Below are 115,343 nucleotides of genomic sequence, written 5' to 3' on the forward strand. Positions count from 1 at the left end.
TTGGTAGTGATGTATAATAATTTTTAAAAGGTTGTTTTAATATTTAAGGATTACTGCAGTACTATGATAAAATAGATTTAACGACATTTAGTAATTATAGTGATTTATATCTGCAAATTTTTGTGAATAAATTATAGATTTAAGTATAAATAATTTAGAATAGTTAAACATTAAAATAAAATTTAATTTGAAGGGTAGGATATGAATGAAAATAAGGAATATTCCTTTTTCACCTCCAGACATAACTGATACAGAAAAAAAGCTTGTAATGGAGGTGCTAGATTCAGGGTGGATTACAAGTGGGCCTAAGGCTATGGAATTTGAAGATCAAATTGCTAAGTATTGTCATGCAAATAATGCAGTAGCACTTTCAAGTGCAAGTGCAGGCTTAGAACTTATATTAAAGGTTTATAACATTTGCGAGGGTGACGAAGTTATTACAACACCTTATACATATACAGCTACAGCAAGTGTAATAATCCATAGGGGAGTTAAGCCAACTTTTGTAGATGTTAAAGAAGGCAGTTTTTTAATTGATGAGCAAAAATTAGGTATGACAATTACACCTAAAACGAAAGCTATAATAACTGTGGATTTTGCAGGGGTTCCTGTAGATTATGATGCTATAAAAGAAGTGCTTAAGGAAAAAAACAGAGAAGATATTATATTTATATCAGATTCAGCTCACTCATTTGGAGCAATATACAAAGGAAACAAAGTTGGAACACAGGCAGATTTTAATGTTTTTTCGTTCCATGCGGTGAAGAATTTAACAACATCAGAGGGGGGAGCAATTGTTTTTAATGATAATAAATTTAAGGGGAAGGAAGATTTATTGCGAGAGTTTAAAATAACGTCTTATCAAGGTCAGTCAAAGGATACATTTGCTAAGATGAAAGCAGGAGCTTGGAAATATGATATCATAACAGATGGGATGAAATGTAATATGACAGATATTAGTGCAGCTATAGGGATTTCACAACTTCAAAGATATGAAGGAATGATTGAGCAAAGAAGAGATATTTTTAATGTGTATACCAAAGCTCTTGAAACTAAACAGTGGGCGATTATTCCTTTTATAAAGGATGAAAATAGAGAGACATCATATCATCTATATCCTTTAAGAGTAAAAGGAATTAGTGAGATTCAAAGAGATGAGGTAATCCAAAAACTTGCAGATATAAGCATAGCTACAAATGTTCACTTTACACCTTTACCAATGTTTACACTTTATAAGAATCTTGGGTATTCTATAAAGGATTATCCAAATGCATATAATCAATATGCAAATGAAATAACACTTCCAGTATACTCAACGCTTAAGTTAGAGGATGCAGAGTATGTGGTGCAAAAAGTAATAAGATGCGTAGAAGAGATAATGGGATAAAGCTCAAATTTAACTGACATTGCCAACTATATAAAAGGAGGTCCTATTATGAAGGTTAAATTTTATACATCTACAAGAGAATATACTAATAAAAAGTCGGAATTTAACAATGCTGTTCTAGGAGTTATGGAAAGAGGAATATCGATGCTAGGCACAGAGGTAACTGACTTCGAAGAAGCAGTTAAAAAATTTACTGGAGCTAAATATGCAATTGGTGTTGCATCGGGTACAGATGCCTTAGTAATGGCTTCTGATATACTAGGTTTTAAAGATGGGAAAGAAGTAATAACTTCACCTTTTACTTTCTTAGCTTCTACATCTTGCATTGCAAAACATAGGGCAAAACCTGTATTTGTAGATATTGATGAAGGAACTTTTAGTATAGATGTAGGCAAAATAGAAGAAGAAATAACAAAGGATACCGTAGGGATTATCCCAATTCATTTATTTTCACAAATGGGTGATATGGATAAAATTATGGACATAGCCAGTAGAAATAATTTGAAGGTTTTAGAAGACGCTGCGGAATCGTTTGGTATGAGATGGAAAGGGAATGGATCAGACTTTAGACATGCAGGTACAATAGGAGACTTTGGTGTTTTCTCATTCTTTCCTACCAAGACTTTAGGAGCTTATGGCGACGCTGGTATGATAGTAACTAACGATGAAAACTTAGCACGTATTACTAAAATGTACAGGGTTCATGGGGCTTCTAAGAAGTATCATTATGATTACATTGGATATAATTCAAGATTGGATTCAATTCAAGCGGCTATATTACAAGTGAAAATGAAATATATAAACGAAGCAATTCAAAAGAGAAATCATATTGCAAAATTATATATAGATAGATTACAAGATTGTGAGTTTATTAAAATACCTAAAATTAAAGGAAATCAAAAGCCGGTGTATTATGTATTTAATATATTAGCCGAAAGAAGAGATGAACTTTGCGAATATCTAAAAGTTAATGAAATAGGAAATAGTATTTATTATCCAATACCGCTTCATCTTCAAAAATGTTTTGAATACTTAGGATATAAAAAAGGCGATTTCCCAGTAGCTGAAAGAATAGCAAATGACATCATTGCACTTCCTATATACCCAGAGATAACTGAGGAAGAAGTAGAATTTGTTTGTGAAACTATTAAGAAATTCTATAAAAAGTAAAGGGATTCCATATTACATTAATATGCATAGAATAGATATAACAATCATTGCATAAACCCAAAATATAAATATACGTTGGTTGAAATATAGTAAAAAAGAACATTCCATAATTAGTTGGACTAATTATGGAATGTTCTTTTGTTTTAAATAATTATGGTGATATGGATGGTTCATGTAAGTGTGATTTTAAATTTTTAATGTAAGCTCTTACCTTATAAATTTCTACTGCTGTAAGTAATGTTGGTGGTCCTAGTTTAGATAAAAAATTAATGACTTCTGTACTTTCTTGTACAGTGTCTTTAGCATATACGTAATCTGGTTTTAGCAATATACAGCCTATTATACAACCTATTATGGCTGGGTATGTGTTAAATTTAATATCTTTTAGTTTTGCTTTGAAGATAGCATTATTAATTCCATCTACTAAGGCTTTTCTGGGGTGACATGAATTTATTGTTTTAAATATAATAATAACCCCCTTAAAAACTATATATACTAATTATAGTATATGAAACTTAGGGGTAAGTGATATAGGTAGGAGATAATTTAATATGTACTAAGTATAAAACGGTAACAAACTTTAATCGGTATCTTGCAATGTACAATAGCATGTGCTAGTATATAATAAAGGTAAATAATCTAAGAGAAGGTGAATTAATGAATGTACAATTTAAAAAAGGCGTTCTTGAATTATGTGTATTATCTGTACTTGATGGCAGAGATTGCTACGGATATGAACTTGTAAATGAAATTTCACAAGATATAGATATATCTGAAGGAACAATATATCCTTTGCTTAGGAGATTAAAAAGTGATGGATTTGTAACTACTTATCTTCAAGAATCACAAGAAGGGCCACCAAGGAAGTATTACAGCATTACGACACTGGGTAAGAATACAAAAGAAGAGCTAAAAGATGAGTGGTTGGATTTTGTAATCACAGTGAGCAAAGTTTTAAAGATAGAACAGAAAAAGGAGATGAGGATATGAATAAAAATGAATTTATGAAAGAACTTTCAAGAAATTTATCTAATCTTCGCGAAGAAGAAAAACAAGATATTTTAATTGATTATGATGAATATTTTACCATAGGAGCAGAAAAAGGAAGAAGTGAAGAAGACATAGCCATATCTCTTGGAGAGCCTAGAACTATTGCAAAACAGTTAAGAGCAAATTATATGATTGAGAAAGCACAAAATACAAAATCTTCAGGAAATATTGGTAGAGCTATAATTGCAGCAGTCGGTTTAGGTTTTTTTAATATAATATTGTTAGGACCGTTTATAGGTATTGTTGGGGTGCTCATAGGATTGTATGCAACGGCGTTTGGATTCACTATAAGTGGAATAGGGGTAGTTTTAGGCACGTTTCTTAAATTAATATTTCCAAGTTATATATCCATGGATGTAAATTGGATAATAAGTATTGCAATTGGCATAGGTCTTAGTGCTGTAGGAGTTTTAATGTTTATAGGATGTAAGCATCTAACCAAATGGCTATATAAAGTGACTATTAAATATTTAAAAACAAATATCAAAATAATTAATGGTAAAGAGGAGCAAGACTATGAGAAAATTTAATGAAAAAAAGGTTATAAAATGGTTGATAATTGTAGTTATGTGTTCAATAATACTAGGAGGAGTAGGGTACGTACTTGAGTATAAAGTAGGTATTATAAAATCTAACAATGATATAACACAAGGAAGCAGTGCATCTAATGATAAGTTTAATATAGATGCTACAAAGGAATTTAGTAAAGGGAATATTAAAACCATAAATGTAGAAACAGTAAGCACAGACGTAAACATTATCACTACCAAGGAAGATAAAATAAGAGTTCATTTTTATGGTAATTCAAATTCGAAAAAGTCAGCACCACATTTAGAGGCATTTGCAAATGTGGATGATCTAGATGTTTTAATTAAATATCCAGGTAAAATTTTTGGTATAAATATAAACACAAAAATAAATTTAGATATATATGTTCCGGAAAACTATAAAAAGGATTTAAAAATAAATACAACATCAGGGGATGTTATTATAGGAGACCTACGATTAGATAAATTTAAATTTGATACAACATCAGGAGATGCTAAGATAAACTTATTAACAGCTAATGAAACAATATTTGAGGGTACTTCCGGCAAAGTAAATGTAAAATCCTTATTAAGTAAGAAGAATGAATTTAAGACAACTTCAGGGGACACAAAAATAGAAAATATTACAGGATATATATTAGGTCAATCAGTTTCAGGTTGGTTCAAGTTTAAGTATAAAGACTTTAACAATGATATTAATATAGACACTACTTCAGGAGATGTGGAATTAAAACTTCCTAAAAAATCAGAATTTAAATTAGACTTTGACAGTACATCAGGTGATCTTAGAAATGATTTTCCTATAACAGTGACAGGAGAAGCTGGCAAGCATGAAATAAAAGGGGATGTAGGTAATGGAAATAAAATAATAAAAATAAATAGTACCTCAGGTAATGCTACTATTAATGCTTCGGATGAGTAAAATTTATAAAAAAGGTTTCTGATAAATAAAACTAGAAAGCCACAAACCAGTAGGATAAATTAGCCTACTGGTTTTTTATATTCTCACTATATCTAAAAATGTTAATATTGAAGCTCCGCAGGAGATGATTTAATTAGTACTTGACAATATAAGTATATAGTATTATATTTATAGTGTACTAGAACAAATAGTACATGCAGTACACGTAGCGCAAATAGTGAAGAGTTAATTATTTGAGAGAAGGTGAAACCTTGATAAATATTGATAGCAGAAGCGGTAAACCTATTTATGAACAGATTATTGAGAAAGTAAAGGAAAATATAATAAAAGGAATATTAAAACCGGGAGATAAATTGCCTTCTGTAAGGGAACTTGCATCGCTTATAACAATCAATCCTAATACTATAAGCAAAGCATATAATGAGCTAGAAAGAATGAAGGCAATTGAAGTTATAAGAGGAAAAGGAACATTTGTAGTAGAAAATTTCAAACCTATCATGGATGAAGAAAAGATGAGAGAAATAAAAGAACATATGAAGAAAATAATTATAGAGGCACATTATATAGGTGTTGACAAAGATACGTTAATAGATATACTAAATGAAATTTATAGCCAGTTTTAAAGACATTTTAGAAAAAAATATATTAATAGATGGTGAAGATATTTTAATTTTAATTTAAGGGGTGGTTTAAGTTGAAAAGAATACCATATATAATCTTACTGGGATGCATAATTGTTACCAACTTAATATCTGCTTGTGGTAAAAAAAATATGAAGAATAATCTGATTATAGGAAATAAAAGCTCCGAAATTATTAGTGATATAGTAATTCAAAGGGTTGATGAAGTTAATATTATAGCTAGTCATCTTAAGGCTAACCAGCATGGCTATTTTGATATGGGGGTACAAGAAAATTGTACTTATAAAGTGGAATTTGAAGATAAAAACAACAAGAGTACTCGTAGCAAAGAATTTACGTCAAATTTTAGTAGAGATCAAATAGCAAATATAAATATTTTAAAAGATAATAATGGAGAGTGGTCTGTTATTATAGAAAATTAGAAAGATTAAATCATCTCCTGCGGAGCTGAAACATTAATGACTTCAGAAGGAGATTTATACTCCCACTGAAGTTTTCTATTTGTTAGGGTATGTAACTCCCACTTATAGAAGTGGGAGACTTTCCTTCTGAAATGTCGTTAAACATCGAGAACAGAAATGTTCTCTTCTATTTTCTTTTTTTGCTTTTGTTTAATTCATAATAAATATGGTAAAATATAAAATAATGGATTATATGGAGGTGATACTATTAAATATTCAGAAGTCTACAACAAAATAAATGGAAATAATTTTATACACCGATGCATATTAGTTAAAGGGAAATCTGCTAGTGGTAAAACAACTATGGCAGTTTCTAAATATAAGAATATGATAGAAAATGAAAATATAAAAAGTTCAAATATATTATGCTTATTTATGAATAAATATCAAAATATAACATGGACAAGAGAGATGGATTTTAACATGACTAGTGAGATTCGAAAAAACTCTTACTATGGATTTATCAGAAAAGAACTATCACTTTATTGGCCATATGTAGTAGAAAATTGTAAGGAATTAAAAATTAGTTTGTTGAAACCTGAATTCGCATCTTTTGATGCTACAAATTATGCTATGAAAGCACTAGTGGAGCATTTTAGAAGGTCTAAAGGGTACTTTATAGATATTACATCAACTTCTTCTAAAATAGCTTCAGATTTGATTTCTAACATTAATAATGCAGCTCTTTCATTAGTGCCTTTTAATGAAATAGGAACTAGGCTATATAATTCATTAGAGGTAAAGGATTTTTGTGCAAAAGAAACATATAATCAATTGGATGAAGTAATTCAATATTATATCTCAAAATTATTGGGAAATGGTGTTGTAGATTATGGATTGTGTTTTTACTTGTATAATAAGTATTTACTTAAAGATGCAAGATACTTTAATATGAATAAAATAAAATATCTTATAGTAGACGATATAGATCAGGCTTCACCATCAGAGCTAGATCTCATATTTAAGCTTATTGATAATGTAGACAAGGCATACTTGTTTTACAACCCAAACGGTGGATTTTGTAGTTATTATGGGGCTAATATTAATTATTTGAGAGAAAAATTAAATATTGATTATGATGAAATTATTCTAGATGAGCATTTTTGCTGTAATGATGAATTTATTGATTTTTCGCGTGCAATAGAAAACCGAGCACATAATAATTACGAAGAGGAGAAAATAAGCGACAACCTACCAGCTTATATAGATTTGACTTCACAGCTTCGATGCGAAATGGTTGAAAAAATATCATTTAAAATTGAAGAACTAATAAATCATGGAGTTAAGCCTAAGGATATAGCTGTAATATGTCCATTTAATGATTTTGTTATTTCTCATGAACTACAGAAAAAAACAAAAGAATTAGGTATATCAGTCATGGAGACTTCTAAAAAATATAGATTTATTGACAATGAATATTTACAGCCATTAATTATATTAGCAGTATTGTGTAATTCTTTTACAAGCATAAAGTTAACAAGTGAAGATTATAAAAACTTTTTTTCTTTTATGTTACAGCTAGATATAATCAGGAGCTCGCTACTTTCTGATTTAGTAAATTCGAGTGGAGAGATGCGAGATATTAATAAAGCTATCCAAGATAGAGTAGGCATTGAGGTCGCAAGTAATTATAATGAATTAAAAAAATGGATAAGTGATTATAAAGAAAGTAACCTTACACGCAATATACCACTAGGAGAATTTTTTAGAAAAGCATTCTTAGAAGTTCTTATAACAATACCTAAAGTTAAACAACATGTAGGTGACTATATAAGTATATATGAAAATTGTGAAAGCTTCGTAAATACTTTAGATAAATTACAATTTAAAGGGAAGTCATCTGAGGAGAGATTTATAGAATTTATAAGGCGTGATGGAAAAGATTTTTATTCGTTGAATGATATTCAAGAAATGCTATTACAAGAGAATAGTATAGTTTTCACATCGCCATATACATATTTAACTTCAAATTCAAGTAGCGTGGTTCAGATATGGGCAGATATTAACAGTAATATGTGGTGTTCAAGAAATATAAAGGAATTATCAAATTATTACGTGTTAAGAAGTAATTGGAATATTAATGATATCTATACGCAGGAAACAGAAAACAATAATATATATAGAATTTTAATGTCCGTTGTTGATGGCCTTTTAAGAAAATGTAGGGGCAAATTATACATATATGGCAGTGAGTATTCTCTAAATGGATATGAACAACAAAGTATATTTGCGGATATCCTTGTAGAAATCTTAAGCGGAAGAGGTGAAAATTATGATAGGGGATATGAGTAATGAAGAGGTAAAAATAAGTTATAGGGATGATCAATTGCCTATAATGGAATATAGAGGAGGAACCATGGCGGTTCCAGCAGTTCCAGGAGCAGGGAAAACCTTCATAATATGTAATCTAGTATGTGAACTTATAAAAGATAAAATTCATAAACCTGGGAAAATACTTATAGTTACTTTTATGAATAGTGCAGTGAATAACTTTAAACATAGAATTTCAATAGTTTTACAAAATAAGGGAATAACAACGAGTAATGATTATGAAGTTATGACTATTCATAGTTTAGCACTAAAGATTTTAAAAGATAGACCGGATGTAGTGGGAGTTAATGAAGAATTTAAAATATTAGATGATGTAAATAAAAGCTTATATTTAAATAAGTGCATTATGCATTGGAGAAGAAACGGTGGAGAAAATATATTTAAGGCTATGATATTAGATAAATCCCTAAATAAATACCCAGGAAAACAAAATGATTGGTGGAATGATTTTTTCATGACGGTGGATACAATTATTGGGGAGTTAAAGATAAATGATATTTCTCCAGAAAAGTTAAAAGATGAAGTGAAAAATTTAAACCAAGGCAGTATTTTAAAGCATATATCTGAAATTTATGATTCATACACTAAAACTCTAAAAAGAGAGGGCTATATAGATTATAACGATTTGTTAATTCTTGCATATAAGCTTCTGAAAACTGATGATGTGCTTCGCGAAAAATTAAATGTAAAATATACTTTTGTATTTGAAGATGAGTGCCAAGACTCTAATTTAATTCAGGGAAGAATATTGGGTTTAATTTCTGAAAAAAACGGAAACTTAGTTAGGGTAGGGGATGTTAATCAAAGTATAACAGGTACATTTACATCTTCAGATCCAAAATTTTTCAGAGAATTTTGTGAAAATGCAAATAAAAAGTTTGAAATGTATATGGCAGGACGTAGCACAAAACATATTATTGATTTAGCAAACGAATTAGTTCGACATATCAATAATCATCATGGTGAAGAAAAATGTAGGTGTGCATTAGTAAATCAAGAAATTAAAACGGTACCAGAGTTTTTTAAAATAAAAAAGCAGGATGTGGACATTTACGGAATAAGCACTATGGTTTGTAGTTCAAATCAGGATGAAATTAATAAAGCTACTAAGCTAACAATGAAATTCAAAGAAAAATATCCTAATAAAACCTGTGCCATATTAGTTCCGTATAATAATCAAGTTAAAGAAATAGCGGATAAACTTAGAGAGTTAAATATTGAGTGTGATGAATTGTCAAATAAATCAGATAAAAGATGTAAGGCTGCATTTACATTAGGATATATATTGCAGTTTATTTCAGAGCCACATGATAGTTTTAAATTCAAAGATTTAGTAAAGAATGTGTTTATAGAAGAAAACAACGAAGAAAGTGAAAGGTTGTTTGATTTCATACAAGATTATAAAGTAGAAAAGCTAATGTATCCCAATGGAGGAGTCATAGATCAGAAAGATGTTCCTCGCGAAATATTAGGTTCAGAGGTCTATCAAAAATTTATAAAGTGCATGCAGCAGATTAAAATAATATTTCAATATCCTCAAACACATTTAGATAGACTGATTTTGCATATTAGTGATGTTTTAAATTTCAGTCTTGAGGATAGAGCGATGGCAGATGCAGTTGCATCGTATATTAGATTTCTATCAAAAGATGAAAGTGACTTTTGTTTAAAGCATATAGTGGATCAGTTGCTAGATGAAAAAAATGGTATATTAAATCATATTTCAGGTATAATTTATGACCTAGAAGGATATGAACCTTCCTCAGATAGAATAACAGTTTCTACTTGTCATAAAGCAAAAGGACTGGAATGGGATTGTGTATTTATATTAAGCATCACATCTTACCAATACCCATATATGACAACGGATAAATTTAGGGAGTACTATTACTTGAAACAACAATTTAAAAACCCTACAGTTCTTTGCACGGCTGAAATTGCAAAAATTCTTGGTAATAATATTTGCGAAGATCCAATTGGGGAAGCGAAAATACAGATAATAAATGAAAAAATAAGGCTCTTATACGTAGGAATAACAAGAGCTAAAGAATATTTAATTTTAATGGCATCTAAGTGTAATGAAGGTAAATGGAATGAAAGTAAACCTTCAAAGTACTTTTATGTGCTTCAAGACTACATAAACAGCCAAAGGGGCGATGGTAAATGTTAGATATTAGAAAATTAAAGCACGTTTACTATAGTCAAAATTTATTAAACACTTTTGATAAATGCCCTTTAAGATTCAAAATCAAGTATTTAGATAATGTTAAGTGGAAAAAGGATTCAATAGATAATGAGGATTATTATGAAAATATGAATATGGGACTCGATTTCCATCTCATTTGTGAAAGATATTTTTCAAATATTCCTGCTGGTATTGATAATAGCAATATCGATTTAATGAATTCGTTCAATTCATTAAAGGGAAAATTTACTCTTTTAGATGAAAATATATATTTTACTGAATATGAAATAAAAATGAGAAAAGATAACATCAGGATTCAGGCAAAGTATGATTTGATAATTACTAAGCCAAATAACAAAATAGAAATATGGGACTGGAAGACCGAAAATAGAAAACTTGACTATAAAGAAGTGTGTAAAAGAATGCAAACTATTGTTTATATGTATATATTAGGTGAGAGTTCTTTGAAAATATTCGACAAAGATATACCACTAGAAAATATAAGTATGAATTTTTGGCAGCCTCAGTTTAAAGATGATATTATTACTATTAATTATTCAAAGAGTAATCATAAAATTCACGAAGATAAAATTAAGGAGATTACGCATTCATTAGACAATTATGATTTTAGTTTGGATTTTAATAGTGAACTATATAGCACGCAGTGCAAATATTGTGAATTCGGTGGATGTAACCAGGTTTGTGATGCTTTTATATAAAGGTTTTAGGTAAATAGAAAGTATGTATAAACCCTTGATTTTCAAGGGTTTATTTTTATCCCTATTTATATGCTAACTAGGATCTACTAACTAATATATAACTAAGAAAAAAAATATTTTTATGAAATATTGACAATTTTACTTAAATATAATATTATATCATTAAAAAATATATCATTTAATGATATATGTAATGACAAATGAAGGGAGGAAGAAAATGGCTAGGGGAAAAGCTTTAGACGAGGATATATTAACGGATTCTACCTACTGTATTTTACTCACCTTAGTAAGACCTATGCATGGATATGGGATAATGCAGGAGATTGAAAGATTTTCAAAAGGCGAAATGTTAATAGGTCCAGCAAGTCTTTATACAATTATAAAAAAATTGCAAAATGCAGATTTAATCCAATTAGTAGATGATGATGAAGAGAGACGTAAAACCTATACACTGACTTTTAAGGGGAAAGAAATATTAAAAAAAGACATTAAGAGAAGAATAACGATGGTAAGACATGGAGAGGAAGCTTTAAAACATTTAGAGGGGGATGATACTGATGGAAAAGAAGAATAGGTATATTTTGAATATGGGATTTGCCTTTGACGAAGATAGAGCTATGAAAAAATTGTGTCAAAGGGCAAAAGAAGGTTGGATTCTTAAGGAAATGTCCGGGTTTAGGTATAAATTAGTAAAAGGTGAACCAAGAGAAATAGTTTATTCCATGGATTACAAAGAATTAAGTGAAAACGATAATGAGTATTTTGAATTATTTCAGAGTAGTGGCTGGGAGCATATGTGTTCTTGTGGGACTTTTCATTTTTTTTCAGCACCACCTGAAACTGTTCCAATATACACTGAAAAAGAGAACCATATAAGTAAGTATGAAAGGGTGAAATACTTGTGTAAAAAAGCAGCGATTATATCAACAGTAATACTGGCTTTTGTAATCCTAATTGAATTTTTGCTAGCAAGCAGAATAGAGGGAACAATGATGAAAAATCAAATGCTATTAGTAGGTGTTATTTTAAGTACTATTTCAGTAGCTATTGCAGTGCCTTCACTTATGATGTGTGTTGCATATTATTTGAAAGAAAGGAGGATTTTAAAGTAAGGGTGCCTATTGCAATTTTTTTAAACTGATATGATCGCTTTTAGGAATTCAGGTTTAGTCGATCGACCATTTCGTTGCACGGTCGCGCAAGAAATCCTCCTTGGATAATAAATATTATATAGCAGTATAAAGTTTCTCCGAAAGTGACTTACAATAAGAAGAGCAGAAACATTGAAAGTTGATTTAAAATTCTTCTTCTGCAAATATAAAATTTCTTAATGGAATTTCACGCTTCAACCTCTTATTGTAAGTCACAGCGGAGAAACTTCATAGGTCACACTCAGTATTATTAGCTTGGTAAATTCGTTCTACATACTTTACTATAAAGCAGCGCCGTAATACCTATCACTACAAAGGTAATCATTCCCGTAAGTAAATTCATATTTATACCTGGCAGAATGAGTAAAATCCCAATAAGTATAATACCAACCCCCATTGGAAGCATAATAACAAGGGAAAAAAATCACATTCATTACATACATCAATAAAAATCTGCTTGTGATGACCGAGGATGTTTGGACTGGTAGTGACATGAGCATATCGTAATCCTTGAAAGCAAATAATGTACCACTTGCCTTAAACAAGGTGAAAAACATTACAAGCATACTTGTAATTGTAAATGCATATCCTGGAATAATTGAATCAAGGTTTCTGTAGCCCCAGCCTCAATGAGTAATTTTAAAATGTTTTTACTTGTTTTCATAAAAAAACCATTAAATTACTTCAACTTTGCTCATGTTAAAGATAGTGGCTATTATAAATATTACACTACAAAAAATTGAAAATCCTATAGTATATAAATAGTTATCTAATGTAAATAAATTTGCTCCTTCCACTAATTTGTATGGCATGAGCTTTCCAATTGTATTCAAATTTACAAGTGCAGCATTCAAAAAAGTTATCATAAGCGTTATAAAACCTACTGTTACACCTTTTTTCACAAAGCTGCTAAAAAGTGTCACCAAGGCAATATTAAAAAAATAGTATACAGACATTAGAATAGCCGAGTTCATTACACCTGATAAAGCAACTTTTTCTCCTTTAAATAAAATACTTCCATAGTAAAAACAAGTCAAAAATCCTATGAAGGTCAATATGGTTACCACAATAGTATAATGAATTATTTTAGCAAGCACTATACCAACTGGATTACTTCCCTTAGAATATGGAAACACGAGTTTTTCGCCATTTATCTCATCATTTAAAGTACTTGCCAATGTGAATATTATGAATAAGTTTCCAATTTGAAAAAGATCTTTAATATAATTATTAATCGCACTCTTAGGAGTAGCAATAAAAAGTGAACTTAAATCTCCTTGTAATTGCTTTTCTAATATTTTTGGAAGTAATTTTAACATAAATGGATCTAAAATAGCGAATGCAATTATTCCTACAGCAAGTATTATATATTTATATTGTCTTTTGGATTCCATTATTTCTTTCTTAAAATACGCCTTAAAGGTTGTCATTTTTATTCACCAGCCTTATAAAAATATCTTCAAGATTACTTTTTCTTAAATTATAAGATAAAATATTATTTTCTCCCTTAACAAGTAGTTTTAAAAGTTCAGATTTAGCAACATCTAAATTATTAACATAGATAGAGGCCTTATTTTCATTTATCAAAACTTTTTCCACCCACTTAAAGTTTAAAAGAATTTTATCTAAGTTTACACAGTGTTTTTCAAACTCAATATCGAATATAGGTTGAATATACTTACTCTTTAAACTCTCTAAATTATCAGATATGAGTATTTGCCCCTTATCCAAAATACTTACCTCGTCACAAATCCTTTCTATATCACTCAAAATATGAGTTGAGATAAAAACAGTGGTTCCATTTGACCTCAAGTCTTTTATAAACTCTAGTATTTCCATTCTTCCCTCAGGATCTAGTGCAGATGTGGGTTCATCTAAAAAAACTATTTCTGGTTTATTAAATAGTGCCACTGCAATTCCTAATCGCTGCTTCATTCCACCTGAATATTGCCCTATTTTTCTCTTTGCTACCTCAGTAAGCTTAACAATTTCTAAAATCTCTACAGTTCGCTCCCTTATGTTTTTCTCTGTCATATTAGCTATTTCGCCAATAAAATGCAGATACTCATTAGCGCTCATGTAATTATAAAACACTGGATTTTGTGGAAGATATCCTACTTTCCTTAATAATTGCCTTTTATTTTTCTTGAAATCCCCTCCATCTAAATATATCTCTCCACCATTAAAATCAATTAACCCTGAAAGTATATTCATGGTTGTAGTTTTACCTGCTCCATTAGGACCTAGAAATCCGTATATGGTTCCCTTTTTTATTTCAAAGGATATATCTTTTAGAACTTCAAAGTCTCCATATTTTTTGTTGATATTTACCACTTTAAGCATCTTAATCACGCTCTCTTCCTATTAATAAAAAGGATATGCCACCTATTAATTGGATAAAAATTATAACTAAAGCCCATGCCCACTTAGGTAAAAATTTTACCCTGTCTCGTGTTAATCTATATAAGCAGAAACCAACAAGAACTATCTCTATTATAATTACAGGTGCAAGTAATTTTATTATCTCGAGTAGCGCCATTCCGTCAAACATATTCGATTCCCCCTTTTTATATTTTCATAACTTTAACGCAAAAAAAATAAAAAGTTCATTTTATTTTTATATTAGGAAACAGATTGCGTAAGTGGATGTGGATGAGAATGTAAAAACACTTATTTCAAGTCACGCAGGAGAAAGTTCATAGGTCTTGCACTCTTATTTTTTATTTTTTAATATTACTCGTGTTACCAGTAGGTAAATAAGGAGATTACCTGGTGTATTAATCAGTGCAAAAATCCCCCAAAGCCAATAGTATTTTTCTTTACGCCTTCTTGCATCACAAAATACCCAAGCTCCTTGAATTAATAATATAGGAATAGCAATTGCAAGCACTATAGTTAGTTTATTATTTAAAATCACCATTAACCTTCACTTTCCCTTCTTTTGATTGCTAAAACAGGTATTATTATCCAAGGAATAATGGTAATAATAAAAATCTGTGAAATAATTAGTAGTTTAGTACCTAAGAAAATGGTGGCTATAGCATACACAGAAAGAATTATAAAGGATGTTAATATAAAAAGAATAAATTCTTTTCTAGCATTACTATTGCCTCGTATACACACTCCTTGCTCTATTATACTTAAGGTATCTATATCAAAATCAAATATATCTTCATTTAAAACATCCATTTTTTTAGCTGTGGAATTAAGGACACTTTTAAATTCTTTATCTTCGTCACTATACTTTATATTTTTAAAAACGGTGTCTTGAACTTCATTGTAAAATTCATCAATTAAAGAGTTTTTAATCTTATCAGAATCCTTCATTTATATAATCTCCTTCCTTTCAATTTCACTTATTATATATTTCACTGCATTATGAAGCCTTGACCTAACCGTTCCAAGGCGGCATCCTAAAATTTCTGATATTTCCTCATATTTGTAACCATAATAATGCTTTAAAATAAATACAGCCCTTTTCTCATAGGGTAACTTTAAAATTATTTTCATTATCTCTTTGTACTCGTAATTTGCGATCACAATGTCCTCTACTTGTTTGCTTTTATCATCCACACATTCCTCTATTAGTCCAAAGGATTTATTCTTTCTTAAATAATCCCTGTAAACATTGGTAGCTATTTTTATGAGCCAAGTAGAAAACTTTGCTCTAGGCTCAAACTTATTTATATTAATCACAGCTTTAAGCAATGCATCCTGAATAATATCCTGTGCTAAGTGTGGGTCTCCTACCATTTTAACAGTGTAGCCTTTTAAAATATTGTAATTATCTTTTAAAAGAGAATTTAGCGCGCTTTTATTTCCATCCTTAGCTTTATTAATAAGTTCTAGTTCATCCAATAATAATCACTCCTAGCAATCCTTTAACGCAAATATTGATTAATAAGTTCACTATATTTATTATAATCTACAATTACTAAATTATTTTACTGTTTTTCTATTTTTTTTAATATGCTCAGCCTTTAATTCCCGTTATTGAAAAGTATTTAAATAAAAGCATTACTAAAAACCAATAGTTTTGTAAATAAGGGTATTACTGATAATAAAATACTAAAATAGAGTCTTTTTAATAACGATAAGCATAGTCTTTATAATAACAACTATTTTTAAGATGAACAAAGTTGAGGTAAGTTTATTGGTATTCGATCTAAATAAAAAAGGAGGTGTATATTATGTCAGACAAGGGCAAAAGTAAGGGTGCTTCAACCAAAAATAATGGCAAGAAAAGTGATAAAAAGAATCAAAAAAATAAGGGGCCTAAAAAGTAAAGGACCTAAAAAGCAAAAAATATCCTGAGCTCAATAAGAGTTCAGGATTTTTAGCATTAACAATACTATTAGTGTTAAAAACATAGTAATGCAAAAACATGAAATAAATGGTATCATATTATAAATACAATTAAATGAAAACCTAATTATGGGGGGTAATTCTTAGTTACGACAATAGAGCTAGTTTGGTTTAATCAAGCATTATCCCTATTAGCGTTAATTTTTATATTTATGTATAACGATAAGAAGGGTAAAGACTTAAAATACTTTTTTTATGCTTTTTATCCAGTGCATTTATTAGTAATAGGATTAATAAGGATCCTTCGTAAAACGTTATTGTAATATCAATAATGAATACACAGAGAAATTATTAGAAGATAACATTAAGAAAAGGAGATTTAAGTAGTATGAAATGGGAAATAAAAAAATTTAATGAACTAAATGGTGAGGAAGTATATGAAATTTTAAAACTTAGAAGTGAAGTCTTTGTTATAGAGCAGCAATGTATCTATGAGGAGTGTGATGGTAAAGATAATAATTCTTATCATTTATTTGCAAAAGAAAATGGGAAAATCATTGTTTACTTAAGGATTTTAGAAAAAGGTATTTCTTATAATGAAATATCTATAGGACGGGTATTAACTGATAAAAAACATCGTGGTAAAGGTTTAGCAAAGCAAATGATGATAAGAGCAATAGAATTTATCGAGAATAATTTAAATGAGAAGGTAATTAGGATTGGCGCACAGGAGTATTTGGTAAATTTCTATGAGGGTTTAGGGTTTGTGAGGGTTTCTGAGGTATATTTGGAAGATAACATTCCACATATAGAAATGTTATATAAAAATCTTTAATTATATATTAGCATCAGATTCATCTTTACGGTTTTTTTTACAAAAAACAAATTAAACCCTGTCTAATATAGATAGGGTTTAATTTAAGCTATAGAAAATATATAATTTTTTAATGTTTAGCAGGCAATTCATCTAAGCTTTTTAGTTCATAGCCTTTGCTTTCCCATTCGGTAATTACATCATCTAATATTTCAGCATTGGTTTTTGACACTGCATGTAGTAACATAATTCCACCGTTATGGGTTCTTTGCATAATACGTTTTTTTGAGGCTTCATGTGATGGCTGTTTATCTTTAATCCAATCCATATAAGCAAAACTCCAAAATATAGTTTTATATCCGTAATTTTGAGTGTATTGTAAGGATAACTCACTATATTTTCCCATTGGAGGTCTAAAATACTTAGACATCTTTTTATGAGTAATATTTTCAAATGCTTCTTCTACATCAGATAATTCTTTATTGAATTTATCTTCATCCTTTATAGAGGCCATTGAAGGATGGTGATTACTGTGGTTGCATACTAGGTGGCCTTCATTTACCATTCTTTTAATTAATTCTGGGTTAGAAGTAATATAAGGTTTTACAACGAAAAATGCTGCTTTTACATTATGCTTTTTTAAAACATCTAAAATTGGAGCGGTATATCCAGCTTCATAACCCTCATCAAAAGTTAGATATAATATCTTTTTTGATGTATCGCCTAAATGATAACATCCATACTTTGATATAAAGCCTTTGGTTTCTTTAGGACCCTCAGGTGGATTATTGTCATTACGTGGTTGGAAATACCAATTATATTCTTTGGTGCTTAATCCAGTAGAGGGCGTAGCAATACTAAAGACACTTTTGAAAAAATTTACTATGGTAGGTGTTTTTGAACCTTGATTATTATAATATCCATTGTTTGAGTCTTTAATTGAAATATTGCCTAAATCTTTGCTATAAGCAACACTTGAAAAAGAGTTAACAAAAAACATTGAAGAAACAATAATACTTAACATCTTTCCTTTCAGAACGATCACCTCTAGTTTATTTTATTTAGATAGATTAATATATAACTTAGTATGCTCAGTAGATGTGTGTAGATATTCTTGAATCTAATGTTACATAATTAGTAATTTTTATTAATATTCCCATAAATATATTTTCACGACATTTTGAATTTACAATTTCATAAAAATTTTACTTTAAGGTTATTATTATTGTATACTATTAGTATGTCCACAGTGGAGGCGATTAAATGGAATTAAGTTTAGAACAACAAAAAATGATTCATAGTAAACCCTCAAGATATAGCTTAATTAGAGGAATTCAAGGTTCAGGTAAAACGACAGCAGCCATTTATAGAAGCCTTTATTTAAAAAATAACTATTGTTTATATGAAGAGGATAAAATATTAATGTTAGCATCTAAGGATGAAGACATAAATTATATTGAAAATATATATAACAGAGCAGAAGAAGAAACTAGGTTAGATTATTTAAGTCTATTTTCTAATAATGAAAGAAACTTTCATGTGGTTACATTAGAAAGTATTTTACATAGATATTTTATTAAATATAAAAACAAACATAAATTAAAAAATAAAATAATTGTAGATAATGATAAAAAGAATAACATTATGAAAGATTGTATCTTAGAAATTAAAAATATTTATCCAAGACTAAGAATATTACATACAGATTATGCTCAATTTTTTATAGAAGAAGTAAAGTGGATAAAAAGTTGCAATTACTTAAAAGCTGATTTGTACTTGCAAGTAAATAGAATAGGAAGAAAATGCGAAAAAGGACAAGGACCTCAAAGAATTCTTAAAAATTCAACTGCTAGGAAAGCAATATTTCAACTTATGATCACATATAATGAAAAGCTTAAATCGGAGGGTTTAGTTGACAATGAAGATATTAATATATATGCTCTGCGAATGGCGAGAACTACTACAGTGGGCAGGTATTCTCATATCATAATTGACAAAAGTAATAATTTAACTAAGATACAAGTGGATTTTATTAATGCATTATTTAATGAAAAATCTTATTCGAACATGGTGTTTCTTCTTGATGTGGATAGACCGCACTATACTAATTCATGGATGGTGAAAGGCAAAAGAGTTAATAATAAACCGCTAGGAGAAAAAGGAAAGTCTTATTCATTCAAAAAATACTATAAAACACAAGAAAAGATCCAAAAAAAGTGTGATGAAAAAACAAGCAAAAACTTGGATGTTAATTCACTTGAGAACTTTAAGTATTGTGATATAAGACATAACAGAGCATATAAGTTTATGAGGGATTATAGTAGAAGATCAGATATTATAGTAAATGATGAAAAAGGCAACTATGAGTATATAAATGAGGAATTATTGGAGCTACCCGTGTATAGTGATATAGCGGCAGGCGAGCCTATGCTTATTAATTCTGAAATGGAAGGTAAATTTTATATACCGAAATATTGGTTAAAGGGGGTAAGAAACCCATTCGTTTTAAAGGTTAAAGGTGACAGTATGATTGGGGCCCACATTAATAATGGAGATTATGTAGTAATACGGCAGGAACAAGCTGCAAATAATAAGGATATCGTAGCAGTTGACATAGGCGGAAATGCTACTTTAAAGAGACTTTCTATAAACAAAGATAGAATATTACTTATGCCAGAGAATGAAAAATATCAGCCTATTGTAGTAGATAGTGAAGATACATACATTTTAGGAGTAGCTATAGGAATTATAAAGCATGAATATTAATCTATTTGAAAGGAGCTAAGTTATGATGAAGATATTTTTTATTTCCGATATCCATGGTTCTTTATACTATCTTAAAAAGGCTATAGAGCGATATAAAGAAGAGGGAGCAGGTTATATAGTGCTTTTAGGAGATGTGTTATATCATGGCCCAAGAAATCAATTGCCAAAGGATTACAATCCACAATCAGTAGCTAGTCTATTAAACGAATATAAAGATAAAATAATAGCTGTTAGAGGGAATTGTGATAGTGAGGTGGATCAAATGATTATTGAGTATCCTATGATGTCTGATTATTCTGTAATATTATGCAATAATAGAAGATTATTTTTGACTCATGGGCACATATTTAATGAGGATAATTTGCCTAAATTAAGTGAAAATGATGTTTTGGTATTTGGACACACGCATGTCCCTGTAGCTAAAAAACACAAAAAAATATATGTGTTAAATCCTGGCTCGGTATCTTTACCTAAGGAAAATAACCCTAATTCTTATGCAATACTCAAAGATGATTTATTTCAAATAAAAGATTTAGATGGAGCTGTTATAAAAGAAATAAAATTATAAAAAATAATACCTCAGGCTGCCCTGAGGTATTATTTTTATTTTCTAAGAAAAAAGCTAAATTGATCCTTTGTTGTAGTTGTAACAGATAGATTTCGTTTATGAAGTATACTATCAAATACTTCAAGTTGACCATCACATACATAGGCATAATCAGTTTTACCTTCTTTGACCCAACCCATAAATACATATGTATGGGAAGGTGTACCAGGACTTTCTGGCATATCTGTAGTGAAACATATATCACCTTTTTCTAATTTAGTGAAGTCAGTATTCTTTTTCCAGTCCATAGAAGTTAAGGATTCCATTAATCCCTTTACTGTTGTTGTTTTCGCAGGGATAGCAATGGAATTAATTCTCAAAATCTCTGATAAGAGACATACAGTAACACCCTTTTGATTTCCACTATTTAAAGTAATTGCTTTTTTTAGGACAGATGATCTATTTGCTTCTATATTTAAATATTCATAAATCTTAGTTGAAGTTTCGGTAGGTTTAATGGCATCAGGTTTAGTAGTTTCAGTAACTTCGGGAGCTTTAGTAGATGGGCTAGCATTGGAATTTTTTTGGACTGATTTAATGGTAGCTACATCTGTTTTGGGTTTCATGAATGAAGTGTTCATGAAGATAGAAAATATAATTATAGATACTATAACTATACCAAGTCCTAAAACAACCACATTGTTCTTAAACTCGTTTTTGTCTGCTAACTCATGCATTTCTTTTATGTATTTTTCACTTTCCTCATCATCTTTTAACTTAGCGACTTCACTATAGTCTGTTTTAGAGTCATGTTTTTCTGAAATATTTTTGTTTGAATACAAATTATTTATAATTTCATTATTTTCATTATTTTCATTATTTACTAGGTCCTCTTTATTCATATTTTTCTGCTTGCCAATATAGGTAGAAATTAAATGGTTAACCTATATTTTTGCAGCACCTCCCTTTAGTTTATATTGATTATATAAAAGCTTTAATTTTTAAAATTTATGTCAACTAACACAGTTTACTAAATTATTTACACCACCTACTTTTTATATTATAATTATAACATATTAAGAGGTATTTGAGTGCTATTTGTAGGAGTTTAAAGTAATTTAATATTTTGTGAAATATATTACAGTTATTGTGTTTATAATGTAATATAAAGATTGATTTTGTTTAGAACAAGACTGTAGTATAATATAATTAAAATTAATAAGTGAGGGATGTATAATGGCGGTAAAAATAGTCACCGATAGTACCTCATATATAAGTGAGGATTTAAGGAAAAAATATAATATTTCTATAGTTTCATTAAGTGTTATTTTTGAAAATAAGGAGTTCAAAGAAATTCTTATTGAAAATGAAAGTTTTTACGAAAAACTAGATAAGAACTTAAGTATTCCTACTTCATCACAACCATCGCTTGTGGAAATGTACAATATGATAGAAAATCAGGTAAGAGATAATAATGAAGTGGTTGGTGTTTTCCTTTCTTCAGACATGAGTGGAACTTATTCAAATGCATGCCTTGCAAAGAGTATGATTCTTGAAAACTACCCAAATGCACTAATTGAGATTATAGATTCTAGATCCAATTGCATGCAATTAGGATTTGCAGCCTTAACAGCGGCGATTGCGTCGCAACAAGGAAAATCAATAAATGAAGTAGTTGATATAGTAAAAAACAATATAAAGAGAAGTAGATTTCTGTTTATTCCTGATAATTTAGAGTATCTAAAAAAAGGTGGCAGAATAGGTGGTGCAAGTGCACTGTTAGGTACTATTTTTCAAATCAAACCTATTCTTACCGTAGTGGATGGAAAAACAGGATTATTTAATAAAGTAAGGACTAAAAAACGTGCAATACAAACTATGATTGATAAATTCATGGAGGACATAACAAAACATGGACTTGGAGAGGTAATGATTCATCACATAAATGATGTTAAAGGAGCACTGGCTTTTGCAAAAAAAGTCGAAGAATGTATAGGGAAAAAAGTAGACATAGCTCCAATTGGACCTGTAATAGGAACTCATGTTGGACCTGGTGCATTAGGTATTGTGTATTATACAAAGACAGATTTATAAATTAAGCAAAGCCGTATTGTGTATATATAGTACGGCTTTGCTTATAAAATAATTTGTATAAAACACGAAATACACTCAGTAAGTTATGTTTTTAAGTAGGTTTTTAGTATATTTTTTTTGAAATAGTTAAAGTTTCAATTAAATTTTGAAGGTGAAAGTTAAATACTATATTTATATCATTACTAATGTACGGGTAACTAAACATATTTTCATTAAATAATTCATTTATTCTAATACAGTTACTCTCGTTGATATAACAATTAGAATGAGAGGACGTAAAGGTTAAAGACTTTAGTATAACTAGGTGATTATAAGCAGTTTTAGAAGTATCTATGACTTTGTTAATTTTAAGTATATGGTGGCTTTCAACATTCTCACTTTGTATTTCACTTAAGTATGAGTCTAATGATTTTTCCAATTTTGATATTTCGATGTTTAAACTAGAAAGATTAATATCTGTATTGAAATTAATAATCTCTTTAGAAATTATAAAAACATTATGGGTTAGATTTTCTGCATCCCGATGTAAGTTATCTAAGTATTTACGATGGAATATAAGATAGTTTACTGAAACTGATACAAAAATACCGATAAAAGTTTCTTCAACCCTACTTAAACTATAAAATAGAGGAGTGCCTTGTTTAAGATTCGTCATTATTGCTAAAAAAACTACGCATGCAATTATAATAGACTTTTTTCTATTAAGAAGATTCAAAGAATAAATTACAAATACTATTCCAATGCTGGTAAGAAATATATTGTTGGGACTTATAAGTGTGAATATTAATCCCCAAATTGCACCTACAATAGTACCAATCATTCTGTTTTTACCAGCAGTAAAGGAATCATGTACAGCACTTTGCATTGTTATTACAGCAGCTATACATGCATAAAAGGGAAATGTATTATGAAAAGCTCTTAGTATAATTATACATAAAAAAACTGAAATTGCAGTCTTTATATTTCTCATTCCTATTTTTTGCACACTGTTGCCTCCTGTTTTATTCTGTAGGGTGGATATAGTTTAGTGAATTAGAATTAGTGATAGATGTATAGAATAAGTTATAAAGTATGAATAAACTTGCAAACTAAAATTACATTTATACATTGACAAATAATAAAATTTAAATTAAAATAGAAAGAAATTATAAAACATAAAAATTACAAATAAAAGTAAAGTACACTTTTAAATTAGTCCTGTGAGACTAGGAAGGAGTATAGATAATTATGGCATGTGTTTTTTGTTCTGTCAATTTTGAATTTAATACTATCAAATATAACACAATTAATAATATTCAGAATAATGCTATAGATTTATTTTCTATTTTGTTAATAAATGCTATTAATATATTAATAAAGGATAACGGAGAGATTATTTAAATGATCTCTCTGTTATCCTTTATTTTATTGAAAAACATAATGATTTTTTTAATAAAAATGAGCAAAACCAATTAATTTGGAAATTACTTGATTTTTATTGTGCATAAATATTATGCTAAATGAATAATAAAATAAGAAAAAACATTGCATTATTATAAAAAACAATATATAATAAATAGAATTAAGCCTGTACATATAAGGAATATGGCTAAAAATAAATTTAAAAACATATATATTAGAAAAACATATAATATTCATAAAAATGAATAATTATTCATAAATGTCTTTTATTAATTGGAGAAAGTTTTTAGTTTACTAAGGAGGATTTAGTATGAAGGGTAAGTTGATTTTAGAGAATGGAATAATATTTGAAGGTGATATATTTGGGCATTTAGAAGAAAATGTTGGGGAAGTAGTTTTTAATACAGGTATGACTGGTTATGAAGAAGTTTTAACGGACCCATCTTATTATGGACAAATAGTGACAATGACGTATCCGCTCATCGGGAATTATGGAATTAATTTGGAAGATGTAGAGTCGAAGTATCCGAAGGTGAAGGGGTTCATTGTTAGAGAAAAATGTGATTATCCTAATAACTTTAGATGCGAAATGGATTTGGAAGCATACTTTAAACAAAATAAAATAACAGGACTCGAAGGAATTGATACAAGGGCGTTAACAAAAATACTTAGAAATAACGGGACTATGAAAGGTATTATTGCTGCAAAGGAACTTACTAAAATTGAAATAAAACAAAAATTTTCCGGTTTTAATAATAACGATGCGGTGATGAAAGTTACAACGAAAGAGCGCTACACGATTGAGGGCGCAGGACGACATGTGGCTATTATAGATTTTGGAATAAAGGAAAATATACTTCGCTCGTTTATTGCGAGAAATTGCAAATTAACAATATTTCCTGCATTTGCTAAATTGGAAGAAATATTAAAGGTTAACCCTGATCTAGTATTTTTATCGAATGGACCTGGGGACCCGGAGGATTTGCAAGAGGTGATTAAGATGTTGGGAGAGATTATAGGTAAAAAACCTGTAGTTGGAATTTGCCTAGGGCATCAACTTTTAGCGTTAGCCCTTGGCGGGAAAACTGAAAAACTTAAGTTTGGTCATAGAGGGTGCAATCATCCAGTTAAAGATGTAGAAGAGAATAAAGTTTATATTACATCGCAAAATCACGGATATTATGTGAGTGAACTGCCGGAAGATATGGAGGTTACGCATGTAAGTGTAAATGACGGAACGATAGAAGGAATGAGACATAAGAAACTACCGATACTTAGCGTGCAGTTCCATCCGGAGGCTTGTCCGGGGCCTAAAGATATAGATGCTATTTTTGATAAATTTCTGTCACTGATATAGGATAGATATTTAAAACTGAAAGTTGAGAAGGAAAGTTAAGAACTAATGAAATTAGGATTGTGAATAGAATTTAAGAAGAAATAACATATAGGGGGATTCATATGCCATTAGATAAAAGCATTAAAAAAGTATTAGTAGTTGGGTCGGGGCCGATAATAATAGGGCAAGCAGCGGAATTTGATTATTCTGGAACACAAGCTTGTCAAGCGTTAAAAGAGGAAGGCGTAGAGGTTGTACTTGTGAATAGTAATCCGGCAACTATAATGACTGATAAAGAAGTTGCTGATAAAGTTTATATAGAACCTTTAACTATAGAATTTTTGGAGAAGGTTATTGATAAGGAGAGGCCGGACAGTTTACTTGCGGGTATGGGTGGGCAAACGGGACTTAATTTAGCGGTTGAACTATTTGATAATGGAATTTTAGAAAAATATAATGTGAGAGTAATTGGAACCTCGATAGAAGCGATAAAAAAAGGTGAAGATAGAGAACTTTTTAGAAATCTTATGCAGGAAATTGATCAACCGGTAGTGGAAAGTGCGATTGCTACAGATATAGCAGGAGGACTAAGATTTGCGAGTGAAATGGGATATCCCGTAATTGTAAGACCGGCATATACTATGGGAGGAAGTGGGGGTGGAATTGCAGAATCAGAGGAGCAACTACTTGAAATCCTAGAACTGGGATTGCAGTTAAGCTCTATAGGGCAAGTTCTTTTAGAAAAGAGTATTAAAGGGTGGAAAGAAATAGAGTATGAAGTTATGAGGGACGGAAATGGCAATTGCATCACCATATGTAATATGGAAAATGTAGATCCTGTAGGAGTACATACTGGAGATAGTATTGTTGTAGCGCCAAGCCAAACTCTTTCTGATAGAGAATACCAGATGCTTAGAAGTGCATCTGTTGATATTATAAACAGTGTAGGAATAGAGGGCGGATGCAATGTGCAACTTGCGCTTGATCCCAAAAGCTTTGAGTACGCAGTTATAGAAATTAATCCGAGGGTGAGTAGATCGTCTGCGCTAGCTTCGAAGGCTACAGGATATCCTATTGCCAAAGTAGCGGCGAAAATAGCACTAGGATATGCACTAGATGAGATAAAAAATGCAGTAACGCAAAAAACCTATGCCTGTTTTGAACCTTCGCTAGACTACGTGGTAGTTAAAATTCCTAGATGGCCTTTTGATAAGTTTGAGGGTGCGAATAGGGTTTTGGGTACGAAGATGATGGCTACAGGTGAAATAATGTCAATTGGAAGCAATTTTGAGGCAGCACTATTAAAAGGAATTCGCTCTTTAGAAATAGGAAAGTATTCATTACAATACGACTGCCTAGCGCGAAAAAGTTTAAGCGAATTAAAGAAAAGAGTGATGACTCCTGATGATGAGAGGATATTTCATTTGGCTGAAATGCTTAGGCGTGATTATATGGTGGAAAAGGTTTCGGAAATTACAGGAATAGATAAATTCTTTGTAAATAAAATTAAGTGGATAGTGGATGAAGAGGAAAAGATTAAAAAAACGTCAGTGCAAGATATGAATAAAGATTGGTTGCTTTTGTTAAAGAAAAAGGGATTTTCAGATAAAGGCATTGCGGATTTATTAGAGGTGAATCCCAATGTAATTTACGAACTGAGAAATATATGGGATATCAAACCTGTCTATAAGATGGTAGATACATGCGGAGGGGAATTTGAAGCATTATCACCATATTACTACTCGACTTATGATGAATATGATGAGGTAGAGATAAGTGATAGAAAGAAGGTTATGGTAATAGGATCGGGGCCTATAAGGATAGGGCAGGGCATTGAGTTTGACTATGCATCTGTTCATAGTGTAATTGCTCTTAGAAAGCTGGGGATTGAAACTATAATAGTAAATAACAATCCGGAAACAGTAAGTACGGACTTTAATATTTCGGACAAATTATATTTTGAACCATTAACAGAAGAAGAGGTATTTAATATTGTTGAAAAAGAAAATCCTGATGGGGTTATACTTCAATTTGGAGGTCAGACTGCTATTAAACTCGCTAAATTCTTAAAGGAAAAAAATATACCTATATATGGAACTAAGCCTGAGCAAATGGACGTAGCTGAGGATAGAGAAAAATTCGATGCACTTTTGGAAGAGCTAAATATAAATAGACCAAAGGGAAAAGCTGTTTGGAATTTAAAACAAGGATTAGAAGAGGCTGAAAGCATAGGTTATCCGGTTTTGGTTAGGCCGTCGTATGTATTAGGTGGACGAGGAATGGAAATAACTTATTCGGAAAAAGAACTGGAGCATTATTTAAAGAATGCATTTGAGAAAGATAATAAAAATCCTGTTTTAATAGATAGGTATTTATTGGGTAGAGAAATAGAAGTCGATGCTATTTGTGACGGTGAGGAAATATTAATACCGGGCATTATGGAACACTTAGAGAGAGCTGGAGTTCACTCTGGAGACAGTATTACAATATATCCAAGTCGAAATATATCATATGATATAAAAGAAAAGATATTAGAATACACTAAGAAGTTAGCAATAGGACTCGAAGTGATAGGCATGATTAATATTCAATTTATAGAATTTAAAAGTGAATTGTATATAATAGAGGCTAATCCAAGAGCTAGCCGAACGGTTCCGTACATTAGTAAGGTTAGCAAAGTACCAATTGTAGAGCTTGCCACAAGAGTAATGTTAGGAGAAAAATTAAAAAATTTAGGGTATGGTAATGGAGTTTATAAAGAGGCGGAGTTGGTGTCAGTTAAGGTTCCGGTATTTTCAACTCAAAAACTTCCGGAGGTAGAGGTATGCCTTGGGCCAGAAATGAGATCCACAGGAGAGGTGCTGGGAATAGGAAGAAATTTTGAAGAAGCTCTATATAAAGGGTTTGTAGCGTCTGGAATGAAGGTTGAAAAAGAAAAAGGAGTTATCTTGGCAACGATAAATCCGCAGGATTACGAAGAATTTTTGCATATTGCAAAGGTGTTTAATGAATTGAATTATAAATTTATAGCGACGAAAGGTACGGCTAAGTTATTGAGAAATAATGGAATTGATGCCTTAGATGTTAAAAAAATTACGGATGGAGCCCCTAATATCATTGATGTGATAAAGAAAAGGCAGGTTGACTTAGTGATAAATACACCTACTAAGGGAAATGATTTGAAAACAGATGGGTTTAGAATTAGAAGAACAGCTATAGAAAATAACATTGCTGTTATTACTTCATTAGATACTGCGAAGGCTTTAGTAGAGATTATGAAGAAAAATATTGTGAGTGTAAATTTAGAGGTATTTAATATTGCGGATTAGTAGATTTTATTAAAAAAATATTGAATTATAAATTAAAACTGCCCTTAGCTTATGATTAAGCTAAGGGTAGTTTTAAACCTCATCTTGGTTTGCTTTATGTATAAATATTATAATAAATGAATAATTAATAAGAGAAAAGCATTGCATTAATATAAAAAACCATATATAATAAATAAAAACAAGCCAGCAACATCAATAACAGAAGCTATAAAATACCAAGAAGAAAAAAACGTAAGAAGATACACTGTGCATAAAAAAGTGTATAAATATTCACAAAGCTATTATAGTATATTATAACGGGGAGTGGTACAAATGAAAAAAATAATGTCAATTATATTAACGATTTCTATGTCGGGTGTATTACTTGTGGGATGTGGGCAAAAACAGGAAAAACTTAATTCGCTAGAAGCGGTTAAGACGGCGGGCAAATTAACTATAGGATTAGATGATTCTTATCCACCAATGGAGTTTAGAGATTCTAAAAATAATTTAGTAGGCTTTGATGTAGATTTGGGTAATGAAGTAGCGAAAAAATTAGGTGTAAAAGCAGAATATACTTCTAATGACTTTAATGGAATGGTTTTAGCGCTTTCCTCATCAAAATTTAATATTATACTCTCAGCTATGAGTATTACAGATGAAAGAAAAAAGAGTATAGATTTTTCAGACACTTATGTAATGGGTGGTCAGGTTGCGGCTATAAAACAGGGGAATACAAAAATAAAAAGCATAGCAGATTTAAAAGGTAAAATAGTGGCTTGTCAGCTGGGATCTACAGGAGACGCTGCAGCTTCTGTAATGACAGGGTTAAAAGAAGTTAAAAAATATGACAAAATAACAGAAGCTTTTCAGGAATTGTCAATTGGAAGAGTAGATGCGGTAGTTATGGATGCTCAAGTTGGTGGATATTATGTAGCAAAAAAGCCGGGTCAATATGAGGTCTTAACAGAAAAAATTAGTGAAGAACCTATGGGAATTGGATTTAAGAAAGAGGATAAAGAATTAAAAGCAGCGGTGCAAAAGGCACTTAATGAACTAAAAGCTGATGGAACTCTTTCTAAGCTTTCGATGAAATGGTTCGGATTTGACGTATATAAGAAATAGCTAGGGGGATAAGAATGGATATAAATGTTTTAAAAGAAATGTTTCCTGTGTTATTAAAAGGAAGTATATTGACTATAGAATTAACTATAATATCGGTGGTATTTGGAACTTTAATAGGGATAGTTACAGCATTACTTAAATTATCAAAAAACAAACTGATGGTTGGTGTAGCGGGATTTTATACATGGATATTTAGAGGGACACCTATGCTTCTTCAATTAATTGCTTTTTATTATGTGTTGCCATTTTTAGGTGTTCAGCTTTCTCCCTTCCTAACTGCAATAATAGGACTTAGTTTGAATTCAGGGGCTTACATGGCAGAAATAATAAGAGGTGGAATACTTTCAGTAGACAAAGGACAGTTTGAAGCTTGCAAGTCATTAGGGTTTACTTATTTGGATACTATGAAAAGAGTAATACTACCTCAAACATTTAAAATAATTATCCCGTCAGTTGGTAATGAGTTTATAACAATGCTTAAGGATACATCTTTAGTGTCAACTATTACTATGTCGGAAGTTATGAGAAAAGCACAGATTTTATCTGCATCAACTTTTAGACCAATGGAAGCTTTTTTTATAGCAGGATGTTTGTATCTTTTAATGACAACAATTTTCACTACAGTTTTTTCGCATTATGAAAAAAAACTGTCAGTATATTAATAGAGGTGAGAAGAAATGTATATGATAGAAACTAAAAATTTAACTAAAAAATTTGGCTCGTTAACAGTATTTGAAAATTTAAATGTAACAGTTAAAAAAGGAGAAGTGCTAGTTATAATAGGACCTTCTGGTTCAGGAAAAAGCACATTTTTAAGGTGTTTAAATCATCTTGAGCAGCCTAATATGGGAGAAGTTTTCATTGAAGGAGAAAAGCTGGATGTTAAAAATAAAAAGCATATGAGAAACAACATTGAAAAAGTAGGAATGGTATTCCAAAACTTTAATTTGTTCCATCATATGACTGTACTACAAAATGTTATAGAGGCTCCAATTACCGTTAAGAATGAAAATAGAGAAGAAGTATTAAAGAGAGCGGAGGGAATTATAGAGAAGGTAGGTCTTAGAGAAAAAGTAGATGATTATCCGTCGAAGTTATCGGGAGGACAAAAACAGAGAGTGGCTATAGCGAGAGCTTTAGCTATGAGACCTGACATAATACTCTTTGATGAACCTACATCATCTTTAGATCCGGAGCTTGTTGGAGAGGTGTTAGGAGTAATGAAGGGCCTTGCAAAAGAAGGAATGACTATGGTTGTCGTAACTCATGAAATGGGGTTTGCTCAGGAAGTGGCAGATAGGGTGATTTTCATGGATGGAGGAAAAATAGTAGAAGAGGGAACACCAAAAGAAATTTTTAATAATCCTAAAGAGCAACGAACTAAGGAATTTTTAAATAATATACTTTAGAGTAGCACCTATGTAATAACTAATATTCAGTTTCAAATTAATAAATATAATTATTTAGCAAAAATTATTAAAATATAAAATATATTAAAACATAAAAGAACAAAATCGAAGGGGGATATTAAAATGAAAGAAAAAGTAGTTTTAGCGTATTCAGGAGGATTAGATACCTCTATAATAATAACTTGGATTAAGGAAAACTATGATATGGACGTTGTAGCAGCTTGCATTAATATTGGTCAAGAAGATGATATGAAGGCAATTGAGAAAAAGGCTATAAGTTCAGGCGCGCAAAAAATATATATTGAGAATGTAACAGCTGAATTCATAAAAGATTACGTATTTAAAGGAGTTAAAGCAAATGCTGCATATGAAGGAACATATTTATTGGGTACAGCATTTGCAAGACCATTAATAGCTAAAAAGCTTGTTGAAATCGCTCATAAAGAAGGGGCAAAATATATATGTCACGGATGTACTGGGAAAGGAAATGATCAAGTTAGATTTGAAGTTGGGATAACAGCCATTGATCCTTCTATAAAGGTTATTGCTCCTTGGAGAATTTGGGATATAAAATCAAGAGAAGATGCTATAGATTATGCTAATGATAGAGGCATAGAAATATCAGTTACCAAGGAAAAAATCTATTCAGTAGATCAGAACTTGTGGCATGCAAGTCATGAAGGCGGAGATATTGAAGAATTAAATAATGAGCATAAAAGAGATATGTATCTTATGGTTACACCTCCAGAAAAAGCTAAAGATGAACCTACTTATGTAGAGATATATTTTGAAAAGGGAATTGCGACCAAAATTGACGGAATTGAACTTGAGCCAATTGATATTGTTTCAACATTAAATAAAATTGGTGGAGAAAATGGAATTGGAGTTATAGATATAGTCGAGAATAGACTTGTGGGGATGAAATCAAGAGGAATATATGAGACTCCTGGTGGTACTGTACTTTATGCAGCACACAAAGAACTAGAGGAAATAACTTTAGACAAGGATACACTCCACTTTAAATACTTAGTATCACAAAAATATGGGGAATTAGTATATAATGGACTTTGGTTTAGCGCTATGAGAGAAGCCCTTGATGCATTTGTGGATAAGACTCAAGAAACAGTAACAGGGACGGTTAAACTAAAACTTTATAAGGGAAACATCATGTCAGCAGGTAAAGAATCACCTAATGCTCTTTATGACGCGGGTATATCTTCGTTTGGAGCAAGTGATTTATATGATCATAAGGATGCAGAAGGATTTATAAACTTATTTTCATTGCCAAGCAAAATTAAAGCATATAAAAATTTAAACAATAGCTATGAAAAATTATAAAATTTACGAAGGAAGAGCGGGTGATATATATGAAACTTTGGGGTGGAAGATTTAAGGAAAAAGAAAGCAAGCTTATGGAGGACTTTAATAGTTCTCTAAGCTTTGATAAAAGATTATATTATGAAGATATTATGGGTAGCATAGCCCATGTTAAAATGCTTGCTAAATGTAGTATTTTAACAAATGAGGAAAGTGTGACTATAGTTAATGGTCTGAATTCTATTCTTTCGGATATTCAAGAAGGCAAACTTAAAATTGAAGGTGATTATGAAGATATTCACAGTTTTATGGAAATACAGCTTACAAAACTTGTAGGGGATGTAGGTAAAAAACTCCATACAGCTAGGAGCCGAAATGATCAGGTTGCAGTAGATATGAGATTATATTCAAAATACAAAGCATTGGATGTTATTGATAATTTAGATGTTATTTTAAGCACTATTGAAAAAGTTGGGAATGATAATGCGGTTATAATGCCAGGGTATACACATATGCAAAGAGCGCAGGTAGTAACATTTAAACAGCACATTATGGCGTACTTTAATATGTTAAGTCGCGATAAGAAAAGGATTATAAGCGCTACAGAGATTATGGATGAAAATCCTCTTGGATGCTGTGCACTGGCGGGAACAACATATGATACAGACAGGAAGTTTACAACAAGCGAACTAGGGTTTAAAAAACCTACAGATAATTTTATGGATGGAGTAAGTGATAGAGATTATTTATTAGAACTTTTATCCGGTTTTTCTATAATAATGATGCATCTTAGTAGATTAAGTGAGGAGTTCATTTTATGGAGTACTAAAGAATTTAATTTCATTGAAATTAGCGATGAATTCTCCACAGGCAGTAGTATAATGCCACAGAAAAGAAATCCAGATGCAGCAGAATTAATAAGAGGGAAAACTGGAAGAGTATATGGAGATTTAATGAGTCTGCTTACCACTATGAAAGGAATACCACTTGCCTATAATAAAGATATGCAAGAAGATAAAGAACCTTTCTTTGATGCAGTTGACACAGTTTTAAAATGCTTAAAGGTTATGAATGAAATGTTAAGTACTTTAAAAATCAAAAAAGATAATATGTATAACGCAGTTAAAAGAGGTTTTCTAAATGCTACGGAAGCTGCAGATTATCTTGTAAGCAAGGGGGCAGCCTTTAGAGATGCTCATGGAGTTATAGGCGCTATAGTTATAAATTGTGAAAAAAAACATAAGGCTATAGAAGATTTAAGTTTAGAAGAACTTAAAAGTTTTAGCGATTTATTTCAAAATGATGTGTATGAATTTATAGAATATGAAAAGACTTTAAGCCGCGGTATAAAAAAAGAAATGTAAAGGCCGCCTTAGAGGTGGCAGAATACACCCTTTAAATATAAGGCACGTAACAGGTAAATCCCCACCTGTTACGTGCTTTTTAGTAGATAAAGCTACTATAGTAGATAAAGCTACTATAGTAGATAAAGCTACTTTAGTAGATAAAGCTACTTTAGTAGATAATTAATAGTTGAAATCTATAAGGCACTTTTTAATGCCATCTTCAGTTTTAGGCATAACAATATCATAATGCTTCAATTTACTATTACTTATTCGTAAGTCCCTTGGATGTTCTTTGTATTTTTCGGTATCTTTTTCTAAATAATTACCTACTTTATGATTTAAGCCAATTTCTTTTAATATGAGCAAAGCTATATCATAAGTGCTTAAGTTATTTTCGCTTCCAGTGTGATAAGTTCCGTATGGAAGAGTAAAAATCTTATCAAAATTTGCTATTATATCATAAACATAGGTCATTCCTCTAAATTCATTTGAGGGTAATTTCATTTTTTTATCATTTAAAATAGCAGATACAACATTCCATAGTATATTAGAATTTACCCTGCAGTTTTTTTCTGGAAATCCAAATAACCAAGTAAGTCTTAAAATCCATAGTTCATCAATAATTCCTTTTAATTCGTTTTCAGCTTCAAGTTTATGTTTCCCATAAATGGTATTTGGAGTTGGGGTGTGATTTTCATTATATGGTCCTGATTCGATATTGCCGTTAAAAATTTGTTCAGAACTTAAATATATTAATTTAGATTTTGTTAAACTACAGGCTTTAGCAATGTTAATTGAACCTTTTACATTTATTTCATAAGATAGTTCTGGGTTTCGTTCACACAAACCTGTATCAGCAATAGCAGCGGTATGAATCACGTAATCAGGTTTGAATTTCTGTATAATTTCTAAGGCTTTACTCTCGTCTGTTATATCTAACTCTGCATGTCCTAATGGGATTATTTCGTATTTATCTTTATAATATGTGTAATATCTTGATGCTAAGAAACCATTAGAGCCGGTTAATAATACTTTTTTCATTGAACTCACCTCGTTTTTTTCTTCATAATTATAATATCACATAATTTGAACTGTGGCTAAATTTATGGACTAAGAAAAAAATGCCTAAGCTTAAAAACAATAATAATTATTATTAAGCTTAGCGCACTTTTAAATTCTTAGTATTATTCAATAAATAAATGTAAGGTGGTGTATATATGAATAAAAAGATTTAGTGGTTTTAGCAACGATTATTATTTAAAGGAATTACTTCTAAAGATTCTATGCTTTTTATAATTATCTTCCCAATTTTTAAGAAATTCTTTTGCGCAAACTTCGCCAGAATTATATAACTCCATAATTTTTTTATTCCCAATATTAAAATCTGTGGTTTTAATATCAAGGGTATCGATTTTTACAGTACGCAAGAAATCCATTTCTCTTATATGAATACCATCTTGTGCTTCTAACATAGTCTCAATAATTGAGCTAGTAAAATTTAAGATATTTGTGATTTTATGTTCTCGTATTTCTTTGTTCCCTCCGAGTTTAAAACCGATGGTTGGCCAGAGAGGAACACCATTCACATCAAAAATCCAAACTGGGTAATTGCTTAAAACACCACCATCAAGAATGAGAGACTTTTTATTAGTCTTTATATTATATAAGTTTACAGGGTGGAAAAAATAGGGGATAGATATACTCATTCTTATTGTTTTCCTGAAATGTTTTTCCATTGATATCCATTATCCTCAAATGTTTTTAAGGCACCTACAAGACCGATGCCCTTAACTCCGCCACCTTCAAACACAATATCTGCAAATCTTTTATTGTTGTATATATTCATATATACCACCCCTTTATGAGTAATATATGAATAAAAATATCTTCATGTCATATATTTAAAAAATAATATTAGTTACACTTTTTTTTGTTAAAAGAATATAATATATTACAACCATTTTATAAAAGAGGCAATGTATGAAAAAGTTAGAAGAATTCACGCCTTGTCAATTAGCCACATTAGCAACAGTAATAGGGGTTATAATTGCTGGAAAACTTAATGTTAATCAACAAAATGTAATAGGTAATTTTTTAACGGGTTTGGCCCAAAGTATTTTGATAATTGCAGCTCAGTCTCAAAATCTTGAATCGCAGGATGGCAATCAATCTGGAGATAATGGAAACAGTAATTCTAAGGGCGATAACAAGGATTTACAAAAACAGATAGATGAACTAAAGGAATATATTAAAAAGTTTGAAGATAATATGGATTGTTAAGAAAAACGCACTGAATAAAAGATGCGTTTTTTATGGTTTGACATTATAAGAATTTTTAGGTAGTATATACGTGTAAAGTAATTTAATATTAAAAACTAGGGGAGTCAATATTTTTGTCTGAGAGGAAACAGTTAAGTTTCGACCCTTATAACCTGAATTGGATAATGCCAGCGGAGGGAAAATATAATTTGCATTTAGGTTAAAATAAGAATATATAAATGGTGCAAAGTTATTTGATTATAGAACCCTTCGCTTAAAAATGAGCAAAGGGTTTATTTTACTTTAACAATATTCTAAGGGGGAATTGAAATGTCAGTTGTAAATGTGAGTCTTCAAGTTATACCAGTGGTTGCGGAAGAAAAAATTTACCAAGTAGTAGATAAGGTTATAGAATATATTCAATCTAGTGGAGTAAAATATGAGGTAGGACCAATGGAAACCACTATGGAAGGTGAAATGGATGAGCTTTTAGATATAGTAAAAAAGGCCCAGGAAATTTGTGTAGTTCATGGAGCAAGTAGGGTTGTTTCTATAGTGAAAATCGATTATAAAGCTGAAGGCGTGACTATGAATGAAAAAACATATAAGTATAGAAAATAAACTTATTCCTATAGTTTTTCAATTAATAATTCTTTTTATATGGCAGATAGCTGTAGAAAAATGGAAGGTTCCGCAATACATATTGCCTTCGCCAAAAGATATTATTAGTACCTTGGTGAATATAGTTCCAAGCATTACTAAGCATATTTATGCGACTTTATATGAAGCCTTGATTGGATTCGCAATATCAATTTTGATTGCGTTAATTTTAGCCATCTTAATGGATAATGTGAAAATCATTAAAAAATGCATATATCCAATTTTAGTAGTATCTCAAACCGTTCCAATTATTGCTCTAGCACCACTTTTCATAATATGGTTTGGTTTTGGAATATTACCTAAGATTATTGTAGTAGTGTTAGTGTGCTTTTTCCCTATAGTTGTTAGTTTGATTGACGGATTAGAATCAGTAGACGCGGATATGGTAAACCTTTTAAAGACTATGGGAGCTAGTAAGTTTCAAATTTTCACCATGGTGAAGCTGCCATCCTCTACTGTAAATTTTTTTTCGGGCCTTAGAATAGCGGCAACCTATAGCATTATGGGGGCAGTTATTGGAGAATGGCTTGGAGGGGATAAGGGTCTTGGGGTATATATGATTAGAGCTAAAAATTCATATGCACTTGATAAAGTTTTTGCAGTAATTATAATTATTGTAATATTAAGCATGGGACTATTTGGACTCTTATACTTAATACAATATTTTTTTACTCCTTGGACTAGAAATAAAGCAGATAACAATGACTAAATTTATATAGGACATATTATTTTATTTGGAGGTAAAATCATGCTAAAGAAAGTAATTTCATTATTATTAACAGTTTCAATGACTACAGTTTTATTTGTGGGTTGTGCTGCAAAAAAAGAAGATGTAAAGAAGGAAAAAACTTTAAAAAAGGTTACTGTTATTTTAGATTGGATACCAAACACTAATCATACTGGATTATATGTATCGAAAGATAATGGATATTTTAAAGAAGAAGGACTTGACGTGGAAATTATTCAACCAGCGCAGGGAAGTACTGCAAGTTTAATTGCAGCGGGCAAAGGAGATTTTGGCGTAAGCTATCAAGAAGATGTAACTTATGCTAGAACTGCTAAAGATCCACTTCCAATAAAAGCTATAGCCACTATTATTCAGCATAATACTTCTGGGTTTGCATCGCCTAAGGAAAAAAATATTAAATCTCCTAAGGATTTTGAAGGAAAAACCTATGGCGGATGGGGGTCGCCTTCTGAAAATGCAATTTTAAAGGCGGTTATGGAAAAAGATAATGCGGATTTTTCAAAACTAAAGATGGTAGATGCAGGATCAGAGGATTTCTTTGCTGTAACTAAGAAAAATATTGATATTGAATGGGTATTTTATGGATGGACAGGAATAGAAGCGAAGCTTAAAAATATTCCTATTGACTATATTGATATTGGAAAATTAAATAAAGATTTAGATTATTATACTCCGGTAATTATAGCCAATGAGAACAAATTAAAAGCGGATCCCGAAATGGCAAAGAAATTTTTAAAAGCAGTTACAAAAGGATATGAATACAGCATGGAGAAACCTGAGGAAAGTGCTAAGGTTTTACTGAAAAATGCACCGGAGACAGATGAAGCTCTTGCCGTCGCAAGTCAAAAATATTTAAAGGATCAATATAAAGCTGAAGCTGAAAAATGGGGCGTAATGAAAGAATCGGTTTGGAATAATTACACCAAATTTCTTTTAGATAAAAAGCTTATAGGAAAAGATATGAAGGCGAGTGAGGCATTTACTAATGAGTACTTACCAAACTAGTAATGAAAAATTAAGAGTAGAAAATATTAAAAAAACTTTTGGAAGTATGAATATAATAAATGATGTTTCTTTTTATGCAAGAGAGAATGAGTTTATAAGTTTACTAGGACCAAGTGGCAGTGGTAAAAGTACAATTTTTAATATTATATCAGGCCTTTTGCGTAAAGATGCGGGTGAAATTATATTTGACGGAGAAAAATGCTGCGATAGATTTGAAAAAGTAAGTTATATGCATCAAAAGGACTTGCTACTTCCATGGAAAAACATTGTGGATAACACTACACTGTCTCTTATTATAAAAGGAAAATCTAAAAAAGAGGCAAGGGCTCAGGCGCTTAGTCATTTTAAAACATTTGGGCTTGAAGGCTTCGAATATAAATATCCTTTTCAACTTTCAGGAGGTATGAGGCAGAGAGCTGCATTGCTTAGAACATATATGTCATCATCTGATATTATGCTGTTAGATGAGCCTTTTGGTGCACTTGATGCAATTACTAGGGCAAAGATGCACTATTGGCTAATAGACGTAATTAAAGAGCTAAAAGTTACCATAATATTTATAACTCATGATATTGAAGAAGCCGTATTCTTATCTGATAGAATATATGTATTATCAGATAAACCGGCAACTATAAAAAAAGAAATAATCGTTGATTTACCTAAAAACAGAAATAAGGATATTGTTACATCAGAAAAATTTAATGAAATAAAGAAAATCATTTTACAGACAATATAAATGGAACACCCAGCTTAAAAGCATTTAAGTTGGGTGTTTCATTTATATTGAGATTGAAAAATGTATGATAAATTTATAGTTGTGAGAAAATAGAACAATAAGCCACATGGAAATAAATAAAAAGTCAATATTGGAGGAAACAAAATGAAACGAGGAGCTATAGAAAGGAATTTTAAAAAAATAAAAAGTCAATTTGCTCAGATTGAAGAAATAGTAAAGCATACTAAGTCAAATGTACTATGGGAACATGAAGCTGCTGTAAGAAAGAAACTAAAGGAATTAAATGAGTTTAAGAAAGAAAATTTTAAAGACTATAAAAGGGTTCATGAAAATTATTCAGCATTACTTAAATATATATCAATAAGGCTTGTTGAGGACTATAACAAGAAAAATAATACAGATTTTAATTTTGAGAACATTTTAAAGGACAAGGGTGAAAGCTATTTAAAATCAGGAATTATAAGTGTGTTAATAACGGAGCATATTCCTGAGATTATATCTAGTGAGTTTGAACGCGTGTTTCCAACTAATCCTAAAAATGAATATGAGGGATCGAGAAAATTTAAAAGAAAATTTTATCTCCATTTAGGTGAAACTAATACTGGGAAAACATATAATGCAATGATGCGGCTTAAAGAGGCAACAAAAGGAATTTACCTTTCTCCCTTAAGAATATTAGCACTTGAGAATTTTGAAAGATTAAATAGAGAAGGTGTAAAATGTAATCTTGCAACTGGAGAAGAAGAAATAATCATTGAAGATGCAGCTCATGTATGTTGTACTATAGAAAAATTAAATATAAATGAGGAATATGAAGTTGGTATTATAGACGAAATTCAAATGATAGATAATGACCAGAGGGGAGCTGCCTGGACAAGAGCTGTTTTAGGATTAAAAAGTAAAGAGATACACATTTGCGGGGCTACGAATGCGAAAGAATTGCTAATAAAAATAATAGAGGATTGCTCTGAGGAGTACGAGATTATAGAGTATAAAAGGGATACCCCTCTTGTAATGGAAAATAAATCTTTTGTATATAAAAGTATTGAGGAAGGTGATGCGCTTGTTACATTTTCGAAGAAGAAAGTATTAGAACTAGCTTATCATTACTCAAACCTAGGTATAAAAGTAAGTTTAATCTATGGAGATTTACCGCCAGAAGTTAGAAAAAAACAGTACAATCAGTTTATTAACAAGGAAAGCACAATTTTAATATCTACTGATGCAATAGGTATGGGAGTTAATCTTCCTATAAAAAGAATAATATTTATGGATATTAAAAAATTTGATGGTAATGAGATAAGGTATTTAACTTCTCAAGAAGTGAAACAGATCGCGGGAAGGGCAGGTAGAAAAGGGATATATGAGGTTGGATATGTAGCATCTTATGGCGATTCTCAAGATTTTATAAGAGAAAGTTTAGACACAAGGGATGCAACTATAGAAGAAGGAGTAATAGGCCCAAGTGAAGCTATATTAAAAATCAGTTCGCTTTCTCTTAGAGAGAAATTAGCGTTATGGAGTACAAAAGAAGAAAAAACACCTTTTTATAGAAAAATGGATATAAGCGAGTATTTGGTGGTATTAGATAATTTAAGGAGTTATAAATTGGAAGAATCAATTCAATGGAGACTACTAAAAATTCCTTTTGATGTATCTAATGATAAGATGATGAATGCATTTTTAAAATATGTAGATGAATTGTTTATAACTAAAAGAGAGATTATCTCAAAACCACAGCGTCTATTAGAAGATCTTTATGAATTAGAGCTTTACTACCAAAAAATAAATATTTATTATTCCTTCTCAAAAGTTTTTAAATTAAATTTTGATGAACAATGGGTATATGAGAATAGAATAAAAGTCAGTGAAGATATTAATAAAATTTTGAAAAGTATATAAAACAAATGATAACATCGATGATTCTTATAGAAAATAATATTTAAAAGTATAACTATTACTAGATTAAACAAAGTTAAAATTAGATAGGATGTGCAGCAAAACTGTATACCCTATCTTTTATTAAGGCATATTCACATAAATAATTAATTGGAAATTTATTTTAAATATATAGTTGACTTATACTACATAATGAAGTATACTATATCTCGTAGTGTTAATTACTAATAAGGCTCCTTGGTCAAGCGGTTAAGACACCACCCTCTCACGGTGGGATCAGGGGTTCAATTCCCCTAGGAGTCACCATTAACACTTTTTTTTATTGGGATGTAGCCAAGCGGTAAGGCACTAGACTCTGACTCTGGCATCCGCAGGTTCGAATCCTGCCATCTCAGCCAAATATATTACCATAATCAATATAAATAATTCTAGCATAATGTTTATTTTGCTGGGGTTATTTTTTTGTATATTTTTTCCTTGGAATAATAATAATTATATTGTTAGATGAAGAAGTTAGGCATAATAAAAAGTATTAGTTAGACATTTATAGTTAATACTATATTTAAACTTTGAATTGTTTTGTACTTCAGAGAATGACAAGGAGGGAAATATATGAAAACTGGTGTAGTAAAGTGGTATGATGTTGAAAGAGGATATGGATTTATATCCGCTCAAGAAGGCGTGGATGTATTTGTTCACCATTTAGCAATAAAAGAACAAGGGCCAAGAAAGGATTTACATGAGGGCGAAGAAGTGCAATTTGATGTTGTAGATGCACCTAAAGGCCCTCAAGCTATTAATGTTCAAAAAATGTAGAAATATTAATTATTATGAAATAATATAAACGGAAAAATTTCGGCACGCTCATTTAATCCTTGAGTGTGCTTTTTTACAATGTATTTTGAATTTATTTGGTTGAAAAATATGGGTGTGCGTATAGTATATAATGGTAACACATTCTGGAATTTATAATATATATAAAATAGAAAAAAACTTGATGGGGTGAAACTTTTGATTGATATTAATGAAGAGATTATACGAGAATACAGTGATAAAGATTCTTATAAAAGTGGAACAGAGTATTATTTAAGTAATAAGGTTAAGCATATTGAGATAGAAATAAAGAAGCGAGAAGATTACAAGGAAACTAAGATAACTTCAGATGTGGAGTCAACAAATTTCACTCAGTATAAAGTAGACACAAGTTTTAATAATACTAATTCTTTTATAAGTTATCATTGTCAATGTAATGATTGTTATAGTTATTATGGAGAGGTGAGTATGTGCAAGCATGTAGTGGCTACATTATTAAAGTATTTTTATGAGAAAGACGAAATTATTAAAGCAAAAAAAATGGCTAAAACAAATAGTTTAATTAAACAAATAACTAAAAGTATAAATGGTGATCAAAGGAAAAAATCATATCTAAATGTAGATGTAAAATATGAGCATGATTCTAATAGTGATAACCGAAAATCTTTCGTGAGTCTAAAGATTGGAGAGGATAAGCAATACGTAGTTAAAAACATAAAAGAATTTTTTATTTGCTATAATAAAAGTTTTGAGTCTATGGAGTTTGGGAAAAGATTTACATACAATCCCTATTTGCACTCATTTAAAGAAGGAGATTTAAATATTATAGAACTTTTCAAAGAAGCGAGTGAACTTGAGACGGTGGCTTCAAATACATATAAGGGAAATACAGTAAAATTTCTGTCTGGTAAAAAAGCTTATTTTACAGACAGCATGGTTAAAAGATTATTTAAATGCTTATACAATAGAGATCTAACTGTGGTAATAAAAGGCGAAACGTTTACTAATGTACACATAAAGCAGGAAACCATACCCTTAGAATTCGAAATCAATAGAGAAGATAGTAAATTTATACTTCAGCAAAAAGAAGATATGCCTATTGCAATAAGCGATGATGGGGAATTCTTTTTCTATAAAGGTGAAATATATCAGCCACCTATTACTCAAAGAGATGCATATTTACCTTTTTATAATAGATTTAAAGAAGAAAATAATAAGTGCATAGAATTTTATGAAGAAGAGAAAGATGATGTAGCATCATTTGTACTTCCAACTTTAAACAAGATAAGTGATAGAGTCGCCATAGACACATCATTAGAAAAGGAATTTTATATAGAAGAGCTTAAGGCAGTTGTTCATTTTGAAAAAAAGCCTGAAAATGTAGAGGTGTTCATAACTTTCAAGTATGGAGAGGTTGAGATAAATCCTTTTAATAGTAGAGAAAACAAAGCACAAGAGGGAAGAGTACTTATAAGAGACATAGAGAAGGAAATGGGTATCATAAATCAATTTCTTGAATTCGGTTTCGTTAGTACAAATAAGGGGTTTGATATGCGAGATGAAGCAAAGCTCCTAGAGTTTTTAGTTTCAGGACTGGAAAAGCTTCAGCAAGTGGCAGAAGTATATTATTCTGAAGAATTCAAGAAGATTAAGGTGCACGGAAACGCCGGATATAAGTCGAATATAAAGCTTAATAAGGATAATCTTTTAGAGTTTAGCTTTAGTATTGAGGGGGTAGATAATACTGAGCTTAGTAATGTTTTCTCAGCTTTAAGAGAAAAAAGAAAGTATCATAGGCTTAAAAACGGCAGCTTTGTATTATTAGATTCAAATAATTTATTAAAAGTTGCTCAAATGATAGAGTATCTAAATATAAAGGATAGCGATATTACGAAGAATAAAATTCTACTTTCAAAATATAATGCCATATATATAGAAGAAAAATTAAAACGAGAACGAATGGATTTTGTGGATACAAATAAAAAATTTAGAGAACTAGTTAATACTGTTAAGGATATTAAAGAATTGAAAGCAATAGTTCCTAAAACCTTAGATAGTATAATGAGAGATTACCAAAAGGTAGGATTCAAGTGGTTAAAAACTCTTGCAAGGTGTGGATTTGGAGGAATACTAGCAGATGAAATGGGGCTCGGTAAAACGCTACAAGCTATAGCATTTATTCAATCAGAAGTGCATGAAAATGAAAATAAGCAACCATCTATAGTAGTATGCCCTACGTCGGTTGTGTTCAATTGGAAGGATGAAATAGAAAAATTTGCACCATCACTAAATTGCATAGTAATATCAGGAAATAAAAGTCAAAGAGTGCAGCAAAAACAAAACATTGATGAGACCGATGTGATTATTACATCATATGCACTTATACGGCGAGATCTTGAGGACTATCAAAAAATAAAATTTAGATACTGTTTCTTAGATGAGGCACAGTATATTAAGAATTTTAATTCGCAAAATGCACATTCTGTGAAAAGTATAAATGCTATAAGTAAATTCGCACTTACAGGAACGCCTATTGAAAATTCTCTCACGGAACTTTGGTCGATTTTTGACTTTATAATGCCAGGTTATCTTTTAAATCATAGTGCTTTTTCAAAAAAATATGAAGCGCCAATTGTGAAGGATGGAAGTCATGAAGCGCTACAAGAACTAAATAATCATGTAAAACCATTTATACTTAGAAGGACTAAATTAGAGGTTGCAAAAGATTTGCCTTCTAAAATCGAACATAGAATTTCAGTAGAAATGACGGAGCAGCAGAAAAAGGTGTATTTAGCCTATTTAAAGGATGCAAAGGGAGAACTAGAAGAAGATATTAAGGCGAAAGGGTTTAATAAAAGCAAGTTTAAAGTACTGTCAATTTTAACAAGGCTAAGACAGATATGTTGCGACCCTTCTACTTTTATAGAGGACTATGTTGGGGGTAGCGGCAAAATGGAAGCAATAGATGAAATTTTAGAGAATGGCTTAGAGGGAGGTCATAGAATATTAATATTTTCTCAATTTACTAGAGTGCTTAAAAACATTTCTAAGAGGTTAGAGCCTAAAGAGATAAGGTGCATGTATTTAGATGGATCTACTAAGGCAGAAAAAAGAGTAGAAATGGTAAAAACCTTCAATGAAGGAGACACACAGGTATTCTTAATTTCTCTTAAAGCTGGGGGTACAGGTATAAACCTTACAGGTGCAGATATGGTAATACACTTTGACCCTTGGTGGAACCCAGCTGTGGAATCTCAAGCTACAGATAGGGCTCATAGAATTGGGCAAAAGAAGACAGTAGATGTGATAAAATTGATAGCTAGAGGGACTATAGAAGAAAAAATATTTAAGTTGCAACAAAAGAAAAAAGAAATTGTTGAAAGCGTTATTAATGATGAAACAGGAGCAGAATTATTTCTTTCTCAGATGAGCCAAAATGAAATTGAAGATTTATTTGTTTAATAATGCAGCTCCGCAGGAGATGTTTTAACTGAATAAATTTATTAAGTAGTATATTGCTATGGGAAAATAATATTGGTATTTTTAGTGAAAAAACGAAAAAAATGTTGACTTATGTAGAAATGAATGTTATTATTTTGAAAAATGAATAATAATAATCCGTATAATCTTGATAATAAGGTTCAAGAGTTTCTACTAGAAGGCCATTAACCTTCTAACTATGGATTAATCCTATAAGTAAAGATTTTTACTGAAATTATGCCCGTGGATTAATCCTATCCATGGGCAATTTTTTTTTTTTGCTTAATAAGGATTTATAAATTCCAACATTATATTTTACCTAGGAGGAAATGGCATGAAATCATTTTTGCAATCATTTTTTAGACTCAAAGAAAACAATTCAAACGTTAGGACTGAAATATTAGCGGGTGTTACAACCTTTATTACTATGGCATATACTATATTAGTAATTCCTAATATTTTAAAGTTTAGTGGTATGAATCTTCCTGGAATAAAGGGTGATGGTGCTGCAGCTTTTACAGCAACAAATGACCCTGTGGTAGGAGCAATTTTTACAGCAGTATGTGTAGGCTCTGGAATTGGTACTATTTTAATAGGTACCTATGCGAATTTACCTTTTGCAATTGCACCAGGTATGGGATTATGTGCTTTCTTTACATATAGTGTATGCTTAACACTCGGCTATACTTGGAATCAGGCTTTGGCAGCTGTATTTATTTCCGGAATTTTATTTATAATAATTACGGTTACTTCAATACGCGAAAAAATAGTAGATGCGCTACCAGCAAATCTCAAGATAGCTATTTGCGGTGGTATAGGACTATTTATTGCGTTGATAGGTTTTAAAACTGGAAGCATAGTAGTTCCGAACCCAGGAACTCTTATAAGTTTTGGTGAATTCACAAATCCACACGCTGCGCTTACAATTATTGGTATAACTATAACGGCAATTTTAATGGGTAGAAATGTAAGAGGAGCTATGCTTATTGGAATAATCGTAACAACAATAATTGGAATACCTATGGGTATAACAAATTTAGCTGGAATAAAGCTCTTAAGTACACCACCGTCCATTGCTCCAACTTTTATGGCTTTTGACTTTAGGGGTCTTTTAGGAGCTGGAGGAGCAGGTGTTATAGGAGCAATAACTAGCATAATTATGGTGGTTTTAACTTTTAGTTTAGTAGACTTATTTGATACAATTGGTACTTTAGTTGGAACAGCAGAAAAAGCCCAGATGTTAGATGAAAATGGAAAAGTTCGAAATATGAGAAAAGCGCTTTTATCAGATGCTATCGCAACAACTATAAGTGCTTGTATTGGTACACCCACTATGGCAACTTATGTTGAATCTACTGCGGGCATAGCTGAAGGAGGAAGAACTGGGTTAACATCTTGCGTGGTAGGCGTTTTATTTCTATTCTCTTTATTCTTTGCAGGTATAGTTGGTATAGTGCCACCAGAAGCAACAGCACCTGCACTAATAATGGTTGGAGTCCTTATGATGGGAGCAGTTACTAAATTAGATTTTGATGATTTTACAGAAGCACTTCCAGCCTTTTTTACTATGGCTATAATGCCTTTTAGCTATAGCATTGCTAATGGAATAGCGGCGGGAATAATATTTTATCCTATACTTAAGGTTAGCACAGGAAGAAGGAAAGAAGTTCATCCAATAATTTATGTGCTTGCAGCGTTATTTATTTTAAGATTTATCTATCTACCGGATTAAGAAGTTATAGTTAATTAATTAAAAATATCATAAATATAACTTCTTGTTTATAAAAAACAGGCCTAGACTTATTTGAAAGTTCTAGTGCCTGTTATTTATTTTGTTTAAATCATTATAATTTTACAGTTTGACCGATATCAATAATTTTTATGCTTCCATCATTTATTCTTTTTAAAGTATCACAGGTAACCTCATCTTCATCCTGAGCTAAAATATAGGTTTTATAATGAACTGGGATCATGATTTTAGCTTTTGTCATTTTAAACATTTTAAAGCTCTGCTCAGGAGTACAATGCATTTCTTGAAACTCATCAGGTTTATAGCAGCCTACAGGCATGATAGCAACATCTGCTATTAAATTTTTATATGTATCAGTATATGCAGTATCGCCAGCGAAAAAAATCTTTTTTGAACTACTTTCAAGTATATAGGAATTGCTATCAGCTTCAGCTCCCCAAGGATAACGTCTACCATCATGATTTGATTTTAAAGCCTTTATTTTTATGTGATTATCATTATACGTTTCATCATCGTTTAGTAGAATTATACTTTTAAAACCTAAAAGTTTTAAAGGAACCTTTAGGTTTTTAGGAGCAATAATTATAGCACTTTTATTTAGTTTCATTAGAGTGGAGTAATTCATATGATCCATATGGCCATGAGACAGCAATATATAATCAATATTAATGGAGGCTAAGTTTAAAGATGGTTTAACTAATCTTTTTAATTGACCAAGATATATACTAGTTACAGGGTCAGTTACTATAACCTTACCATTTAAATTAATAACTACAGTAGCATGGCCTACCCAATGAATAGAATTTGTTACTACGGGCTCATATGATGGCACACTAATGGGATTAAAGTACAATTTAAAGTTTCTACGATGTAATTCATACATATATTTAAAGACTTTCGGGAATTTATTAAAGCTCATTTTATACCTCTTAATTTTAATATATTCGTTTTATAATAATATTAAAAAATCTAATTTAATAATAACATAATCTGCTATTATATATATGCATTAAATTACTAAAAAAAAACAATTGAACTAATATAATATATAATATATAATGTACAGAAGAAAGTGTACATTATATATTATATACATATCTATTATCTATGTAAACGAAATCAAAATTTAAAGGGGGATTTATACATGATTGGCTTTTTAAATGCTTTACTAAAATTATCACCAGTATTTTTAATGGCAGGATTAATGATGTCTAAAATGGATGCATTACTTGCGGCACCAATAGCAACTATTTACGCGGCTATAATAGCATCATTAGTATGTAAATTTAAATTTAATGACATTGTTAATGGTGCGGTGGATAACGTAAAAGAAATGCAATTGGTTTTCTTTATATTGATGGCAGCTTATGCAATGGCAGAGGCTTTTATGTCAACAGGAGTAGGTGCATCAATAATTAATTTTTCATTAACACTTGGATTAACAGCTAGAACTGTAGCTGTAACAGGATTTATGGTAACGGCAGTGCTTTCAGTTGCAACTGGTAGTTCATGGGGAACTTTTGCAGCTTGTGCTCCGATTTTTCTATGGCTAAACCATATAGTAGGAGGAAATTTATTGCTTACTACAGCAGCAATTGCTGGTGGAGCTTGTTTTGGAGACAATATAGGGCTTATTTCTGACACAACTGTTGTAAGTTCAGGTATTCAAAAAGTTGAAGTTATTCACAGAATAAAGCATCAAGGTGTTTGGTCACTTATATGTTTAACAATAACTGCAATTATTTTCTATGCCGTAAGCGTTGGAATGGGACTTCCAACAGTAATTGGTAATGCAGCGGATGCAATAGATAAAATTCCAAAAGATGTATGGGTATCACTTGAAAAAGCTAGACCTTCAGCAGTTGAACTTTTAAATCAAGTTAAAACCGGGGTTCCATATTATATGGTAATTCCATTATTGGTTGTACTTGCAGTAGCAATTAAAGGACTTCCAACACTTGCATGTTTAGGGCTTGGAATAATAACATCTTTAATCCTTGGATTGACAGCAGGAACAGTAGAATCTGTACCTCAATTTTTAGGATTAATGAAAACAGGTTTCGCAGATGCAGGTTCATGGGTTATTGTCATGATGATGTGGGTTGGTGCCTTTGGAGGTATCATGGGTAAAATGGATGCATTTGCTCCGTTATCAAGATTAGTTTCTAAAATTTCAAAAAATGTACGCCAACTTATGTTTTGGAATGGAATGTTGTCAATTTTAGGTAATGCTGCATTAGCAGATGAAATGGCACAAATAGTAACAGTTGGACCAATAATCAAAAATTTACTTGAAGATAACGTAGAGGGTAGCGAAGAAGATATGTATACATTACGTTTAAGAAATGCTACTTTCGGGGACGCACTTGGTGTATTTGGGTCACAGCTTATTCCATGGCATGTATATATAGCTTTTTATATGGGTATAGCTTCATCAGTGTATCCACTTCACAAGTTTTTACCGCTTGATATAATAAAATATAACTTTATGGCTATGGTAGCAGTAGGTTCATTATTACTACTTACTATAACAGGACTAGATAGATTTATACCATTATTTAAATTGCCGACTGAACCCAATGTTAGATTAAAGAAAAATATTAAGAAGAACAGTAAAGATAAATTATCTGCTTAAATGTAAAGTTTCAATAATATGTAATAAAGCACTATATTGTAAATATACAATATAGTGTTTTTATTAAATAACAAGAAAATAATGAATTTGCTTAAATCAGGTCCCGTGGAGCTGAAGTCGTTAAATTGAGGAAAAGAAAAATTTTATATAAACATACTAGTTGATAAATAATTTAATAGTTATTCATGGTGAAATGTTTATCTATAATCATTTTTGAATCTTCTTCGGAGTCTTCTTGAAAATCTCCTTCGGAGTCTTCTTGAGAATTTTCTTGGAAATCTTTTTCAAAATCTTCCTTTTTTTCCGGTTTTTGTCCCCATTTAACTTTAATTGAGAAATTACCATAATTTTCGTCATTAACAAATTTAAATTCATAACCTAATTCTTCATTGTCAGGTATTAAAACACGGGTTCCGTCTATTTTGAGTTTGTCTTTGAATAATCTTATAACTTCATCTTTTAGGAAAAAGTAAAACTCTTCTTTGCTTCCAACATATCTTTCTATAGAATTCATGTATAAACCCCCTTTCATTATAATAATATTCAGATTTAATCATAAAGGTGATAGTAATTATGTGTATTTTTACTAAATGCAATTTTTAACGACATTTTAGAAGGAAAGTCTCCCACTTCTATAAGTGGGAGTTACATAACATAACAAATAGAAAACTTTAGTGGGAGTATAAATCTCCTTCTGAAGTCGTCAATGCAGCTTCTGGGAAGCTGTTGCAGCTCCGCAGGAGATGATTTAATTATAGTGAAATTAGGATATAATACTTATTGATAGGCATATCTAAATAAATAATTCAATAATATTCAATAATATGATATATTAAATAAAGAATATTTGAAAATTATATAGGTAATGCACTTGTATGAAATAACTGTAGAAGGAAGGTTTTTTTATGAAAATTTATTCATGGAATGTAAATGGCATAAGAGCTATAAAAAATAAAGGATTTATTGAATGGATTAAAGAAGAACAGCCAGATATTTTATGTGTCCAAGAAACTAAAATCCAAGAAAACCAAATAGTTGAGGAGCTTAAAAATATAAAAGGTTATTACTCATATTTTTCGTGTGCAGAGAAAAAGGGGTATAGTGGTGTAGCTACTTACACTAAGGAAAAACCAATATCTGTTACGTACGGTATTGGAATAGAAAGATTTGATAGTGAAGGCAGAATATTAATAACTGAGTTTGAAAAGTTTACTCTATTTAACATATATTTTCCTAATGGGCAGAGAGATGAAGAAAGGTTAAATTATAAAATGGACTTTTATGATGCACTGCTCTCCTACTGTGAGATGCTTAAACTAAAAGGGAAAAAGTTAATTATTTGTGGGGATTACAATACTGCACACAAAGAAGTAGATCTTAAAAATCCAAAAGCAAACGAAAAATATTCAGGGTTCTTACCGGTAGAGAGAGCTTGGATGGATAAATTTATATCATATGGTTATGTTGATACTTTTAGATATCTCCACGGGGCAGAAACCAAATATTCTTGGTGGAGTTATAGATTTAAGGCTAGAGAAAAAAATGTAGGATGGAGAATTGATTATTTTTTTGTAACTGAGGAGTTAGTAAGTGAATTAAAAGAAGCTAATATTTTAAATGATGTTTTAGGATCGGATCATTGTCCTGTGAGCATTATTTTATAGATATATATAAGAAAGGAAGTTATAGTATGAAGAATGAGAAAACATTATATCCTGTTAAATCAAAAAAAAGATATGGGTATATAGATAAGGAAGGCAATGTAGTTATAGAATGTAAATATAATTATGCTGAGGAGTTTGAAGGCGAACTGGCCATAATTGGAATAGAGGAAAAGTATGGCTTTATTAATAAGGCCGGAGAGGTTGTAATAGAGCCTAAATATGATGAAGTTCAACAGTTTAGCGAAGGATTTGCAGTAATAAAGTTGGAAGGAAAGAAAGGCTATATTAATTTAAGCGGTGAAATTATCGTTGAGCCTAAATATGATGAATCTAACTATTTTATGGAGGGAAGAGCAGCAGTAAAGAATGGATATATGTGGGGATATATAGATGCTGAAGGTACGGAAATAGTGCCGGTAAACTTTTTAGATGCAGGCGACTTTAGTGAAGGATTAGCAGCAGTGCAAATAGGTGGTAGAATAGCTTATATTGATAAATATGGAAAAGTTATAATAGATGCGATCTATGAGTATGCCCATGCATTTAACGATGGGATGGCATCTGTTTGCGCTAATGGAAAGTATGGCTATATAAACAATAAGGGAGAAATAATTATACCCCTTCGATATAATGTTTGTGGGGAGTTCAATGATGGACTCGCACCAGTTGAAATGAGGGAAAAATACGGCTATATAGATTGCAGCGGCGAGCTTATTATAAAACCTAAGTTTCAATGGGCAGATAGTTTCTATGAAGGCATAGCTGTAATTTGTGAGAATGAAAAATATGGTTGCATTGATAAAAATGGAAGCATTATAATACCCACTAAGTTTGAAGATGTAGATATTATGAGTGAAGGTTTAATAGCAGCTCAAATAGGAGAAAAGTGGGGTTACATAGATTGCGTTGGGGAAATAGTTATAGAGCCAAGTTTTGAAGAAGCATATGAATTTATTGGTGGAATTGCAAGGGTTGAATTAGGTAAAAGAATTGGATATGTTAATAAATTAGGGGAATATGTTTGGAAATTACAATCATAAAATTTTAATGAATGGAAGTTTCTTAAGTCTATTATAATTAAATAAGTATTGAAACCTCTACTGGAAATCCAGTGGAGGTTTTGTTGTATTGATGACAACATTTACTGTATAATAAGACTTACAACACTAATTAGGAGAGATGTAAATGGAAAAGATTGAATTACTAGCCCCTGCTGGAAGTATGGAAAGCGTATATGCAGCAGTGCAAATGAGGGCAGATGCAGTTTATATAGGAGGAAGTAAATTCTCAGCAAGAGCTTATGCTTTTAATTTTGATAATGAGAACCTCGCTCGGGCAGTAGATTACTGTCATATTTATGGAGTTAAAGTATATGTTACTTTAAACACATTACTAAAGGATAACGAATTAAAAGAAATTATGGAGTATGTAGGCTTTTTATATAGTGTAGGAGTAGATGCACTGATTGTTCAAGATACAGGATTAATATACTTAATAAGAAATAATTTTCCTGATTTTGAGCTTCATGCGTCCACACAGATGACGATTCATAATGGCGAAGCTGCCTTGTTTTTAAAAGAGATGGGATTTACTAGGATAGTTCTCTCAAGAGAGCTTAGTTTAAAAGAAATTGATTACATATCTAACACTTTAAAAGTGGAAACAGAAGTTTTTGTTCATGGAGCTTTATGCATATGTTATTCGGGACAGTGTCTTATGAGTAGTATTATTGGAGGGCGAAGTGGAAACAGGGGCAGATGTGCTCAACCCTGCAGATTACCTTATACACTAACAGATAAAAACACTGACAAAATGTATAAGGCATACCTTTTAAGCCCTAAAGATACTTGTACAATAGAAAACTTAAAAGATATAGCTAAAAGTGGCACGTCTTCACTAAAAATTGAAGGAAGAATGAAAAAACCGGAATATGTTGCAGGTGTTGTGGAAATATATAGACGAGCGCTGGACAATATTTGTAATAATAAAATACAAAAATTAGATAAGGATACTAAAGTTTTAACACAATTATTTAATAGAGAAGGGTTTTCAAAAGCTTACCTATATGGTAATAAAGGAAAAGATATGATGGCATATAAAGTGCCTAAAAATTCTGGGCTACCAATAGGCATCGCAAACGATGATTTGTCAGTAACACTTTTAGAGAATGTAGCATTAAAAGATGGTGTAATGTTTTTAGAGGATGGGTTTGCTATTTCAAAAATAATAAAGAATGGGATAGAGGTCGAAAATGCATTGACCTCCGATAGAGTTTTATTAAAACCAGCTAAATTTAAAGCTGGAGACCTTTTATACAAAATTTCTGATGTTAAGTTAATGGATGATCTTTCAAATAGGTATAAGGATAAATTTAAGAGGAAAATAGAAATAAATCTTTCGATTGAGTTCGCCACAAATAAGCCTTTAAGCATAAGTACAAATTATATGGGAAAAGGCTTTAATGTTAAGGGAGATATCGTTCAAGAAGCTTTAAATAAACCACTTGAAAGAGAACGTATAACCAAAAATCTATCTAAAACAGGAGATACTCCTTTCAAAATAAATGAAGTGAATTTTGAAAGCTTTGAAGAAGGTTTTGTGCCAATGGCAACATTGAATTTAGTTAGAAGAGAATTAATAGATGACGTTCAAAATTATATAATAGCAAAATATAAAAGAGAAAAAAATAATGTGCAGATTAATTACAATAAAGGACTTAGCCTACAGGGAGAAAAGAATTATTTAGAATTTAATGAGAATAAAAATAGCATTATACCTGAGACACTTATATATGTAACAAATGAAGAGCAATTAAAAGCGGTACTTGAAATGGGTTTTGATAATATTGCCATAAATCCTTTTATGAGAAGGTGTAACATCAACTTTAATGAGTATGATGTAAATATTTATTTGAAGGTTCCCAATATTATCAAAGAAGAATTTGAAGGTATTTGTGAATTTATTGAGAATAACTTAGGTAAATTAAAAGGTATTATTACTGCTAATCTAGGAATAATTAGTAGATTTAATAAAAAAATCACTGTAATTGGGGATTATAAATTGAATATTTTTAATAGCTATGCAGGAGATTTTTACAAGGATTTTCTAACTGGAACTTGTATTAGTGCTGAGTTAAACCAAATGGAAATCAAGAAAATTGCAACTAAAAGTTCTTTGCCGCTGCAAATTGTGATTTACGGAAAATATGAGCTTATGGTTAGTGAATATTGTGCTATAGGAAGCGTTTTCGGAAACAAGAGTGATAATAATACCTGCAAAGAGAAATGCATCAAAGGATCGTATACACTTAAAGATAGAATGGGCGCAGAATTTAGTATTGATACTGACAAATATTGTAGAAGTTATATTTATAACAATGTGCCTGTGAATTTGATCTCTAATATGGATGAGATCAAGAAAAATAATATTTCCTCTTTTAGATTAGATTTTATCCATGAAAATTATGAGGAAACTATAGAGGTTCTTAGAAATTATATCAATAAAGAATGGCAAGGAGATTTTAAAAATTATACTAGAGGGCACTATAAAAGAGGAGTCGAATAAATAATAGTAGGCTTTTAAATTTTTTAACAAAGGAAAGATGGTGAATTATTATGAATACAAAATCATTAAAGGTTTTAGAATACTATAAAATTAAAGAAAAAATCAAAACATACACGCACACTACGGCGGGTAAAGACCTTATAGAGGGTTTGGAGCCTTACACTAATATTTATGAAGTGAAAGAACACTTACAGGAAACTAATGAGGCACTACTGCTTTTATCTAAAAAAGGAAGTGCACCATTTGAAGGTATATATGATGTTCGGTCTGCAATAATAAGGGCTTCAAAAGCAGCATCACTTATGCCAACGCAGCTTTTGCGGATAGCGCAAATGCTTAGGTGTGCTAGATTATTTCAAAATTATGTTGGTAACAAGGCAGATGAGCAGTCCTCTAGAGTTTTAGAAGATATATGTATTGGGATTGTCCCAATAAAAAAATTAGAAGATGAAATTTTTATAGCAATAATTAGTGATGAAGAAATTTCTGATAGGGCTAGTAGTTTGCTTTTTAGCTTAAGGAAATCTTTAAAAGAGAAGAATGCTTCAGTAAAAGATAAGGTAACTTCATTAGTTAGATCAAATGCAAAATATCTTCAAGAAAGTCTTTATACTATAAGAGGGGATAGATACGTAATTCCTGTTAAAATAGAACATAAAGGTAGTGTACCAGGAATTGTGCATGATCAGAGTTCTTCAGGGGCTACACTATTCATTGAGCCAATGAGTTTAGTGAACCTAAATAATGAAATTAAGGAAATTATGCTAAAGGAAAAGGCTGAGGTTGAGAGAATTTTGGCCGAATTATCCTATAAGATATATGAAAATATAAATATTGTTGGTAACAATGCAAATATAGTGTGGGAATTAGATTTTATTTTTGCAAAGGCAAGGTATGCAATAGAAATTAATGCTATTATCCCAAGTGTTAATGAAGAGGGAGTAATTGATATAATTGAAGCAAGGCACCCTTTGATAGATCCGTTGGTTGTAGTACCGAGTAATATTTATTTAGGAGGAGAATTTACCTCGCTAGTGATAACAGGCCCAAATACTGGGGGTAAAACAGTAACTTTAAAAACTGTAGGCTTAATTCAGTTAATGGCTATGAGTGGGATTTTAATTCCAGCTAGAGAAGGGTCCATGGTAAGCTTTTTTCATGAGATTTTCGCAGATATAGGTGACGAGCAAAGCATAGAGCAAAGCTTATCTACCTTTTCTTCCCATATGGCAAACATAGTAAATATAATTGAAAAAGCAGATATAAAATCTCTAACTCTATTTGATGAATTAGGGGCTGGAACAGATCCTACAGAGGGAGCAGCACTTGCTGTTTCAATTCTCGAAAATTTAAGGGCAAGAGGTACAAAAGTAGTTGCGACTACCCATTATAGTGAATTAAAAGGATATGCTTTAAAAACTACAGGAGTTGAAAATGCTTCTGTAGAATTTAATGTAGACACGTTAAGCCCGACATATAGACTGATAATTGGAGTGCCAGGTAAATCAAATGCTTTTGAAATATCTAAGAGACTAGGTCTCCCAGATTACATTATTAAAAATGCAAAAGAGAATATTTCTAAAGATACATTGGAGTTTGAAGAATTAGTTCAAAGTTTGCAAGAAAAAAGCATAAAGGCAGAGCGTGATGCTAGGGAAGCTGAAGCTTTGAAGCTAGAAGCTAGTAAGTTAAAAGATAAATACCAGGAAAAATTATATAAACTTGAAAACATTAGAGAAAATGCAATGTATGAAGCTCAAAGGGAAGCAAAGAGACTTATAAAAGATGCCAAGGAAGAATCAGATGTCATTCTTAAAAACATGAGACAACTTGAAAAACTTGGATATTCATCTGAAGCAAGGCAAAAGCTTGAAGAGGAAAGAATGAAAATTAGAAATAAGCTTGAAACATTAGAGAGACATGTAGAAAAAAGCAATGATGAACTAGGAGAAAAATTAAAAAATGTAAAACAAGGTCAGGAAGTATATTTACCATCTCTTAACCAAAAGGTTATTGTAATATCAAAACCTGATAAAAAGGGTGAGGTGCAGGTTCAAGCTGGTATTATGAAGATAAATGTCAAAGTGTGTGATCTGAGAGAATCAAAGCTTACGCAGGAAGATAAGAAAAAGGCAAAGATAATTAAGAGAGAAATGAAGCTAAATATAAGAAGTGTGTCAACCTCTGTAGATTTAAGAGGTATGGATTCGGAGGAAGCTCTTTATACTGTTGATAAATATTTAGATGAAGCTTGTTTAGGAGGACTTAAAGAAGCTACAATTATTCATGGCAAGGGAACAGGAGTTTTAAGAAAAGCGATTACAGATATGTTAAAGAGGCATGGCCATGTTAAAACATATAGATTGGGAAATTATGGTGAAGGCGGTAGTGGAGTTACTTTAGTAGAGCTAAAATAAAGGATGGTTATGATATGATTATTGTAAGTGCTTGTTTATGTGGAGTTAATTGTAAATATGATGGCGGGAATAATTTAGATTTAAGGGTGCTTAAACTATTGAAAGAAGGAAAAGTTATGCCTGTTTGCCCAGAACAGTTAGGGGGACAAGAAACCCCTAGGGCTCCTCATGAAATTGTAAACGGGAATGGTAGAGATGTACTAGAAGGTAAATCTAGAATTTTTGGACCAGAGGATGATGATGTAACTGCAAAGTTTATAAAAGGGGCTTATGAAACTCTTGAAATTGCACAAAACGTTGGAGCTAGTATTGCTATTTTAAAAGCACGAAGTCCTTCTTGTGGAACTCCCCAAATATACGATGGAACTTTTAGTGGAACCAAAAGAAATGGTAATGGAGTTACTGCGGAGTTATTATTATCCAGGGGTATAAAAGTTTTTACAGAAGAAAATCTAGATGATTTAGATTATAACTAAGGGGGAAATAAAATGAATTATAAAGATGTTTTAAAAGATGCTAGAGGGAATTTAAACAAAAGCTGTAGAGTTTGTCCTATATGTAATGGAGTTGCTTGTGCTGGAGAGGTACCTGGAATGGGCGGAAAAGGAACAGGAGATGCTTTTAAAATTAATATAGAGTCACTAGCAGCTTATAAACTTAATATGAGAACTATACATGATGCAAGAAATCCAGATACTTCTATAGAACTATTTGGAAGAAAAATGGATATGCCTGTATTTGCAGCTCCTGTATCTGGAACTACTTTAAACATGGGTGGTAAATTTAGTGAAGAAGAATATATATCTTGGGTTATTAGTGGATGCCTTAAGGGTGGTATAATCCCAATGGTGGGAGATACTGCTGTAGATTCTTTTTTTACAACTAATCTTTGTGAATTAGAAAAACAGGGTGGAAACGGCATTGCAATAATAAAACCTTGGGAAAATGCAAATGTTATAGAAAAAATTAGATTAGCAGAAAAAGCAGGCGCATTTGCTATAGGTATGGATATAGATGCTTGCGGTCTTATTACGTTAGCACTTCATGGCAAACCAGTTATGCCTAAAACCATAGAAGAGATTAAAGAAATTGTTGAATCAACGAAGCTTCCATTTATTTTAAAAGGAATAATGACAGCAGATGAAGCAAAACTTGCTGTGGATGCAGGGGTAGCCGCAATTGTAGTGTCAAATCATGGTGGGAGAGTATTAGACCAAACTCCGGGTGTAGCAGATGTTCTTACGGAAATTGCGAAGGAAGTTAAGGGGAAAGTAATTATTTTAGCTGATGGTGGAGTTCGAAGTGGAGCAGATATACTTAAAATGATAGCACTAGGTGCAGACGCGGTACTTATTGGGAGGCCATTTGTAACAGCATCCTTTGGAGGCAAGGCTGAAGGCGTAAAATCTTATATTGATTACCTTCGAGGTGAATTAAAATCAGCTATGGTGCTTACAGGGTGTAAATCCATACAAAATGTTAATAATAGAATTTTATATTAAACTTATTAAAAGGTCACTGAAATATTGTGATCTTTTTAATTCTCTACTCCTTTTAGTAGATTAAATCATCTCCTGCAGAGCTGCACAGCTTCGAGGAAGATGAATTGACAACTTCAGAAGGAGATTTATGCTCCCACTTATAGAAGTAGGAGGCTTTCCTTCTGAAATGTCGTTAAATTGGCAAAAACATTTGTAAAAACCCTTAGAATCGTAAATGAGAAAACAAAGGAGGAATAAAAATGCCAGTATACATACTAGCATCTAAAGAAATATTAGAGCATATAAAGCAATATACAAAGAAAGGTGAAGTAGTTAGGATCTCTACTCCTCTAGAATATAATAATATATTATATAGAGAGATTGTATTTTCTAAGAAATTGTTCGGAAATTTTCGTAAAGAAAATTTGGGATATCTTTATATTAATGAAAAAAATGAAATTGCTACTGAAAAATCTTTACAAGAAAGGCTAGCGAAATTAGCTTATTTTTCAGAAATATTTTATAATACAGAAAACAGAGCATGCATAGTTAATTCATTTCAAGATGAATCTACAGTTGAAAAGGATAAGAAAGAGTATAAATTAGTGGCTGAGGGTTTAGAGTTATTAGCTAAAGAAGGAGTTGTGGACTCAGAGCAGGTAAAACAAATTGTTATTCAATTGCCTGATATTAGAAAAAAGAATAATGAAACTTTAAAACAACTTATGGGTAAATCTCAGGAATTTAAAGAGGAGAAAAAATATTTTAATGAACATATGTTGGAAGAATTATTGCCAACATACAGAGATGCCTTAAGCATAAATTTACAAAAGATAAGATTGGTATATTCTGCAAGCGGATGCTATGAAAATATTAAAAGAATTTCCGAAAATAAGAGAAAACAAATGTCCATTAGGTTTAATCAAAAATTAGCTGAACCCTTAAAAAAGATAATTCATGTTATGGAGTATTTTATTAAAACAGTTAATACCTGTGAAACAATAAGTGAAATGCAAGACACTGAATATTTCAAGTATTTAGGAACTATTGAAAAAGCAAATGTTGATTATAGAGTAAAATTGAATAGAAGAAAAAAGAACTCCTAAATTAGGAGTTCTTTTTTCTTCTATTCAACAGTTATATAAACAGCATCTTCTTCTCTAACAACTTTTATATATTCAACTTCAGGGTCTTCAGTTCCTTGAACATATAATCCAGTGTTTTTCAATTTTTCAACATAATCTACGATTTCTTGAGTTATTCTCTCACCGGGGCAAAGTACTGGTATGCCAGGTGGATAAGCCATTAAGAATTCTCCGCTTATCATACCAACACTATTTTTGATTTCAACAGCAGTGTTTACGCTGTTGAAAGCCTCGCGTGGAATTTGAACTTGCTCTGGAATACTAGGAATATCAATAAAATCAGATTTTATTGTGCCTTTGCCATAGTACTCATTGCTTATTTCTACTAAAGCTTGAAGTAATTGCTCCATTCCATCTTTTGTATCTCCATACGAACCAACGGCTAATATGTTATAAAGATCAGATAATTCCATTTGGATATGATATTTGTTAGATAAAATCATATCCAAGTCATAACCAGTTATTCCTAAATCTCTACAAGTTATTGTTATTTTAGTTGGATCAAAAGCGTAAGCACCGAAACCATCTAAAACCTCTTCGCCAAAACAATAAAATCCTGGGATTTTATTTACTTCACTTCTTACATAATTACATAAATCAATGGTTTTTTCTAAAAGCTGAGTGCCCTCTAGTGCAATTTGTCTCCTAGCACAATCCAGTGATGCCATTAGTATGTAGGAAGGTGACGTTGTGTGCATTAGGTTTATTAGTTGTTTAACTCTAGCAGGGTTAACACGCTTTGAATTAACATGCAGCATTGAACTTTGAGTTAATGAACCTATAATTTTATGAGTGCTTTGAGCACATATGTCTGCACCAGCTTCCATTGCTGACATTGGTAATTTGCTATTAAAATTAAGATGAGGGCCATGAGCTTCATCAACTATAAAAGGAATATCGTATTCATGAACAATATCTGCAATTTTCTTAATATCAGTGGAAACTCCATAATATGTTGGGTTAATTATAAGTACAGCTTTTGCATCAGGATTATTCTTTAAGGTTTCTTCTACTGTTTCTGGGGAAACTCCATGAGCAACACCTATTTTTTTATCTAGTTCTGGTTGCATATAAACTGGAACTGCACCTGATAAAATGATACCACCAGTTATGGATTTATGTACATTTCTAGGTACAATTATTTTATCACCAGATCCAACTACAGACATAATCATAGCTTGAATAGCGCCAGAAGTTCCATGTACTGAGAAAAATGATGCATCAGCACCATAAGCATCCGCTGCTAATTCTTGCGCCTTTTTAATAGGTCCAGTTGGGTGGTGAAAACTATCAACAAGTTTAAAAACCGTAACGTCAATTTTAAAAGGGTTTTCCCCCATAAAATTTCTAAATTGTTCATCAGCGCCTATTCCTTTTTTATGCCCAGGTACGTGAAAAGGTAAGGTTTCTCTGTCTACATATTCCATTAGAGCATCAAATAGTGGAGTTTCATTTTGATTTAATCTATACAATCTATACACCCCTTTCAAAAGAATTTATATTAGAAAACATTTAAATAAATAACGAGTCGGTATGTTAGACTATCCTAGCCTATTTATTTAAATGTTCCAAATTTTTAAAACTGTTCTTTATAGTATATTCATTCAGCCAATTTATAATTATAAATGATTAGATATATAAATGCAATTATAATCTTCAAATAAAAGATAATCATGTCGTAAATGCTAGGCAATTAAGATTTTTAGAAGAAATACAGTAATTGAAAACATGAAAGAGTGGGTTATTTGTAAAAAATGCCTTTTATTTGTCATGCATTGATAGTATAATATAATGGACTAAAGATAGATTTGGAGGAACAGAAAGGAAGATAATAATTGTTTGCTTCCTCAGGGGAATATAAGGAGGGTAATATAAAATGTACAAAGAAAAATATAAAAGTTGGATTAATTCTAATTTGATAGATTTGAAATTAAAGAAAGAGCTAGAGCAATTAGTAGATGAAAAAGAAATTGAAGATAGATTTTATAAGGATTTAGAGTTTGGTACAGGGGGATTAAGAGGTGTAATTGGAGCAGGAACAAACAGAATGAATATACATACCATAGGTAAAGCTACTCAAGGGTTAGCAGATTATTTGAACTCAAGATATAAGGGGAATATATCAGTTAGCATAGCGTATGATTCAAGAAATATGTCTAAGGAATTTGCAATAGCGGCTGCAGAAACTCTTTGTGGTAATGGTATTTTTGTTAATTTATTTGAACAATTAACACCAACTCCAATTTTATCTTATGCTGTACGCGCACTAAAAAGTAAAGCTGGTATTGTTATTACAGCATCACATAATCCTAAAGTGTACAATGGATATAAGGTTTATGGAGATGATGGTGGACAAGTCACTGATGAAGCTGCAAGCCAAATTATAAATTGTGCAGCTAGCATAAAAGATTTTTCTAAGGTTAAAACTATGGAGTTTCATAAAGCAAAAACCAATGGAATGTTAACAATAATTGGAGAAAATCTTTATTTATCATACATTGATAAGGTTAAAAATTTAACTATGAGAAAAGACCTAGTTAAGGAATATGCCAAGGATTTAAAAATAATTTATACTCCTATTCATGGATCTGGAAACGTACCTGTGAGGAGAGTTTTAAAAGAATTAGGATATGATAATGTATTTGTTGTAAAAGAACAGGAAATGCCAGATGGGAATTTCCCTACGGCGCCATATCCTAATCCAGAAGAACCAAAGGTGTTTGAATTGGCGCTTATTATGGCAAAAGACATTAATCCAGACATTATTTTTGGTACGGACCCTGACTGCGATAGGATTGGAGTAGTAGTTAAAGACAAAGAAGGAAAGTATAAGGTTCTTACAGGAAATCAGACAGGCGTATTATTAAGTAATTATATTTTAAGCTCATTAAGTGAAACTAATGGATTGTCTAAAAATGGCGTAGTAATAAAAACTATTGTTACTACAAATATGGTAGAGAGTATTGGCAAAAAATATAATGTTGAAGTGTTAGATGTGCTCACAGGATTTAAATATATTGGAGAAAAAATTAAAGAGTTTGAAAATGCGGGTGAAAAAGAATTTATATTTGGTTTTGAAGAAAGCTTTGGTTATTTAGCAGGAAATTTTGTGCGTGATAAAGATGCAGTAATAGCTGCAATGTTAATTTGTGAAATGACACTCTACTATAAAAACAAAGGCATGAGTTTGCATGATGCTTTGATGGCTATTTATAAAGAACATGGATACTACGAGGAGGGTTTAGTTTCAATAGAACTTGCTGGAAAAGATGGTGCAGAAAAAATAGGTACTATAATAGAACATTTAAGACATTCAATGAATGGATTAATAGGTAATAATAAAATTATAAAAAAAATGGATTATAGAGCTGGTTTAGAAGCGGATTTAATCACAAACAAAGAGAAAATAATTGAATTGCCGAAATCAAATGTATTAAAGTTTGTCTTAGAGGATGGTTCTTGGTTTGTAGTTAGGCCTTCTGGAACTGAACCAAAAATGAAAATTTATTTATCTGTTAAAGGAAATTCCTTAGAGAATACGTCTAAAAAAATAACTGAGCTAAAAGAAAATGTTATGTCAATAGTTGATGAAGCAGGCACAAATTAAAATGATTTAACTGCATTTCAGAAGTAGTTAATATTACAGCAGCGTAGGTGACAATTAAATTCATATTTAACCATAATTTTCATTATTATGATTTTATATGGTTTACAAATCAACCTCAGTATACTATTATTATTAATAGTAACACTTGTAGCATAAATTTTTAAACCAGTAGGAAGGTGTAATCATGGATATTAAAACATATTTTTCAGAAAAATTATCAGTTCTTCTTTTTCTAGAAATAAAAAAAGACAGCAAAATCAATGACTTTGTGATTTTGGATGATATATATTTCCCGGTGAGAACTAACGAGATAATTCAAAAAGTAAGGAATAAAGAAGATTTTGACAATATACCAGTTAATCTATTTATAGAAGGGATGTTCTATGTTTTAGGAGCAGATGAGCTTTTTAAATACAATAAAGAGTATAAACAAATTATAAATACTATTCCAAATTCAGTAGGATTTATTAAGGGTGTTATATTTAAAGAAATTCAGAATGAAAAGTACGAAGAAGCATTTATCTTTTTAAAAGGGTTGTTAACTATAGAAGAAAATAAAGATAATTACGATAAGATTTTTTTGTTAGTTGATAAATTAAGAGCTACAAATAGTATATTCAAGGATGAACAACTAAAACTTGTAGAAAAAGCTAAACAAATCACTAATTATAGTAATCCATATTTATATGAGGCACTAGTTTTAAATAGTGAAAGTAAACATGAATTAGCATTAATTGCAATAAGTAATTATACTATAAATGGTGGAGAACAAACGGAAGCGGTTATTGAACTTAAAAACGATTTGGAAACCATAACAAATTTTCAAAAAGCAAAAGATCTAGTATCTAATAATCCTAAAGGTGCACTTGAAATTTTTATTCCTTTAATGGAACAATTAGGAGATAGAGCAGATATATATTATCACACTGCTGTAGCATACAGGAATTTACAAAATTACGAGAAGGCTATATACTATTTGAATGAAGCACAAGCAATTGACAGCGATTTGATAGAGGTAATAAATGAATTTGGCATTAACTATGCTTGTCTTGAAAATTACGAAGCAGCTATTCAATATTTTAGGAAAGCATTTGAGGTCACAAAGTCAATAGAGATATGTACAAATCTTGTTATGTGTTATTTAAATGTTAAAAACTTTGCGCAGGCGAGGATACATTTAGAAATGGCTAAAAAAATAGATCCAAAAGATGAAATTGTAATGCAACTAGAAAATCAATTGGTGGAGGGTAAATAATGGAGTTAGCGGAATATTTTAATATTATAAAAAAGAGATTACGATTAGTAATTTTAGTTACAATTGGAGCAACGGTGCTTAGTGGAGTTTTAAGCTATTTTGTTATTACACCTACTTATAAAGCTGATATATCGGTAATAATTGGGAAAATAGAAAGTAAATCTGTGGCATCACAGGATAATTATAATGATGTAATTATGTATCAAAAATTAGTTAAAACATATAGTGAGTTTGCTAAATCAAGAAAGGTTTCAGAACATGTTATTAAATCACTTAATTTAAAAATAGAACCTGATGAGCTTCAAAAAATGGTAGCAGTAGTACCTAAAGGAGATACTGAATTTTTAACGATAACAGTTAAATCTAAGGATCCAAAAGAAGCTATGAACATTGCTAATCAGTTAGCTAAATCATTAAAATTTATAAGTAACGATGTTAAAAAAATGGATAATGTGCAACTTTTAGATGAAGCATTAGAACCTACAAAGCCAGATAGTCCAAATCCAAAGTTAAATATGGCAATTGCATTTTTTATTGGACTCATGGGTTCACTGGGAATAGCATTTTTATTTGAATATTTAGATAACACTATAAAAAGTCAAGAGGACATAGAAAAATTAACTGGATTACCAGTTATAGGTATTATTCCTTTAACTCAAGATAAAAAATAGGAGGATGAGAATATGTTAAAAAAATTAGTAACATTAAGAAATCCAAAATCGAGAACAGCAGAAGCTTTTAGAACATTAAGAACAAATATTCAATTCTCTTCCTTAGATAAAGAATATAAAGTTATAGCAGTTACTTCATCTGGCGCTGGAGAAGGTAAAAGTACAGTAATGTCAAATTTAGCTATAACTATGGCTGAAAGTGGTAAAAATGTTATTCTTGTAGATTGTGATTTTAGAAAACCTTCAATCCACAAGAAAATGGGAATTACCAATTCCGTAGGATTAACAAATATATTAGTTCAAGGTGTAAAAAAAGAGGATTGTGTTGTTAAGTCAACTGTTAAAAATCTTTTTATATTAACTAGTGGACCTGTGCCGCCAAATCCAGCAGAGTTATTAGGAAGTAAAAAAATGCGAGATTTTATTGAAGGGCTAAAAAGTGAATTTGATTTGGTTCTTATTGATGCGCCACCAGTTCTTGCAGTAACAGATGCACAAATTATATCTACAATAGTAGATGGTGTGATTTTTGTAGCTTCATATGGTGAAGCTCAAAAAAATGCACTGGTAGATGCAAAACAATTGATTGATAAGGTTGGTGGAAAGATACTGGGGGTTGTATTTAATAAAGTTCCTCAATCTGTAAGTGGGTATTATGGAAAATACTATAAGGGATATTATGGAAATGAAAACTAAAGGTTTAGAAGGTATAAATTTATGATGGATTTTCATAGTCATATAATATATGCTATTGACGATGGATCAAAAAACTTAGACATGTCCATAGAAATGTTGAAAACAGCAGATAATGAAGGTGTAGAATATATTTGTGCTACTCCTCATTTTATAACTGAAGAATTTGAATTTAGTCACGAGGAATATATTGAAAAACTAGACAGATTAGTTTTAGCGGCTAGAGAAGAAAATCTTAATATTAACATTTTATCTGGACTAGAAATTTATATGCACCCCGATTTGCCGAAACTCTATAAAGAAAAGAAAATTTGGGGAATTAACGACTCGGAATATCTACTTATTGAGCTTCCTATGGGGCAGTTTCCTCTGTATACTGAAGATGTATTTTATGAATTAATGTTACTGGGGGCAAAACCCATTTTAGCGCATCCAGAGAGAAACCTTAAGATTATGAAAAATCATGATTTAGTTATAAATTTAATTAACCAAGGGGTATTGATGCAAATTAATTCTGGTAGCTTATTAGGTGATTATGGTAAGGAAGTTAAAAAAACAGCTGAAGAATTTGTAAAAAGGAACATGATACACATGATGGGTAGTGACGGACATAATATTACGAGCAGAAAAACGAAGATAAAAGAAGCTTATGATATTGTAAAACATAAAAATAAAGCTGTATATAACTGGATGACTGAAAACCAAACTAATATTATTAATAATGTTTCCTCATTGGAAGTCTTACAATTGAAACTTAAAAAAAGAAAAGGCATAATTTCATTTTTCAATATTTTCGAATAAATTTTGAAAAATAGATTGAAATATAGAAATATATAGTATAGTCGGAAAACAATAATTAACAATTTCCATATTTAAGTATTAAAAGTGCTTATTTGAATGAAAAGTTATATTTGAATTAATTACGGGCATGACAAAAAGACTTTTTTATACACTATTAAAAAAAGCCGTAGGCTGGTTATTGAATTGAAATTTATTTTAAATTACGCAGCTATATTTTTAAGAGTTGGGAAAATATCAGCAAGGGCTATTAATTTTTCTGATGCCCAAGCATCTATGAAACAGCAAAATGCACCAAGAAATACCCTTGTTATTCTATACCCAACAGAATAAATAATTGCATCTTCAGCATGAAAATTATTATTTATTCTATCCCAACACCTTTCAGTAGTTGAACGTCTTTTATAAAGAGATTTCCATTGTTTTGAACCTCTTAATATTGGAGTAAAATACCTTGGGTTATCTAATGTTTTAGTGTAATAAGATTTATTGCTTTTCATAGGACATTTTTCACAGTTTTCACATTGAACTGGGAATAACCATTTATGTCTATATTGTTTAGTAATAATTCCCCAATTACGAAGCTGATGTCCACAAACAGTTCCGTGTGGAATAGCATTCTTATCAAGTTTAACAAATTCACTATTTGATGATGGTTTTGAAGAACGTGAATTTAAATCAATAATAGGATTTATTCCATAATGCATGCATAAAAGATAAAAAGCATTAGCATCATAAGCAGAATCTAAGGCTACAGAATGAAATTTAATTTCAGGATATAAATCTACAAGTTCTTTAAGTGCATAAACTCCAGTAACAGCATCATGGCGTGCCGCGCTAACAAATTTAATATGGATAGGTAGGCTGTAAAAGCTATCACAGGCAGTAAATCCATGATAGGTATGACCATAGTAATAATGTTCATTAAAGCTATCCCAACCCCAGCTAGCACTGGGGTCGGTAAACTTTCGATAACAGTCACAATGTTCTCCTGGTTTAAGTTTGCAATCACAAACTTTTTTACCGTAAGGCGAAGCCTGTGTTGGCATACAGGTTCCGTCGCCAGCAATATTTAGTTTAGAAGGATCGCCCAAAATACCCATTGATAAAGAAGGAATAACAAATAATTCTTTAAGTATGTTGTTCATTTTGGATTCGCTTCTGTCAAGGAGCTTTAAATTATCAAATTTTAAGATTCTTTTAACTAAACGGTCAACTACACCAGATTTGGAGTTATTCATCTTTTGGTTTTTCTTTTGCTTTTTACGTGGTTTACGTTTAATTTTACGCAGTTTGGATTTATTAAGGATCTTATCCTTATGAATCAGCCTATCCATAAAATCATAAAAAGTACCTACACCAGGAAGTCGGTCAACATGTATGCCTTCGGCTTTAGAGTCTGAATAGCAAGCGGGTATAAAACCAGATAAAATTGAATAGAAAGGGTCTGAACGTAATGTTTTTACCCAAGAGGATATACTAGTTTCTTTACAATAAGCCATGATAATAAGTGACCTGAGTAATGCTGCCGCATCTTTTGGCGGAGCTCCTTGATTAGATTTAGAATAAGTACTTTCTATTAGAGGGACAATTCCGGTTAGGTCGGTAGACCATATTTTAGTTATTTGTGAACTACGCTCAAACAAAGTGATTTGTTGATTGGTTTGAATATAGAATTTTTCTAAAAATGTTTCAAGAAAATATTGATATTGGGAATGAGAAACCTTAACAGTTAACATAAAAACACTCCTCGCAAATGAAATAATGTAAAAAATATACATATTTAATTTTGCGAATTTTTACTAGCTGTCAAGTCTTATTTCACAATGTTTAAGTAAAAAAAATAAAAAATAATACGAATAGCTTAAATTTTCTAGGTTATTCGTACAATATGAGGCACCACGAATTTTTGAGGTGAAGTTGATTTTTGAGCAAAATGAATCAAGAGTTAGCAGTGCCTTAAGAGTTTCCGAGAGTGCACAATATATTATTTGAGGGGAGAAAAACTATGAGAGTTAAAAAAGCTATAATTCCAGCAGCAGGACTTGGCACAAGATTTTTGCCAGCAACAAAGGCACAGCCTAAAGAGATGTTACCAATTGTTGATAAACCAACAATACAGTATATTATAGAGGAAGCAGTTGCGTCTGGGATTGAGGAAATATTAATTATAACAGGAAGAAATAAAAGAGCAATCGAAGATCATTTTGATAAGTCGATTGAACTTGAACAACAATTAGAGAAGAACGGTAAGGAAGATACCTTAACAATGGTTAGGGATATATCTAATATGGCAAACATTTATTACATACGTCAGAAAGAACCTAAAGGACTAGGTCATGCTATAGGTTGTGCAAAAACTTTTGTGGGGAACGAACCTTTTGCTGTAATGTTGGGCGATGATGTGGTGGATAGTGAAGTACCTTGTTTAAAACAACTCATAGATTGCTACGGCAAATATGAAACTTCAATTTTAGGAGTTCAAAAGGTTCCTTTAAGTGAAGTTAGCAAATATGGCATAGTAAAGGGAACTTCAGTAGAAGATAGAGTTTATAAGGTTGAAGATGTTATTGAAAAGCCTAACGCATCCGAAGCACCATCAAACATAGCAATACTCGGAAGATATATTATAACACCTAGAATATTTGATATTTTAGAAAATACAAAGCCTGGTAAGGGTGGGGAAATTCAACTTACAGATGCTTTAAAAACTTTAATAGCAGAGGAAAATATGTATGCTTATAATTTTGATGGCAGAAGATATGATGTAGGGGATAAAGAAGGATTTTTAGAAGCAAATGTAGAATATGCACTTAAAAGAGATGATCTTAAAGAAGCATTTATGAAGTATCTCCTAACTATTAAGGATAACGATACCTTTAAAGAAATTTATAATAAATGTAGTAATAATCTATAACAGAGAGTATTAGTAAAAAGCCAAGTGAAACTGGCTTTTTTTTATTGTGCGCCCAGTATTGGGGATGAACCAAGTAAATTTATTAGAAAATAGATTACTTGATTTTTAAGAAATTTTAAATAAATAGTTAATAAACTCCCATAGATTGAACAAATAGAAATATTTGGGGTAAAATATTATATGCTATTATAAAAAATATATTGAGAGGTTTTGGGTAGGAACTTATAATGTGGTAAAATGTAGCCATGAAGCTGTTGATAAAAGATTTGTCAAAATCATATGATCTAAGGCTATAGGAGGTAACAAAATGTTTCAATTTAAAGAGGAGTTATTATTAAAATTGAAAAATAAAACAGCTAAACTTGGTGTAGTAGGCTTGGGTTATGTGGGATTGCCATTAGCTGTAGAAAAGGCTAAAGTAGGATATGAAGTAATAGGGTTTGATGTTCAAGATCAAAAGGTTCAAATGGTAAATGAGGGACACAATTACATTGGTGATATTGTAGATTCAGATTTACTTAGATTAGTACAAGAAGGAAAACTTAAAGCTACCACAGACTTTAGCTTTGTTAAGGATGTTGATACAGTGTGTATTGCAGTCCCTACGCCACTAGATTTATATAAGCAACCGGATTTATCATATGTAGTGGAATCAACTAGAAGTGTAGCTAAGTATTTACATAGGGGGATGTTAGTAGTACTCGAAAGCACTACATACCCAGGAACAACGCAGGAAGTACTAAAACCAATACTTGAAGAATCAGGTTTAAAATGTGGAGTAGATTTTTTCTTGGCATTTTCTCCAGAGAGAGTTGATCCAGGGAATAAGCAGTTTAATACAAAAAACACCCCAAAGGTAGTTGGAGGATGTACTCCTAATTGTACTGAAGTAGCAGGAATGTTGTACAGAAGTGTACTAGAGGGAGAAATATTGGAAGTGTCTTCTCCAGCAGTGGCTGAAATGGAAAAAATTCTTGAAAATACTTTTAGAAATGTAAATATAGCACTAGCTAATGAAATGGCTATTCTGTGTAAAAGGATGAATATAGATGTTTGGGAAGTAATAGATGCAGCTAAAACTAAGCCTTATGGATTTATGCCATTCTACCCAGGCCCAGGGATTGGTGGACACTGTATACCACTTGATCCATTTTATCTAGAGTGGAAAGCAAAAGAGTATGATTATCATACAAAATTAATAGAAGCGTCGGGTATAATTAACGATTATATGCCTGAATTTGTGCTTGAAAATGTTATGAAACTTTTAAATGGTAATAAAAAGGCACTAAACGGAGCAAAAGTTCTCCTTATGGGTGTAGCTTACAAGAAAGACATAGATGATGTGAGAGAATCACCAACATTAAAGGTTATTGATCAATTAGAAAAAAATGGTGCGGATATAATTATAAATGATCCATTTATTAAAAAATTCACACACAAGGGTAAAGAATATGTATCTGTAACTTGGGAATATGAAATAAAAAATGCGGATATAGTAGTAATAACCACAGATCATAGTGGTTATAATTATGAAAAAATTGTGGAAGAAGCTAGTTTACTATATGATACTAGAAATGCTACAAAGCATGTTGTAAATAATAGAGAAAAGATAAATAAACTCTAAATAATGCATGCAAGAATCCTAGGAAGTCACCCTTAAGAGTCATTACAAGGAGAGAGATTTAAATGAAAAAATTAAAAATTGCAATAATAGGATGTGGAAGAATAGCATACAAACACGTGGAGGCTATAACACAAAATAAAACAGAAATTGAACTTGTAGCAGTTTGCGATGTGTTAGAAGTTAATGCTAATTCCAAAAGAGATGAGTATATAGAAGCAATAGGTGAAAATTCAGATGTAAAAGTTTATATAGATTATAAAGAAATGCTTGAGAAAACTGATATTGATATGGTTTCTATAGCTACTGAAAGTGGGTATCATCCAGAAATAGCTATATATTGCATGAATAGTGGGAAACATGTAATTGTTGAAAAACCAATGGCATTATCTATTCAAGATGCTGATAGAATGATTAAATGTTCAAGAGAAAATAATGTAAAGCTTTGTGTTAGTCACCAAAATAGGTTTAATGAGCCAATAAGAAAACTACGAGCTGCAGTCGACAAAAACAGGTTTGGAAAATTAGTTAATGGAACAGCAAGAATTCTTTGGAATAGAAATATGGGATATTACACGCAAGCACCTTGGAGAGGAACATGGAACCTGGATGGTGGTACTTTAATGAATCAATGTATTCACAATATTGATTTATTACAATGGATGATGGGTGGAGAAATAGATATGGTTTATGCTCAGTGTGGTACTTTCCTTCGAGATATAGAAGGTGAGGATTTTGGAGCAATAATTATAAGATTTATAAATGGAGCTATAGGTATAGTTGAAGGATCGGCTTGTGTATATCCTAAAAACTTGGAAGAAACATTGAGCATTTTTGGTGAAACTGGTACTGTTTCTATCGGAGGCATTGCAGTTAATTCAATAGAAACTTGGAGATTTGCTGATAATAAGGATACTGAGCAGGAAATATTAACGCAGCAAAAGGGAAATCCAGATTCAGTATATGGCTTCGGACATACCCCCTTATTTAAAGATATGATAGATGCTATAAATATGCATAGAGAACCGCTTATAAATGGCGAAGAAGGAAAAAAAGGTATGTCTATTATACTTGCAGCTTATAAATCAAGACTTACAGGTCTCCCAGTTAAATTTCCAATGGGGGATTTCTCAACACTCGAAATGAAAAAATAATTTTGAAGATATTATATGAAAAGAGGGTATTTTTATGAATTATGTTTCAGAAAAAAGCAAAATTGGCAATAATGTAACAATGGGACATTTTGTGGTAGTAGAAGATAATGTAGTAATAGGTGAAAATTGTATTATAGGAAGTAATGTAGTTATTCACATAGGAACTGTTATAGCAGATAATGTTAGAATAGATGATAATACGGTAATAGGTAAACAACCTATGAGATCAGTAAACAGTATATTCAAAAGTGAGGAAAAATTGCTTCCAGCTGAAATAAGTGAAGGTTGCATTATAGGGGCAGGAGTGATTATTTATTGTGGATGCGCAATTGCAGAAAAAACACTTATTGCTGACACTGCTGTAATAAGAGAAAATGTAATTGTAGGTTCAAAAACAATTATCGGCCGCGCAGCAACTATTGAAAATTTCTGTAAGGTTGGTTCTAATTGCAAAATACAGACTAATGTATATTTAACAGCTTATTCAGAAGTTGAGGATTATGTATTTATTGCGCCATGTGTTACAACCTCTAATGATAATTATGCAGGCAGATCAAAAGAAAGATTTGGAAAGTTCAAAGGGGTAACTATAAAAAAAGGTGGTAGAATTGGAGCAGGAGCAGTTATCCTGCCAGGTATTGTTATACATGAAGATGGTTTTGTGGCAGCAGGTAGTGTGGTCACAAAAGACGTGGAAGCAGGTAAAATCGTAGTTGGTAATCCAGCTAAAGTGCTTCGATCTGTACCAGAGGATCAATTGCTTAAAAATCAATAAAAGGAAGCAAAAGGTGATAATTATGTATAAGAATAAGAAGTTTCTAGCTATTATTCCAGCAAGAGGTGGTTCGAAAGGTATACCAAATAAAAATATTATGGCTATAAGTGGTAAACCACTTATAGCTTATACAATTGAATCAGGAAAAAAATCTAAATATATAGATGAATTAATTGTATCAACAGATAGTGAGGTTATTAAGGTTATAGCACAGCAATATGGGGCTAAGGTACCTTTTTTAAGACCAGAAGAACTATCAAATGATACTTCAAAATCCATAGACGTAGTTATACATTCAATAGATTTTTACAAAAAAAATAATATAAGTTTTGATTACGTAATATTATTGCAACCCACATCTCCATTAAGAACATTTAAGCACCTGGATGAATCTATAGAAAAGCTTATTGAGAGTAATAGTACCTCTTTAGTAAGTGTATGTGAAGCTAGCGAAAATCCTGTACTTATGAGAAGCATAGAAAATGAAAAGCTAAAAGAAGTTATAAATTTTGAAGGAACAAATATCAGAAGGCAAGACTTACCTGCTTTTTATATATTTAATGGTGCACTATATATAAATTCAAATGATATGTTAGTTAACAAAAAAAAATTTGTTGATGAAAACACAATCCCTTATGTAATGAACAAGGAAAGCTCCATAGATATTGACACGATGCTCGATGCAAGACTTGTAGAACTGATAATAGATACGAGTATGCATGTTTAAGATAGGAAATAAGGCTATAGGCGATGGAAATTCAACTTTTATTATAGCAGAGGCTGGGGTTAATCATAATGGAGACATAAATATAGCAAAAGAGATGGTAGATAAAGCTGTATTTGCAGGGGCCGATGCCATAAAATTTCAAACATTTATTACAGAGAAATTAGTTACTGGATATGCAGAAATGGCTGAATATCAAAAGGACAACATAGGCAAAAGTGACTCACAGTTTAATATGTTAAAGAAACTAGAACTATCGCGCGAAAGTTTCATAGAAATACAAGAATACTGTATACATAAGAAAATTATGTTTTTATCTACACCCTTTGATTTTGAAAGCGCTGATTTTTTAGCGTCTATAGGCGTGGAGGCTTTTAAGATTAGTTCGGGAGACTTAACTAATATTCCATTTTTAGAACATATAGCAAGATTTAATAAACCTATAATTTTATCCTCTGGCATGGCAACACTTTCAGAAATTGAAGAAACAATAAATGTAATAAATTTCCTGGGTAATAAAGAAATAGCAGTGCTTCACTGTACTTCAAATTATCCAGCTAAATTAGAAAGTGTTAACTTGAATGCAATGAATACCATAAAAAAATCTTTTGAAATTGTGTCTGGATATTCCGATCACACTGAAGGAATAACAGTGCCTATTGCAGCAGTGGCTATGGGAGCAAATATAATAGAAAAGCATTTTACAATGGACAAAAGTATGGAAGGACCAGATCATAAAGCTTCTCTGAATCCAATAGAGCTAAAAGAGATGGTTAAAGCGATTAGAGATGTAGAAATAGCACTCGGAACTGGAATTAAAATGTATAATTTTAGTGAAGTTGATACCATGAAGGCAGCTAGAAAAAGTATAGTCGCAGTTAGATATATAAAAGCAGGGGAGAGTATAAGATTCTCGGACTTAGATTATAAAAGACCAGGAACTGGACTTTCGCCTAAATTCTACATTGATATTGTTGGGAGAAAAACTAATAGAGATATAAAAATTGATGAGCAAATATCCTTAAACATGGTGGAATAAAAATTAGCTAAATTATTTCGAGCACATGGAATATGAGTACATGGAATATGCATTTATAGAATGGGAGATTAAATATGAAAAGAAAAATAGCAGTTATAACGGGTACGAGAGCAGATTATGGTATATTTTATCATGTTCTTAAAGAAATTGAAAAACATGAGGAATTGGATCTTAAGCTTATCGTTTGTGGAATGCATTTATGTCCTGAATTTGGCATGACTATAAATGAAATAGAAAAAGATGGCTTTGTAGTATCAGATAAATTTGAAACCCTTTTAGCTTCTGATACAGGGTCGGCAATGGCTAAATCTATAGGACTTTCAATTATAGGTATGGCTCAAAGCTTTGATAAAATAAAACCGGATCTAGTACTAATACTAGGTGATAGAGGAGAAATGCTAGCGGCAGCAACTGTAGCTATCCATATGAATATTCCTGTGGCTCACATTCATGGAGGAGAAGTAACGGGAACAGTAGATGAATCTGTAAGGCACGCTATAACTAAACTTTCTCATATTCATTTTCCAGCAAATGAGGACAGTATGCAAAGAATCCTTAAATTGGGCGAAAAGGAAAAAAATATTTTTGTAGTAGGAGCGCCGGGACTTGATTATATCGCGAGAGCAAAATATTTATCAAGGGAAGAAATGCTAGAAAAATTTAAATTAAAAGATGATAAGATATTTTTAATGACTCAGCACCCAGTAACTACAGAAAGAGACATGGTGGAATGGCAAGTAAGAGAAACATTAGATGCTGTTGTAGAACTTGGATATCAAACTATAGTTTCATACCCTAACAGTGATAATGGAGGACGCGAAATTATAAGGGTTATTGAGGAGTATAGAGCGAAATATCCATTTTTAAAAGTATTTAGAAATTTAAGTCAAATAGAGTACCTAAGTTTTTTAAGTATAGCTCAGGTAATGATAGGAAATTCATCGTCAGGTATAATTGAAGCACCTAGCTTTAAACTGCCTGTAGTAAACATAGGGTCAAGGCAGGACGGAAGACTAAGAGCACTCAATATAATAGACGTACCTTATGGAAAGGAAGCTGTAAAAGCAGGCATTAAAAAATCAATAGACGATGAGAACTTTAAGAAGCAATTAGAAAACTGCACAAACCCTTATGGTGATGGTAATGCAAGTGGTAAAATAGCACAAATTTTAAGTGAGATAAAGATAGATAGGGAACTTATACAAAAAAGGATAACTTATTAGTTGATAGTTAGGGGTGACATTATGGAGAAAATCGTACTTGTAGGTGCAGGTGGCCATTGCAAGGTTATTATAGACATTATAAAAAGTGCTTCTAGATATAATATTGTGGGGGTAACTGATAAAGATTTTAACTACGATAAATTTGTATTAGATATACCTATAATAGGTAATGATAGCATTTTAGAAGAATTATATAATACTGGTGTAAAAAATGCATTTGTATGTGTTGGTGCACTCCAAAACATTTTAACTCGCGAAAATATATATAATAATTTAAAAGCTATAGGGTTTAACATACCGGTACTTATACATAAGGATGCAATGGTTTCACCTTATGCAAATGTTGCAGGAGGAACTTGTATAATGCCTGGAGCCATAATCAATCCAGGAGCTTACATAGAAGAAAATTGCGTAGTAAACACCGGTGCAGTAATAGAACATGATTGCAAGCTGCAAAGGAATACACATATTTCACCTAAGGCTTGTTTAGCTGGTGGAGTTAGCATAGGGCGCAATACCCATATAGGTATGGGGAGTTCTATAATTCAATCAGTGCATATAGGGAATAATGTAATTATTGGAGCAGGAGCTGTGGTTATTGAAAATATAGCAGATAATGCAGTTGCTGTAGGAATTCCATCGAAAATTATAAAGTGTAGGTGATGTTATGAAATTTCCAATTGATAATTATTGTATAGGAGTGAATTCTACTATAAAAGAAGCTATGAAGGTTATAGATAAAAACTTAACAGGGGGAGCTTTAGTTGTAAATGGAAATAATGAATTAGTGGGAACTATTACAGATGGGGATATACGGCGTGCTATACTTAAAGGCCACAGTATAAACGAGGGTATAGAGAATACATATTTTAAGGATTTTAAATTTGTTACAGAAGAGTATGGAAAAAAGAAAGCAAAAGAGTATATGATTAAGAAAAAGATAAGGCAGGTACCTGTTATTGATAAAAATAAAAAGCTCATAGACTTATATTTTTTAGATGACATATTATCTTATGATAAAAAGCAAAATTATGTTTTTATTTTAGCAGGAGGTTTGGGAACTCGGTTAAGACCATTAACGCAGTCACTACCTAAACCTATGCTAACAGTTGGTGATAAACCTATCTTGGAGCTTATAATAGAACAATTTAAAGAATATGGGTTTACGAACTTTATTATTTCTCTTAATTACAAAGGAAAAATGATAGAGGAACACTTTAAAGATGGAAAAGAATTTGATGTAAACATAGAATACATTAGAGAAACTAAAAAACTAGGCACAGCAGGCTCAATAGCATTAGTAAAAGAAAAATTTACAAAACCTTTCATAGTTATAAATGGAGATATATTAACAGGAATTGATTTTGAAAAATTTTTAAATCATCATATCAATAATAACTTTAGTATAACTGTAGGTGTTAGAAATTATGAAATTAACGTTCCTTATGGAGTCTTAGTCACTGATAATATGCTTATAGAGTCTGTAGTAGAGAAGCCTACATATAAATTTCACATTAATGGTGGAGTATATGCTGTTAATCCTGAAATTATAAAATACATACATGAAGACGGAGTCTATAATATGACTGATTTAATAGAAGATGCAATTAACAATGATTGTACGTCAGGTATTTATGAGATAACTGAATACTGGAAAGATATAGGCAGAATGGAAGACTATAAAAAGGCCAACACGGATATTCTCAAATATTTTAAACTATAAGAAAAGGAGTAGATGAAATGAACTGGCAAGGGAAAAAAGTTTTAGTTACAGGTGCAGAAGGTTTTATAGGAAGCCATTTAACAGAAAGATTGGTGGAACTTGGAGCAGATGTTACAGCCATGGCTCAATATAATTCATTTAATAACTGGGGGTGGATTGATACTTTTGATAAGTCAGCAAAAGAAAGTATTAAAGTTGTTACTGGAGACATAAGAGAATATGATGGAATGAAAAGAATTATCAAAGGACAAGAGGTAGTGTTTCATCTTGCGGCTCTCATTGCAATCCCGTATTCTTATTTATCGCCTATGGCCTATGTAAGAACAAATGTGGAAGGCACTACAAACGTTTTAGAAGCCTGTAGAGAATATGGGGTAGAAAAGATTGTACACACATCAACGTCTGAAACCTATGGAACAGCACTTTATGTACCAATTGATGAAAAACACCCAATGCAGGGTCAATCTCCATATTCAGCATCAAAAATAGGAGCAGATAAAATGGCGGAAAGTTACTATAAAAGTTTTAATATGCCTATAGCAACTATTAGACCGTTTAATACATATGGACCAAGACAATCTGCAAGGGCTGTAATTCCAACAATAATATCACAGATACTCGCAGGGAAAACAGAAATCAAGCTTGGAAGCCTAACTCCGACTAGAGACTTTAACTTTGTATTGGACACTGCCCAGGCATTCATAAAAATAGCAGAGAGTGAAAAAACTAATGGTGAAGTTATAAATGCTGGTTCAAATCACGAGATAACTATAGGAGAAACAGTTAAAAAAATAATAAGTATAATAGGTAAGGATGTAAAAATTATTTGCGATGATGAAAGGTTAAGACCTATAAACAGCGAAGTTAATAGATTATGGGCTGATAATACTAAAATAAAGGAATTAACGCTCTGGAAGCCTAATTACACTATAGACAGAGGTCTTGAAGTGACAGTAGATTGGATAAAAAATAATATGCAACATTTTAAGACAGACATATATAATATTTAGCAAAAGAAGAATGTTTAAAAAGTGGGAGGGTTTTGTTATGATACCTTTATGTATACCAGAAATTAGAGGAAATGAACTTAAATATGTTAAGGACTGTATAGATACTAATTGGGTATCTTCAGTAGGTAGTTATGTTAATTTATTTGAAGAAAAATTTAGTGAATATGTAGGTAGCAAAAGTGCAGTTGTCACAAATAATGGTACATCAGCACTTCAATTAGCGTTAGTAACCCTTGGAATAGGATACGCAGATGAAGTTATAGTTCCATCTTTAACTTTTATATCTCCAGTTAACACTATAAAATACGTAGGAGCACAGCCTGTATTTGTAGATGTATGTAGAGATACCTTTGTTATGGATGCAGAAAAGATAGAGGAATTAATAACACCTAAAACAAAGGCTATAATGCCAGTACATATTTATGGCCATCCTGTAGATATGGATAGAGTAATGCAAATAGCTAAAAAACATGATCTATTTGTTATAGAAGATGCAACTGAATCATTAGGATCTACTTTTAATGGCAAAATGGCAGGTACCATAGGGGATATAGGATGTTTTAGTTTTAATGGGAACAAAATTATAACTACTGGAGCAGGTGGAATGCTTGTAACTAATAATTCAGAACATGGCGTACGAGCGAAATTTTTATCCACTCAAACAAAAGTAGTTACTGAAAATAAAGCATTCTATCATTCAGAAATAGGATATAATTTTAGAATGCCAAATCTTTTGGCTGCATTTGGAGTGGCTCAACTTGAAAATATTAAAGAATATTTAAAAATTAAAAGACAAAATGCGGCATATTACAATGAACTATTAAGTGAAATTAAAGGAATTACCTTACCGATAGAAAAAGAGAATGTAGAAAATTGTTTCTGGCTATACTCAATCCTAGTTGAGGAAAAGTATGGTATAACTCGCGACGCGCTTATACAAAAATTTAATGAAGAAAAAGTAGAGGCAAGACCATTCTTTATGCCTATACATGATATGATTCCATATAAAACTTGTACACATGGGGATTTAAGTATTACAAATGAGCTTTATCAGCGTGGAATAAATCTTCCAAGTTCTGTTGGACTTAAAAAAGAAGACATTGCAAAGGTATGTGAAATAATAAAAGAATGCAATAAATAACTCTGTTATTTATTTGCATTTAAGGGCGAAAGTCATTAATTAAGCCGCTTTAGTGGAGGTTTATGATATATTGGTAAGGTGGATAGGAGATAATATGAATATAGATTTTATAAAGAAATTGTACAAAAGCAGATTGGTGAAAAGTGGAGTTTGGTTTACTATAGGGACCTTTTTTGTTCAAGGCATTTCCTTTGTAACTATGCCTATTTTTACGCGGTTACTTAGTGCTAGTGATTATGGAATAACTGGGGTATACACCACATGGCTTTCCGTTTTTACAACTATAATTACATTAGGGCTATTGGCTACAGTTAATAATGCCAAAGTGGATTTTCAGGAAAGATATGATGAGTATGCTTCATCTATACTTTTTTTAGTCACACTATTTGCTATTATGTGGCTTATAATTGGATTTGTGTTTAAAAAGCAAATATCTTCTATTATAAACTTAAATTCTATATTAGTCATCTTCCTTATTATTCAAGGTTTTTTTGGATTTATCGTGGATTTTTCTAATGCCAAATTAAATGCTGAATATAAATATAAGAAATATTTACTTATATCAATAAGTAGTGCTATTATAAACACAATTCTGGCTATAATACTCATAAGTAATATTAAAAGTGATAAGTATTATGGTAGGATTGGTTCTTTAATTATTGTAGCTTTAATTTACGGTACAGTTTTATATGTAATTGCTATGAAAAAAGGCAAAAAACTAATTAGTTTCGAATACTGGAAGTATGGATTAGCCATATCTATACCGGCAATTGTGCATCTTTTATCAAGCGTGATTTTGCAGTCTGTGGATACGGTTATGATAAATAGTATGATAGGATCTAGCGCTGCTGGAATATATACCTTTGCATATAAAATTGGAATGATAATGTATATTGTATGGTTGGCGTGTAATAAGGCTTGGGTACCGTGGTTTTATGAGAATATGAAAGAAAAAAATTATGATGACATAAAGCTGAAAATTAAATGTTATATTATGTTGTTTTCTGTGATGGGGTTTATACTTATATTTATATCTCCTGAAATAGGAAAACTAATGGGTACAAAAAAATTTTATAAAGGGTTAGATTACGTTCCATTAATCATAATAGGATATTATTTTCAATTTCTATACAGTATACCAGCTAATATTGAATTCTATACTAAAAATACAAAGTTCCTTTCCCTAGGAACCCTTATTGCAGCTTTAATAAATGGTGTATTAAATTATATTTTAATTCCAAGATACGGTGCAGTTGCAGGGGCATGGACAACAATAATATCGTATATCTTATTATTTTTATATCATTATTATATATCTTTACGCATATTAGATGTAAGAATTTATACGTTTAAACCTTTTGCATATGGCATTTTATACATAGTACTTAGCAGTATAATATTTTTTATAGTGAAAAACAATTGGGTTTTGAGATATGGAATATTAATAGCAACATTAATTGTATTAGGATATGAGATTAAAAAAATCAGTGGAAAGTTAATGCAAAAATAAGTTAAAAGAGATGATTCAACGACATTTCAGAAGGAAAGTGTCCCACTTCTATAAGTGGGAGTACAAATCTCCTTCTGAAGTCGTTGATATTGCAGCTCCGCAGGAGATGATTTAATGGTTAAATTAATCTATACAGCACAAAAAAAAGAACTGATAATAGATAGAAAAGTTGTGGATTTATTTGAATATATAGGAAATATAAACGCAGAAAAGGAAGCTTTTGAGTATTTAACTTATTTAGAAAATCAAAAGGTTAATGGGTTAAAGCTTGAAGAGTTATATTTATATGATGATATACCATTATATATTTTTAGTAGACCCACTATTTATAGAAAATTAAATGGTTTGATTTTCTGTATTATGGTTATAAGAAATGCTCAGTATAAAACGAATGAAGAAATACAAGTAAAAACAGATGATGACTTTATGGAAAAGGTTTGTGTAGAGGTATTCAACCTTAAATGTGAGAGAATTTATAGTGAAAGAAACATTCAAGCTATAAGTAAAGGCAAGTTAACTAAACGGTTTATTAGGGGAATAGGGAGTTACTGCAAATTTATATTTAAAAACTTTTTAACGAATAGTAGAAATTATAAAGAGCCATTTTTAATTATTTCACATGCTTCAAGTTTAAACTTAGTTAAAGGTAATACCGATGGCTATTACGATACTCAATTAGGGGAAGTTATAAATAAATTAAAGGAAACTTATAATATTTTAAATTTTCAACTCTTAAACAATAAATACATCATAGATAAGACTCTAAATTGTCATGAAAATTTTGTACCATTTGAATTATTTATTTTATACAAAAGGCTTAAAGCCAAGAAAAATGTAAATAATAATTTATTAGTAGATAATTTAATTTATTTAGATAAGTTAGATTTTCACTTAAATGAACTTGATCTTAAAAATATACTTTTAGGGTTTGTGATGAAGGATTTAAGAACGAGTTATCTTTCCTATTTATATGAACTATTAATGGCAGGAAAAATTATTAGAAAGTTGAAAAGTAAAAAATGTTTGGTAGTAGGAGAAGGCGACAGGGGAAGGTGCTTTATAGTCGCAGGAAATAAGTTGAATATAGATACTTATGCTGTGCAACATGGAATAATAAATGAAACCTCATCTACTTACATAATTAATTCAAAGTATAAAGATTTGTTGGTGCCACGTAATACATTTGTCTGGGGGGAAAAGTATAAAGAATTATTGATATCTCATACAAATGTATATAATAAAGTAAATGTTAATGTAGTTGGTCAAGTAAGAACAGACAATTTAGTTCAAAATGGATATTTGAAAAAGTCTATAAAAAATGGGACACTGAGAATACTTTATGCCACTCAATATTTTAGGGATTTACTTGAACCGGCTACCTTAATGCTATTTAAGGCATTAAATTTAATGAAGGAAGATTACGAATTAATTATAAAACTTCATCCTGTAGATTTGAATTTTGAATTTTATGAAGTTATGGTGGAAAAGTTCCACATTAAAAACTGTAAAATAATGAAGGATGGAGATTTGTATGAATTAATTAAATGGAGTGGTTTGGTAGTAAGCGTACATTCTACAGTAGTTGTAGAAGCGGCACTTATTAATAAACCTTCTATATGTATATTACTTCCTAAATATAATGATGCTGGTGGTTTTGTTAAAGAGGGGGTATCCTTTGGAGTTAAGGATGAAAATGAGCTTTTAGAATGTATGATTAAAATAAATATAGGTGAGGTGACACTAAACCACGACATGCAAAAGTATATCCATGAAAATTTCTATAAGTCGGATGGAAAAGTAACAGAGAGGATAATAAATATTATAGTAAATCCTCCTGAGAAGCTTTTAGAAACAATAAAGAATGAGTAATTAAAGATAACTTTCTAAGATTCTTAATTATACTTAAATAGTGTAAAAGAACAGGAGGAAATTTATGAGAAAAATTTGCTTTTTAGCAGATGCACATAGTATACATACAAGAAAATGGGTTCAATATTTTGCGAGACTTGGTAATGAGATTCATATAATTTCTATGAGAGAAACAGATTATGTGTATGAAAACAATGTAAATTTGCATGTGTTAAGAACTATAGGTACAAATAAGTTAAGTTATTTTTTATTAATTAAATCAATTAAAAAATTAGTAAAAGACATTAATCCAGATATATTACACAGTCACTATGCTACTAGCTATGGACTTTATGGGAGAATGTGCAATTTCCATCCATTTGTAATATCTGTTTGGGGTAGCGATGTGTATGAGTTCCCTAAAGATAATAAAGCTAAAGAATTGCTACTTAAGTATATATTAAAAGGAGCGGATAAAGTTTGCTCTACAAGTTATAATATGACTGAGGAAACAAAAAAATACTACAACAAAGAGATAGTAGTAACCCCCTTTGGTGTAGATTTAGATAAATTTAAATGTAACACACCTATACTAAATAGTAGTTATATTACCATAGGTGTTATTAAGGGATTAGAAAAAATATACGGGTTAAATTATCTTATTGAGGGATTTTCAGAGCTTATACGTAAATACAGCGGAACCAAAGATTTAAGACTTTTAATTGTTGGAGATGGTACCCAAAAATTAGAGCTTGAGTCTTTAGTAAAGAAATTAAATTTAAATTCTAAGGTTACATTTACAGGTAAAATAGATAATGAAAGAGTACCTGAATACATAAACAAGATGGATATAGTATGTCTGCCATCCTTAAGTGAAAGTTTTGGAGTTTCAGCTGTCGAGGCCTGTGCGTGTGGACGGCCAATAATAACTACAGATGTAGGTGGATTAAAAGAGATAATTTTTAATAACTATAACGGTTTTGTAATCAAGCAAAAGAGTAGTTATGATATAACATTAAAACTTATTAAAATCATTGAAAATGAAGATCAAATGAAGGAATTTTCAAAAAATGCAAGAAGATTAGTCCGGGAGAGGTATAATTGGTTTGACAATGCAAAAATCATGAATGATATATATAAAACACTTGAGAAGGTTAGTAAATAGTAATGGTATATTCTAGCTTGCAATGCACTTGTCATTTGAAAATATCAGAAACTATGTAGGAGGATAAAAATGCAATTAACGCAAGAGATTAAAGAGTATTACTATTATTTGAAAAAGTATATTCACATAATTCTAATATTATATGCTGTTATAGAAATAGGGTTGTTCATAAAGATGGGTACATCAAATGTGCTCATGTTCGTAAGTAGCATATTTGTAACCTTGTTCGTAATTTGTAGTTTGATTTTAATGTTTAAAGATTTTGTTACCGCAAGTTTAGTTTACGCGGTAGCAATACCAATAATACCTATGGCGTTGTATATTATGAATAGGTTAAATATAGCTGGGATAGGTGAAGTGGTATATTTAGCTTACTTTGCTATATATTTAACCAATATGGCTCGCGAATTTAAATATGGAGGATTTGATTTTTCAAATCTTACGGTTAAATACACCAAGCTAAGTGTACTCTATATTATATTGTTATTATTAGCGACTATATCTTCTATGCGAAGTATTCATGTTTTAGAAGCATTTAAGCTAGTGCTACTTAACATGGTTTCAATGATGACCTATAGCATAGGTATACTTTGCTATAAAAAAAGCAATAAAGAGTTTTACAAGGATATATTGCTCTATTTATGCGTAGGAGTTACGTTATCATCAATACCAGATATAATAGTAACTTTATATAATTTAATTGTACGCGGCAATAATCAGCATCTCTATGGGGTCTTAGGTAGCAATTTCATGCTTGGATACACTATAATAGTAATGCCTTTTATATTGTTATATGCTATAAATAAAGAGCTATCATGGAGATATAATAAAATATATATTTTCTTATTATTAATTCAAATAATTAATTTTAGTACTCAAAAATCAAGAGGAATTCTCCTAACATTAGCTATGTGTTTTTTTATTGTAATTATAGTTGATATAAAGAATTGGAAAAAATATGCACTGATTTCTATAGTTGTGATTTCTTGCATGACATTTAATGTTATGCATAGGTGGGAGGTGGAAGAAATTGCAACAGGCATAAAGATAAACAGCATAGAAGACCTTGTTAGCAACAATGCCAGAGTGCTTAAAAAATTAATAGAGCAAACTAAAAGTCGAAGACCAATATGGGCCTTAGCTTTTGAAATGATAAATGACCACTTTTATTTTGGTGTGGGACCAGGGCACTTTAAATATTACTATTTACAATATGGTGGAAACCCTAAAAAATTGTACATAGATGCTCATAATATAATTCTTAATTTAATTACAGAATTTGGAATTGTATTTACTTTTACTTTTATGTTAGCTTGGCTAAGCAGCTTAATAAAGTCAGTATTGGATATAATTAAAAATAATAAGAAAGATTTCAAAGAATTTAAATGGCCAGGAATTATTGGGCTTTTATGTCTCTTTGTTTATGGAAATATTACAGGCCAATCTTTTATGGCCTCAAGAGATCCAATAAGTGTAGTGCCTGCTTTTGTTTTTACTGTAGTGATGATACTAATGATATATTCAGAAGGAAAATCTGTTAGTTAAGAGTTAGGACAATGAGAGGTGTTAATAATGAAAAACATATTAATAGTAGCTTATGTTTACCCACCACTAGGAGGTGCAGGAGTTCAGAGAACTTTAAAATTTGCTAAGTTTCTAAAAAAATTTGGATACAACGTAAACGTGCTTACTGTAAATAATGAAAAGAGCACTATAAAGGATGAGTCTTTGAAAGCTGAATCAACGGATGGAATAAAGGTATTTAGGGCTATGCAAAGAGATAATTTTATTGTCAACACTATTGCTAATAGGAATATAACCCATGTCAAAAACATGAAGGTTGAAAATAAAGAGGATATAATAAAAATAACCTCTGAAATTACACTTAAATCTAAAGTTAAGAGAAAAATAAAAAAAATCTTATTAAGTATTTATAGAAATATGTATATACCGGATGATAAAATTTCATGGAAAAAAGATGCGGTAGAATTAGGACTTAAAATAATTAAGGAAGAAAATATTGATATAATATATTCTACCTCAGCACCATATACTGGGCATTTAATTGCTTGTGAGTTAAAGCAAAAATCTAATGTAGCGTGGATTGCTGACTTTCGTGACCAATGGGTAACTAACCCATTCGCAGATTACACGCCCTATGCTAAGAGAAAAAATGAAAAGATGGAGAAGACAGTTATTGAAAAAGCGAATGTTGTAATATCTGTAAGTAAACCTATAATAGATGATTTTATTGATAGATATAAAAATCAGAGGGCAGATAAATTTAAAATAATTACTAATGGATATGATGAGGATGATTTTGATGAATATAATATAGATAGGATACCGCCCAAATATATTATAACTTATAATGGAACCCTATATGGGAAGATATCACCAAAGAATTTCTTAATAGCTATAGATAGGCTTATTGAGGATAAAAAAATAAAACAGGAAGAGCTTATCATTAGATTTGTCGGGCAGATAGGAAAGGATGCCCAGGAAGATATTACGTTTTTTCTTGCAAAATATGATAAGGTTATAGAATTTATATCATATTTGCCCCATAAAGAAAGTTTGAAGCAATTAGAAAATTCTTCAGCAGCGCTTCTAATTATAGGAGCTTTTGAAAGAAGCGAAGGCGTATATACAGGAAAGATATTTGAGTACATAAGAAGTGGAAGGGTTGTTATAGGCATTGTACCGGACGGTGTTGCTAAAGATTTAATACTTGATACGAACACAGGATTTTGTTGTCATCCTGAACAAATAGATGAAATTAAAGAAGTTATATATAAATCCTATGGCATTTGGAAAGGCTCGCAGGAAAAGTTAGATATTCATTGGGAAAAAGTTAAAAAGTACAACAGAGAAAATTTAACTAGAGAACTGATGAGTATTATAGAAAGTTTATAAATGATGATTTGAAAAGGAAGTGCAATTCTAATTTTTATAAAAAACTTTATTAAAAAAACTTATTAAAAGTCAGGAGTCTATATGAAAATATTAACAGTCGTAGGAGCAAGACCGCAGTTTATAAAAGCAGCTGCAGTATCGAATATAATTAGAAATGAGCATGAAGAAATTTTAATACATACAGGTCAACATTATGATGAAAATATGTCAAAGATTTTTTTCGAAGAACTTAAAATACCTAAGCCTAGTTATAATTTAGAAGTAGGTTCAGGTGGACACGGCATGCAAACTGGTAGGATGTTAATAGAGCTCGAAGAAATTTATATAAAAGAAAAGCCAGATATGGTTTTAGTTTATGGGGATACGAACTCAACCTTTGCTGGAGCAATTTGTGCAAGTAAGTTACGTATTCCAGTAGCACATATAGAAGCGGGACTTAGAAGCTTTAACATGAATATGCCGGAGGAACAAAATAGAATCTTAACAGATCATATTTCAAAATATCTGTTTGCGCCTACAACTACAGCGATTAAAAACCTAAGTACTGAGGGTATAACTAAGGGTGTTCATAATGTAGGGGATGTAATGTATGATGCGACCCTTAATTTTTCAAAAATTTCAAAAGAAAAATCTAAGATTATGAAGAAACTTAATTTATACCAGGAAGAATTTATTTTAGCTACCATACATAGAGCAGAAAATACTAATGATATAAATAGATTAAGAAATATTAGTGGGGCATTAAATGAGAGCGGTAAAAAAATAATATTGCCACTACATCCAAGAACAAAAAAATATATGGATGATTATGGTTTAAAATTTAATGAGAATATAAAGATAATTGACCCAGTTGGGTATTTAGACATGATCATTTTAGAAATGTACTGTAAAAAGATTGTCACAGACAGTGGTGGAATTCAAAAGGAAGCTTTCTTTATGAGTAAGCCTTGTATTACTATGAGAGAAGAAACAGAATGGGTAGAAACAGTAGAAAATGGATGGAATATTATTGTTGGAACTGATAAAACTAAGATTTTAGAGGGTATAGTTAATTTTGTGCCAAATAAATCTCAGCAAAATATTTTTGGAGATGGTCATGCTGCAGAGAAAATTTTAAAAATTATAAACAAACAATAGAGGTGAAAACATGCGTATTTTATTTTTAACTCAGTATTGTCCCCCAGAGGTGGGGGCACCTCAAAATAGAATTTTTGAGTTTGCTAAAAAATTACAGGAATTCGGCCATGAAGTTACAATATTAACAGCAATGCCTAACTACCCTAGAGGAGAGATTTTTGATGATTATAAATGTAATAAGGTGGTCCTAGAAGAAATTGAAGGTATAAAGGTAATTAGAACTAGTATTTATGCTACAAAATCTAAGAGTTTTACTAAGAGATTAAGAAATTATTTATCTTTTACTTTTTCTTCTGTACTTCAAGGGGCTATTCATATAAATAAGCAGGATGTAGTAATAACGGAATCTCCACCACTGTTTCTAGGCTTTTCAGGGTATGTAATAGCTAAGCTTAAAAAAGCTAAATTTGTTTTTAACATATCTGATTTATGGCCAGAATCAGCTATAAAATTAGGTGTGCTTCATAATAAGTTATTCATTAAAATGTCTGTATGGTTAGAAGAATTTTGTTATAGACGTGCAGTAGCTGTTACTTGTCAAACAGAAGGAATAGTTGATGATATAGTCGGTAGAGGATTTGATAAAAACAAAGTACATCTGCTAACTAATGGAGTTGATACAAAGCTATTTAAAAGTGAAAATAGGGATGAAACCTTTAGAAGTGAAATTGGAGTAGAAAATAAGTTTGCACTATGTTACGCTGGTATTCATGGACTTGCACAAGGACTACAAGTTATAATAAATGCAGCAGAGATAGTAAAAGAGGAAAAAAACATTCAATTTGTTTTTGTAGGTGATGGTCCGGAAAAACAAGATCTTGTAAATATGGCAAAAGAAAAAGGATTAAAAAATGTTACCTTTTTACCTCTTCAGCCAAAGGTAAATATGCCTAAAATAGTAGCTTCTATGGATGCTGCAATAATTCCTTTAAAGAATTTAGAACTTTTTAAAGGTGCTCTACCCTCAAAAATGTTTGAGACCTTAGCTTCAGAAATACCTATTATTTTACCAGTACAGGGTGAAGCGGCTAAACTAATAAACAGTGCAAATGCAGGAATTGTAGTAGAACCAGAAAATTCAAAAGAAATTGCAGAAGCGGTGTTAAAGTTATATAATAACATGGAGCTTAGAAATAGATTGGGTGAAAATGGAAGGGCTTATGTTATGGAGAATTATGCTAGAGAGGATATAACAAGAAAATTAGAAAAAATATTGATGAATTTATAAAAATTATAATATTAGTCTATAAAGAGGTGTAAAAAATGAAAGCTAAGTGTAGTATTTTGTATTATTTAATGTGTGCTTATATAGTGATAATGCCTCTGATTCAAGAGGGAACAAATTTAAAAGGAGTATCTGTTTCAGATATTTTATTAGGAATAATTATGTGCTTATATCTCATAAAGTTGATTTTTAATAGGGATACGAGGGGAAGGTTTCTTTATGGGATTAGAGACTTCTTTAGTAGTACTTTAAGTATTTGCATAGTGATGTTATTGGGTATTATGTTATTATCAACCTTTTATGCATTAGAAAAGGGATTAGCATTAAGCGAAAGCGCAAGATTTTTAACATATGTATTTATATTTTTTATAATTAAGTATGAATTTAATACAAAAAAATTAGTGAAAAACTTATTGAGATGCTTTATATTCACATCAGGAGTCTTGAGTATTTTTGGTATAATTCAATACTTTACAATAATTGGATTAGATAAAAGGTTTATTGTGAAATACTCCTATGGATATAGAGCAAGTAAGATTGCTGCAACAATGCAAAATCCTAATGCATATGCGGGCTTTCTTATTTTAATTATTTTTCCATTAGTAATGCTAACAATTTATGAAAAAAATAAAAAATTAAAGAGTATGTATGGAATAATATCAATTCTAATATTTCTAAATATACTTATGACTTATTCTAGAAATGTTTTATTAGGCGTTTGTATCGGTGCAGCGGTTTTATGTGTGCTATATAGTTTAAAATTAATTGTAGTTTTTGGAGGGGTAGGTATTTTGGCTTTATTTAGTCCAGCGGTTCTTGATACAGTTAAGGATTTAACAAATAATGGACAAAATGTGGCTAGAATTAAATTGTGGAAAACGGCTCTAATGATGATTAAGGAACATCCAATTCTAGGAGTTGGTAATGGTAATTATATCAGTAGGTATAACGAATATATTAATAAGTATAAAGGCCTAAGCTACAACTCGTATACAAGATATCCTACACATAGTTCTTATTTAAAGACTCAAAGTGAATTGGGCATAATAGGAATAACATCTCTTTTAGTAATTTTAATAACAGTGCTTATTAGATTGAAAAAATTAATTACTATAACAGATGACAAATTTTTGCAAGCTTTTTACATGGGTGCATTGGCATCGATGGTAGCATTCTATTTTATGAATTTATCAGACAATCTATTTTTTGTGCCTAAAGTTACAACATATTTTTGGTTTATAGTAGCTACAGCTGAAAGTTTATTAAACGCATCAACAAATAATTTGAATATATAAGTTGGTGATGTAATTTAGAAATACAGGGGGACGCTTAAATATTCATCAGAAAGTAGGAGTTAACGCAATATGATAAATATAGATAAAAAAGCGCATATTGAGAATAAGAAGCTTCAATTTGGACTTAAGAGATTAATGGATATTACATTATCTTTTATAGGTATAATTATATTATTGCCTATATATTTAATTATCATTATTGCTATTAAACTAGATTCAAAAGGAGCAACTGTATTTAAGCAGGTTAGGGTAGGTAAAGATGGAAAAAACTTTAATATTTATAAATTTAGAACTATGATAGCTCAAGCTGAAAGCAAAATAGAACTTAATATAGATCCGTTTGATTTGGAGAATTTTGTGTTTCAAGACAAGTCGGACGTTAGAATAACAAGGGTTGGAAAATTTTTAAGGTGCAACAGCCTAGATGAGATTCCACAATTTTTCAATGTTTTATTTGGACAAATGAGCATTGTAGGTCCTAGGCCTGAAATACCAGAGATAGTTAAGTATTATCCCGAAAGCTACTACCAAAGACTCTTAGTTTTGCCAGGAATTACTGGACTTGCACAGATTAGTGGAAGAGGAGAAATCGAACTAGGGAAAACAGTTACTTATGATTTGGATTATATTAAAAATTTTTCAGTCCAATTAGATATAAAAATTATCTTCTTAACAGTTGTATCTGTGTTTAAAAAAGACGGCGCTTATTAGGGAGTTGTTAATTTGGAGGGGTTTTATTTATGATAACAAGAATTTTTCAATTCGAAATTTTTAATGATACCATAGAAGAATTGTTTAAAAACATAAACAGTTTTAAAAAGGTACATATTGTTTCAGGAAATCCACAAGTTCTTTTTAGTGGGCTACAAAATAATTTATTGTTAGAAAATTTCACTAGTAAAAATTCAATCATTATTCCAGATGGAATTGGTACAGTAATATGTTCTAAAATTGTAGGGCAACCGGTGAAAGAAAAAATTGCTGGTGTAGAACTTATGGATTGTATAGTAAAAAAATGTGAAAAAGAAAGCCAAGGAATATATTTGTTAGGGTCCACCCAGGAAACAGTGAATATGTGCAATATTAATCTGCGAACTAAATATCGCAAATTAAATGTTTTAGGGAGTCATGATGGATATTTCGAAATGGACAATTGTGAAGAACTATTAAAAGAAATAGAAAAAGTTAGTCCACAAGTCTTATTTGTTGCTATGGGATGCCCAAGGCAAGAAGTATTTATAGCGAAATATATGGACAGACTTCCTTGCAAAGTATTTATGGGAGTTGGAGGAAGTTTTGATATTATAGCTGGTAATGTTAAACGTGCACCTAAATGGATGATAAATATAGGCATGGAATGGTTTTACAGAGTTGCGAAAGAACCATTTAGAATTAAAAGATTATCATCTATACCTAAGTTTATTTTAATGGTAATAAAGGACAAGTATAAACGTAAATAATTGTTATTAACATCAGAGAAGTAAAGGAGAGGATCCATATTAAAGTTTTGCATGTCATATCAGGAAATGATAATGGTGGTGGTGGAAAACACGTATTAAACATATGCAGTAAATACAATGACAAATTTGAGAATATAGTCGGTTGCTTGGGAGAAGGTCCACTTTACTCAAAAGTTAGAGTTATGGATATTAGCTACAAACTTTTTAGTAAGAAGCTTAATAATATTGAGCTAGTGAATTTTATAAGATGCAATTCGATAAGTTTAGTAAATTTCCATGGGGCAAAGCCATTCCTAATGCATTTAATTTTAAAAAGTAAATTAAACGTACCTACAGTAGCTGTAGTTCACAGTGATTTTAGATATGATTTCCTTAATAATAAAGTGAAATATTTTATTTTTACTCCCCTGAGTATTAAGGGTCTAAAGAGCTTTAATAATTATATTTGTGTATCAAATAATTTGAAGGTTTTATTAGAAGAAAAAAATATTCAAGGAAGTAAATCAGTTGTAAATAATGGTATAGATATAAAGAAAATTAGTATTGTGACGCCAACAGAAGATATACGAAATAATTTGAATTTAAAGAAGAATGATTTTGTATATGTTATGGTTGCGAGATTACATCCTATAAAAAATCATAGAGAAGTTATAGTGGGATTTAGAAAACTTACTATTGAATTTCATGATGTAAAATTGCTTTTAGTTGGTGATGGTGAGCTACAATCCGAACTAGAGAAGTTAATAGTGGAGCTAAAAATAGAAAATAAAGTTATAATGACCGGAAATGTTTCTAATCCAATAGACTATATAAACGCCTCTGATGTTAGTGTTTTAGCTTCTTTAAGCGAGGGTGGAGCACCACCCTTAACGGTTTTAGAATCAGCAATTGTAAAGAAACCTTTGATTTATACTGAAGTGGGCGACTTACAAAGTATATTAGGCGAAGACAGCGGGTATAAAGTGAAGAATCAAAACAACGAAAATATTTATAAAGCTATGAAAGAAGCATATTTAGATAAGAGCAATTTAAACATAAAGGGTGAAAAGTTATATAACATTGTTGTAAATAATTTTACTATAGAGAAGTTTTGGAAAAATTATTTTGAAATTTATAAGAGTATACTAAAAAAATAATAAGTACACTTTTTTATTTTTTTAATTCTATCTTTAAAATTTTAGGTGAAACAACTACATTATTTATGAAGCGATTACACATACTATAATTAAAGGAGTGTGTTATATGGAATTTTATGATGTAGTCAAAAGTAGAAAAAGTATTAAAAAATTTAAGAATACCCCAGTAAATAAAGAAAAATTAGCAAAAATGATTGATTCAGCTATGATGTCCCCCTCATGGAAAAATAATACTTCATACAAATTTATTTTAGTGGATGAAAAAAACAAACTAGAACAAATTTCTAAATCTATAATGAATAAGGACAATTCAGCAGCACAATCAATATTAGATGCTCCGATGACGGCGGTTATAGTAGCAAAGCCAGAGGCTTCTGGGGAAGTTGAAAACAGAGAGTATTATTTAGTGGATAGTGCCATTGCTATGGAGCATTTTATTTTGTCAGCTACTAATGAGGGTTATGGAACTTGTTGGATTGCTGCAATTGATGAAGATATTATAAAAAAAGCATTAGCCATTCCACAAAATTACAAAGTAGTTGCAATGACTCCTATTGGGGAAATTGCAGAAAGTAAAGAACATAACAATAAAAAAGATGCAAAAGATTATGTATTCTTGAATACTTGGGATAATGCCTATGCTGAAAACACTAAATAAATTATGATTTTTTAATTACCCTATGTCTGCAAATGCAGCCATAGGGCTTTTATTTTGTTATATATCGATTATTTGTAAAAAATTTATTTAAATGATGAAAAACTAACATAAAGATGGTACAATTTTAGTAGCTATTAAATTGTTATTTACTTAAGACCACAGCTTCGCGAAGACGATTTAATATACCAAGGGGGATTACCATGGAAAAAACAAAAGGAATTTTATATATTGTTTTATCTGCAATTGCTTTTGGGTTTATGCCAATACTCGCAAAATTGTCATACAGAGGAGGGGCAAATACATATACCACATTAGCGCTTAGGTTTTTTTTTGCGTCAATTATGCTATTATATTATTTGAAATATAAAGGCATATCCTTAAAATTAACTAAAAAACAATTATTTTTAGTATTAACCATAGGCATGTTTGGATATTCACTTACGTCTTGTAGTTTATTTATGTCCTACAATTATATAAGTGTTGGATTGGCGAGTATGATTTTATATACACACCCTGTTATTATTACTTTATTGTCCTATATGTGTTATAAAGAAAAGATAAATGCTAGAAAAATCATTTCTTTAATTATTTCCTTAATAGGTATTTATGTTCTAATTGATAAGGGAAGTGTTAGCTTTAATTTAAAAGGAATAATATTGGCAGCTATGGCTTCGCTGCTATATTCAATATATGTGCTAGGAGTATCTCTTAAAGAAATTAAAGATATCAACAGTTATGTTTTAACTTTTTATATCTCGTGTTCAGCTGCTGTTATTATGTTTATAGCAGCAATCACTACTGGTAATTTTAACATGCATATTTCTTTTTATGCACTTGTGGCAATATTATTATTATCATTCATATCTACAGTGGTGGCTTTAATGGCATTCTTAGAAGGGGTTAGAATAGTAGGACCTTCTAATGCTTCAATTTTTAGTACTATTGAGCCTATAGTTGGGTTAATACTAGGAATACTAATTTTAGGAGAATCTATATCAGTTAGAATTGTAATTGGAAGTATGTTGATTATGATGTCAGTCGTGATATTAACAAAAGAATAATTTAATTACATAGGTGGGAGATAAGAAATGCTAGATTTTAAACAGAAAATATGTGAATTACATAATGTTATTTTAAGCCCAATAGATGATATGTTCAAAATAACTGCTTTAAAAAATTATAAAAGGGAAATAGAAGGAACACAGCAAAAAAGTTTTAGTGAAGTTTATTATGAGTTTATTAAAAATAATAAAGAAAAAGGCACAGTGTACACTCCAGAACCTATAACTTCTTATATGATAGAAAATACCATAAAAGCAGAACAGATAATAAATAATCCGTACATAAAAATTGTGGATCCCTCTTGTGGAACTGGCAATATATTAATTTGCTGTTTTAAATTTCTTAGAAATTTATATAAGGATAATTTAAACTTAATAAATGAGAAAAATGGGTTGAATTTAAATATTCAATGCATCGATGAACATATAATAACACATAATTTGTATGGCTTTGATATTGATGACATAGCTGTGAAAATCCTGATTATAGATTTATATGATTTAAGTCAGGGAATCATAGCAAGTAATGTTGTTATCAAGGATTTTTTATTATATGAAAGTGAACATAAATATGACGTGTTCATAGGAAATCCACCCTATGTGGGTAAAAAATCTATAGATACCGAATATGCAGCTTATTTAAAAATTAGATATAAAGAAGTGTATAGAGATAAAGGAGATCTATCCTATTGTTTTTTCAAAAAAGCATTAGAAGACTTAAACGAGAAGGGAAAGCTGACTTTTATTACTTCGAGATACTTTTTAGAATCACCTAGTGGAGAGGATTTAAGGAAGGTTTTAAAAAAACTATGCACGATAGACAAAATTATAGATTTTTACGGGAGAAGACCATTTAAAAACGTAGGGATAGATCCTGTAATAATGTGTATAACGAATTGTCAAAATGATGATAGTAAAATTGAAATTATAAAACCTTCAAATGTAAAAAATAAACATAAAAAAGAATTTTATAACAGTGTATTTTTAAAAAGTGGGAATGAATTTAATAGTTTTCTTCTTAATAAAAGTCAATTAAATGACAAGGGTTGGATTCTAATAGATGAAAAGGATAGAAATATAATAAGTAAAATAGAGCAAAGAAGTTTTACTCACTTAAGTAATATATGTAATAGTTATCAGGGAGTAATAACTGGGTGTGACAAAGCGTTTGTAGTAACAAATGATATTGCTCTAAGGAGAAATATTGAAAAAAATATAATAAAACCTTGGATTAAGAGTAGTTACATAGAAAAAAATGAAGTTTCAAGAAAAGATAGTTACATAATATATTCAGATTTAATCCATAACACGCATGATTATAATAATGCTATAGCCTATATTGAGTTGCAGAAGGAAAAGCTACTAAAAAGGAGAGAATGCCAAAGGGGTATTAGAAAATGGTATGAACTTCAATGGGGTAGAGATCAAAACATATTTGAATGCGAAAAGATAGTTTTTCCGTTTAAGGCAAGCAGTAATAGATTTGCTCTTGACACGGGAAGTTATTTTAGTGCGGATGTATATGCATTAATATTAAAAGAAAATGTTCCGTTTACCTATGATTTTTTACTATATCTATTAAATAGTAAAATCTATGAATTCTATTTTAAGACCTTTGCAAAAAAACTAGGTGAAGATGCTTATGAGTATTATCCAAATAATTTAATGAAATTATGCATTCCAATTATTATAGATTTTAAGGGTAAAGATGAAAATTATTTATATGATTATTTTCACTTTAGTGAAGAAGAAAAAAAGATTATACTTGGGGAAGTATAATCTTTTTTGATGGAAAAGTTGGCATAAATCTTGCTGTATATAAAATAAATTATTAATATTTAGGAGGAATTATTGTGAGCAATTTAGAAAAACTAAACAAAGTGTTATGTGATTTATTTGATTTCAAAAAAGTAGAGGACATAAATGATGATTTGGGACCAGATGAAATAGAATCTTGGGATTCTTTAGGCCATGTAGAACTTATAACAAGTTTAGAGGAAGTTTTTGATATAGCTTTAGATGTAGTGGATATCTCCAGAATGTATACCATAGGTGATATTAAGAAGATAGTTGAAAAATATGGTGTTCAGATATGACATTTACAGATTATGTTTTTGAGTTTTCATCAAAACTGGATAAAACTTCTGTAATTTTTAAAGAAAAAATAAGTTATGAGGAAATTTTTAAAAATGTAAAAAAAAAGCTTCTTTTATAAAAAGCAAGAAATTTTTAAAAAAGGATGCTATACTTCTGGTTTCAGAAAATTCTAATTTTTTCATTGAAAATTATTTTGGAATAATTAAAAGTGGAGCTATTTGTGTTCCTATTAACCCAGCTTTAAGTAGCAATGAGATAAAGTATATTGTAGACTCTCTAGATATTAAGCTGATTTTCACTCAAAATAAATTTATTGAAAAAATAAAGCAATTGGTTCGTGAAGACGTTGAAATTTATACAGATATCATTGAATGTAATTTTACTTATGCACATGAAAACAATTATAGTGAGGATATAGATATACAAGAAGATGTGGCTGTAATACTTTTTACTTCTGGTTCCACAGGAAATCCTAAAGGGGTAATGCTTACTCATTATAATCTCATGTATAATACAAATTCTATAATAGAATACCTGAAACTTACAGAGCGAGATAGAGTGGAAACAGTACTTCCTTTTTATTATTGCTATGGGACTTCAATTTTGCATACACACTTTAGGGTAGGGGGAAGCCTTGTAATTAACAATAAATTTATGTTTCCGCAAACAGTTGTTGAGGATATAAATAACTATAGTTGCACAGGTTTTTCAGGGGTCCCTAGCACTTATCAAATACTGCTTAGAATGACTGATATAAAGAATACTAAACTTCCAACCTTAAGGTACATAACTCAAGCTGGGGGAAAGCTCTCAGAGAATTTTATTAAACAGCTTATAGGTATTCTCAAAGGAGTAGAAATTTTTATAATGTATGGTCAGACTGAGGCTACGGCAAGGTTATCATATTTACCGTCATATTTAATTAATGAAAAGATGAATTCCATAGGACGTGGAATTAAAGGAACGGAGCTTTTGGTTTTAAATAGTGAAGGAAAGCGAGTGAAATCTGGGGAAATGGGTGAGGTTGTTGCCAAGGGTGGAAACATAATGAAGGGATATTTTAATGATAAGGAAGAAACGGATAAAGTTCTAAAGAAAGGATACTTGTACACGGGGGATATAGCAAAAGTTGATGATGACGGGTATATATATATAGTTTCAAGAGAAAAAAATATTATTAAAAGTGGTGGGATTAGAATAAGCCCTAAGGAAATAGAAGACATAATATTACAAATTACAGAGGTAGTGGAATGTGCAGTTATTGGAGTAGAAGATGATATTTTAGGAGAATCAATAAAAGCCTTTGTAGTATTAGCAGAATATAACCATTATATGGATTTTAAATATATTTTAGACTTTTGTAAAAATCAGTTACCGTCATATAAAACTCCAAGGTATATAGAGTTTTTAAAAGAACTTCCCAAAAATTCTTCTGGTAAAATTTTAATAAAAAAGCTCAAGGAGCTTAAGTAAATGAAATAGTAAGAGGGTGAAGTAAGTGGAGGATTTAGAATTAATAGATGAACTAGTGCTTGGAGCGCAGTTTAATATAGAGCTGAAAAAAAAGGAAAAGTTGCTTTTAAATATTATATTACCTCAATTAGAATACAATAAGGAAAATTTAAGTATAAAAGCTATGTATAATAAATTAAATGTAGACATTAATAAAATTAAAACGTTAGAACAGGTACCATATATCCCTGTAAATATGTTTAAATCTTTCCATCTCAGAATATGTAAGGAGGAGCAAGTAGTTAGGGTGTTACAATCTAGTGCTACCACCACAGGAATTCCTAGTAAAATATATTTAGATAAAAAGACTTCAATAAGGCAAACGCAAGCTTTAATAAGTACGTTAACAAGTTTTTTAGGAAGAATGCGAAGACCAATGCTTATTATAGATAACGCAGACAGTAATAAAAGAGGGAATGGAATGACTGCACGTGGTGCTGCTATTAGAGGGGTAAGCACTTTTGCGAGCAAGATGTTTTATATTATGGATAAAGAAGAAGGGGAACTTAAATTAAATATAGATAGGCTTCGCGACTTTGAAAGAAAATATAAAGATGAGGAAGTTTTAGTTTATGGATTTACTTATATAGTGTGGTCGAAATTTTTTAAAGTATTAAAGCAGGAAGGAATAAAATTAGACATGCCAAAGTTAAAGCTGTTACATAGCGGAGGTTGGAAAAAACTTATTTCTGAAAAGGTGGAAAAGGAAGTGTTTTCAGAGACTGCTGCGCAGATATTTAACACAAGTAAAGATAATATTATAGATTTTTATGGAATGGTGGAACAGTTAGGAGTAGTTTTTATTGATTGCCAGTGTGGGCATAAGCATGTACCAAATTTTGCAGAGGTTATTATAAGGGATATACAGACTTTAGAAGAAGTGAATTTTGGTGAAGAAGGGCTTATAGAGGTTATGAGTGTTTTGGGCTCTAGCTATCCATCGCAGGCTATTCTTACTGAGGATATTGGAAAATTTATAGGCGTGGATGATTGCCCTTGTGGTAGACGAGGCAAGTATTTTAGATTTAAGTCACGAGTAGACAAGGCTGAAATTAGAGGCTGTGGAGATACATTTGCAGAAAGGGAGGTAGGTAAATGATAAATTGTTACGAGCTAAATGGAGAGTTTTATGAGAAGGGACTAAAATTTGAGGACTTTCATGAAATAGAAACTTGCTTAAATAAGAATTTCAATAAACTTCATGAATTTCCAGTGCAAGTTATAATACTTATTATAAATGAATATAGCAAGAGAATTGCAATAAACAGAGAAATATTAAGAATGGAAGGGGTTCCGTTCTTATGTTTTTATTTAAAGAAGATAAATATGGAAAAACAGTTAAAAATTAACTTATCAGATATTGAATATCTAAATAATTTTGTGCAGGTAGAGAATGAAAAATACATCAAAGCACAGCCAAAGGGTTTAGTGTGTCATTGGATGGCTGGGAATGTACCTACCCTAGCTATCTATTCAGTGATTCAGAGTATAATATGCAAAAATAGTAATATCCTAAGAGTATCTAAAGAAAGTGTTAGTACAGTATATGAACTTTTAAAACTTTTGGACAATATTGAGGTTGGGTATGGCGGAGAAACTTATTCTTCTAAGATTATATTGAAAAATATTGCCCTTGTTTATTTTAATAGTGGCGATAAGTATCTTAATTCTCAAATGTCTTTAAAAGCCGATGCACGAATAGTTTGGGGTAATAAAACAGCAGTAGATGATATTTCTCTTTTACCTAAAAAAACTACTTGTAAGGATTTAATTTTTGGGCCTAAGTATTCTTTTGCAGTTTTTGATAGATCAGCGATTGAAAGTGATGACTTTGAAGAATACTTAGAAAATCTGGTTACAGATATAATTGCATTTAATCAAAAATCATGTTCTTCACCTCAGGTATTGTTTTTAGAGAAAAGTAAACTAACTGTAGAAGAAATAGCGAAAATATTAAGTCGGAAATTTGAGAAGATTACTAAAAGATATACTAATTTAGATTTAGAGGAAGCTATAGCTGCTAAAATAATTAATAAAAGAGGTGAATATCTACTAAGTATCAATAAGCTTACTTATATGAGTAAGGGACTACAATATACAATACTAATTGATAGTGAAGTAAAGCTTGAAGAAGCAATTACAGGACGAACTATATTTATAAAAGAGGTGGAGGATATATTGGATGTATGTCCTTTAATTACTAAAAACATACAAACCATTGGGATAGCCTCAAAGAATAGTAATAAGACTTTAGAGTTTGCAGATAGAGTGACGACTTTTGGAGTAGATAGAGTTGTGAAAATTGGATACATGAATTTCTATGATTCTCCATGGGATGGAAGTTTAATAATAAGCGAATTAGTTAGGTGGTGCTCTATTAATATAAAGGGAATGATTTAAATACTATTTTGCAATGGGGGGGACAAAATGGCAGATATTAAAAGTTTTTATGTAGGTCAAAGCGAGGAGTATATAAAGAGATTTACAGAAGCTGAAGTAGAATCTTATGCAAGAATTACTGGAGATTATAATTATGTGCATATGGATGAGGAAAAAGCTAAAAAATCATTTTTTAAGGGTAGAATTGTTCATGGACAATTAGTTGGAGGAATGATTTCAGCTTTGCTTGGAACAAAATTACCTGGAGGCGGTAATATATATTTAAGGCAGAGCTTTGAGTTTTTAAAACCAGTAAGAATTGGGGATACAATCAAAGCGAAGGCTATTATAACTGAAATAAATGAAAAAAAGAAAATACTATCACTTGACACATTTTGTCTAAATGAACAAGATGAAATAGTTATAAAGGGAAAAGCTGAGGTTTTAGTATTAAGATAATCGATAATTGAGAAAATGGCATAATATATATACGTTTTACTTAAAACAGTAGTTGAATAGTCACATTAAATTATGCTTTTTCTGATATAATAAAATTAAGCTATGTAATCTATAAATAATGAATAGCTTAATTTTTTATAGATTGAGAGGTGTTTTTATGAAAGTAAGGGATGTTATGATAAAATGTGATTTCATACTTAAAGAAAATAATACTTTTTATGAGGCGTCGCAGTTATTTAGTAATAATGAAGTTGAAGTTATACCTATATTAGATGAAAAAGAAATTTTGGTTGGTATTATAACTAAGAATGACATAATTAGGAATTTTATTGAGGGTACAAGCCCTAATATATGTATTAAATATCTTTCACGTGGTAAAGAAAATATTATCAATGAGGATGATAAAATACAGGATTATGTTGATGCGAAGGAAAGTTATTTGGGAGTTGAAAATTCAGTTGGTAAATTTGTTGGCTGTTTTAGTGTGAATAATATGTTAAAGCGAGGTTTTGATAATCAATCAGAAAAAATAAGTGAGCTAAAACAAAGATTAAATTGCATTAATGAATGTGGCAATTCAAACCTTAATTGCACAGAATTAGATGCAATTATTGAATCGTCGTTTGATGGTATTTACATAACCGATGGTAAAGCTAATACGTTAAAGATTAATAAATCTTATGAAACCATAACAGGTATACAAAGAAAAGGTATGATTAATAGGAATATGTATGAACTTGAAAAAGAGGGATACATATCTAAATCAGCTACGCTTATGGTATTAAAAAATAGGAAATCTAATACCATTGAGCAAGAATTTAGTACTGGTAAAAAAGTATTGGTTTCTAGTAACCCTATATTTGATGATAAGGGCAATATAAGCATGGTGGTTACAAATGTACGAGATATAACGGAATTATACGAATTAGAAGAACAGCTAACTAAAAATAGGAAGCTTACAGAAAAATATTATTCAGAGATAGAAACTATGAGAATTCAATATTTAAATTTGTCAGATATGGTCGCTAAAGATAAAGCAATGATAGATTTATTGGAGGTTGCTAAAAGAGTAGCTAGTGTGGATACTACTGTTTTAATATTAGGAGAAACTGGAGTTGGAAAGGAAGAAATCGCTAAGTTTTTACATAAAAATAGTACGAGACAGGATAAAAATTTTATAAAAATTAATTGTGGAGCAATCCCTCAAAATCTTATAGAATCTGAGCTCTTCGGATATGTAAAAGGTGCGTTCACGGGGGCTAATAAGGAAGGCAAAATGGGACTTTTTGAAGTAGCAGATGGAGGTACAGTTTTTTTAGATGAAATTGGAGAACTTCCTTTAAATATACAAGTTAAGCTACTTAATGTACTTCAAGAGGGCGAAGTGGAAAGGGTTGGGTCGGTTAAATCAATTAAAATTGATGTAAGAGTTTTAGCAGCTACTAATAGGAACTTAGAAGATATGACTAAAGAGAAGTCCTTTAGATCAGATTTATATTATCGTTTAAATGTGGTCCCTCTTACTATCCCACCATTAAGAGATAGGAAAGAAGATATTGTTCCTTTAGTCCAACATTTCTTATCTCAATTAAATAAAAAATATAACTTTGAGAAAACTTTCACGATTGAGGCGATGAATACACTTTATAATTACAGTTGGCCGGGTAATGTCCGTGAACTTAAAAATATTGTAGAAAGGGTTATAGTTATGAGTAGTAGTGATAAAATATTCCAAAGTGATTTGTCAATCAAAACCTCTTCGAATGTTATGGAGAGAAATATTGGATGCGGGGATGCATGTAATTTAAAAGAGGCAGTTGGAAAAGTTGAAGCTAAACTTATTAGCCAAGCGTTTGATAATGCTGGTAATGTCAGGGGTGCTGCAAAAATACTTGGAATTGATGCCTCAACTTTTGTTAGAAAGCGTAAAAAATATTTTGGAAAAGAAGCGTTGCAAAAATGAAACGTGTTGCAAAAATGCAAGAACAAGTAATTACCTTCTAAATCTCATATATTATGCACGAGTTTATTGAATTCTGTAGGTTTAGTTTCTAATATCTGTTGCCTTTATGCAACAGATATTTATAAAAAATAAAATATTTGTGATTGTTTTCACAGATATATTATTTTTTTTATAAATATATCTGTGAAAACAATCACAATAATTCGTTAAAATACATTAATATAATAGTATTTAAGAAAACATATCACATATTTGTAACTTTGGCACAGGTATTGCTACATATGTAAACGTAAAGTTACATAAAATACACATGTGAAGGGAATGGTTTTAATGGGATTAATGACTGGCGAACAATACGTAGAAAGTCTTAGAGAATTGAATTTAAAAGTTTATATGTTTGGAGAAAAAGTAGAAAATGTAGTAGATAACCCTATAATTAGGCCTTCAATGAACTCAGTTAAAATGACTTATGATTTGGCACAAATGCCTGAATATGAAGATTTATTGACATCTACTTCAATAGTTACAGGTGAAAAAATTAACAGATTTGCTAATATACATCAAAGCACAGAGGATCTGGTTAAAAAAGTTAAAATGCAAAGATTATGTGGGCAAAAAACCGCTTCATGCTTCCAAAGATGTGTTGGCATGGATGCATTTAACTCTGAATATAGTACTACTTATGAAATAGATAAAGCTTATGGAACAGAGTACCATGAAAGATTTAAAAAGTTTTTAAAATATATTCACGAAAATGATTTAATAGTAGATGGAGCAATGACAGATCCAAAAGGAGATAGAGGTCTATCAATATCAAAACAAGAAGATCCAGATATGTATCTTAGGGTAGTTGAAAGAAGACCTGATGGTATTGTAGTCAGAGGGGCAAAGGCTCATCAAACTGGTATATGTAATTCTCACGAAGTTTTGGTTATGCCAACTATTGCTATGAGACCAGAGGATAAGGACTATGCAGTATCATTTTCAGTGCCAACAAACACAGAAGGCATTATTATGATTCTTGGACGTCAATCCTGCGATACAAGAAAAAGTGAAGAAGGCGCAGATATCGATGTTGGAAATTATAATTATGGTGGAGTAGAGGCTTTAACTATATTTGATGATGTATTCGTACCAAATGAACGAATATTCTTAAATGGAGAAACAGAATTTGCAGGTATGCTTGTTGAAAGATTTGCAGGATACCATAGACAAAGTTATGGCGGATGTAAAGTTGGTGTAGGTGATGTGCTTATTGGCGCTACGGCACTTGCAGCAGATTATAATGGAACTAATAGAGTATCACATATTAAAGATAAATTAATAGAAATGACTCACCTAAATGAAACACTATATGCTTGTGGAATAGCATGTTCTGCAGAAGGTCATAAAACTGAATCAGGTAATTATATAATAGATTTATTACTTGCTAATGTATGTAAGCAAAATATTACAAGATTCCCATATGAAATAGTAAGACTTGCTGAAGATATCGCTGGAGGATTAATGGTAACTATGCCTGCAGATAAAGATTTCAAAGATCCAATAACCGGACCTTATCTTGAAAAATACTTAAAAGGTGTTGCATCTGTTTCAACTGAAAATAGAATGAGAATATTAAGATTAATAGAAAACTTAGCACTTGGAACCGCAGCAGTTGGTTATAGAACAGAATCAATGCATGGTGCAGGCTCACCACAGGCTCAAAGAATAATGATAGCAAGACAAAGCAATTTAGCTCATAAAAAATCATTAGCAAAAGTGATAGCTAGAATAAAAGAATAAATTATTGATTAAATACATTTTTCATAATATTAAAACCTTAAATATATAAGGGGTAGCCCACCCCGCATATATTTAAAAGAATGGAGTGACGTAATGTTTGCTGAAATTGAAAAAATCCTTGAGATGAATGTCAGACCAAAGCTAAAAGATCACTATGGAAATATTGAACTTGTTAGCTTCGACGATGGAATAGTTGAAGTTAAGCTTTTGGGGCAATGTAAGGGATGTTTATCTGCAAAATATACCATTGAAGATGTGGTTGAAGTTGCACTTAAAGAAGCAATTCCTAGCATTAAAAAGGTAATACTTAAAAATGAAGTAAGCGAAGAGTTATTAGAACAAGCTAGAAAATTTTTAAGTAAGGGTAATAGAGGGAAATAATGAAAATTGGTATTAAATATTGTGGAGGATGTAATCCAACTTATGATAGGCCAGGGGTAGTGTCAAGATTAAAGAAATATATTGGCAAAGCGCACAGTATTGAAACGGCAAAACAAGGGATTATTTATGATGTGGTTGTTATTTTATGTGGATGTACCAGTGCTTGTGCGAGTCACCAAAATCTTGAAGCTAAATATGAAAAAGTATGTATAACTTGTGAAAACGATAACAGCAAATTAATTAATATTATAGACAAAATCAAAGTTTTGTAATTGAGGAGAGTGATAATTATGAACTTAGAAGAAATTTATAAATCAAAGGTTATTACGGTGGAGCAAGCGGCAGGGAAAATAAAGTCTGGAAATAGGGTAGTTACAGGACATGCTTGTGGAGAGCCAACAGAAGTTATAGCTGCAATGGTAGCTAATAGTAAGGCTTATGAAAATGTTGAAATCGTACACATGGTGGCAATGAGTAAAAGTGAATATGCAAAGCCAGGCATGGAAAAACATTTTAGACATAACTCACTATTTGTAGGAGGAACTACAAGGGAGTCAGTAAGCTCAGGAAGAGCAGATTTTACACCATGTTTTTTTTCGAAGGTACCTGAGCTATTTAAAAATGGTTATCTACTAGTAGATGTGGCAATTATTCAAGTTTCAGCACCAGATGAGCACGGTTATTGTAGTTTTGGCGTATCTGTTGACTACACAAGGTCTGCAGCAGAATGTGCAAAAGTGGTAATTGCAGAAGTAAATAATAAAATGCCAAGAACTATGGGAGATTCTTTTATACATATTTCTGAAATTGATTATATCGTAGAAGTAAGTCATCAAATAATAGAGCTTAAGCCTCCTGAAATAGGAGATGTTGAGAAAGCTATTGGAGAGAATTGTGCCTCCTTAGTTGAAGATGGTTCCACACTTCAACTTGGAATAGGAGCTATTCCAGATGCAGTACTTTTATTTTTAAAGGACAAAAAAGACCTAGGCATACATTCGGAAATGATTTCAGACGGAGTAGTTGAACTTGTTGAAACAGGAGTTGTAACAAATAAGGCTAAAACAATTCATCCAGGGAAAATAGTAGTAACTTTCCTTATGGGAACCAAAAGACTTTATGACTTTGTTGATAATAATCCAATGGTTGAAATGTATTCTGTAGATTATGTAAATGATCCAGTTATAATTTCAAAAAATAATAAAATGGTTTGTATAAATTCAGCTATTCAAGTAGATCTTATGGGACAGGTCAATGCAGAGACTATAGGATTAACTCAGTTTAGTGGAACTGGTGGACAAGTTGATTTTATTAGAGGTGCAGCTATGGCAAAGAATGGAAAATCTATTATTGCCATGCCATCTACAGCAAGCAAAGGAAAAATTTCCAGAATTAAACCAATGCTTGATGAAGGAGCAGCGGTTACAACTTTGAGAAACGAAGTGCAATACGTAGTTACTGAGTATGGTATTGCAGAGCTAAAAGGTAAAACATTAAGAGAAAGAGCAAGGTCTCTTATAAATATTTCTCATCCAGACTTTAGACCTTCACTTATTCAAGAATGGGAAAAGAGATTTAAAGCCAAATTCCAAAATTAAATGCAAAATATAGGGGGAAACAAATGAGGAAAGGTTATGTGTATATTATTCTAACTGCTCTACTATACAGCACTCAGGAAATTGCAAATAAAATGCTAGTTAAAAATGGGATGGATTCATTTCAAATTACATTTCTAATATTCACAATAGGCGCAATACTATTAACTCCATTTGCATTAAAAGACATTAAAGCTAAGAAGTTAAAGCTTGGTATAAATGATGTTGGCTACTTTGCATTAAATGGTGCACTGTGTATACCCATTTCAATGGCGCTGTTATCATTTGCAGGTAAATATACTCTAGCTTCAACTTCAGCGGTTATATTTAGTTCAAATGCAATATTTACAGTACCCTTTGCTTATTTAATTTTAAAAGAAAAGATTAATAAAGCAACATTAATATCTCTTTTGGTAGGTATTTTAGGTGTTATTATAATTTTCAACCCAGTAAAAATGGTAGCAGGAATGAATGGTGAATCTTCTAATTTGTTAGGAATAACACTTGCATTAGGTGCAGCTATAGCCTGGTCGCTATTTACAGTAATTAGCAAAATTAGAATAAGTCAATACGGTGGTTATGTATTTAACTGTATAGCATTCTATATTGGAGCATTCTTTGTATTAATAATTCTTTTAGCTACAGGAAGACCTATATTCAAAGGAATTGATGGTAATGCAGGTTTAGTACTCGTGTACATGGGCCTATTTATAAAGGCGCTTGGATATGTATTCTACCTTGGAGCAATAAGGTTAACATCGGCAGTTACAGCATCCTTAGTATTTTTAATAAAGCCTGCTTTAGCTACTATGCTCGCTATAATGATACTTGGAGAGAAGCTTGAATTAAATGTAGTTGTAGGAATTGGATTTATTATTGTGAGTTCGTATATTGCATTTAAATCTAAGCGAGCTGCAGAGATTTCTCAAGTAGTTACAAACTAAATACTTTAAGATAATCTTTTACATTTAATATAAAGTGGAGGTGTAATTTTGGAAAATGCAAGAATAAGAAATCAAGAAATTATGAAAAAAGTAGTTTCTGCGCAGGAAGCAGCGGATCTAATAAAAGATGGAATGGTAGTTGGAGTAAGCGGGTTTACTCCATCAGGTTATCCTAAGGATGTTCCTTTAGCTCTTGCGCAAAGAGTTAAAAGTACAGGTGAAAAAATGAAACTCACATTATATACAGGTGCTTCTGTTGGTGCAGAAATAGATGGAGCTTGGACTGAAGCAGGTATAATTTCAAAAAGAATGCCCTATCAAACTAATAGTAATTTAAGAAACTGCATTAATAAAGGGCTTACAGAGTATATTGATATGAATTTAAGCTGTATGCCTCAATTTGTAAATTATAGATTTTTACCTAAAGTTAATGTTGCAATTATAGAAGCTTTGGCAATTACAGAAGACGGCAACATAATCCCTACAACAGCAGTGGGGAATGCAGCTACTTATGTGGAAAATGCAGATATGGTTATTATTGAAGTTAATGAAAATCAGCCATTGTCATTAGAAGGTATTGCGGATATTTATACGTTAGAAAATCCTCCCTTCAGGAAGCCAATTCCAATAACACATCCGGGAGATAGGATTGGAACAACTTATATACCTTGTAAACTTGAAAAAATTGCTGCAGTTGTGATGACAAATACATCTGATAAAACAAGGGCGTTAAAACCTATTGATGAAACTTCTAAAGCAATTTCAAAAAACTTAATAAATTTTCTTGAAAATGAAGTTAAAGAAGGAAGGCTCCCAGAAAATTTATTACCTTTGCAATCAGGAGTTGGGAATGTAGCGAATGCAGTGCTTGCAGGACTTTGTCAAACTAATTTGAAAAAGCTTACTTGCTATACAGAGGTAATACAGGATTCTATGCTTGATCTTATAAGATGTGGCAAAGCAGAAATGGTTTCAGCTACAGCATTAAGCCCTTCACCAACTGGAATGGAAGCTTTTAGACGTGACGTTGGCAGTTTAAAAGATAAAATTGTATTGAGGCCTCAGGAAATAAGTAATAATCCAGAAGTTATTCGAAGACTTGGAGTTATTGCTATGAATACAGCTTTAGAGGTTGATATATATGGTAATGTTAATTCAACTCATGTTATGGGCACAAAGATGATGAATGGAATAGGTGGCTCTGGAGATTTTGCAGGGAATGCTTCTTTAACCATATTTACAACAGAATCTATAGCCAAGGGTGGAGATATATCTTCAATAGTTCCAATAGTTTCGCATGTAGATCATACAGAACACAATGTTATGGTAATTGTTACTGAACAAGGCACCGCAGATTTAAGAGGTAAGAGCCCAAAGGAAAGGGCAGTTGCGATTATTAATAATTGTGCTCATCCTGACTATAGGCCACAACTTTTGGAATACTTGGAGAAAGCAGAATGTTGTGCTGGAAAGCATACTCCTCATGTGTTATGCGATGCGCTATCCTGGCATGTAAGGTTTATGGAAACAGGTACAATGAAGATGAATAAAGAATTATAAAATGTATTTTCGTTAAATAATATGATAATCTAATAGTAAGTTAATATAAAAAAATATATAAATATATAAAACAATATAAAACAAATAGGAGGAAGATAAAATGGATAACAAGGCATATATAAATGAAATGATGATTAAGGCAAGGACAGCTCAAGCAGGTATTGCAAATTATAATCAAGAACAGGTGGATGATTTAGTTAGAGTTATTGGTAAGGTTATATTTGATAATGCTGAAATACTTGCAAAAGAAGCGGTAACTGAAACAAGAATGGGAGTTTATGAAGATAAGGTAGCTAAGAACATGGGTAAGTCAAAGACTATATGGAACAGTTTAAAAGGTAAAAAATCTGTAGATATCATTGGAGCAGAAGAAGGAAAAGAAGGAATAGTACTAGTAGCTAAGCCAAAGGGAGTTATAGCTTCTATTACCCCAACTACAAATCCAATAGTTACACCTATGTGTAATGCTATGTTTGCATTAAAAGGAAGAAATGCAATTATTGTTGCTCCACACCCAAGATCTAAGGATTGCTCAGCACATGCTGTTAAACTAATGAATGATGAATTAAGGAAACTAGGAGCACCAGAAAACTTAATTCAAATAATATCAGAACCATCTGTTGAATTAACTGGAGAATTAATGGCAGCTGCTGATACAGTTGTAGCTACTGGCGGAATGGGAATGGTAAGAGCTGCTTATGCAAGCGGAAAACCAGCATTCGGAGTAGGAGCAGGAAATGTTCAAGTTATTATTGATAGGGATTATGATTTTGATAAAGCGGCTAAAGATATTATAGCAGGAAGAAAATTTGATAATGGTATCATCTGTTCCGGAGAACAATCAATTATTGCGCCAGTTGAAAAACATTCTGAAATAATGAAGGCATTTGTTGATAATGGTGCATACTACATTGAAGATGAAGCAACAATTGATAAGTTTAGAAAGGTTATGTTCCCAGGTGGAAGTATAAATGGTAAACTCGTTGGTCAATCAGTTCAATTTATTGCTGATATGGCAGGAGTTGTGGTTCCTGAAGATACTAAAGTAGTTATACTAAAAACTAAAGGAATAGGATCACTAGATGTACTTAACAAGGAAAAAATGTTCCCATTTATGATCACAATGACTTACAATACTTTTGAAGAAGCAGTAGAACTAGCTAAAACTAACCTTTTATATGAAGGCGCAGGTCATACTACAGCGGTTCATTCAAATGATAATACTCATATTGAATATGCAGGAAAAGAATTACCTATAAGTAGATTAGTTGTTAATCAAACATCATCAACAGGAGCGGGTGGAAGTTTCAATAATGGATTCAATCCATCTACAACTCTTGGTTGTGGATCTTGGGGAAATAATTCAATATCTGAAAACTTTACGTATTACCACTTAATAAACATATCAAGAATAGGATATTTCAATAAGGATGCTAAGGTTCCAACTATAGAGGAAATTTGGTCAAAATAATATACAGTTATTAGGTTTCAATTTATGTTGAAACCTAATTTCCTAAATTAAATTAAATAGGAGGTAAAATAATGAAATTATTTTCAATTAAGTCACAAATTCATAAGTTCGATACAGCAAAAGAATTTGCAGAAACCTTTAATATCGGTGAAGGAGATTTTGTCTTATCAAATGAATTTATATATAATCCTTTTTTCGGAAGCCTAAATCTTAACGCTGAAGTAGTTTTCCTAGAAAAATATGGAGTTGGAGAACCTTCAGATGAAATAATTGATGCAGTTCTCGCTACTATTAAGGGGAAAAGTTTTAAAAGAATTTTTGCTGTTGGTGGCGGTAGTGTTATTGACATAGCAAAACTTCTTGTAATAAAAGGTGATAATACAGCATTAGATTTATTTGAGAAAAAAGTTCCACTTATAAAGGATAAAGAGCTTATAATAGTTCCTACAACTGCTGGAACGGGTTCAGAAGTTACAAATTTATCTATAGCTGAAATTAAAGCTAAACATACAAAAATGGGCCTTGCTACAGATGAATTATTAGCTGATCATGCAGTACTTATTCCAGAACTAGTTAAAGGACTACCATACAGATTTTTTGTTGCTAGTTCAATTGATGCGTTGATTCATGCTATTGAGTCCTATGTATCTCCAAAATCTAATCCATACACAGAATTATTTAGTGTTAAGGCAATGGAATTGATTTTAAAAGGATACGTTCAAATAATTGAAAAAGGTGAAGAATATAGAAAAGAAATAATTGAAGATTTTGTAATAGGTAGTAACTATGCTGGTATTGCTTTTGGAAACACAGGAGTTGGTGCTGTTCATGCACTTTCTTATCCACTTGGTGGAACTTACCACGTTCCTCATGGAGAAGCAAACTACCAGATGTTTGTTGAAGTATTTAGAACTTATAATAAGAAAAATCCAAATGGTAAAATTAAAGATATTAAAAAAATACTTGCAGATATTTTAAATGTAAATGGTGAAGATGATGTATTTGCAGCACTTGCCAGCGTGCTTGATATATTATTAACTAGAAAACCTTTGAAAGACTATGGTATGAAGGTAGAAGATATTGAAGGCTTTGCGGATAGCGTTATTGTAGGTCAGGCAAGACTTTTAGCTAATAATTATGTTCCTTTAAGCAGAGATGAAATTAGAGACATTTATAAGAATTTGTATTAAAATATAAGGAGAGAGGGTTAAACCTCTCTCTTTATAGTATATGATATACAATATAAAATTAGGAGGTATCGCATGTCCAATTTAGATTTTATTTATAAAAGACACAGTATACGAAAATTTAAGGACGAAGTTATTCCTATGATTGATTTAGAGGAGATTATTAAAGCGGCTATTCACGCTCCATCGGGTAAAAATGTTCAGAATTGGCACTTTGTAATAATTATAAATAAAGAAAAGATAAATGAAATTGTAAAAGTCGTGGAAGATAAAAATTCAGAAATAGCATCTAAAATTGTAGATGAAAATATTAAGGCAATTTTCACTAAATCTTTAAAATACCACATTGCATTTAGGAATGCTCCTTGCTTAATTCTAGTATATGCTGGAAATTATAAACCAACAGGATTTGAAGAATTTAAGGCCATTAATGAAAGCGCAGATGATATACAAGAACTTTTTAATACTGCTCCAGGAATACAGGGAGCATCGGCCGCAATGGAAAACTTATTACTTGCAGCAGCGAGTCTTGGCTATGGCACATGCTGGATGACAGGTCCCAATTATGCTGCAAAAGAAATTGGAGAAGTGCTTAATTTTAAAAAAGAAGGGTATTCATTAATGGCATTAACTCCTATTGGATTACCATTAGAAGAGGAAAATAAAAGTCCTCGTAGAAAGCCTGTAGATGAAGTTATTACAGTTATACTCTAAATAATTCTTATTGATTATACCAAAGATTTTTACTATAAATTAATGAATAGAAGCAGGGTGATTTTGTATTTAATTATCTTGATTCTATTTATTTTCATGTTCTTGGGTCCCGTTTTTTTATATGAGATTGCAGAATTTCTTTTAGGTATACAAGTTAAGATACTTAGTATATACTAAATAGTAAGATATATGTATTTTATAGGAATTTATAAATTTTTTTGCCAATATATGTGAAAATTATCACAATAATTCATTGAAATACTAAGAAAAATGCATGCAGACATATTAAAATGACAGTGGCTTTGGTAACGATTTCTCACTAAGTGAAGGATATATTAAATAAGATAATATAGTCAAAACAAAAAAATATAATTTAAGATAGTAATAGGTATGAACTTAGAAGATATTTATAAATCAAAGGTCATTATGGCAGAATAAGTGGTAAGAAATAAAATCGGAGGTTAACTTATGTCTATTAAAAAAGAGTTTGTGAAAGAACAACCATATATACCGGCAGGTCCTTTTAAAATAAGAATACCTGGAATTCACTATAAGTTTCAAATGGCAGATTATATTCAGGGATTATTGATGTGTGCGGTCTGTCTTGGAGCTATTCCAATGCTTCAGGAATTTTTAGGAATGCCTTTTGAAGTAGCAATGGCGGTTGTTGTGTTAAATGGTATATTTTATTGTGCACATGTATTTTTAGGGGATCCAGTTGTGCCTGGGTGGGTTACACCAGCCATTCCACTTCTCATTCTTTATGTAAGTGATTATGCCATAGGACCTGAAAGAATACAAGCATTAATAGCATTTGAAATGAGTCTAGGAGCTTTAGCATTATTCTTAGGTGCTACAGGACTTGGCAAGAAGATAGTTCACATTGTTCCTAATGCTATGCAGTCCGGAATTATAATTGGAGCTGGTATTGCAGCTGTAAATATT

At 31.0% G+C, this 115,343-nt stretch carries 105 protein-coding genes, 2 tRNA genes and 2 riboswitches (1 of these 109 cut by a window edge); of the genes, 90 read left to right on the forward strand and 17 right to left on the reverse strand.

Annotation, left to right across the window (positions count from 1 at the left end; all coding sequences use genetic code 11):
• Nucleotides 1–211: 211 nt before the first annotated feature.
• Together ACWJJT_RS01440 and ACWJJT_RS01445 are read left to right on the forward strand one after the other, a co-directional pair.
• The gene (locus ACWJJT_RS01440; protein ID WP_462956721.1) at nt 212–1,387 is read left to right on the forward strand and encodes a DegT/DnrJ/EryC1/StrS family aminotransferase; all 1,176 of its coding nucleotides are present in this window, start codon (nt 212–214) and stop codon (nt 1,385–1,387) included.
• 48 nt (nt 1,388–1,435) lie between these two features.
• A complete protein-coding gene (locus ACWJJT_RS01445; protein WP_462955784.1) occupies nt 1,436–2,557 on the forward strand; it encodes a DegT/DnrJ/EryC1/StrS family aminotransferase in 1,122 nt (373 codons plus the stop codon).
• Between the two features lie 151 nt (nt 2,558–2,708).
• Here the strand turns inward: ACWJJT_RS01445 and ACWJJT_RS01450 are convergent, their stop codons facing one another.
• Nucleotides 2,709–2,885 carry a hypothetical protein gene (locus tag ACWJJT_RS01450; protein WP_216304301.1) on the reverse strand — a complete coding sequence of 59 codons (177 nt, stop codon included), beginning with the start codon at nt 2,883–2,885 and terminating at the stop codon, nt 2,709–2,711.
• Between the two features lie 329 nt (nt 2,886–3,214).
• Here ACWJJT_RS01450 and ACWJJT_RS01455 point away from each other — a divergent pair, with 329 nt between their 5' ends.
• The 10 genes from ACWJJT_RS01455 (at nt 3,215) to ACWJJT_RS01500 (ending at nt 12,526) form a co-directional block, all read left to right on the forward strand.
• On the forward strand, nt 3,215–3,547 hold the full coding sequence (locus ACWJJT_RS01455; RefSeq protein ID WP_216304302.1) for a PadR family transcriptional regulator: 333 nt from the start codon (nt 3,215–3,217) through the stop codon (nt 3,545–3,547).
• Nucleotides 3,544–4,137, forward strand: a complete 594-nt coding sequence (locus ACWJJT_RS01460; protein ID WP_462955785.1) for an HAAS signaling domain-containing protein — start codon at nt 3,544–3,546, stop codon at nt 4,135–4,137. Before ACWJJT_RS01455 ends, ACWJJT_RS01460 begins: the two co-directional genes overlap by 4 nt.
• On the forward strand, nt 4,124–5,077 hold the full coding sequence (locus tag ACWJJT_RS01465) for a DUF4097 family beta strand repeat-containing protein (protein WP_462955786.1): 954 nt from the start codon (nt 4,124–4,126) through the stop codon (nt 5,075–5,077). Before ACWJJT_RS01460 ends, ACWJJT_RS01465 begins: the two co-directional genes overlap by 14 nt.
• Nucleotides 5,078–5,328: 251 nt before the next feature.
• The gene (locus tag ACWJJT_RS01470) at nt 5,329–5,700 is read left to right on the forward strand and encodes a GntR family transcriptional regulator (RefSeq protein WP_216304305.1); all 372 of its coding nucleotides are present in this window, start codon (nt 5,329–5,331) and stop codon (nt 5,698–5,700) included.
• Nucleotides 5,701–5,771: 71 nt separating this feature from the next.
• Nucleotides 5,772–6,140 carry a hypothetical protein gene (locus tag ACWJJT_RS01475; RefSeq protein ID WP_216304306.1) on the forward strand — a complete coding sequence of 123 codons (369 nt, stop codon included), beginning with the start codon at nt 5,772–5,774 and terminating at the stop codon, nt 6,138–6,140.
• Between the two features lie 303 nt (nt 6,141–6,443).
• Nucleotides 6,444–8,471, forward strand: a complete 2,028-nt coding sequence (locus tag ACWJJT_RS01480) for a UvrD-helicase domain-containing protein (protein ID WP_462956722.1) — start codon at nt 6,444–6,446, stop codon at nt 8,469–8,471.
• A complete protein-coding gene (locus ACWJJT_RS01485; RefSeq protein ID WP_462955787.1) occupies nt 8,452–10,680 on the forward strand; it encodes an ATP-dependent helicase in 2,229 nt (742 codons plus the stop codon). The genes ACWJJT_RS01480 and ACWJJT_RS01485 overlap by 20 nt, the downstream gene beginning before the upstream one ends.
• Nucleotides 10,674–11,414 carry a PD-(D/E)XK nuclease family protein gene (locus ACWJJT_RS01490; RefSeq protein ID WP_462955788.1) on the forward strand — a complete coding sequence of 247 codons (741 nt, stop codon included), beginning with the start codon at nt 10,674–10,676 and terminating at the stop codon, nt 11,412–11,414. Before ACWJJT_RS01485 ends, ACWJJT_RS01490 begins: the two co-directional genes overlap by 7 nt.
• Nucleotides 11,415–11,631: 217 nt before the next feature.
• Nucleotides 11,632–11,988, forward strand: coding sequence for a PadR family transcriptional regulator (locus ACWJJT_RS01495; RefSeq protein WP_216303591.1), 357 nt, complete (start codon nt 11,632–11,634; stop codon nt 11,986–11,988).
• Nucleotides 11,972–12,526, forward strand: a complete 555-nt coding sequence (locus ACWJJT_RS01500) for a DUF2812 domain-containing protein (RefSeq protein WP_220286789.1) — start codon at nt 11,972–11,974, stop codon at nt 12,524–12,526. Before ACWJJT_RS01495 ends, ACWJJT_RS01500 begins: the two co-directional genes overlap by 17 nt.
• A gap of 713 nt (nt 12,527–13,239) precedes the next feature.
• Here ACWJJT_RS01500 and ACWJJT_RS01505 read toward each other — a convergent pair.
• The 6 genes from ACWJJT_RS01505 to sigY all read right to left on the reverse strand — a co-directional run bounded on the left by ACWJJT_RS01505 (nt 13,240) and on the right by sigY (nt 16,423).
• Complete coding sequence (locus ACWJJT_RS01505) at nt 13,240–13,995, reverse strand: hypothetical protein (RefSeq protein WP_462955789.1); 756 nt, start codon at nt 13,993–13,995, stop codon at nt 13,240–13,242.
• A complete protein-coding gene (locus ACWJJT_RS01510; RefSeq protein ID WP_220286842.1) occupies nt 13,982–14,908 on the reverse strand; it encodes an ABC transporter ATP-binding protein in 927 nt (308 codons plus the stop codon). Before ACWJJT_RS01510 ends, ACWJJT_RS01505 begins: the two co-directional genes overlap by 14 nt.
• Nucleotide 14,909: 1 nt before the next feature.
• Nucleotides 14,910–15,116: a PLDc N-terminal domain-containing protein gene (locus ACWJJT_RS01515; protein ID WP_216303588.1), complete on the reverse strand. Its 207-nt coding sequence runs from the start codon at nt 15,114–15,116 to the stop codon at nt 14,910–14,912.
• Nucleotides 15,117–15,278: 162 nt separating this feature from the next.
• Complete coding sequence (locus ACWJJT_RS01520) at nt 15,279–15,485, reverse strand: hypothetical protein (protein WP_216303587.1); 207 nt, start codon at nt 15,483–15,485, stop codon at nt 15,279–15,281.
• A complete protein-coding gene (locus tag ACWJJT_RS01525; RefSeq protein WP_216303586.1) occupies nt 15,485–15,892 on the reverse strand; it encodes a hypothetical protein in 408 nt (135 codons plus the stop codon). The genes ACWJJT_RS01520 and ACWJJT_RS01525 overlap by 1 nt, the downstream gene beginning before the upstream one ends.
• Nucleotides 15,893–16,423 carry an RNA polymerase sigma factor SigY gene (gene sigY, locus ACWJJT_RS01530; protein ID WP_216303585.1) on the reverse strand — a complete coding sequence of 177 codons (531 nt, stop codon included), beginning with the start codon at nt 16,421–16,423 and terminating at the stop codon, nt 15,893–15,895. It abuts the gene before it with no gap.
• Nucleotides 16,424–17,025: 602 nt separating this feature from the next.
• Between sigY and ACWJJT_RS01535 the strand changes: the two genes are divergently transcribed.
• Nucleotides 17,026–17,193, forward strand: coding sequence for a conjugal transfer protein TraX (locus ACWJJT_RS01535; RefSeq protein WP_258280760.1), 168 nt, complete (start codon nt 17,026–17,028; stop codon nt 17,191–17,193).
• 65 nt (nt 17,194–17,258) lie between these two features.
• On the forward strand, nt 17,259–17,705 hold the full coding sequence (locus tag ACWJJT_RS01540) for a GNAT family N-acetyltransferase (RefSeq protein ID WP_220286794.1): 447 nt from the start codon (nt 17,259–17,261) through the stop codon (nt 17,703–17,705).
• A 109-nt stretch (nt 17,706–17,814) separates the two neighbouring features.
• Here the strand turns inward: ACWJJT_RS01540 and pdaA are convergent, their stop codons facing one another.
• The gene (gene pdaA, locus ACWJJT_RS01545) at nt 17,815–18,708 is read right to left on the reverse strand and encodes a delta-lactam-biosynthetic de-N-acetylase (RefSeq protein WP_462955790.1); all 894 of its coding nucleotides are present in this window, start codon (nt 18,706–18,708) and stop codon (nt 17,815–17,817) included.
• 239 nt (nt 18,709–18,947) lie between these two features.
• Between pdaA and ACWJJT_RS01550 the strand changes: the two genes are divergently transcribed.
• Together ACWJJT_RS01550 and yfcE are read left to right on the forward strand one after the other, a co-directional pair.
• Nucleotides 18,948–20,450, forward strand: a complete 1,503-nt coding sequence (locus ACWJJT_RS01550) for a LexA family protein (RefSeq protein ID WP_462955791.1) — start codon at nt 18,948–18,950, stop codon at nt 20,448–20,450.
• A gap of 25 nt (nt 20,451–20,475) precedes the next feature.
• Nucleotides 20,476–21,018 (forward strand): phosphodiesterase, encoded by a 543-nt coding sequence (gene yfcE / locus ACWJJT_RS01555; protein ID WP_462956723.1) that lies wholly within the window; start codon nt 20,476–20,478, stop codon nt 21,016–21,018.
• Nucleotides 21,019–21,053: 35 nt separating this feature from the next.
• Here yfcE and ACWJJT_RS01560 read toward each other — a convergent pair whose 3' ends face one another.
• On the reverse strand, nt 21,054–21,899 hold the full coding sequence (locus ACWJJT_RS01560; protein ID WP_462955792.1) for a hypothetical protein: 846 nt from the start codon (nt 21,897–21,899) through the stop codon (nt 21,054–21,056).
• A gap of 334 nt (nt 21,900–22,233) precedes the next feature.
• Between ACWJJT_RS01560 and ACWJJT_RS01565 the strand changes: the two genes are divergently transcribed.
• Nucleotides 22,234–23,091, forward strand: a complete 858-nt coding sequence (locus ACWJJT_RS01565) for a DegV family protein (protein WP_462955793.1) — start codon at nt 22,234–22,236, stop codon at nt 23,089–23,091.
• A gap of 103 nt (nt 23,092–23,194) precedes the next feature.
• On the opposite strand, the gene ACWJJT_RS01570 is transcribed toward ACWJJT_RS01565, so the two are convergent.
• Nucleotides 23,195–24,076: an FUSC family protein gene (locus ACWJJT_RS01570; RefSeq protein WP_462955794.1), complete on the reverse strand. Its 882-nt coding sequence runs from the start codon at nt 24,074–24,076 to the stop codon at nt 23,195–23,197.
• A 726-nt stretch (nt 24,077–24,802) separates the two neighbouring features.
• Between ACWJJT_RS01570 and ACWJJT_RS01575 the strand changes: the two genes are divergently transcribed.
• The 7 genes from ACWJJT_RS01575 (at nt 24,803) to argH (ending at nt 34,351) form a co-directional block, all read left to right on the forward strand.
• Complete coding sequence (locus ACWJJT_RS01575; RefSeq protein ID WP_462955795.1) at nt 24,803–25,849, forward strand: carbamoyl phosphate synthase small subunit; 1,047 nt, start codon at nt 24,803–24,805, stop codon at nt 25,847–25,849.
• 101 nt (nt 25,850–25,950) lie between these two features.
• Nucleotides 25,951–29,157 carry a carbamoyl-phosphate synthase large subunit gene (carB, locus tag ACWJJT_RS01580; protein WP_462955796.1) on the forward strand — a complete coding sequence of 1,069 codons (3,207 nt, stop codon included), beginning with the start codon at nt 25,951–25,953 and terminating at the stop codon, nt 29,155–29,157.
• Between the two features lie 312 nt (nt 29,158–29,469).
• Nucleotides 29,470–30,261 (forward strand): ABC transporter substrate-binding protein, encoded by a 792-nt coding sequence (locus tag ACWJJT_RS01585; protein ID WP_462955797.1) that lies wholly within the window; start codon nt 29,470–29,472, stop codon nt 30,259–30,261.
• Between the two features lie 14 nt (nt 30,262–30,275).
• A complete protein-coding gene (locus ACWJJT_RS01590; protein WP_462953918.1) occupies nt 30,276–30,923 on the forward strand; it encodes an amino acid ABC transporter permease in 648 nt (215 codons plus the stop codon).
• 15 nt (nt 30,924–30,938) lie between these two features.
• Nucleotides 30,939–31,670, forward strand: a complete 732-nt coding sequence (locus ACWJJT_RS01595; protein ID WP_462955798.1) for an amino acid ABC transporter ATP-binding protein — start codon at nt 30,939–30,941, stop codon at nt 31,668–31,670.
• A gap of 123 nt (nt 31,671–31,793) precedes the next feature.
• The gene (locus ACWJJT_RS01600) at nt 31,794–33,008 is read left to right on the forward strand and encodes an argininosuccinate synthase (RefSeq protein ID WP_462955799.1); all 1,215 of its coding nucleotides are present in this window, start codon (nt 31,794–31,796) and stop codon (nt 33,006–33,008) included.
• A gap of 29 nt (nt 33,009–33,037) precedes the next feature.
• Complete coding sequence (gene argH / locus ACWJJT_RS01605; RefSeq protein ID WP_462956724.1) at nt 33,038–34,351, forward strand: argininosuccinate lyase; 1,314 nt, start codon at nt 33,038–33,040, stop codon at nt 34,349–34,351.
• 162 nt (nt 34,352–34,513) lie between these two features.
• On the opposite strand, the gene ACWJJT_RS01610 is transcribed toward argH, so the two are convergent.
• The 3 genes from ACWJJT_RS01610 to ACWJJT_RS01620 all read right to left on the reverse strand — a co-directional run bounded on the left by ACWJJT_RS01610 (nt 34,514) and on the right by ACWJJT_RS01620 (nt 36,179).
• Nucleotides 34,514–35,374 (reverse strand): SDR family oxidoreductase, encoded by an 861-nt coding sequence (locus ACWJJT_RS01610; protein ID WP_462955800.1) that lies wholly within the window; start codon nt 35,372–35,374, stop codon nt 34,514–34,516.
• A 212-nt stretch (nt 35,375–35,586) separates the two neighbouring features.
• Nucleotides 35,587–36,039 (reverse strand): patatin-like phospholipase family protein, encoded by a 453-nt coding sequence (locus tag ACWJJT_RS01615; protein WP_462955801.1) that lies wholly within the window; start codon nt 36,037–36,039, stop codon nt 35,587–35,589.
• 2 nt (nt 36,040–36,041) lie between these two features.
• Complete coding sequence (locus ACWJJT_RS01620) at nt 36,042–36,179, reverse strand: hypothetical protein (protein ID WP_462955802.1); 138 nt, start codon at nt 36,177–36,179, stop codon at nt 36,042–36,044.
• A 134-nt stretch (nt 36,180–36,313) separates the two neighbouring features.
• Here ACWJJT_RS01620 and ACWJJT_RS01625 point away from each other — a divergent pair, with 134 nt between their 5' ends.
• The 11 genes from ACWJJT_RS01625 (at nt 36,314) to ACWJJT_RS01675 (ending at nt 47,665) form a co-directional block, all read left to right on the forward strand.
• Nucleotides 36,314–36,613 carry a hypothetical protein gene (locus ACWJJT_RS01625; RefSeq protein WP_462955803.1) on the forward strand — a complete coding sequence of 100 codons (300 nt, stop codon included), beginning with the start codon at nt 36,314–36,316 and terminating at the stop codon, nt 36,611–36,613.
• Between the two features lie 87 nt (nt 36,614–36,700).
• Nucleotides 36,701–36,810, forward strand: a riboswitch (TPP riboswitch).
• A 112-nt stretch (nt 36,811–36,922) separates the two neighbouring features.
• Entirely contained in the window at nt 36,923–37,213 is a 291-nt protein-coding gene (locus tag ACWJJT_RS01630) for a thiamine-binding protein (RefSeq protein WP_462955804.1), read from the forward strand.
• Nucleotides 37,185–37,961: an ABC transporter permease gene (locus ACWJJT_RS01635; RefSeq protein ID WP_462955805.1), complete on the forward strand. Its 777-nt coding sequence runs from the start codon at nt 37,185–37,187 to the stop codon at nt 37,959–37,961. Before ACWJJT_RS01630 ends, ACWJJT_RS01635 begins: the two co-directional genes overlap by 29 nt.
• Before the next feature lie 39 nt (nt 37,962–38,000).
• A complete protein-coding gene (locus ACWJJT_RS01640; protein ID WP_462955806.1) occupies nt 38,001–39,005 on the forward strand; it encodes an ABC transporter substrate-binding protein in 1,005 nt (334 codons plus the stop codon).
• Nucleotides 38,986–39,741, forward strand: coding sequence for an ABC transporter ATP-binding protein (locus tag ACWJJT_RS01645; RefSeq protein WP_462955807.1), 756 nt, complete (start codon nt 38,986–38,988; stop codon nt 39,739–39,741). Before ACWJJT_RS01640 ends, ACWJJT_RS01645 begins: the two co-directional genes overlap by 20 nt.
• Nucleotides 39,742–39,885: 144 nt before the next feature.
• Nucleotides 39,886–41,643 (forward strand): helicase-related protein, encoded by a 1,758-nt coding sequence (locus tag ACWJJT_RS01650; RefSeq protein ID WP_462955808.1) that lies wholly within the window; start codon nt 39,886–39,888, stop codon nt 41,641–41,643.
• Between the two features lie 228 nt (nt 41,644–41,871).
• A tRNA-Glu gene (locus ACWJJT_RS01655) sits at nt 41,872–41,946 on the forward strand.
• 17 nt (nt 41,947–41,963) lie between these two features.
• Nucleotides 41,964–42,038 (forward strand) — tRNA-Gln (locus ACWJJT_RS01660).
• 214 nt (nt 42,039–42,252) lie between these two features.
• A complete protein-coding gene (locus ACWJJT_RS01665; RefSeq protein WP_462955810.1) occupies nt 42,253–42,456 on the forward strand; it encodes a cold-shock protein in 204 nt (67 codons plus the stop codon).
• A 198-nt stretch (nt 42,457–42,654) separates the two neighbouring features.
• Complete coding sequence (locus ACWJJT_RS01670) at nt 42,655–45,915, forward strand: SNF2 helicase associated domain-containing protein (RefSeq protein WP_462956725.1); 3,261 nt, start codon at nt 42,655–42,657, stop codon at nt 45,913–45,915.
• Nucleotides 45,916–46,051: 136 nt separating this feature from the next.
• Nucleotides 46,052–46,153: riboswitch (purine riboswitch) on the forward strand.
• Nucleotides 46,154–46,267: 114 nt separating this feature from the next.
• Nucleotides 46,268–47,665 (forward strand): NCS2 family permease, encoded by a 1,398-nt coding sequence (locus ACWJJT_RS01675; protein ID WP_462955811.1) that lies wholly within the window; start codon nt 46,268–46,270, stop codon nt 47,663–47,665.
• Nucleotides 47,666–47,777: 112 nt separating this feature from the next.
• Here ACWJJT_RS01675 and ACWJJT_RS01680 read toward each other — a convergent pair whose 3' ends face one another.
• On the reverse strand, nt 47,778–48,602 hold the full coding sequence (locus tag ACWJJT_RS01680) for an MBL fold metallo-hydrolase (RefSeq protein ID WP_462955812.1): 825 nt from the start codon (nt 48,600–48,602) through the stop codon (nt 47,778–47,780).
• Nucleotides 48,603–48,827: 225 nt separating this feature from the next.
• On the opposite strand from ACWJJT_RS01680, the gene ACWJJT_RS01685 reads away from it, so the two are divergent.
• Entirely contained in the window at nt 48,828–50,318 is a 1,491-nt protein-coding gene (locus ACWJJT_RS01685; RefSeq protein ID WP_462955813.1) for a Na+/H+ antiporter NhaC family protein, read from the forward strand.
• Between the two features lie 172 nt (nt 50,319–50,490).
• On the opposite strand, the gene ACWJJT_RS01690 is transcribed toward ACWJJT_RS01685, so the two are convergent.
• Nucleotides 50,491–50,832 carry a hypothetical protein gene (locus ACWJJT_RS01690; protein ID WP_462955814.1) on the reverse strand — a complete coding sequence of 114 codons (342 nt, stop codon included), beginning with the start codon at nt 50,830–50,832 and terminating at the stop codon, nt 50,491–50,493.
• Between the two features lie 391 nt (nt 50,833–51,223).
• On the opposite strand from ACWJJT_RS01690, the gene ACWJJT_RS01695 reads away from it, so the two are divergent.
• The 7 genes from ACWJJT_RS01695 to ACWJJT_RS01725 all read left to right on the forward strand — a co-directional run bounded on the left by ACWJJT_RS01695 (nt 51,224) and on the right by ACWJJT_RS01725 (nt 60,550).
• Nucleotides 51,224–51,982 (forward strand): exodeoxyribonuclease III, encoded by a 759-nt coding sequence (locus ACWJJT_RS01695; RefSeq protein WP_462955815.1) that lies wholly within the window; start codon nt 51,224–51,226, stop codon nt 51,980–51,982.
• Nucleotides 51,983–52,008: 26 nt separating this feature from the next.
• The gene (locus tag ACWJJT_RS01700; RefSeq protein WP_462955816.1) at nt 52,009–53,022 is read left to right on the forward strand and encodes a WG repeat-containing protein; all 1,014 of its coding nucleotides are present in this window, start codon (nt 52,009–52,011) and stop codon (nt 53,020–53,022) included.
• Nucleotides 53,023–53,167: 145 nt separating this feature from the next.
• On the forward strand, nt 53,168–55,546 hold the full coding sequence (locus tag ACWJJT_RS01705; protein ID WP_462955817.1) for a U32 family peptidase: 2,379 nt from the start codon (nt 53,168–53,170) through the stop codon (nt 55,544–55,546).
• Nucleotides 55,547–55,596: 50 nt separating this feature from the next.
• Nucleotides 55,597–57,963: an endonuclease MutS2 gene (locus ACWJJT_RS01710; RefSeq protein WP_462955818.1), complete on the forward strand. Its 2,367-nt coding sequence runs from the start codon at nt 55,597–55,599 to the stop codon at nt 57,961–57,963.
• Between the two features lie 14 nt (nt 57,964–57,977).
• Nucleotides 57,978–58,439 carry a 2-thiouracil desulfurase family protein gene (locus ACWJJT_RS01715; RefSeq protein ID WP_462955820.1) on the forward strand — a complete coding sequence of 154 codons (462 nt, stop codon included), beginning with the start codon at nt 57,978–57,980 and terminating at the stop codon, nt 58,437–58,439.
• 12 nt (nt 58,440–58,451) lie between these two features.
• Complete coding sequence (locus ACWJJT_RS01720) at nt 58,452–59,465, forward strand: alpha-hydroxy-acid oxidizing protein (protein WP_462955821.1); 1,014 nt, start codon at nt 58,452–58,454, stop codon at nt 59,463–59,465.
• 239 nt (nt 59,466–59,704) lie between these two features.
• Nucleotides 59,705–60,550 (forward strand): hypothetical protein, encoded by an 846-nt coding sequence (locus ACWJJT_RS01725; protein ID WP_462955822.1) that lies wholly within the window; start codon nt 59,705–59,707, stop codon nt 60,548–60,550.
• Between the two features lie 20 nt (nt 60,551–60,570).
• Here ACWJJT_RS01725 and ACWJJT_RS01730 read toward each other — a convergent pair whose 3' ends face one another.
• A complete protein-coding gene (locus ACWJJT_RS01730; RefSeq protein WP_462955823.1) occupies nt 60,571–62,061 on the reverse strand; it encodes an aminotransferase class I/II-fold pyridoxal phosphate-dependent enzyme in 1,491 nt (496 codons plus the stop codon).
• 404 nt (nt 62,062–62,465) lie between these two features.
• Here ACWJJT_RS01730 and ACWJJT_RS01735 point away from each other — a divergent pair, with 404 nt between their 5' ends.
• The 5 genes from ACWJJT_RS01735 (at nt 62,466) to ACWJJT_RS01755 (ending at nt 67,616) form a co-directional block, all read left to right on the forward strand.
• Nucleotides 62,466–64,196, forward strand: coding sequence for a phospho-sugar mutase (locus ACWJJT_RS01735; RefSeq protein WP_462955824.1), 1,731 nt, complete (start codon nt 62,466–62,468; stop codon nt 64,194–64,196).
• A gap of 184 nt (nt 64,197–64,380) precedes the next feature.
• Nucleotides 64,381–65,451: a tetratricopeptide repeat protein gene (locus ACWJJT_RS01740; RefSeq protein ID WP_462955825.1), complete on the forward strand. Its 1,071-nt coding sequence runs from the start codon at nt 64,381–64,383 to the stop codon at nt 65,449–65,451.
• Nucleotides 65,451–66,122, forward strand: a complete 672-nt coding sequence (locus ACWJJT_RS01745) for a YveK family protein (RefSeq protein WP_462955826.1) — start codon at nt 65,451–65,453, stop codon at nt 66,120–66,122. Before ACWJJT_RS01740 ends, ACWJJT_RS01745 begins: the two co-directional genes overlap by 1 nt.
• 12 nt (nt 66,123–66,134) lie before the next feature.
• Nucleotides 66,135–66,818 (forward strand): CpsD/CapB family tyrosine-protein kinase, encoded by a 684-nt coding sequence (locus ACWJJT_RS01750; RefSeq protein ID WP_462955827.1) that lies wholly within the window; start codon nt 66,135–66,137, stop codon nt 66,816–66,818.
• Nucleotides 66,819–66,839: 21 nt separating this feature from the next.
• Nucleotides 66,840–67,616 carry a tyrosine-protein phosphatase gene (locus tag ACWJJT_RS01755; protein WP_462955828.1) on the forward strand — a complete coding sequence of 259 codons (777 nt, stop codon included), beginning with the start codon at nt 66,840–66,842 and terminating at the stop codon, nt 67,614–67,616.
• Nucleotides 67,617–67,816: 200 nt separating this feature from the next.
• Here the strand turns inward: ACWJJT_RS01755 and ACWJJT_RS01760 are convergent, their stop codons facing one another.
• A complete protein-coding gene (locus ACWJJT_RS01760) occupies nt 67,817–69,352 on the reverse strand; it encodes a transposase (protein ID WP_462954445.1) in 1,536 nt (511 codons plus the stop codon).
• A gap of 269 nt (nt 69,353–69,621) precedes the next feature.
• Here ACWJJT_RS01760 and galU point away from each other — a divergent pair, with 269 nt between their 5' ends.
• The 42 genes from galU to ACWJJT_RS01970 all read left to right on the forward strand — a co-directional run.
• Nucleotides 69,622–70,530 (forward strand): UTP--glucose-1-phosphate uridylyltransferase GalU, encoded by a 909-nt coding sequence (gene galU, locus ACWJJT_RS01765; protein WP_216303549.1) that lies wholly within the window; start codon nt 69,622–69,624, stop codon nt 70,528–70,530.
• A gap of 307 nt (nt 70,531–70,837) precedes the next feature.
• Entirely contained in the window at nt 70,838–72,154 is a 1,317-nt protein-coding gene (locus ACWJJT_RS01770) for a nucleotide sugar dehydrogenase (RefSeq protein ID WP_216304330.1), read from the forward strand.
• Between the two features lie 62 nt (nt 72,155–72,216).
• Nucleotides 72,217–73,305: a Gfo/Idh/MocA family protein gene (locus ACWJJT_RS01775; protein ID WP_462955829.1), complete on the forward strand. Its 1,089-nt coding sequence runs from the start codon at nt 72,217–72,219 to the stop codon at nt 73,303–73,305.
• Between the two features lie 34 nt (nt 73,306–73,339).
• Nucleotides 73,340–74,080: an N-acetyltransferase gene (locus ACWJJT_RS01780; RefSeq protein WP_216304328.1), complete on the forward strand. Its 741-nt coding sequence runs from the start codon at nt 73,340–73,342 to the stop codon at nt 74,078–74,080.
• Nucleotides 74,081–74,102: 22 nt separating this feature from the next.
• Nucleotides 74,103–74,807 carry an acylneuraminate cytidylyltransferase family protein gene (locus ACWJJT_RS01785; protein ID WP_462955830.1) on the forward strand — a complete coding sequence of 235 codons (705 nt, stop codon included), beginning with the start codon at nt 74,103–74,105 and terminating at the stop codon, nt 74,805–74,807.
• The gene (neuB, locus tag ACWJJT_RS01790) at nt 74,800–75,843 is read left to right on the forward strand and encodes an N-acetylneuraminate synthase (RefSeq protein ID WP_462955831.1); all 1,044 of its coding nucleotides are present in this window, start codon (nt 74,800–74,802) and stop codon (nt 75,841–75,843) included. Before ACWJJT_RS01785 ends, neuB begins: the two co-directional genes overlap by 8 nt.
• 74 nt (nt 75,844–75,917) lie before the next feature.
• Entirely contained in the window at nt 75,918–77,066 is a 1,149-nt protein-coding gene (neuC, locus tag ACWJJT_RS01795) for a UDP-N-acetylglucosamine 2-epimerase (protein ID WP_462955832.1), read from the forward strand.
• Nucleotides 77,067–77,087: 21 nt separating this feature from the next.
• Entirely contained in the window at nt 77,088–77,729 is a 642-nt protein-coding gene (locus ACWJJT_RS01800) for an acetyltransferase (protein WP_462955833.1), read from the forward strand.
• A gap of 4 nt (nt 77,730–77,733) precedes the next feature.
• Nucleotides 77,734–78,789 carry a nucleotidyltransferase family protein gene (locus tag ACWJJT_RS01805; RefSeq protein ID WP_462955834.1) on the forward strand — a complete coding sequence of 352 codons (1,056 nt, stop codon included), beginning with the start codon at nt 77,734–77,736 and terminating at the stop codon, nt 78,787–78,789.
• Between the two features lie 17 nt (nt 78,790–78,806).
• Nucleotides 78,807–79,799, forward strand: a complete 993-nt coding sequence (locus ACWJJT_RS01810) for an NAD-dependent 4,6-dehydratase LegB (RefSeq protein WP_462955835.1) — start codon at nt 78,807–78,809, stop codon at nt 79,797–79,799.
• A 37-nt stretch (nt 79,800–79,836) separates the two neighbouring features.
• Nucleotides 79,837–80,940, forward strand: a complete 1,104-nt coding sequence (locus tag ACWJJT_RS01815) for a LegC family aminotransferase (RefSeq protein ID WP_462955836.1) — start codon at nt 79,837–79,839, stop codon at nt 80,938–80,940.
• Nucleotides 80,941–81,034: 94 nt separating this feature from the next.
• Nucleotides 81,035–82,450: a lipopolysaccharide biosynthesis protein gene (locus ACWJJT_RS01820; protein ID WP_462955837.1), complete on the forward strand. Its 1,416-nt coding sequence runs from the start codon at nt 81,035–81,037 to the stop codon at nt 82,448–82,450.
• A 114-nt stretch (nt 82,451–82,564) separates the two neighbouring features.
• Nucleotides 82,565–84,319, forward strand: coding sequence for a CDP-glycerol glycerophosphotransferase family protein (locus tag ACWJJT_RS01825; protein ID WP_462955838.1), 1,755 nt, complete (start codon nt 82,565–82,567; stop codon nt 84,317–84,319).
• Nucleotides 84,320–84,383: 64 nt separating this feature from the next.
• Nucleotides 84,384–85,463 carry a glycosyltransferase gene (locus ACWJJT_RS01830; RefSeq protein ID WP_462955839.1) on the forward strand — a complete coding sequence of 360 codons (1,080 nt, stop codon included), beginning with the start codon at nt 84,384–84,386 and terminating at the stop codon, nt 85,461–85,463.
• Nucleotides 85,464–85,532: 69 nt separating this feature from the next.
• Nucleotides 85,533–87,008, forward strand: coding sequence for an O-antigen ligase family protein (locus ACWJJT_RS01835; protein WP_462955840.1), 1,476 nt, complete (start codon nt 85,533–85,535; stop codon nt 87,006–87,008).
• Between the two features lie 27 nt (nt 87,009–87,035).
• A complete protein-coding gene (locus tag ACWJJT_RS01840; RefSeq protein WP_462955841.1) occupies nt 87,036–88,379 on the forward strand; it encodes a glycosyltransferase in 1,344 nt (447 codons plus the stop codon).
• 81 nt (nt 88,380–88,460) lie between these two features.
• Complete coding sequence (gene wecB, locus ACWJJT_RS01845; protein WP_462955842.1) at nt 88,461–89,516, forward strand: non-hydrolyzing UDP-N-acetylglucosamine 2-epimerase; 1,056 nt, start codon at nt 88,461–88,463, stop codon at nt 89,514–89,516.
• Between the two features lie 10 nt (nt 89,517–89,526).
• Entirely contained in the window at nt 89,527–90,744 is a 1,218-nt protein-coding gene (locus tag ACWJJT_RS01850) for a glycosyltransferase family 4 protein (protein WP_462955843.1), read from the forward strand.
• Nucleotides 90,745–90,779: 35 nt separating this feature from the next.
• Complete coding sequence (locus ACWJJT_RS01855; protein ID WP_165414070.1) at nt 90,780–92,036, forward strand: O-antigen ligase family protein; 1,257 nt, start codon at nt 90,780–90,782, stop codon at nt 92,034–92,036.
• A gap of 69 nt (nt 92,037–92,105) precedes the next feature.
• Nucleotides 92,106–92,747, forward strand: a complete 642-nt coding sequence (locus ACWJJT_RS01860; RefSeq protein ID WP_462955844.1) for a sugar transferase — start codon at nt 92,106–92,108, stop codon at nt 92,745–92,747.
• Nucleotides 92,748–92,776: 29 nt separating this feature from the next.
• Nucleotides 92,777–93,496: a WecB/TagA/CpsF family glycosyltransferase gene (locus ACWJJT_RS01865; protein WP_462955845.1), complete on the forward strand. Its 720-nt coding sequence runs from the start codon at nt 92,777–92,779 to the stop codon at nt 93,494–93,496.
• A 47-nt stretch (nt 93,497–93,543) separates the two neighbouring features.
• Entirely contained in the window at nt 93,544–94,632 is a 1,089-nt protein-coding gene (locus tag ACWJJT_RS01870) for a glycosyltransferase (protein ID WP_462955846.1), read from the forward strand.
• Between the two features lie 106 nt (nt 94,633–94,738).
• Nucleotides 94,739–95,290, forward strand: coding sequence for a nitroreductase family protein (locus ACWJJT_RS01875; RefSeq protein ID WP_462955847.1), 552 nt, complete (start codon nt 94,739–94,741; stop codon nt 95,288–95,290).
• Between the two features lie 200 nt (nt 95,291–95,490).
• Nucleotides 95,491–96,351 carry a DMT family transporter gene (locus ACWJJT_RS01880; protein WP_462955848.1) on the forward strand — a complete coding sequence of 287 codons (861 nt, stop codon included), beginning with the start codon at nt 95,491–95,493 and terminating at the stop codon, nt 96,349–96,351.
• Nucleotides 96,352–96,378: 27 nt separating this feature from the next.
• Complete coding sequence (locus ACWJJT_RS01885) at nt 96,379–98,130, forward strand: Eco57I restriction-modification methylase domain-containing protein (RefSeq protein ID WP_462955849.1); 1,752 nt, start codon at nt 96,379–96,381, stop codon at nt 98,128–98,130.
• A gap of 74 nt (nt 98,131–98,204) precedes the next feature.
• Nucleotides 98,205–98,447 (forward strand): acyl carrier protein, encoded by a 243-nt coding sequence (locus ACWJJT_RS01890; protein ID WP_165413379.1) that lies wholly within the window; start codon nt 98,205–98,207, stop codon nt 98,445–98,447.
• Complete coding sequence (locus ACWJJT_RS01895; RefSeq protein ID WP_462955850.1) at nt 98,444–98,566, forward strand: hypothetical protein; 123 nt, start codon at nt 98,444–98,446, stop codon at nt 98,564–98,566. The genes ACWJJT_RS01890 and ACWJJT_RS01895 overlap by 4 nt, the downstream gene beginning before the upstream one ends.
• Before the next feature lie 35 nt (nt 98,567–98,601).
• Nucleotides 98,602–99,921 (forward strand): AMP-binding protein, encoded by a 1,320-nt coding sequence (locus tag ACWJJT_RS01900; RefSeq protein WP_462956726.1) that lies wholly within the window; start codon nt 98,602–98,604, stop codon nt 99,919–99,921.
• Between the two features lie 25 nt (nt 99,922–99,946).
• Complete coding sequence (locus tag ACWJJT_RS01905; protein WP_462955851.1) at nt 99,947–101,059, forward strand: LuxE/PaaK family acyltransferase; 1,113 nt, start codon at nt 99,947–99,949, stop codon at nt 101,057–101,059.
• Nucleotides 101,056–102,360: an acyl-CoA reductase gene (locus tag ACWJJT_RS01910; protein WP_462955852.1), complete on the forward strand. Its 1,305-nt coding sequence runs from the start codon at nt 101,056–101,058 to the stop codon at nt 102,358–102,360. Before ACWJJT_RS01905 ends, ACWJJT_RS01910 begins: the two co-directional genes overlap by 4 nt.
• Nucleotides 102,361–102,387: 27 nt before the next feature.
• Nucleotides 102,388–102,798: a MaoC family dehydratase gene (locus tag ACWJJT_RS01915; protein ID WP_462955853.1), complete on the forward strand. Its 411-nt coding sequence runs from the start codon at nt 102,388–102,390 to the stop codon at nt 102,796–102,798.
• Between the two features lie 157 nt (nt 102,799–102,955).
• Nucleotides 102,956–104,761: a sigma 54-interacting transcriptional regulator gene (locus ACWJJT_RS01920; protein WP_462955854.1), complete on the forward strand. Its 1,806-nt coding sequence runs from the start codon at nt 102,956–102,958 to the stop codon at nt 104,759–104,761.
• Nucleotides 104,762–105,091: 330 nt separating this feature from the next.
• Nucleotides 105,092–106,546, forward strand: coding sequence for a 4-hydroxyphenylacetate 3-hydroxylase family protein (locus ACWJJT_RS01925; protein ID WP_462955855.1), 1,455 nt, complete (start codon nt 105,092–105,094; stop codon nt 106,544–106,546).
• Nucleotides 106,547–106,639: 93 nt separating this feature from the next.
• A complete protein-coding gene (locus tag ACWJJT_RS01930) occupies nt 106,640–106,927 on the forward strand; it encodes a NifU family protein (protein WP_462955856.1) in 288 nt (95 codons plus the stop codon).
• Nucleotides 106,927–107,199: a hypothetical protein gene (locus ACWJJT_RS01935; RefSeq protein WP_462955857.1), complete on the forward strand. Its 273-nt coding sequence runs from the start codon at nt 106,927–106,929 to the stop codon at nt 107,197–107,199. The genes ACWJJT_RS01930 and ACWJJT_RS01935 overlap by 1 nt, the downstream gene beginning before the upstream one ends.
• 18 nt (nt 107,200–107,217) lie before the next feature.
• Nucleotides 107,218–108,525 carry an acetyl-CoA hydrolase/transferase family protein gene (locus ACWJJT_RS01940; protein ID WP_462955858.1) on the forward strand — a complete coding sequence of 436 codons (1,308 nt, stop codon included), beginning with the start codon at nt 107,218–107,220 and terminating at the stop codon, nt 108,523–108,525.
• Between the two features lie 23 nt (nt 108,526–108,548).
• Nucleotides 108,549–109,466: a DMT family transporter gene (locus ACWJJT_RS01945; protein ID WP_462955859.1), complete on the forward strand. Its 918-nt coding sequence runs from the start codon at nt 108,549–108,551 to the stop codon at nt 109,464–109,466.
• Between the two features lie 81 nt (nt 109,467–109,547).
• A complete protein-coding gene (locus ACWJJT_RS01950; protein ID WP_462956727.1) occupies nt 109,548–111,026 on the forward strand; it encodes an acetyl-CoA hydrolase/transferase family protein in 1,479 nt (492 codons plus the stop codon).
• Nucleotides 111,027–111,126: 100 nt separating this feature from the next.
• Nucleotides 111,127–112,497, forward strand: coding sequence for an aldehyde dehydrogenase family protein (locus ACWJJT_RS01955; RefSeq protein WP_462955860.1), 1,371 nt, complete (start codon nt 111,127–111,129; stop codon nt 112,495–112,497).
• A gap of 71 nt (nt 112,498–112,568) precedes the next feature.
• Entirely contained in the window at nt 112,569–113,687 is a 1,119-nt protein-coding gene (locus ACWJJT_RS01960; RefSeq protein WP_462955861.1) for a 4-hydroxybutyrate dehydrogenase, read from the forward strand.
• A gap of 72 nt (nt 113,688–113,759) precedes the next feature.
• Nucleotides 113,760–114,398, forward strand: a complete 639-nt coding sequence (locus ACWJJT_RS01965; RefSeq protein WP_462955862.1) for a nitroreductase family protein — start codon at nt 113,760–113,762, stop codon at nt 114,396–114,398.
• Between the two features lie 468 nt (nt 114,399–114,866).
• On the forward strand, nt 114,867–115,343 hold the 5' portion of the coding sequence (locus ACWJJT_RS01970; protein WP_462955863.1) for a hypothetical protein. It continues 282 nt past the right edge of the window; only the first 477 of its 759 coding nucleotides appear in the window; it begins with the start codon at nt 114,867–114,869; its stop codon lies off the right edge, out of view.

The sequence above is a fragment of the Clostridium sp. CM041 genome, assembly GCF_055081035.1.

Coding starts and splice junctions, on each gene's coding strand:
- ACWJJT_RS01895 (WP_462955850.1), top strand. CDS start 98,444: ATGACATTTACAGATTATGTTTTTGAGTTTTCATCAAAACTGGATAAA.
- ACWJJT_RS01965 (WP_462955862.1), top strand. CDS start 113,760: ATGTCCAATTTAGATTTTATTTATAAAAGACACAGTATACGAAAATTT.
- ACWJJT_RS01540 (WP_220286794.1), top strand. CDS start 17,259: ATGAAATGGGAAATAAAAAAATTTAATGAACTAAATGGTGAGGAAGTA.
- ACWJJT_RS01820 (WP_462955837.1), top strand. CDS start 81,035: ATGAATATAGATTTTATAAAGAAATTGTACAAAAGCAGATTGGTGAAA.
- ACWJJT_RS01590 (WP_462953918.1), top strand. CDS start 30,276: ATGGATATAAATGTTTTAAAAGAAATGTTTCCTGTGTTATTAAAAGGA.
- ACWJJT_RS01690 (WP_462955814.1), bottom strand. CDS start 50,832: ATGAATTCTATAGAAAGATATGTTGGAAGCAAAGAAGAGTTTTACTTT.
- ACWJJT_RS01950 (WP_462956727.1), top strand. CDS start 109,548: ATGAAAAAAGTAGTTTCTGCGCAGGAAGCAGCGGATCTAATAAAAGAT.
- ACWJJT_RS01710 (WP_462955818.1), top strand. CDS start 55,597: ATGAATACAAAATCATTAAAGGTTTTAGAATACTATAAAATTAAAGAA.
- ACWJJT_RS01560 (WP_462955792.1), bottom strand. CDS start 21,899: ATGAATAAAGAGGACCTAGTAAATAATGAAAATAATGAAAATAATGAA.
- ACWJJT_RS01635 (WP_462955805.1), top strand. CDS start 37,185: ATGAAAAAACATATAAGTATAGAAAATAAACTTATTCCTATAGTTTTT.
- ACWJJT_RS01575 (WP_462955795.1), top strand. CDS start 24,803: ATGAAGGGTAAGTTGATTTTAGAGAATGGAATAATATTTGAAGGTGAT.
- ACWJJT_RS01955 (WP_462955860.1), top strand. CDS start 111,127: ATGGATAACAAGGCATATATAAATGAAATGATGATTAAGGCAAGGACA.
- ACWJJT_RS01915 (WP_462955853.1), top strand. CDS start 102,388: ATGGCAGATATTAAAAGTTTTTATGTAGGTCAAAGCGAGGAGTATATA.
- ACWJJT_RS01725 (WP_462955822.1), top strand. CDS start 59,705: ATGCCAGTATACATACTAGCATCTAAAGAAATATTAGAGCATATAAAG.
- ACWJJT_RS01620 (WP_462955802.1), bottom strand. CDS start 36,179: ATGAATATATACAACAATAAAAGATTTGCAGATATTGTGTTTGAAGGT.
- ACWJJT_RS01720 (WP_462955821.1), top strand. CDS start 58,452: ATGAATTATAAAGATGTTTTAAAAGATGCTAGAGGGAATTTAAACAAA.
- ACWJJT_RS01565 (WP_462955793.1), top strand. CDS start 22,234: ATGGCGGTAAAAATAGTCACCGATAGTACCTCATATATAAGTGAGGAT.
- ACWJJT_RS01525 (WP_216303586.1), bottom strand. CDS start 15,892: ATGAAGGATTCTGATAAGATTAAAAACTCTTTAATTGATGAATTTTAC.
- ACWJJT_RS01750 (WP_462955827.1), top strand. CDS start 66,135: ATGTTAAAAAAATTAGTAACATTAAGAAATCCAAAATCGAGAACAGCA.
- ACWJJT_RS01920 (WP_462955854.1), top strand. CDS start 102,956: ATGAAAGTAAGGGATGTTATGATAAAATGTGATTTCATACTTAAAGAA.
- ACWJJT_RS01880 (WP_462955848.1), top strand. CDS start 95,491: ATGGAAAAAACAAAAGGAATTTTATATATTGTTTTATCTGCAATTGCT.
- ACWJJT_RS01745 (WP_462955826.1), top strand. CDS start 65,451: ATGGAGTTAGCGGAATATTTTAATATTATAAAAAAGAGATTACGATTA.
- ACWJJT_RS01830 (WP_462955839.1), top strand. CDS start 84,384: ATGAGAAAAATTTGCTTTTTAGCAGATGCACATAGTATACATACAAGA.
- ACWJJT_RS01600 (WP_462955799.1), top strand. CDS start 31,794: ATGAAAGAAAAAGTAGTTTTAGCGTATTCAGGAGGATTAGATACCTCT.
- ACWJJT_RS01885 (WP_462955849.1), top strand. CDS start 96,379: ATGCTAGATTTTAAACAGAAAATATGTGAATTACATAATGTTATTTTA.
- ACWJJT_RS01645 (WP_462955807.1), top strand. CDS start 38,986: ATGAGTACTTACCAAACTAGTAATGAAAAATTAAGAGTAGAAAATATT.
- ACWJJT_RS01485 (WP_462955787.1), top strand. CDS start 8,452: ATGATAGGGGATATGAGTAATGAAGAGGTAAAAATAAGTTATAGGGAT.
- ACWJJT_RS01815 (WP_462955836.1), top strand. CDS start 79,837: ATGATACCTTTATGTATACCAGAAATTAGAGGAAATGAACTTAAATAT.
- ACWJJT_RS01850 (WP_462955843.1), top strand. CDS start 89,527: ATGCGTATTTTATTTTTAACTCAGTATTGTCCCCCAGAGGTGGGGGCA.
- ACWJJT_RS01755 (WP_462955828.1), top strand. CDS start 66,840: ATGATGGATTTTCATAGTCATATAATATATGCTATTGACGATGGATCA.
- ACWJJT_RS01650 (WP_462955808.1), top strand. CDS start 39,886: ATGAAACGAGGAGCTATAGAAAGGAATTTTAAAAAAATAAAAAGTCAA.
- ACWJJT_RS01500 (WP_220286789.1), top strand. CDS start 11,972: ATGGAAAAGAAGAATAGGTATATTTTGAATATGGGATTTGCCTTTGAC.
- ACWJJT_RS01810 (WP_462955835.1), top strand. CDS start 78,807: ATGAACTGGCAAGGGAAAAAAGTTTTAGTTACAGGTGCAGAAGGTTTT.
- ACWJJT_RS01665 (WP_462955810.1), top strand. CDS start 42,253: ATGAAAACTGGTGTAGTAAAGTGGTATGATGTTGAAAGAGGATATGGA.
- ACWJJT_RS01490 (WP_462955788.1), top strand. CDS start 10,674: ATGTTAGATATTAGAAAATTAAAGCACGTTTACTATAGTCAAAATTTA.
- ACWJJT_RS01935 (WP_462955857.1), top strand. CDS start 106,927: ATGAAAATTGGTATTAAATATTGTGGAGGATGTAATCCAACTTATGAT.
- ACWJJT_RS01835 (WP_462955840.1), top strand. CDS start 85,533: ATGCAATTAACGCAAGAGATTAAAGAGTATTACTATTATTTGAAAAAG.
- ACWJJT_RS01610 (WP_462955800.1), bottom strand. CDS start 35,374: ATGAAAAAAGTATTATTAACCGGCTCTAATGGTTTCTTAGCATCAAGA.
- ACWJJT_RS01865 (WP_462955845.1), top strand. CDS start 92,777: ATGATAACAAGAATTTTTCAATTCGAAATTTTTAATGATACCATAGAA.
- ACWJJT_RS01910 (WP_462955852.1), top strand. CDS start 101,056: ATGATAAATTGTTACGAGCTAAATGGAGAGTTTTATGAGAAGGGACTA.
- ACWJJT_RS01770 (WP_216304330.1), top strand. CDS start 70,838: ATGTTTCAATTTAAAGAGGAGTTATTATTAAAATTGAAAAATAAAACA.
- ACWJJT_RS01625 (WP_462955803.1), top strand. CDS start 36,314: ATGAAAAAGTTAGAAGAATTCACGCCTTGTCAATTAGCCACATTAGCA.
- ACWJJT_RS01780 (WP_216304328.1), top strand. CDS start 73,340: ATGAATTATGTTTCAGAAAAAAGCAAAATTGGCAATAATGTAACAATG.
- ACWJJT_RS01455 (WP_216304302.1), top strand. CDS start 3,215: ATGAATGTACAATTTAAAAAAGGCGTTCTTGAATTATGTGTATTATCT.
- yfcE (WP_462956723.1), top strand. CDS start 20,476: ATGAAGATATTTTTTATTTCCGATATCCATGGTTCTTTATACTATCTT.
- ACWJJT_RS01495 (WP_216303591.1), top strand. CDS start 11,632: ATGGCTAGGGGAAAAGCTTTAGACGAGGATATATTAACGGATTCTACC.
- ACWJJT_RS01925 (WP_462955855.1), top strand. CDS start 105,092: ATGGGATTAATGACTGGCGAACAATACGTAGAAAGTCTTAGAGAATTG.
- ACWJJT_RS01735 (WP_462955824.1), top strand. CDS start 62,466: ATGTACAAAGAAAAATATAAAAGTTGGATTAATTCTAATTTGATAGAT.
- argH (WP_462956724.1), top strand. CDS start 33,038: ATGAAACTTTGGGGTGGAAGATTTAAGGAAAAAGAAAGCAAGCTTATG.
- ACWJJT_RS01465 (WP_462955786.1), top strand. CDS start 4,124: ATGAGAAAATTTAATGAAAAAAAGGTTATAAAATGGTTGATAATTGTA.
- neuC (WP_462955832.1), top strand. CDS start 75,918: ATGAAAAGAAAAATAGCAGTTATAACGGGTACGAGAGCAGATTATGGT.
- ACWJJT_RS01940 (WP_462955858.1), top strand. CDS start 107,218: ATGAACTTAGAAGAAATTTATAAATCAAAGGTTATTACGGTGGAGCAA.
- ACWJJT_RS01785 (WP_462955830.1), top strand. CDS start 74,103: ATGTATAAGAATAAGAAGTTTCTAGCTATTATTCCAGCAAGAGGTGGT.
- ACWJJT_RS01705 (WP_462955817.1), top strand. CDS start 53,168: ATGGAAAAGATTGAATTACTAGCCCCTGCTGGAAGTATGGAAAGCGTA.
- ACWJJT_RS01695 (WP_462955815.1), top strand. CDS start 51,224: ATGAAAATTTATTCATGGAATGTAAATGGCATAAGAGCTATAAAAAAT.
- wecB (WP_462955842.1), top strand. CDS start 88,461: ATGAAAATATTAACAGTCGTAGGAGCAAGACCGCAGTTTATAAAAGCA.
- ACWJJT_RS01615 (WP_462955801.1), bottom strand. CDS start 36,039: ATGAGTATATCTATCCCCTATTTTTTCCACCCTGTAAACTTATATAAT.
- ACWJJT_RS01760 (WP_462954445.1), bottom strand. CDS start 69,352: ATGTTAACTGTTAAGGTTTCTCATTCCCAATATCAATATTTTCTTGAA.
- ACWJJT_RS01515 (WP_216303588.1), bottom strand. CDS start 15,116: ATGTTTGACGGAATGGCGCTACTCGAGATAATAAAATTACTTGCACCT.
- carB (WP_462955796.1), top strand. CDS start 25,951: ATGCCATTAGATAAAAGCATTAAAAAAGTATTAGTAGTTGGGTCGGGG.
- ACWJJT_RS01960 (WP_462955861.1), top strand. CDS start 112,569: ATGAAATTATTTTCAATTAAGTCACAAATTCATAAGTTCGATACAGCA.
- ACWJJT_RS01640 (WP_462955806.1), top strand. CDS start 38,001: ATGCTAAAGAAAGTAATTTCATTATTATTAACAGTTTCAATGACTACA.
- ACWJJT_RS01825 (WP_462955838.1), top strand. CDS start 82,565: ATGGTTAAATTAATCTATACAGCACAAAAAAAAGAACTGATAATAGAT.
- ACWJJT_RS01595 (WP_462955798.1), top strand. CDS start 30,939: ATGTATATGATAGAAACTAAAAATTTAACTAAAAAATTTGGCTCGTTA.
- ACWJJT_RS01585 (WP_462955797.1), top strand. CDS start 29,470: ATGAAAAAAATAATGTCAATTATATTAACGATTTCTATGTCGGGTGTA.
- ACWJJT_RS01715 (WP_462955820.1), top strand. CDS start 57,978: ATGATTATTGTAAGTGCTTGTTTATGTGGAGTTAATTGTAAATATGAT.
- pdaA (WP_462955790.1), bottom strand. CDS start 18,708: ATGTTAAGTATTATTGTTTCTTCAATGTTTTTTGTTAACTCTTTTTCA.
- neuB (WP_462955831.1), top strand. CDS start 74,800: ATGTTTAAGATAGGAAATAAGGCTATAGGCGATGGAAATTCAACTTTT.
- ACWJJT_RS01520 (WP_216303587.1), bottom strand. CDS start 15,485: ATGGTGATTTTAAATAATAAACTAACTATAGTGCTTGCAATTGCTATT.
- ACWJJT_RS01460 (WP_462955785.1), top strand. CDS start 3,544: ATGAATAAAAATGAATTTATGAAAGAACTTTCAAGAAATTTATCTAAT.
- ACWJJT_RS01700 (WP_462955816.1), top strand. CDS start 52,009: ATGAAGAATGAGAAAACATTATATCCTGTTAAATCAAAAAAAAGATAT.
- ACWJJT_RS01740 (WP_462955825.1), top strand. CDS start 64,381: ATGGATATTAAAACATATTTTTCAGAAAAATTATCAGTTCTTCTTTTT.
- ACWJJT_RS01860 (WP_462955844.1), top strand. CDS start 92,106: ATGATAAATATAGATAAAAAAGCGCATATTGAGAATAAGAAGCTTCAA.
- ACWJJT_RS01505 (WP_462955789.1), bottom strand. CDS start 13,995: ATGACAACCTTTAAGGCGTATTTTAAGAAAGAAATAATGGAATCCAAA.
- ACWJJT_RS01840 (WP_462955841.1), top strand. CDS start 87,036: ATGAAAAACATATTAATAGTAGCTTATGTTTACCCACCACTAGGAGGT.
- galU (WP_216303549.1), top strand. CDS start 69,622: ATGAGAGTTAAAAAAGCTATAATTCCAGCAGCAGGACTTGGCACAAGA.
- ACWJJT_RS01445 (WP_462955784.1), top strand. CDS start 1,436: ATGAAGGTTAAATTTTATACATCTACAAGAGAATATACTAATAAAAAG.
- ACWJJT_RS01930 (WP_462955856.1), top strand. CDS start 106,640: ATGTTTGCTGAAATTGAAAAAATCCTTGAGATGAATGTCAGACCAAAG.
- ACWJJT_RS01800 (WP_462955833.1), top strand. CDS start 77,088: ATGGAGAAAATCGTACTTGTAGGTGCAGGTGGCCATTGCAAGGTTATT.
- ACWJJT_RS01945 (WP_462955859.1), top strand. CDS start 108,549: ATGAGGAAAGGTTATGTGTATATTATTCTAACTGCTCTACTATACAGC.
- ACWJJT_RS01510 (WP_220286842.1), bottom strand. CDS start 14,908: ATGCTTAAAGTGGTAAATATCAACAAAAAATATGGAGACTTTGAAGTT.
- ACWJJT_RS01775 (WP_462955829.1), top strand. CDS start 72,217: ATGAAAAAATTAAAAATTGCAATAATAGGATGTGGAAGAATAGCATAC.
- ACWJJT_RS01855 (WP_165414070.1), top strand. CDS start 90,780: ATGAAAGCTAAGTGTAGTATTTTGTATTATTTAATGTGTGCTTATATA.
- ACWJJT_RS01685 (WP_462955813.1), top strand. CDS start 48,828: ATGATTGGCTTTTTAAATGCTTTACTAAAATTATCACCAGTATTTTTA.
- ACWJJT_RS01875 (WP_462955847.1), top strand. CDS start 94,739: ATGGAATTTTATGATGTAGTCAAAAGTAGAAAAAGTATTAAAAAATTT.
- ACWJJT_RS01675 (WP_462955811.1), top strand. CDS start 46,268: ATGAAATCATTTTTGCAATCATTTTTTAGACTCAAAGAAAACAATTCA.
- ACWJJT_RS01550 (WP_462955791.1), top strand. CDS start 18,948: ATGGAATTAAGTTTAGAACAACAAAAAATGATTCATAGTAAACCCTCA.
- ACWJJT_RS01630 (WP_462955804.1), top strand. CDS start 36,923: ATGTCAGTTGTAAATGTGAGTCTTCAAGTTATACCAGTGGTTGCGGAA.
- ACWJJT_RS01805 (WP_462955834.1), top strand. CDS start 77,734: ATGAAATTTCCAATTGATAATTATTGTATAGGAGTGAATTCTACTATA.
- ACWJJT_RS01680 (WP_462955812.1), bottom strand. CDS start 48,602: ATGAGCTTTAATAAATTCCCGAAAGTCTTTAAATATATGTATGAATTA.